The 111,088-nt window shown below is 61.6% G+C and carries 115 protein-coding genes and 2 pseudogenes (1 of these 117 cut by a window edge); 50 read left to right on the forward strand and 67 right to left on the reverse strand.

Going from position 1 to position 111,088, the window contains the following annotated elements; translation table 11 throughout:
- A partial coding sequence (locus BFP99_RS02010) for a FecR/PupR family sigma factor regulator (RefSeq protein ID WP_141690742.1) occupies nt 1-227 on the reverse strand: 227 nt, incomplete at its 3' end.
- Between the two features lie 63 nt (nt 228-290).
- Nucleotides 291-812, reverse strand: a complete 522-nt coding sequence (locus tag BFP99_RS02015) for an RNA polymerase sigma factor (protein ID WP_065946560.1) — start codon at nt 810-812, stop codon at nt 291-293.
- 207 nt (nt 813-1,019) lie between these two features.
- On the opposite strand from BFP99_RS02015, the gene aroQ reads away from it, so the two are divergent.
- Nucleotides 1,020-1,469 carry a type II 3-dehydroquinate dehydratase gene (aroQ, locus tag BFP99_RS02020; protein WP_010206717.1) on the forward strand — a complete coding sequence of 150 codons (450 nt, stop codon included), beginning with the start codon at nt 1,020-1,022 and terminating at the stop codon, nt 1,467-1,469.
- Nucleotides 1,466-2,314, forward strand: coding sequence for a shikimate dehydrogenase (locus BFP99_RS02025; RefSeq protein ID WP_065925005.1), 849 nt, complete (start codon nt 1,466-1,468; stop codon nt 2,312-2,314). The genes aroQ and BFP99_RS02025 overlap by 4 nt, the downstream gene beginning before the upstream one ends.
- 46 nt (nt 2,315-2,360) lie before the next feature.
- Here BFP99_RS02025 and BFP99_RS02030 read toward each other — a convergent pair whose 3' ends face one another.
- Together BFP99_RS02030 and quiC are read right to left on the reverse strand one after the other, a co-directional pair.
- Complete coding sequence (locus BFP99_RS02030) at nt 2,361-3,026, reverse strand: TetR/AcrR family transcriptional regulator (protein ID WP_027605289.1); 666 nt, start codon at nt 3,024-3,026, stop codon at nt 2,361-2,363.
- Between the two features lie 80 nt (nt 3,027-3,106).
- Nucleotides 3,107-5,008 (reverse strand): 3-dehydroshikimate dehydratase QuiC, encoded by a 1,902-nt coding sequence (gene quiC / locus BFP99_RS02035; protein WP_027605288.1) that lies wholly within the window; start codon nt 5,006-5,008, stop codon nt 3,107-3,109.
- Nucleotides 5,009-5,231: 223 nt separating this feature from the next.
- On the opposite strand from quiC, the gene BFP99_RS02040 reads away from it, so the two are divergent.
- Nucleotides 5,232-6,566 (forward strand): MFS transporter, encoded by a 1,335-nt coding sequence (locus BFP99_RS02040; RefSeq protein ID WP_065925004.1) that lies wholly within the window; start codon nt 5,232-5,234, stop codon nt 6,564-6,566.
- On the opposite strand, the gene BFP99_RS02045 is transcribed toward BFP99_RS02040, so the two are convergent.
- On the reverse strand, nt 6,567-7,445 hold the full coding sequence (locus BFP99_RS02045; protein WP_065925003.1) for a DMT family transporter: 879 nt from the start codon (nt 7,443-7,445) through the stop codon (nt 6,567-6,569).
- A gap of 199 nt (nt 7,446-7,644) precedes the next feature.
- On the opposite strand from BFP99_RS02045, the gene BFP99_RS02050 reads away from it, so the two are divergent.
- From BFP99_RS02050 to BFP99_RS02060, 3 genes are read left to right on the forward strand one after another with little or no spacing between them, the layout of a single operon-like run.
- On the forward strand, nt 7,645-8,058 hold the full coding sequence (locus BFP99_RS02050; protein WP_065946561.1) for a lipoprotein: 414 nt from the start codon (nt 7,645-7,647) through the stop codon (nt 8,056-8,058).
- 44 nt (nt 8,059-8,102) lie between these two features.
- Nucleotides 8,103-8,990: a KPN_02809 family neutral zinc metallopeptidase gene (locus BFP99_RS02055; RefSeq protein WP_065946562.1), complete on the forward strand. Its 888-nt coding sequence runs from the start codon at nt 8,103-8,105 to the stop codon at nt 8,988-8,990.
- On the forward strand, nt 8,991-9,971 hold the full coding sequence (locus tag BFP99_RS02060) for a hypothetical protein (protein ID WP_065925000.1): 981 nt from the start codon (nt 8,991-8,993) through the stop codon (nt 9,969-9,971).
- Between the two features lie 43 nt (nt 9,972-10,014).
- On the opposite strand, the gene BFP99_RS02065 is transcribed toward BFP99_RS02060, so the two are convergent.
- The 3 genes from BFP99_RS02065 to BFP99_RS02075 are packed head-to-tail and all read right to left on the reverse strand — an operon-like array spanning nt 10,015 to nt 12,079.
- The gene (locus BFP99_RS02065; RefSeq protein WP_065924999.1) at nt 10,015-10,602 is read right to left on the reverse strand and encodes an HAD family hydrolase; all 588 of its coding nucleotides are present in this window, start codon (nt 10,600-10,602) and stop codon (nt 10,015-10,017) included.
- On the reverse strand, nt 10,599-11,468 hold the full coding sequence (gene tesB / locus BFP99_RS02070) for an acyl-CoA thioesterase II (RefSeq protein WP_027605282.1): 870 nt from the start codon (nt 11,466-11,468) through the stop codon (nt 10,599-10,601). Before tesB ends, BFP99_RS02065 begins: the two co-directional genes overlap by 4 nt.
- A gap of 41 nt (nt 11,469-11,509) precedes the next feature.
- A complete protein-coding gene (locus BFP99_RS02075; RefSeq protein WP_065924998.1) occupies nt 11,510-12,079 on the reverse strand; it encodes a GNAT family N-acetyltransferase in 570 nt (189 codons plus the stop codon).
- 76 nt (nt 12,080-12,155) lie between these two features.
- Between BFP99_RS02075 and BFP99_RS02080 the strand changes: the two genes are divergently transcribed.
- The gene (locus BFP99_RS02080; protein WP_065924997.1) at nt 12,156-13,076 is read left to right on the forward strand and encodes a histone deacetylase family protein; all 921 of its coding nucleotides are present in this window, start codon (nt 12,156-12,158) and stop codon (nt 13,074-13,076) included.
- A 171-nt stretch (nt 13,077-13,247) separates the two neighbouring features.
- A complete protein-coding gene (locus tag BFP99_RS02085; RefSeq protein WP_065924996.1) occupies nt 13,248-14,474 on the forward strand; it encodes a TIGR03862 family flavoprotein in 1,227 nt (408 codons plus the stop codon).
- Between the two features lie 117 nt (nt 14,475-14,591).
- Here the strand turns inward: BFP99_RS02085 and BFP99_RS02090 are convergent, their stop codons facing one another.
- Entirely contained in the window at nt 14,592-15,929 is a 1,338-nt protein-coding gene (locus BFP99_RS02090; RefSeq protein ID WP_065924995.1) for a DEAD/DEAH box helicase, read from the reverse strand.
- Nucleotides 15,930-15,977: 48 nt separating this feature from the next.
- Entirely contained in the window at nt 15,978-16,874 is an 897-nt protein-coding gene (gene yedA, locus BFP99_RS02095; protein WP_065924994.1) for a drug/metabolite exporter YedA, read from the reverse strand.
- A gap of 161 nt (nt 16,875-17,035) precedes the next feature.
- Between yedA and BFP99_RS02100 the strand changes: the two genes are divergently transcribed.
- Entirely contained in the window at nt 17,036-17,497 is a 462-nt protein-coding gene (locus tag BFP99_RS02100; RefSeq protein WP_065924993.1) for an Lrp/AsnC family transcriptional regulator, read from the forward strand.
- A gap of 298 nt (nt 17,498-17,795) precedes the next feature.
- On the opposite strand, the gene BFP99_RS02105 is transcribed toward BFP99_RS02100, so the two are convergent.
- From BFP99_RS02105 to BFP99_RS02115, 3 genes are all read right to left on the reverse strand, one after another.
- The gene (locus BFP99_RS02105; protein ID WP_065924992.1) at nt 17,796-18,407 is read right to left on the reverse strand and encodes a 3'-5' exonuclease; all 612 of its coding nucleotides are present in this window, start codon (nt 18,405-18,407) and stop codon (nt 17,796-17,798) included.
- 46 nt (nt 18,408-18,453) lie between these two features.
- A complete protein-coding gene (locus BFP99_RS02110) occupies nt 18,454-18,930 on the reverse strand; it encodes an NYN domain-containing protein (protein WP_024077544.1) in 477 nt (158 codons plus the stop codon).
- A 117-nt stretch (nt 18,931-19,047) separates the two neighbouring features.
- Nucleotides 19,048-19,791: a DUF2076 domain-containing protein gene (locus tag BFP99_RS02115; RefSeq protein WP_065946563.1), complete on the reverse strand. Its 744-nt coding sequence runs from the start codon at nt 19,789-19,791 to the stop codon at nt 19,048-19,050.
- A 180-nt stretch (nt 19,792-19,971) separates the two neighbouring features.
- On the opposite strand from BFP99_RS02115, the gene BFP99_RS02120 reads away from it, so the two are divergent.
- Both BFP99_RS02120 and BFP99_RS02125 read left to right on the forward strand, forming a co-directional pair.
- On the forward strand, nt 19,972-20,631 hold the full coding sequence (locus tag BFP99_RS02120; protein ID WP_065946605.1) for a YciC family protein: 660 nt from the start codon (nt 19,972-19,974) through the stop codon (nt 20,629-20,631).
- Nucleotides 20,632-20,671: 40 nt separating this feature from the next.
- Nucleotides 20,672-21,760 carry an endonuclease/exonuclease/phosphatase family protein gene (locus BFP99_RS02125; protein ID WP_065946564.1) on the forward strand — a complete coding sequence of 363 codons (1,089 nt, stop codon included), beginning with the start codon at nt 20,672-20,674 and terminating at the stop codon, nt 21,758-21,760.
- Between the two features lie 79 nt (nt 21,761-21,839).
- Here the strand turns inward: BFP99_RS02125 and hrpB are convergent, their stop codons facing one another.
- From hrpB to BFP99_RS02145, 4 genes are all read right to left on the reverse strand, one after another.
- Nucleotides 21,840-24,347 carry an ATP-dependent helicase HrpB gene (gene hrpB, locus BFP99_RS02130; RefSeq protein ID WP_065946565.1) on the reverse strand — a complete coding sequence of 836 codons (2,508 nt, stop codon included), beginning with the start codon at nt 24,345-24,347 and terminating at the stop codon, nt 21,840-21,842.
- A gap of 53 nt (nt 24,348-24,400) precedes the next feature.
- Nucleotides 24,401-25,165 (reverse strand): hypothetical protein, encoded by a 765-nt coding sequence (locus tag BFP99_RS02135; protein WP_235865611.1) that lies wholly within the window; start codon nt 25,163-25,165, stop codon nt 24,401-24,403.
- A 155-nt stretch (nt 25,166-25,320) separates the two neighbouring features.
- Complete coding sequence (locus BFP99_RS02140) at nt 25,321-26,793, reverse strand: HsdM family class I SAM-dependent methyltransferase (protein ID WP_065946566.1); 1,473 nt, start codon at nt 26,791-26,793, stop codon at nt 25,321-25,323.
- Nucleotides 26,786-27,358, reverse strand: a complete 573-nt coding sequence (locus tag BFP99_RS02145; RefSeq protein WP_065946567.1) for a restriction endonuclease subunit S — start codon at nt 27,356-27,358, stop codon at nt 26,786-26,788. The genes BFP99_RS02140 and BFP99_RS02145 overlap by 8 nt, the downstream gene beginning before the upstream one ends.
- Nucleotides 27,359-27,599: 241 nt before the next feature.
- Between BFP99_RS02145 and BFP99_RS02150 the strand changes: the two genes are divergently transcribed.
- Both BFP99_RS02150 and BFP99_RS02155 read left to right on the forward strand, forming a co-directional pair.
- A complete protein-coding gene (locus BFP99_RS02150) occupies nt 27,600-28,019 on the forward strand; it encodes a hypothetical protein (RefSeq protein WP_027605268.1) in 420 nt (139 codons plus the stop codon).
- Between the two features lie 9 nt (nt 28,020-28,028).
- Nucleotides 28,029-28,934, forward strand: a complete 906-nt coding sequence (locus BFP99_RS02155) for a cation diffusion facilitator family transporter (RefSeq protein WP_065924986.1) — start codon at nt 28,029-28,031, stop codon at nt 28,932-28,934.
- 22 nt (nt 28,935-28,956) lie between these two features.
- On the opposite strand, the gene BFP99_RS02160 is transcribed toward BFP99_RS02155, so the two are convergent.
- Complete coding sequence (locus BFP99_RS02160; protein ID WP_065924985.1) at nt 28,957-29,988, reverse strand: DUF6515 family protein; 1,032 nt, start codon at nt 29,986-29,988, stop codon at nt 28,957-28,959.
- A gap of 431 nt (nt 29,989-30,419) precedes the next feature.
- Here BFP99_RS02160 and BFP99_RS02165 point away from each other — a divergent pair, with 431 nt between their 5' ends.
- The gene (locus tag BFP99_RS02165) at nt 30,420-30,899 is read left to right on the forward strand and encodes an Lrp/AsnC family transcriptional regulator (protein ID WP_003194418.1); all 480 of its coding nucleotides are present in this window, start codon (nt 30,420-30,422) and stop codon (nt 30,897-30,899) included.
- 227 nt (nt 30,900-31,126) lie between these two features.
- Entirely contained in the window at nt 31,127-31,336 is a 210-nt protein-coding gene (locus tag BFP99_RS02170) for a DUF2788 domain-containing protein (RefSeq protein WP_025999909.1), read from the forward strand.
- Here the strand turns inward: BFP99_RS02170 and BFP99_RS02175 are convergent.
- The 5 genes from BFP99_RS02175 to BFP99_RS32650 all read right to left on the reverse strand — a co-directional run bounded on the left by BFP99_RS02175 (nt 31,331) and on the right by BFP99_RS32650 (nt 38,052).
- On the reverse strand, nt 31,331-31,966 hold the full coding sequence (locus BFP99_RS02175; protein WP_027605265.1) for a pseudouridine synthase: 636 nt from the start codon (nt 31,964-31,966) through the stop codon (nt 31,331-31,333). The genes BFP99_RS02170 and BFP99_RS02175 overlap by 6 nt on opposite strands.
- Before the next feature lie 71 nt (nt 31,967-32,037).
- The gene (gene amn, locus BFP99_RS02180) at nt 32,038-33,510 is read right to left on the reverse strand and encodes an AMP nucleosidase (protein WP_024077553.1); all 1,473 of its coding nucleotides are present in this window, start codon (nt 33,508-33,510) and stop codon (nt 32,038-32,040) included.
- Between the two features lie 114 nt (nt 33,511-33,624).
- Entirely contained in the window at nt 33,625-35,280 is a 1,656-nt protein-coding gene (locus BFP99_RS02185) for an acyl-CoA dehydrogenase family protein (RefSeq protein ID WP_065946568.1), read from the reverse strand.
- 103 nt (nt 35,281-35,383) lie between these two features.
- On the reverse strand, nt 35,384-37,774 hold the full coding sequence (locus BFP99_RS02190; protein ID WP_065946569.1) for a hybrid sensor histidine kinase/response regulator: 2,391 nt from the start codon (nt 37,772-37,774) through the stop codon (nt 35,384-35,386).
- Between the two features lie 29 nt (nt 37,775-37,803).
- Nucleotides 37,804-38,052, reverse strand: coding sequence for a hypothetical protein (locus tag BFP99_RS32650; protein ID WP_141690743.1), 249 nt, complete (start codon nt 38,050-38,052; stop codon nt 37,804-37,806).
- Between BFP99_RS32650 and BFP99_RS02195 the strand changes: the two genes are divergently transcribed.
- The 4 genes from BFP99_RS02195 (at nt 38,051) to BFP99_RS02210 (ending at nt 41,586) form a co-directional block, all read left to right on the forward strand.
- Nucleotides 38,051-38,848, forward strand: a complete 798-nt coding sequence (locus tag BFP99_RS02195) for a hydroxymethylpyrimidine/phosphomethylpyrimidine kinase (protein ID WP_065924982.1) — start codon at nt 38,051-38,053, stop codon at nt 38,846-38,848. The two genes, BFP99_RS32650 and BFP99_RS02195, sit on opposite strands and share 2 nt — an antisense overlap.
- Before the next feature lie 32 nt (nt 38,849-38,880).
- Nucleotides 38,881-39,510, forward strand: coding sequence for a thiamine phosphate synthase (thiE, locus tag BFP99_RS02200; protein WP_065924981.1), 630 nt, complete (start codon nt 38,881-38,883; stop codon nt 39,508-39,510).
- Between the two features lie 11 nt (nt 39,511-39,521).
- Complete coding sequence (gene hemL, locus BFP99_RS02205; protein WP_065924980.1) at nt 39,522-40,805, forward strand: glutamate-1-semialdehyde 2,1-aminomutase; 1,284 nt, start codon at nt 39,522-39,524, stop codon at nt 40,803-40,805.
- Between the two features lie 226 nt (nt 40,806-41,031).
- Nucleotides 41,032-41,586 (forward strand): tetratricopeptide repeat protein, encoded by a 555-nt coding sequence (locus BFP99_RS02210; RefSeq protein ID WP_065924979.1) that lies wholly within the window; start codon nt 41,032-41,034, stop codon nt 41,584-41,586.
- An 8-nt stretch (nt 41,587-41,594) separates the two neighbouring features.
- Here the strand turns inward: BFP99_RS02210 and BFP99_RS02215 are convergent, their stop codons facing one another.
- Nucleotides 41,595-41,921, reverse strand: coding sequence for a DUF1820 family protein (locus tag BFP99_RS02215; protein WP_003215457.1), 327 nt, complete (start codon nt 41,919-41,921; stop codon nt 41,595-41,597).
- A gap of 131 nt (nt 41,922-42,052) precedes the next feature.
- Here BFP99_RS02215 and miaB point away from each other — a divergent pair, with 131 nt between their 5' ends.
- The 5 genes from miaB (at nt 42,053) to lnt (ending at nt 47,465) form a co-directional block, all read left to right on the forward strand.
- Nucleotides 42,053-43,381, forward strand: coding sequence for a tRNA (N6-isopentenyl adenosine(37)-C2)-methylthiotransferase MiaB (miaB, locus tag BFP99_RS02220; protein WP_065924978.1), 1,329 nt, complete (start codon nt 42,053-42,055; stop codon nt 43,379-43,381).
- A gap of 214 nt (nt 43,382-43,595) precedes the next feature.
- Nucleotides 43,596-44,600 carry a PhoH family protein gene (locus BFP99_RS02225; protein WP_065924977.1) on the forward strand — a complete coding sequence of 335 codons (1,005 nt, stop codon included), beginning with the start codon at nt 43,596-43,598 and terminating at the stop codon, nt 44,598-44,600.
- Nucleotides 44,593-45,051, forward strand: coding sequence for an rRNA maturation RNase YbeY (gene ybeY, locus BFP99_RS02230; RefSeq protein WP_027605250.1), 459 nt, complete (start codon nt 44,593-44,595; stop codon nt 45,049-45,051). Before BFP99_RS02225 ends, ybeY begins: the two co-directional genes overlap by 8 nt.
- Nucleotides 45,052-45,093: 42 nt before the next feature.
- Nucleotides 45,094-45,933, forward strand: a complete 840-nt coding sequence (locus BFP99_RS02235) for an HlyC/CorC family transporter (protein WP_005791724.1) — start codon at nt 45,094-45,096, stop codon at nt 45,931-45,933.
- Between the two features lie 8 nt (nt 45,934-45,941).
- Nucleotides 45,942-47,465: an apolipoprotein N-acyltransferase gene (lnt, locus tag BFP99_RS02240; protein ID WP_065924976.1), complete on the forward strand. Its 1,524-nt coding sequence runs from the start codon at nt 45,942-45,944 to the stop codon at nt 47,463-47,465.
- Nucleotides 47,466-47,538: 73 nt separating this feature from the next.
- Here the strand turns inward: lnt and BFP99_RS02245 are convergent, their stop codons facing one another.
- Together BFP99_RS02245 and BFP99_RS02250 are read right to left on the reverse strand one after the other, a co-directional pair.
- Nucleotides 47,539-48,300 carry a YdcF family protein gene (locus BFP99_RS02245; RefSeq protein ID WP_027605248.1) on the reverse strand — a complete coding sequence of 254 codons (762 nt, stop codon included), beginning with the start codon at nt 48,298-48,300 and terminating at the stop codon, nt 47,539-47,541.
- 97 nt (nt 48,301-48,397) lie between these two features.
- Nucleotides 48,398-48,715, reverse strand: coding sequence for a hypothetical protein (locus tag BFP99_RS02250; RefSeq protein WP_065924874.1), 318 nt, complete (start codon nt 48,713-48,715; stop codon nt 48,398-48,400).
- Between the two features lie 261 nt (nt 48,716-48,976).
- Between BFP99_RS02250 and leuS the strand changes: the two genes are divergently transcribed.
- The 5 genes from leuS (at nt 48,977) to BFP99_RS02275 (ending at nt 55,068) form a co-directional block, all read left to right on the forward strand.
- Nucleotides 48,977-51,583 (forward strand): leucine--tRNA ligase, encoded by a 2,607-nt coding sequence (gene leuS, locus BFP99_RS02255; protein WP_065946570.1) that lies wholly within the window; start codon nt 48,977-48,979, stop codon nt 51,581-51,583.
- A gap of 88 nt (nt 51,584-51,671) precedes the next feature.
- The gene (lptE, locus tag BFP99_RS02260) at nt 51,672-52,277 is read left to right on the forward strand and encodes an LPS-assembly lipoprotein LptE (protein ID WP_027605245.1); all 606 of its coding nucleotides are present in this window, start codon (nt 51,672-51,674) and stop codon (nt 52,275-52,277) included.
- 39 nt (nt 52,278-52,316) lie between these two features.
- Nucleotides 52,317-53,354, forward strand: coding sequence for a DNA polymerase III subunit delta (holA, locus tag BFP99_RS02265; protein ID WP_065924876.1), 1,038 nt, complete (start codon nt 52,317-52,319; stop codon nt 53,352-53,354).
- A gap of 162 nt (nt 53,355-53,516) precedes the next feature.
- On the forward strand, nt 53,517-53,681 hold the full coding sequence (gene arfA, locus BFP99_RS02270; protein WP_003176285.1) for an alternative ribosome rescue factor ArfA: 165 nt from the start codon (nt 53,517-53,519) through the stop codon (nt 53,679-53,681).
- Nucleotides 53,682-53,742: 61 nt separating this feature from the next.
- Nucleotides 53,743-55,068 carry a lytic murein transglycosylase gene (locus BFP99_RS02275; RefSeq protein ID WP_027605243.1) on the forward strand — a complete coding sequence of 442 codons (1,326 nt, stop codon included), beginning with the start codon at nt 53,743-53,745 and terminating at the stop codon, nt 55,066-55,068.
- Nucleotides 55,069-55,136: 68 nt separating this feature from the next.
- On the opposite strand, the gene BFP99_RS02280 is transcribed toward BFP99_RS02275, so the two are convergent.
- The 13 genes from BFP99_RS02280 to BFP99_RS02340 all read right to left on the reverse strand — a co-directional run bounded on the left by BFP99_RS02280 (nt 55,137) and on the right by BFP99_RS02340 (nt 67,861).
- Nucleotides 55,137-56,057, reverse strand: coding sequence for a S66 peptidase family protein (locus BFP99_RS02280; protein ID WP_065946571.1), 921 nt, complete (start codon nt 56,055-56,057; stop codon nt 55,137-55,139).
- Nucleotides 56,058-56,466: 409 nt separating this feature from the next.
- A complete protein-coding gene (gene lipA, locus BFP99_RS02285) occupies nt 56,467-57,468 on the reverse strand; it encodes a lipoyl synthase (protein WP_057444888.1) in 1,002 nt (333 codons plus the stop codon).
- Between the two features lie 26 nt (nt 57,469-57,494).
- Entirely contained in the window at nt 57,495-58,142 is a 648-nt protein-coding gene (gene lipB, locus BFP99_RS02290; RefSeq protein WP_027605241.1) for a lipoyl(octanoyl) transferase LipB, read from the reverse strand.
- Nucleotides 58,142-58,417, reverse strand: coding sequence for a DUF493 domain-containing protein (locus BFP99_RS02295; RefSeq protein ID WP_065946572.1), 276 nt, complete (start codon nt 58,415-58,417; stop codon nt 58,142-58,144). The genes lipB and BFP99_RS02295 overlap by 1 nt, the downstream gene beginning before the upstream one ends.
- An 84-nt stretch (nt 58,418-58,501) precedes the next feature.
- Complete coding sequence (locus tag BFP99_RS02300; protein ID WP_027605239.1) at nt 58,502-59,659, reverse strand: D-alanyl-D-alanine carboxypeptidase family protein; 1,158 nt, start codon at nt 59,657-59,659, stop codon at nt 58,502-58,504.
- 176 nt (nt 59,660-59,835) lie between these two features.
- Nucleotides 59,836-60,834 (reverse strand): septal ring lytic transglycosylase RlpA family protein, encoded by a 999-nt coding sequence (locus BFP99_RS02305; protein WP_027605238.1) that lies wholly within the window; start codon nt 60,832-60,834, stop codon nt 59,836-59,838.
- A complete protein-coding gene (gene mltB / locus BFP99_RS02310) occupies nt 60,834-61,844 on the reverse strand; it encodes a lytic murein transglycosylase B (protein ID WP_027605237.1) in 1,011 nt (336 codons plus the stop codon). Before mltB ends, BFP99_RS02305 begins: the two co-directional genes overlap by 1 nt.
- 17 nt (nt 61,845-61,861) lie before the next feature.
- Nucleotides 61,862-62,965, reverse strand: a complete 1,104-nt coding sequence (rodA, locus tag BFP99_RS02315; RefSeq protein WP_051429342.1) for a rod shape-determining protein RodA — start codon at nt 62,963-62,965, stop codon at nt 61,862-61,864.
- 31 nt (nt 62,966-62,996) lie between these two features.
- Nucleotides 62,997-64,895, reverse strand: a complete 1,899-nt coding sequence (gene mrdA / locus BFP99_RS02320; RefSeq protein WP_027605235.1) for a penicillin-binding protein 2 — start codon at nt 64,893-64,895, stop codon at nt 62,997-62,999.
- Nucleotides 64,896-64,910: 15 nt separating this feature from the next.
- Nucleotides 64,911-65,378 (reverse strand): 23S rRNA (pseudouridine(1915)-N(3))-methyltransferase RlmH, encoded by a 468-nt coding sequence (gene rlmH / locus BFP99_RS02325; protein ID WP_065946573.1) that lies wholly within the window; start codon nt 65,376-65,378, stop codon nt 64,911-64,913.
- Nucleotides 65,379-65,387: 9 nt separating this feature from the next.
- The gene (gene rsfS / locus BFP99_RS02330) at nt 65,388-65,882 is read right to left on the reverse strand and encodes a ribosome silencing factor (protein ID WP_065924878.1); all 495 of its coding nucleotides are present in this window, start codon (nt 65,880-65,882) and stop codon (nt 65,388-65,390) included.
- A gap of 69 nt (nt 65,883-65,951) precedes the next feature.
- A complete protein-coding gene (gene nadD / locus BFP99_RS02335; RefSeq protein WP_065910068.1) occupies nt 65,952-66,596 on the reverse strand; it encodes a nicotinate-nucleotide adenylyltransferase in 645 nt (214 codons plus the stop codon).
- Entirely contained in the window at nt 66,596-67,861 is a 1,266-nt protein-coding gene (locus BFP99_RS02340) for a glutamate-5-semialdehyde dehydrogenase (RefSeq protein WP_065924879.1), read from the reverse strand. The genes nadD and BFP99_RS02340 overlap by 1 nt, the downstream gene beginning before the upstream one ends.
- Nucleotides 67,862-68,036: 175 nt before the next feature.
- On the opposite strand from BFP99_RS02340, the gene BFP99_RS02345 reads away from it, so the two are divergent.
- Nucleotides 68,037-68,720, forward strand: coding sequence for a DNA-3-methyladenine glycosylase (locus BFP99_RS02345; RefSeq protein WP_065946574.1), 684 nt, complete (start codon nt 68,037-68,039; stop codon nt 68,718-68,720).
- 25 nt (nt 68,721-68,745) lie between these two features.
- The gene (locus BFP99_RS02350) at nt 68,746-70,062 is read left to right on the forward strand and encodes a bifunctional DedA family/phosphatase PAP2 family protein (protein ID WP_065924881.1); all 1,317 of its coding nucleotides are present in this window, start codon (nt 68,746-68,748) and stop codon (nt 70,060-70,062) included.
- Here BFP99_RS02350 and BFP99_RS02355 read toward each other — a convergent pair.
- From BFP99_RS02355 to BFP99_RS02370, 4 genes are all read right to left on the reverse strand, one after another.
- Nucleotides 70,056-70,271, reverse strand: a complete 216-nt coding sequence (locus BFP99_RS02355; protein WP_065924882.1) for a hypothetical protein — start codon at nt 70,269-70,271, stop codon at nt 70,056-70,058. The two genes, BFP99_RS02350 and BFP99_RS02355, sit on opposite strands and share 7 nt — an antisense overlap.
- A gap of 100 nt (nt 70,272-70,371) precedes the next feature.
- Nucleotides 70,372-70,962: an LON peptidase substrate-binding domain-containing protein gene (locus tag BFP99_RS02360; protein ID WP_065924883.1), complete on the reverse strand. Its 591-nt coding sequence runs from the start codon at nt 70,960-70,962 to the stop codon at nt 70,372-70,374.
- A 21-nt stretch (nt 70,963-70,983) separates the two neighbouring features.
- Nucleotides 70,984-71,700 (reverse strand): LrgB family protein, encoded by a 717-nt coding sequence (locus BFP99_RS02365; RefSeq protein ID WP_065924884.1) that lies wholly within the window; start codon nt 71,698-71,700, stop codon nt 70,984-70,986.
- Nucleotides 71,697-72,050 (reverse strand): CidA/LrgA family protein, encoded by a 354-nt coding sequence (locus tag BFP99_RS02370; RefSeq protein WP_065924885.1) that lies wholly within the window; start codon nt 72,048-72,050, stop codon nt 71,697-71,699. Before BFP99_RS02370 ends, BFP99_RS02365 begins: the two co-directional genes overlap by 4 nt.
- 164 nt (nt 72,051-72,214) lie before the next feature.
- Here BFP99_RS02370 and BFP99_RS02375 point away from each other — a divergent pair, with 164 nt between their 5' ends.
- The 3 genes from BFP99_RS02375 to BFP99_RS02385 all read left to right on the forward strand — a co-directional run bounded on the left by BFP99_RS02375 (nt 72,215) and on the right by BFP99_RS02385 (nt 75,165).
- Nucleotides 72,215-72,670: a MaoC family dehydratase gene (locus BFP99_RS02375; protein WP_027605226.1), complete on the forward strand. Its 456-nt coding sequence runs from the start codon at nt 72,215-72,217 to the stop codon at nt 72,668-72,670.
- Between the two features lie 105 nt (nt 72,671-72,775).
- Nucleotides 72,776-74,494, forward strand: coding sequence for a C13 family peptidase (locus tag BFP99_RS02380; RefSeq protein WP_065946575.1), 1,719 nt, complete (start codon nt 72,776-72,778; stop codon nt 74,492-74,494).
- Nucleotides 74,495-74,523: 29 nt separating this feature from the next.
- Nucleotides 74,524-75,165, forward strand: coding sequence for an oxidoreductase (locus tag BFP99_RS02385; RefSeq protein WP_027605224.1), 642 nt, complete (start codon nt 74,524-74,526; stop codon nt 75,163-75,165).
- A 73-nt stretch (nt 75,166-75,238) separates the two neighbouring features.
- Here the strand turns inward: BFP99_RS02385 and BFP99_RS02390 are convergent, their stop codons facing one another.
- From BFP99_RS02390 to BFP99_RS02405, 4 genes are all read right to left on the reverse strand, one after another.
- The gene (locus BFP99_RS02390) at nt 75,239-75,523 is read right to left on the reverse strand and encodes a YceK/YidQ family lipoprotein (RefSeq protein ID WP_027605223.1); all 285 of its coding nucleotides are present in this window, start codon (nt 75,521-75,523) and stop codon (nt 75,239-75,241) included.
- Nucleotides 75,516-76,145: a flavin prenyltransferase UbiX gene (gene ubiX, locus BFP99_RS02395; RefSeq protein ID WP_027605222.1), complete on the reverse strand. Its 630-nt coding sequence runs from the start codon at nt 76,143-76,145 to the stop codon at nt 75,516-75,518. The genes BFP99_RS02390 and ubiX overlap by 8 nt, the downstream gene beginning before the upstream one ends.
- Nucleotides 76,142-77,491, reverse strand: a complete 1,350-nt coding sequence (mpl, locus tag BFP99_RS02400) for a UDP-N-acetylmuramate:L-alanyl-gamma-D-glutamyl-meso-diaminopimelate ligase (RefSeq protein WP_065924887.1) — start codon at nt 77,489-77,491, stop codon at nt 76,142-76,144. The genes ubiX and mpl overlap by 4 nt, the downstream gene beginning before the upstream one ends.
- A gap of 73 nt (nt 77,492-77,564) precedes the next feature.
- Nucleotides 77,565-79,460, reverse strand: coding sequence for a sigma-54-dependent Fis family transcriptional regulator (locus BFP99_RS02405; protein ID WP_065946576.1), 1,896 nt, complete (start codon nt 79,458-79,460; stop codon nt 77,565-77,567).
- A gap of 272 nt (nt 79,461-79,732) precedes the next feature.
- On the opposite strand from BFP99_RS02405, the gene BFP99_RS02410 reads away from it, so the two are divergent.
- The 9 genes from BFP99_RS02410 to BFP99_RS02450 all read left to right on the forward strand — a co-directional run bounded on the left by BFP99_RS02410 (nt 79,733) and on the right by BFP99_RS02450 (nt 89,066).
- A complete protein-coding gene (locus BFP99_RS02410) occupies nt 79,733-81,253 on the forward strand; it encodes an acetaldehyde dehydrogenase ExaC (protein ID WP_027605219.1) in 1,521 nt (506 codons plus the stop codon).
- A 143-nt stretch (nt 81,254-81,396) separates the two neighbouring features.
- Complete coding sequence (eat, locus tag BFP99_RS02415; RefSeq protein WP_024077594.1) at nt 81,397-82,830, forward strand: ethanolamine permease; 1,434 nt, start codon at nt 81,397-81,399, stop codon at nt 82,828-82,830.
- 57 nt (nt 82,831-82,887) lie between these two features.
- A complete protein-coding gene (locus BFP99_RS02420; RefSeq protein ID WP_065924889.1) occupies nt 82,888-84,282 on the forward strand; it encodes an ethanolamine ammonia-lyase subunit EutB in 1,395 nt (464 codons plus the stop codon).
- Nucleotides 84,279-85,112, forward strand: coding sequence for an ethanolamine ammonia-lyase subunit EutC (gene eutC, locus BFP99_RS02425; protein ID WP_065946577.1), 834 nt, complete (start codon nt 84,279-84,281; stop codon nt 85,110-85,112). The genes BFP99_RS02420 and eutC overlap by 4 nt, the downstream gene beginning before the upstream one ends.
- A gap of 92 nt (nt 85,113-85,204) precedes the next feature.
- A complete protein-coding gene (locus tag BFP99_RS02430; protein ID WP_027605216.1) occupies nt 85,205-85,663 on the forward strand; it encodes a GNAT family N-acetyltransferase in 459 nt (152 codons plus the stop codon).
- A gap of 300 nt (nt 85,664-85,963) precedes the next feature.
- Entirely contained in the window at nt 85,964-86,620 is a 657-nt protein-coding gene (locus tag BFP99_RS02435) for a DedA family protein (protein WP_027605215.1), read from the forward strand.
- A 6-nt stretch (nt 86,621-86,626) separates the two neighbouring features.
- Nucleotides 86,627-87,442 carry a M90 family metallopeptidase gene (locus tag BFP99_RS02440; protein WP_065946578.1) on the forward strand — a complete coding sequence of 272 codons (816 nt, stop codon included), beginning with the start codon at nt 86,627-86,629 and terminating at the stop codon, nt 87,440-87,442.
- Nucleotides 87,443-87,550: 108 nt separating this feature from the next.
- The gene (gene ppa / locus BFP99_RS02445) at nt 87,551-88,078 is read left to right on the forward strand and encodes an inorganic diphosphatase (protein WP_065924892.1); all 528 of its coding nucleotides are present in this window, start codon (nt 87,551-87,553) and stop codon (nt 88,076-88,078) included.
- Between the two features lie 214 nt (nt 88,079-88,292).
- Nucleotides 88,293-89,066, forward strand: coding sequence for a LexA family transcriptional regulator (locus tag BFP99_RS02450; protein WP_065938378.1), 774 nt, complete (start codon nt 88,293-88,295; stop codon nt 89,064-89,066).
- Nucleotides 89,067-89,366: 300 nt separating this feature from the next.
- Here BFP99_RS02450 and BFP99_RS02455 read toward each other — a convergent pair whose 3' ends face one another.
- The 10 genes from BFP99_RS02455 to BFP99_RS32660 form a co-directional block, all read right to left on the reverse strand.
- Entirely contained in the window at nt 89,367-89,603 is a 237-nt protein-coding gene (locus tag BFP99_RS02455; protein WP_065946579.1) for a hypothetical protein, read from the reverse strand.
- A gap of 334 nt (nt 89,604-89,937) precedes the next feature.
- The gene (locus BFP99_RS02460) at nt 89,938-91,095 is read right to left on the reverse strand and encodes a glutathionylspermidine synthase family protein (protein ID WP_065924894.1); all 1,158 of its coding nucleotides are present in this window, start codon (nt 91,093-91,095) and stop codon (nt 89,938-89,940) included.
- A 12-nt stretch (nt 91,096-91,107) separates the two neighbouring features.
- Nucleotides 91,108-91,803: a DUF1190 domain-containing protein gene (locus BFP99_RS02465; protein WP_065946580.1), complete on the reverse strand. Its 696-nt coding sequence runs from the start codon at nt 91,801-91,803 to the stop codon at nt 91,108-91,110.
- An 18-nt stretch (nt 91,804-91,821) separates the two neighbouring features.
- Nucleotides 91,822-92,250 (reverse strand): DUF350 domain-containing protein, encoded by a 429-nt coding sequence (locus tag BFP99_RS02470; protein WP_027605210.1) that lies wholly within the window; start codon nt 92,248-92,250, stop codon nt 91,822-91,824.
- A gap of 15 nt (nt 92,251-92,265) precedes the next feature.
- Nucleotides 92,266-92,937: a DUF2491 family protein gene (locus BFP99_RS02475; protein ID WP_065946581.1), complete on the reverse strand. Its 672-nt coding sequence runs from the start codon at nt 92,935-92,937 to the stop codon at nt 92,266-92,268.
- Nucleotides 92,924-93,958, reverse strand: coding sequence for an ion channel (locus BFP99_RS02480; protein ID WP_065924897.1), 1,035 nt, complete (start codon nt 93,956-93,958; stop codon nt 92,924-92,926). Before BFP99_RS02480 ends, BFP99_RS02475 begins: the two co-directional genes overlap by 14 nt.
- 33 nt (nt 93,959-93,991) lie before the next feature.
- A complete protein-coding gene (locus tag BFP99_RS02485) occupies nt 93,992-94,552 on the reverse strand; it encodes a rhomboid family intramembrane serine protease (protein WP_065946582.1) in 561 nt (186 codons plus the stop codon).
- Nucleotides 94,553-94,609: 57 nt separating this feature from the next.
- Nucleotides 94,610-95,308 (reverse strand): PspA/IM30 family protein, encoded by a 699-nt coding sequence (locus BFP99_RS02490; RefSeq protein WP_027605206.1) that lies wholly within the window; start codon nt 95,306-95,308, stop codon nt 94,610-94,612.
- Between the two features lie 17 nt (nt 95,309-95,325).
- Nucleotides 95,326-95,907 carry a YjfI family protein gene (locus BFP99_RS02495; protein WP_027605205.1) on the reverse strand — a complete coding sequence of 194 codons (582 nt, stop codon included), beginning with the start codon at nt 95,905-95,907 and terminating at the stop codon, nt 95,326-95,328.
- 170 nt (nt 95,908-96,077) lie between these two features.
- Nucleotides 96,078-96,278, reverse strand: a complete 201-nt coding sequence (locus tag BFP99_RS32660) for a hypothetical protein (protein ID WP_137211982.1) — start codon at nt 96,276-96,278, stop codon at nt 96,078-96,080.
- On the opposite strand from BFP99_RS32660, the gene ycaC reads away from it, so the two are divergent.
- Complete coding sequence (gene ycaC, locus BFP99_RS02500; RefSeq protein WP_027605204.1) at nt 96,277-96,909, forward strand: isochorismate family cysteine hydrolase YcaC; 633 nt, start codon at nt 96,277-96,279, stop codon at nt 96,907-96,909. The two genes, BFP99_RS32660 and ycaC, sit on opposite strands and share 2 nt — an antisense overlap.
- 48 nt (nt 96,910-96,957) lie before the next feature.
- Here the strand turns inward: ycaC and BFP99_RS02505 are convergent.
- Nucleotides 96,958-97,839 (reverse strand): annotated as a pseudogene (locus tag BFP99_RS02505) (YhcG family protein); the annotation flags it as partial.
- Here BFP99_RS02505 and BFP99_RS32665 point away from each other — a divergent pair.
- The 6 genes and pseudogenes from BFP99_RS32665 to BFP99_RS02530 form a co-directional block, all read left to right on the forward strand.
- Nucleotides 97,822-97,992: pseudogene (locus BFP99_RS32665) on the forward strand (transposase domain-containing protein); the annotation flags it as partial. The pseudogenes BFP99_RS02505 and BFP99_RS32665 sit on opposite strands and share 18 nt — an antisense overlap.
- 408 nt (nt 97,993-98,400) lie before the next feature.
- Nucleotides 98,401-99,540: a Fic family protein gene (locus BFP99_RS02510; RefSeq protein ID WP_065946583.1), complete on the forward strand. Its 1,140-nt coding sequence runs from the start codon at nt 98,401-98,403 to the stop codon at nt 99,538-99,540.
- 74 nt (nt 99,541-99,614) lie between these two features.
- A complete protein-coding gene (locus BFP99_RS02515) occupies nt 99,615-99,857 on the forward strand; it encodes an exodeoxyribonuclease VII small subunit (protein ID WP_003176346.1) in 243 nt (80 codons plus the stop codon).
- Nucleotides 99,854-100,741 carry a (2E,6E)-farnesyl diphosphate synthase gene (gene ispA, locus BFP99_RS02520; protein ID WP_065924900.1) on the forward strand — a complete coding sequence of 296 codons (888 nt, stop codon included), beginning with the start codon at nt 99,854-99,856 and terminating at the stop codon, nt 100,739-100,741. Before BFP99_RS02515 ends, ispA begins: the two co-directional genes overlap by 4 nt.
- A gap of 110 nt (nt 100,742-100,851) precedes the next feature.
- On the forward strand, nt 100,852-102,750 hold the full coding sequence (gene dxs, locus BFP99_RS02525; protein WP_065924901.1) for a 1-deoxy-D-xylulose-5-phosphate synthase: 1,899 nt from the start codon (nt 100,852-100,854) through the stop codon (nt 102,748-102,750).
- 94 nt (nt 102,751-102,844) lie between these two features.
- Nucleotides 102,845-104,734: a TonB-dependent receptor domain-containing protein gene (locus tag BFP99_RS02530; RefSeq protein WP_065946584.1), complete on the forward strand. Its 1,890-nt coding sequence runs from the start codon at nt 102,845-102,847 to the stop codon at nt 104,732-104,734.
- Nucleotides 104,735-104,752: 18 nt separating this feature from the next.
- Here the strand turns inward: BFP99_RS02530 and BFP99_RS02535 are convergent, their stop codons facing one another.
- The 9 genes from BFP99_RS02535 to BFP99_RS02575 all read right to left on the reverse strand — a co-directional run.
- Complete coding sequence (locus tag BFP99_RS02535; protein WP_065924903.1) at nt 104,753-105,541, reverse strand: cobalamin-binding protein; 789 nt, start codon at nt 105,539-105,541, stop codon at nt 104,753-104,755.
- On the reverse strand, nt 105,538-105,957 hold the full coding sequence (locus tag BFP99_RS02540; RefSeq protein WP_027605198.1) for a hypothetical protein: 420 nt from the start codon (nt 105,955-105,957) through the stop codon (nt 105,538-105,540). The genes BFP99_RS02535 and BFP99_RS02540 overlap by 4 nt, the downstream gene beginning before the upstream one ends.
- Nucleotides 105,954-106,571 carry a GTP cyclohydrolase II gene (ribA, locus tag BFP99_RS02545; RefSeq protein WP_065924905.1) on the reverse strand — a complete coding sequence of 206 codons (618 nt, stop codon included), beginning with the start codon at nt 106,569-106,571 and terminating at the stop codon, nt 105,954-105,956. Before ribA ends, BFP99_RS02540 begins: the two co-directional genes overlap by 4 nt.
- Before the next feature lie 129 nt (nt 106,572-106,700).
- Nucleotides 106,701-107,429, reverse strand: a complete 729-nt coding sequence (locus tag BFP99_RS02550; RefSeq protein WP_065924911.1) for a substrate-binding periplasmic protein — start codon at nt 107,427-107,429, stop codon at nt 106,701-106,703.
- 64 nt (nt 107,430-107,493) lie between these two features.
- The gene (gene thiL / locus BFP99_RS02555) at nt 107,494-108,459 is read right to left on the reverse strand and encodes a thiamine-phosphate kinase (protein WP_065946585.1); all 966 of its coding nucleotides are present in this window, start codon (nt 108,457-108,459) and stop codon (nt 107,494-107,496) included.
- An 18-nt stretch (nt 108,460-108,477) separates the two neighbouring features.
- Nucleotides 108,478-108,978, reverse strand: a complete 501-nt coding sequence (gene nusB / locus BFP99_RS02560) for a transcription antitermination factor NusB (protein WP_027605194.1) — start codon at nt 108,976-108,978, stop codon at nt 108,478-108,480.
- Complete coding sequence (gene ribE, locus BFP99_RS02565) at nt 108,975-109,451, reverse strand: 6,7-dimethyl-8-ribityllumazine synthase (protein WP_003176356.1); 477 nt, start codon at nt 109,449-109,451, stop codon at nt 108,975-108,977. The genes nusB and ribE overlap by 4 nt, the downstream gene beginning before the upstream one ends.
- Before the next feature lie 88 nt (nt 109,452-109,539).
- Nucleotides 109,540-110,631, reverse strand: a complete 1,092-nt coding sequence (gene ribBA, locus BFP99_RS02570) for a bifunctional 3,4-dihydroxy-2-butanone-4-phosphate synthase/GTP cyclohydrolase II (protein ID WP_065924907.1) — start codon at nt 110,629-110,631, stop codon at nt 109,540-109,542.
- A gap of 15 nt (nt 110,632-110,646) precedes the next feature.
- On the reverse strand, nt 110,647-111,088 hold the 3' portion of the coding sequence (locus BFP99_RS02575) for a riboflavin synthase (protein ID WP_065946586.1). It continues 221 nt past the right edge of the window; 442 of the gene's 663 nt are visible here — the last part of the coding sequence; its start codon lies off the right edge, out of view — the gene reads right to left on this strand; its stop codon occupies nt 110,647-110,649.

Here is a 111,088-nt window from a genome sequence, read left to right on the forward strand (position 1 = left end):
GCGGTCGCGGGGCGCTGGCGGTGAACGGTCTCGTCCTTATGCACCTCGCCCAACGCCGCCCAGGTCTGTTCGGCAAAGCGCAGCGCCGCTTCGTGGCGGCTGTCGCAGGCGATCCACTGGCGCAGTTCGGCCTGCTCCTGGTCGGTCAGGGCACCGGCGTGCAGGCGCACCGCCCACTCGGCGGCCTCCTCGGTAATGCTGTGCTGTTGCGGACCCTGGCTATTCACGTGTGAATCTCGAATTTTTCGTTATATGACGCTGTGACGTCTGAGCTGAGGTTTTTCCGTAATTCATTCGTCGGCTGGCTCCACCTCGCCGTCCTGCAAGCGCTGCATCACATATGCCAGCGCCTTGGCCAGGTGCTTTTGCACGGAGCTGTCGGAGATATCCAAATGCCGGGCGACCTGGGCGTGGGTCATGCCCTCTATACGGTTCAGACGGAAGATCTGCTGGGTGCGTTCCGGCAATTGCGCCAACGCCTGCTTCAATGCCTGTCGCTGTTGCTGCGCCATTGCCTGAGCCTCCAACCCGGCCACTTCATCTTCAATCTCGGCCAGCGCCTCATGGGGCACGGAGTCTGTCTTGCGCCGCGCTTCCTGGCGAATATGGTCGATCAGCAGATTGCTCGCCGTTCGATAGAGATAGCCCTGGGAGTTGTCGATACGCTCGCCGGCGGGTTTTTCCGCCAGGCGCAGGAAGCTCTCCTGCACCAGGTCGGCCGCCAACTGCGGGTCCCGTACCTTGCGCGCCAGATACCCGCGCAGGGTATCGGCGTGCTTGAGAAACAGGCCTTTGAGATCCACGTCCGACAAACCGACTCCCTGGAATGTAAAGGAAACAGGCGGGCATCTTAAGCGTTGTCGAGAATGATTTTCAATTGATATCTAATCTGATTCGCGCGCCGGACACGTCTGATTAACGGTTCGGTAATCGAACACATCTGCCGTCATCAATTGACCAAATTAACTAACCAGTACATTTTATCCCCACAACCAACAAGAACTGTGGAGATCCCCCGTATGCCGCCCATCGTGCTGGTGCTCAACGGCCCCAACCTCAACCTGCTCGGCACCCGCGAACCCGCGACCTACGGCCATGAAACCCTGGCCGACGTCGCTGCCCTGTGCGGCCGCAGCGCCGAACAACTGGGGCTCAAAATCGAATTCCGCCAGACCAACCACGAAGGCGAACTGCTGGACTGGATCCACGGCGCCCGCGCCCGCTGCGCCGGTATCGTGATCAACCCGGCAGCCTGGACCCACACCTCGGTGGCGATTCGCGATGCCCTGGTGGCCAGTGAAGTGCCAGTGATCGAGGTGCACTTATCCAATGTGCATGCGCGCGAGGCGTTTCGGCATCACTCGTTTGTGTCGCCCATCGCCAAGGCGGTGCTCGCGGGCTTTGGCAGCCATGGCTACCACTTGGCCCTGGAACATTTCAGCCAGTTGTTGAAGGGGTCGGCCCGATGAAACCGCGCATCCTCGCCGGCCTGATCGGCGCCGGCATCCAGGCTTCCCGCACCCCTGCGCTGCATGAGCAGGAAGGCGACGCCCAAGGCTTGCGCTACCTGTATCGCCTGATTGACCTTGAGCCCCTGCACCTGGACATCAACGCCCTGCCCGACCTGCTGGAGGCTGCCGAGTTGATGCACTTCACCGGGTTGAACATTACCTACCCGTGCAAGCAGGCAATCCTGCCGTTGCTCGATGATTTGTCCGACGAGGCCCGAGGCATCGGCGCGGTCAACACCGTGGTGTTCAAGGACGGCAAGCGCATCGGCCATAACACCGACTGCCTAGGATTTGCCGAAGGCTTTCGCCGCAACCTCAACGATGTGCCGCGCCAACGCGTGGTGCAGATGGGCGCGGGCGGTGCCGGCGCAGCGGTGGCACATGCGCTATTGGCAGAAGGTGTGGAGCACTTGAGTATTTTCGACGTGGACGCCAGCCGCGCCCGCGACCTTGTGGATAACCTCGCCCAGCGTTTCGGCGCCGGCCGCGCCCAGGTCGGCACCCACCTTGAAAACGCCATGGCCGAGGCCGATGGCTTGGTCAACACCACGCCCATGGGCATGGCCAAGCTGCCCGGCACACCGGTGCCCGCGGCCCTGCTGAGAGCCGAACTGTGGGTGGCTGAAATTGTGTACTTCCCGCTGGAAACCGAACTGCTGCGCGATGCCCGCGCCTTGGGCTGCCGCACCCTGGATGGCGGCAACATGGCGGTGTTCCAGGCGGTGAAGGCGTTTGAACTGTTCAGTGGCGAGGTGCCGGATGCGCAGCGGATGCTCGCGCACTTCAAGAGCATGAACAGCTGAAATGTGGGAGGGCAAGCGCCCTCCCCCATTGGGTCAGGCGGTGTACTCAGGCCTGCAGGTAGCGCAGCACCGATTCGCAAATCATCTCGCGATGCCGTTGTTTAACCGCCTCATCCGACAGGTCGATCTGAAAGATCTCACTGAACGTATGGCGGTTGGACACCCGGTAAAAGCTGAATGAGTTGATCAGCAGGTGCACGTCCAACGGTTCCAGCCCTTCGCGAAACAGCCCCATCTCGGCGCCCCGGCGCAACGTCACACCTAGCCCCTCGAGGATTTTGCTGTTCATCGCCTTGATGGTTTCGGTGCGTTTCACGTACTCGGCATTGTGGATATTTTCGATGCTGACGATTCGCACGAAATCGACGTTCTGATCGTGGTGATCGAAGGTGAACTCCACCAGCCGCCGGATCGCCTCACGCGGTTCCAGGGCGGTGAGGTTCATCCGCGTTTCGGTGTTGCGAATATCGCCGTAGAGCTTCTCCAGCACCTCGACGTACAACTGCTCCTTGCTGCCGAAGTAGTAATAGATCATGCGTTTGGAGGTATGGATGCGCTCGGCGATGGCATCCACGCGAGCGCCGGACAGGCCCTGCTGAACAAACTCGACGATGGCTTCCTGGAGAATGTTCTCGCGGGTCTTTTCCGGGTTGTTCTTACGACTCTTGCGCGGTGCGTCTGACACCGCGGGGAGTTCGGGACTTGAGGTCATGGTGCGCTCACGGCCATTTTTATTGTGCAGGCCGCGATTATGGGCCGAGGCGTCTTACGAAGGAAGCACCTGGCCCACCGTTATAAACGCGCCTGGCGCACCGCGCCGCTGCGGGATTTGGCCATCGCCGCCAGGCGCACCGCTACGTTGGCCGCGCCGTAGCCGGCGTAACCGTTCTTGCGTTGGATGATCTCGAAGAAAAACCGTCCTTCGAAGGGCTCGGTGTACACATGAAACAACTCACCGCCCTGGGCGTCACGGTCGTACAACACGTTGTAGTACGCCAGTTCGCTGAGGAACTCATCATCGAAATCAAAGCGCGCGGCTAGGTCATCGTAGTAGTTGAGCGGAATATCCAGCAGCGGCACCCCGGCCTCCTTGGCACGGCGCACTTCGGCAAAAATATCCGCGCAGTCAAAGGCAATGTGATGCACACCCGAGCCGCGATAGCTCGACAGCGCGTGGGAAATCGCGGTGTTGCGGTTCTCGGAAATATTCAGCGGCAAGCGAATCGAGCTGCAACGGCTGCGCAGCGCACGGCTCTTCACCAGGCCGTAAGGGTCGGGCAGCACCACTTCGTCATCGGCTTCGAAATCCAGCAGGCTCTTGTAGAACAGCACCCAGCTGTCGAGGCTGTCGGCCGGCAAGGCCATGGCCATATGGTCGATGCGCAGCAAACCACCGCCGGCAGCGCTGGACGCTTGCAGATTGAAGTCGGTGTCGTAGATCCCCCCCTCACTCTGATCCACCAGGTAAATCAGGCTACCGTCCGGCGCACGTACTGCCGCCAGCTCCAACTCGTTGGGCCCGACCAGGCCGCGATAGGGCTGGCCCTTGTAGGCCACCGCCCGTTCCAGGGCCTTGGCGCTGTCCTTGACCCGAATCGCCGTGGCGCACAACGACGGCCCATGGGCCTCGAAAAAGTTATGCGCGAAGGAATAGGGTTCGCAGTTGAGGATCAGGTTGATGTCGCCCTGGCGCAGCAGGCTCACGCTCTTGGAGCGGTGCTGGCCGGCCTTGACGAAACCCAGGCGTTCCAGCCAATGGGTGAGCTTGGCGCCGAGGTTTTCATCCACGGCGAACTCAAGGAACTCAATACCGTCGTATTCGCTGGCCGCCGGGGTATCAAACAGAATCTCGACAGGTTGCGCGGGGGCCTCCTGTTGCAGGCGCTCGCGGGTTTTCTCTTCCAGGTACAGCAGGGAGCGCAGGCCATCCGCCGCATTCGCGCGGGTTGGGGCGGCGCGAAAGCCATCGTTGAAAATTTCCAGGGACAACGGCCCGGTGTAGCCGCTCTTGATGATCGGCGCGAGGAACCCCGCCAAGTCGAATTCACCCTGGCCGGGGAAGCAGCGAAAATGCCGGCTCCACTCCAGCACATCCATGGCCAGGATCGGCGCGTCGGCCATTTGCACAAAGAAGATCTTGTCGCCGGGGATCTGCGCGATGGCACTCGGGTCGCCCTTGAGCGACAGCGTGTGGAAGCTGTCGAGCAACACCCCAAGGCTCGGGTGATCGACCTGGCGCACCAGGTTCCACACCTGCTGCCAGGTGTTCACATGCTTGCCCCAGGCCAACGCTTCATAACCAATGCGCAGGCCGCGACGGCCGGCGTGTTCGGCCAACAGGCCGAGGTCGTCGAGCAGGATGCGTTCATCCCCGACGCAATCGGCCGAAGCGTTACTGCACACCAGCACCAGGTCGGTGCCCAGTTCCTGCATCAGGTCGAACTTGCGCTCGGCGCGCTCCAGGTTGCGCGCCAAGCGATCGCGGCGGCAGCCTTCAAAGTCGCGAAACGGCTGGAACAAGGTGATGGCAATGCCGAGGTCGGCGCACATCTGCCTAACTTCCCGAGGGCTGCCGTCGTAATACAACAGGTCGTTCTCGAAGATCTCAACCCCATCGAACCCGGCGGCGGCAATGGCTTCGAGCTTCTCCGGCAGGGTACCGCTCAAAGACACGGTGGCGATGGAACGTTGCATGGGTGACTCCCGGCAATTGTTGTTTATGGCAAATTATTCGCCCCCAGACTACCCGCAGCAATTAAAATGTACGAACCGGTTAGTTTTTGGTGCGATTATCGAACACTAAGCCTCTTTGGCGAATTGACGATTTTTTAGCCACTGCGCACCATCAATCACGCAGCGACACCCAAAAGAAGACCCACAACACCTCATAAAAATTTCAAAAAACGGGTACAACCACATGCCTTCGCAAAATTCCGCCCTGGCCGCGCGCCCGGGCACCCCGCACGCCGGCATCGGCGACAAGATCCGCGGCGCCATGGCCGTGGGTAAAACCCGCTGGGGCATGCTGGCCCTGGTGTTCTTTGCCACCACCCTCAACTACATCGACCGCGCCGCCCTGGGCGTGATGCAACCGATCCTGGCCAAGGAAATGAGCTGGACGGCGATGGACTACGCCAACATCAACTTCTGGTTCCAGGTCGGCTACGCCATCGGCTTTGTGCTGCAAGGCCGGCTGATCGACCGCGTGGGCGTCAAGCGCGTGTTCTTCTGCGCCGTACTGTTGTGGAGCCTGGCCACTGGCGCCCATGGCTTGGCCACTTCGGCGGTCGGTTTTATGGTCTGCCGCTTTATCCTCGGGCTGACCGAAGCCGCCAACTACCCGGCCTGCGTGAAGACCACCCGCCTGTGGTTCCCCGCCGGTGAGCGTGCGGTGGCCACCGGTATCTTCAACGCCGGTACCAACGTCGGCGCGATGATGACGCCGATGCTGCTGCCGTTGATCCTGCATGTGTGGGGCTGGCAGGCTGCGTTCCTGTGCATGGCGTCGCTGGGCGCGATCTGGCTGGTGTTCTGGGGCTTGAAGTACTACAACCCGGAAGACCACCCGAGCGTTAAACAATCCGAACTGGACTACGTGCAACGGGAAGTCGAACCGGAACAACCCGGCGTACCGTTCAGCCGCATCCTGCGCATGCGCGGCACCTGGGCCTTTGCCATCGCTTATGCACTCACCGCACCGGTGTTCTGGTTCTACCTGTATTGGCTGCCGCCGTTCCTGAACCAGCAATACAACCTGGGCATCAACGTGACCCAGATGGGTATCCCGCTGATCATCATCTATCTGACCGCCGACTTCGGCAGTGTGGGCGGGGGGATTCTGTCGTCATTCCTGATCGGCCGTGGGATGAACTCGATCAAGGCGCGGTTGCTGTCGATGCTACTGTTTGCCTGCTGCATCGTCGGCGTGATCATGGCGGCCGGCTCAAGCCAGCTGTGGGTCGCGGTGTTTGCCATCTCCCTGGCCATCGGTGCGCACCAGGCGTGGACCGCCAACATCTGGAGCCTGGTGATGGACTACACGCCCAAGCACATGATGAGCACGGTGTTCGGTTTCGGCGGCATGTGCGCGGCCATCGGCGGCATGTTCATGACCCAGATCGTCGGTCACATCCTCACCGTCACCAACAACAACTACACCGTGTTGTTCACCCTGATCCCGGCGATGTACTTCATTGCGCTGACCTGGATGTACTTCATGGCACCGCGCAAGATTCCGACCGTAGACGCCTGATCACCTGCGCCGCTGCTGCCAGGCAGCGGCCAGACCGCTCATGCAGATCACCCCGATGCCGACCACCGTGGTCACATCGGGGGTATGGTTGAACACCAGCCAGCCCAACAACCCCGCGAAGACGATCTGGCAATAGCCGAACGGCGCCAGCAAGGCCGGTGCCGCGAAGCGAAACGCCTGGGTCAGCATCAAGTGCGCGGTCATCCCACAGGTGCCCAGCGCCAGCATCAACACGCCATGCCACAGCGTGGGAACCTGCCAGAAGAACGGCACCATCGCACTCATCACCAAGGTATTGCACAGCCCGGCGAAGAAGTTGCTGGTGGTGGGCGTGTCGTATTGGCTGAGGATGCGCGTAAGCAGTTGGTAGAAGCAGAAGAACAGCGCCGAGCACAGCGGCAGTAACACGGCGGGCGTGAACAACTCACCGCCTGGGTGAATGATCACCAGCACGCCGACGAAACCGCAGATCACCGCCAGCCATTGGCCGCGTGTCACGTGTTCGCCAAGCAGCGGCACCGACAGTGCCGTCACCAGGATCGGCGCGAGGAAGTTCACCGCCGTGGCTTCCGCCAACGGGATGTAATGCAGCGCCGTGGTGAAAAACAGGCTGGTGCCCAACAGGCACAAGGCCCGCACCACCTGCATCCCCGGGCGTTTACTGCGCAGCACGCGCAGCCCTGATTGCGGCAGGAAAATCCCGGCCATCAGCAAGGTGTGCACCACGTAGCGCACCCACACCACCATCACGATCGGGTAGAACCCGGCCAGGTATTTGGACAAGGCATCGTGGCTGGAGAACAGGAATGTCGCCAACACGATCAGCAAAATGCCTTTGAAAGGATGGTTGACGCCGGAAAGGGGGGTGCTGACAGTCATGGAATTCTCTTGCGTGGCGAGCGGAACGCTGAGCACTGAACGAAACAGCGCTCAACCCGGTAATCTAGCAGCCGGGCTGGCGCCTGCCCCAAGAGCATAACCAAACAGCGGGCGAACAGCGCACTAAATCACCGCATTCGAGTCCAACGCAGCACCTTAGCCTGCGCATTGCATACTTTTTAACCAAGGCCTCGTCGCTATGAAAAAATTCCTCTTTGTTCTTTCTGCCCTTGCCCTGCTGACCGCCTGCGACCAGGCGTCCACGCCAGCGCCCAAACCTGCGCCGCCTTCCGTGCAGGCCACCCTGGTACCCGAAACCCCGCCCACGGATAAATGGGTCGGCAAATGGATCGGCGTCGAAGGCCTGCACCTGACCATCGCCAAGGACGACAGCGTCGGCCGTGGCCATTACCTCCTGACCATGCAATACGGCCTCGACGCCGACGACTCGGGCACCTTCAAGGGTGAAGCGGCCGAAGACGGCATCGCCTTCACCCGTCCGGACGGCCCCCAATTGCTGCGCGCCGGCGACGGAGAAGCGACCGGGCTGAAATGGCTGGCGGACAAAAAAGACTGCCTGATCGTCGCCACCGGCGAAGGCTATTGCCGTTAATACCGACCATACTCAATCACGGTTAGCACACAGAGGATTGCCCCATGCTATGGAAAAAAGGCCGACGCAGCGACAACGTGGTGGATGCCCGCGATGACAGTGGCGGCGGCGGTGGCGGGATGCGCTTTGGCGGCGGCAAGGGCCTGAGCCTGACCGCGATTGTGCTGATCGTCGGCATCGGCTGGCTGACCGGCCAGGACCCGATGCAGATCCTCGGCCAGTTGACCGGCCAGATGGAACAGGCGCCCTCGGTGAGTACGCAGTCACGCCAGGCGCCGCCGGCCAACGATGAGCAGGCCGACTTCGTACGCGCGGTGCTGGGCGATACCGAAGACACCTGGGGCCAGGTGTTCCAGGAAAACGGCCTGGTCTACAAAAACCCGAAACTGATCCTGTTCCGTGGCCGGGTCAATTCCGCCTGTGGTGGCGCCACCTCGGCCAGCGGCCCGTTCTATTGCCCGGCGGATCAGCAGGTTTATCTGGACCTGGATTTCTTCCGGGAAATGTCCCAACGCTTCCAGGCGGCCGGCGATTTCGCCCAGGCCTATGTGATCGCCCACGAAGTCGGGCACCACGTACAAACGTTGCTGGGCATTTCGTCGAAGATCCAGGCCGCACGCCAGCAAGGCCGGCAGATGCAAGGCGACGGTGGCCTGCTGGTGCGCCAGGAGCTGCAAGCCGACTGCTTCGCCGGTGTGTGGGCCAACCGTGCGCAAAAGCGCCTGAACTGGCTGGAACCGGGCGATATTGAAGAAGCACTGAACGCCGCCAACGCCATCGGCGATGACCGTTTGCAGCAACAGGGCCAGGGGCGCGTGGTGCCGGACTCGTTTACCCACGGCACCTCGGCACAGCGGGTGCGCTGGTTCAAGACCGGCTTCGCCCAGGGCCAGATCACTCAATGCGACACGTTCGCTGCCAAGAGCCTATAAATGAATCAACGATTGGGACTGCTGTTGGGCCTGTTGCTCATCTCATCATCCGCCTGGGCCGCCGAGCATGGCGTCAAGGTGGTCAGCCCCGAGCGTTTTCATCTGGAGGCCGGCGATCTCAGCCTCGGCCTGAGCCAGGACTGGCGCCAGCCACTGCCCGACGTCACCCGCGCGTTGATCATCGTGCACGGGCGCCTGCGTAATGCGCAGACCTACCTGCAAAGCGGAATGGATGCCGCCGAACACGCCGGCGTCGCCGCCAACACCCTGGTAATCGCGCCGCAGTTTCTGAACGGGTCCGACATGAAGCGCAACCACCTGGGCAACCAGGTGCTGCGCTGGAAGGGCAATGACTGGATGGCCGGCGACGCCTCGACCGGCCCGGGCCAGATCAGCTCTTTCGGCGCCCTCGACCAGATCATCAAGCACCTGGGCAACCGCACGCTGTTCCCGGCGCTGAAGGAAATCGTGGTCGCCGGCCATTCCGGCGGCGGCCAGGTGGTGCAGCGCTTCGCCCTCACCGGCCACGCGCACCCGACCCTGCAAACCGAGGGCATCCGCCTGCGTTATGTGGTGGCCAACCCCTCGTCCTATGCCTACTTCAGCCCACAGCGGCCGGTGAAGTTCGAGACCGCCAGTTGCCCGGGCTTCAACGCCTGGAAGTACGGCATGCAGCACCTGCCGGCCTACGCCAACGGCCAAAGCGCCGAGCAGCTGGAACAGGCCTACGTATCACGCACCATCACTTACCTGCTGGGCCAGCAGGACACCGACCCGAACCACCCGGCACTGGATAAAAGCTGCGAAGCCGAGACCCAGGGCGCGTATCGGCTGATTCGCGGGCACAACTACTTTGACTACCTCAAGCAGCGCCATCCGCAGTTGCGCCAGACGCTGGTGGAAGTGCCGGGGGTGGGGCATGACGGGGATAGGATGTTTACGTCGCCCGAGGGCCAGAAGGTACTGTTTTCCCAGCATTAACTGAAGAAACCGCACCTCCCACATTTGATCTCTATTGCCTGGCCTAAATCATCCGGCGCAGTACCGCGCAATCTGCAGCATGCCAATCCGCCAGCTCCGGCCACGGGTTCTCCGGCAGGTTGACCAACACCGTCCGCGCCCCTGCCGCCCGGCCGCAGTCCAGGTCAAAACGGTAATCGCCGACCATCACCATCTCGCTCGGCGATACATCCCACGCCGCCGCCAATTTCAACAACCCACCCGGATCGGGCTTGGGCGGCGCATCGTCGCGCCCCAGCACATCGTCCACGGCAAAGCAGTCCGCCAGGCCAATCGCCTCCAGGGTGATATGCGCCAACTCCCGCGCATTGCGGGTCAAAATGCCCAGGCGATAACCGCGCCCGGCCAGCTCGCGCACCAGTTCCACCGCACCGTCCGCCGCGACGGAGCCCAGCGCCAGCTCGCGCTCATGTTCCAGCAACCAGGCGTGCTTGGCCGCTGCGATGTCCGCCGGTAATGCGGCAAGGTGAGTGAGGATGTCGTCCTCGGGGGGAATGTCCAGGGCCACGCGAATCGCCGCAAAGTCATGCACCGCCACCGTCAGGGTGCCGTCCATGTCGAACACCCAGTGCTTAACGTCCGTCAGGCTCATGCCCAATCCTTGCGATGGCGGATCAAACCTTCCTGGGTCACCGACGCCACCAGTTGCCCGGCGCGGTTGTACACGCTGCCGCGGGAGAACCCACGGGAATTGCCGGCCCATGGGCTGTCCATGGCGTACAGCAACCAGTCATCGGCACGCAGGTCGGCGTGGAACCACAACGCGTGGTCGAGGCTGGCGACCTGCATGTCTTTCTGCCAAACAGTCTTGCCGTGGGGCAGCAACGAGGTGGTCAGCAGGCCGAAGTCGGAGGCGTAGGCCAGCAGGTATTTGTGCAGCGCCGGCGTATCCGCCAGGGCACCATCGGCGCGAAACCACACGTATTTGACCGGGTCGGACGGCTGCGGGTTGAACGGGTCTTTTTCGGTGACCGGGCGCACTTCGATGGGCTTGGGGCACAGCAGCTTGTCGCGCATATGCTCGGGGATCAGGTGCGCGCGCTGCTGGGTCAGCTCCAGCTCCGACGGCAGGTTTTCCGGGCCGACCACCACGGGCATGGTGGTCTGGTGCTCGAAGCCGGCCTCGTCGTACTGGAACGAAGCGCTGCAGGTGAAGATCGGGTGGCCCTTCTGGATCGCCGTCACGCGGCGGGTGCTGAAACTGCCGCCATCGCGTACACGGTCCACCGAGTACACCACCGGCAACTTCGCATCGCCGGGGCGCAGGAAATAGCCATGCAGGGAATGCACATGCCGCGCTTCTTCGACGGTCTGGCTGGCGGCCGACAGCGACTGGCCGAGCACCTGGCCACCGAACAGTTGGCGAAAACCCAGGTCCTGGCTGCGGCCGCGAAAGAGGTTTTCCTCGATCGGCTCCAGGGTCAGCAAGTCCACCAGATCTTCCAATACTTGGCTCATAGAGCAACTCCTACAACAATCGATAGGGCATTCCGGGCTGCTTATCCGTGCAGCGTGTCCAACCATTGGGCGCGGGTGATGCGGTACAAAACGTGGGGGCGCAGCGGGTCATCGGCTGCGACCTTGGGGTGTGCAAAATCTGCCTGGGGATCGTAATGCATACCGATGGCCTGCATGACTTTTTGTGATGGCAGATTGGCTTGAGTGGTGAAGGCGACGATTTCGTCCAACTGCAAACGGTCGAAACCACAGCGCAGCGCGGTCCAGGCCGCCTCACTGGCATAACCCAGGCCCCAATGCTCACGGGCCAGGCGCCAGCCGATTTCCACTGCGGGGGTAAAGCCCGCTTCGAAGCTGACGTTCTGCAACCCGGTCAGGCCGATGAACTCACCCGTGTCCTTGCGTTGCAGGGCCCACAGGCCAAAACCGTATTCGGCGAAGTGGCCGCGAATCCGGCCGATCAGGGCGGCGCTTTCCAGGTGGCTCAATCTGGCCGGGAAATAGCGCATCACCTGCGGGTCGGCACACATGCGCGCGAATTCCGTCAGGTCTGCATCGCGCCACTGGCGCATGACCAGGCGCGCGCTTTCCAATTGCAATATCTCCTCCATGGGTCCCCTCCCCTTGCCATGTGCGTGAGTGTACAGCGCTGGTAAGATCCTTCGCAGACCCCCGTCAGAAAATCCCATGCCTTTGCCATTGATCTACCACGATGACTACAGCCCCGAGTTCCCGGCAGACCACCGGTTCCCCATGGACAAGTTCCGCCTGCTGCGTGACCACCTGGTGGCCAGCGGCCTGACCGAGGACAGCCAATTGCTGCGCCCATCGTTGTGCCCACCGGAGATTCTGGCCCTCGCCCATGAACCTGGGTATATCGAACGCTACATGAGCGGCGAGTTGTCCCGCGAAGACCAACGGCGCCTTGGCCTGCCCTGGAGCGAAGCCCTGGCCCGGCGCACCGTGCGCGCGGTCGGCGGCTCGATCCTGGCGGCGGAGCAGGCGCTGGAACATGGCCTGGCCTGCCACCTGGCGGGCGGTACCCACCACGCCCACTACGACTACCCGGCGGGCTTTTGCATCTTCAATGACCTGGCGGTGATCAGCCATTACCTGCTGGCCAGCGGCCGGGTCAACCGCGTGCTGATCTTCGACTGCGACGTGCACCAGGGCGACGGCACCGCGCGCATCCTCCACGACATGCCGGATGCAATCACCGTGTCCCTGCACTGCGAAAAGAACTTCCCTGCGCGCAAAGCCCAGAGCGATTGGGACATCCCGCTGCCCATGGGCATGGGCGATGCCGACTACCTCACGGTGGTGGACGACGCCCTCAACTACCTGCTGCCGCTCTACCAGCCGGACCTGGTGCTCTACGACGCCGGCGTCGATGTGCACAAGGATGACGCCCTCGGTTACCTCAAGCTGACAGACGCAGGCGTGGCCGCCCGCGATGAAAGCGTGATGCGCCATTGCCTGGGCCGCGACATCCCGGTGATGGGCGTGATCGGTGGCGGCTACAGCAAGGATCGCCCGGCCCTGGCCCGCCGCCACGGGATCCTGCACCACAGCGCGCAGCGGGTGTGGACGTCATCAGGGTGTCATTGAAGTGTGGGCGTTACCCACAATGCCTGTGGAACGGCCTGTGGATAACTTGAGCGTAAGCGTCTGAAAGCCTGCATCCGTATAGCCTGTAGGAAGCTGTACGTTTTTTGATCAGGCAGCGCCGCGCGCCTCGGGTAGAATGCTCGGCCTATTTCCGCGATCGTAGCCCTGCCCATGCCCGATATTTCCTCTCGACACGTCACCATCATCGGCGGTGGCCCTGCCGGGCTGATGGCCGCCGAAGTCTTGAGCCTGGCCGGGGTGCGAGTAGACCTGTACGACGGCATGCCCTCGGTGGGGCGCAAATTCCTGCTGGCCGGCGTGGGCGGCATGAACATCACCCACTCCGAAGCGTACCCCGCGTTCCTGTCGCGCTACGCCGAGCGTGCCGCGAATATGGCGCCGATGCTGCGCGGGTTTGGGGCCGAGGCGTTGTGCGAGTGGATTCATGGTCTGGGTATTCAAACCTTTGTCGGCACCTCCGGTCGTGTATTTCCTACCGATATGAAAGCCGCCCCGCTATTACGTGCCTGGCTCAAACGCCTGCGCGACCAGGGTGTGGTTATCCACACCCGGCACCGTTGGGTGGGCTGGAATGCCGAGGGTGATCTACTTATCCACAGCCCGGACGGCGAAAAAGTTGTTCACAGCGATGCTGTGCTGTTGGCCTTGGGCGGCGGCAGTTGGTCGCGCCTGGGTTCCGACGGCGCCTGGCTCAAGCTGCTGGAGGATAAAGGCGTGCCTTACGTGGCACTGCAACCCAGCAATTGCGGCTTCGAGGTGTCGGCCTGGAGTGAATTGATGGTCAGCAAATTCGCCGGCGCACCGTTGAAAAACGTCGCCATTGGCCTGGGGGATGACAAGCCGCGACTCGGCGAATGCGTGATCACCGCCACCGGTATCGAGGGCAGTTTGATCTACGCGCTGTCGGCGCCGATTCGTGAGGCGATCAACCGTAATGGCTCGGCGACGGTGCATATCGATTTGCTGCCGAGCAAGCCATTGGACAAGGTCCAGGACGCCTTGACCAAGCCGCGTGGCTCACGCTCGATGAGCAAGCATTTGCACAGTCAATTGGGCCTCGATGGGGTCAAGGCGGCGCTGCTGCGCGAGTTGGCACCCGCCGAACACTTCAACGACCCGGCGCAGTTGGCGGGGGCTATCAAGGCGTTGCCGCTGACAGTAGTGAAGACACGGCCGATGGATGAAGCCATCAGCACCGCAGGCGGTGTGCCCTTTGAGGCGTTGGATGAGCGGCTGATGCTCAAGCAATTGCCGGGGGTGTTTTGTGCGGGGGAGATGCTGGACTGGGAAGCGCCGACCGGGGGGTATTTGCTGACGGGGTGTTTTGCCAGTGGCAGAGCGGCTGGGCGGGGGATGTTGGAGTGGCTCAACCGCTGAGATCTGCGGTGGATTCAAAGCCGCCATCGGGGGCAAGCCCCCACAGTTTGATTTGTGAATACATTCAAAATGTGGGAGGGGCTTGCCCCCGATGAGGCCATCAGCCACCCCGCAAAATCACTTCTTCTTACGCGGCCCGGTATTAAACACCGGCACCTTACGCACCGGCTTGATCGAAGGCTCCGACGGCGCCACTTCACCACTGTCCACCCACTTGCCGAGGTTGCGTTTACCACCGCCACCACCGGACGCCTTGGGCTTCTTCGGTTTTTTCGGCTTCTTCACCACCTGACCGCTGGCATCGGTATCCGGCACGCGGTGTTCCGGCTCGAAATCCTGTTCCATCTTGCGGGTCAAGGTCTGGCGGGTCAGCATCTCGATGGCCGACAGCATGTTGACTTCATCGGCGCACACCAGGGAAATCGCCTCACCGGTGTTACCCGCGCGACCGGTCCGGCCGATGCGGTGGATGTAGTCCTCCGCCACGATCGGCAGGTCGAAGTTGACCACCAGCGGCAGGTCTTCGATATCCAGGCCACGGGCCGCTACATCGGTGGCGACCAGGATCTGCACTTCGCTCGATTTGAAACGGTCCAGCGCGCGCTGGCGCGTGGCTTGCGGCTTGTCGCCATGGATGCCATCGGCGTTGATGCCCAGGCCCTGCAACTTATCCACCAGCGCATCCACGCCGTTACGGGTCTTGGCAAACACCAGCACCTGCTTCCAGCGGCCTTTGCGCATCAGGTGCACAAACAGCTCCGCCTTGCGCTTCTTGTCCACCGGCACTACCCATTGCTTGACGGTGTTGGCGGCGACGTTACGCGGGCTGACTTCGATGGTCAGCGGGTCGTTGAGCATCTGCCCGGCCAGCAGGCGAATGTCATCGGAGAAGGTCGCGGAGAACAGTAACGTCTGGCGCTTTTTCGGCAGCATGCGGTAGATGTTCGCCAGTTCTTCGGAGAAGCCCAGGTCGAGCATGCGGTCGGCTTCGTCCAGCACCAGGGTTTGCAGCTGGTTGAGTTTCAGCGCGTTCTGGCGGAACAGGTCGATCAGGCGGCCCGGCGTGGCGACCAGTATGTCGACGCCCTTGCGCAGCTTCATCATCTGCGGGTTGATGCTCACGCCGCCGTACACCGCGTAGGTGGTGAGCGGCAGGTGCTGGGCGTATTCGGCAACGCTGGCGTGAACCTGCTCGGCCAGCTCACGGGTCGGGCACAGGATCAGCGCGCGCGCCGAGTTGGCGGCGACTTTCGGCCCTTCCATGGTCAGCAGTTGCAGCAGCGGCACGGCGAAACCGGCGGTCTTGCCGGTGCCGGTCTGGGCCGCGGCCATCAGGTCGCGACCGGCGAGCACCGCCGGAATGGCTTGCGCCTGCACCGGCGTCGGGGTCTGGTAGCCGAGCGTCTCAAGGGCGCGCAGCAAGGGTTCGATCAGGCCAAGTGTGGCGAAAGTCATGTAGTTACCGTAGGAAAAATTCAGCGCAAGGGCGTAATGCGCGGCAGTTTACCTTATTTCCGGCTTGGGCTTTCGCCACTGGGGCAGGCTGATCAACAGCACGGCGCTGATAATCACCAGCATGGCCAGGGCCTCTTCCAGACCGATGGTCTCGCCGATGAACACAATCCCCAGCAACACTGCGACGGCAGGGTTGACGTAGGCATAGCTGGTCGCGGCTGCCGGGCGTACGTGCTTGAGCAGGTACATATAGGCGTTGAAGGCGATGATCGAGCCGAACACGGCCAGGTAAGCCAGGGCCAGCCAGCCTTCCAGCGGCGGCATGGCTTGCAGGCGCTCACCGGTCAGCGCGCTGGCGATCAACAGTGTCACCCCGGCCACCAGCATTTCTGCGGCACTGGCCATAGCGCCCGGCGGCAACGGCAGGCGCCGACTCCACACCGAACCAAACGCCCACGACGCTGCTGCAAACAACAACAAAGCAGCGCCCATGGGGCTCGACTGCAATGTGCTGCCCATGTTGAGCATGGCGATACCGATCATGCCCAGGATCACCCCGGCCCATTCCAGCCGGGTATTGCGCGCGCCCCAGAAATACCCACACAGCAAGGTGAACAACGGCACGGTCGCCACCGCCAGAGCCGCCACGCCGGACGACACCCCAGTGTGCTCGGCCACACTCACCGCGCCATTGCCGAAGGTCAGCAGCAAAATACCGATCTTGGCAGCAGCCTTCCACTGCTCCCAGGTCGGCGCCGGCGCCCCACGCCAACGCAAAAAGCCATACATCGCCGCACCCGCCAGCAAAAAGCGAATGCCGCCCAGCATCAGCGGTGGCCAGTATTCAACGCCGATGCGAATCACCAGGTAGGTGGAACCCCAAATCACATACAGTGCAAAAAAGGCGGCGATCAACGGTAAGGGAAAGCGACGTGTGCCAGGCATTGGGCGGCTCGAAGGCAGAGATAAGAGAGGCTTATTCTAAAAAGGCAGGTTGTTAAACATAAGTTACAAAACCTGTTTAAACCGCCCATACACTTTTCAAAACATGGTTATGAGGGCTATAAACCATGCTTTCGAAAGCCACGCGCAACTGGAGCCTTCCGATGGACAAATACGACCGCATGCTCCTCAGCGCCCTGCTCGAAGACGGCCGCGCCTCCTACGCGCAACTGGCCCGCACGGTAAACCTCTCCGCCCCCGCCGTGGCCGAACGCGTGGCCAAGCTGGAAGCCAGCGGGGTGATCACCGGGTACCAGGCCAAGGTGGATTTTTCGAAAGTGGGCTTGCCGATTCAGTGCGTGATCGAACTGCGGCTGACCAACCACGGCAACCAGAAGGTCTATGACGCACTGGCCGAAATCCCGGAGTTGACCGAATGCCACCGGGTAACGGGCGATCCGTGCGTGATCATGCAAGCGGCGGTGGGCTCGATGCCGGAGTTGGAGAACTTGATCAATCGGCTGGCGAAATTCGGGTTCAGCAAGACCTCGATCATTTTGTCGAGCGCGATCGAGCGGCGGGTGCCGTTGGGGCAGTTGGAGGTCAATGGCAAAACGGTTGCCTGATCTACCGCCATCGGGGCATGGGTATCTACACAACCTTCCAGACCCTGACAAATCTCCCTGTGGCGAGCGGGCTTGTCCCGCGTTGGGCTGCGAAGCAGCCCCAAAACCAGCCTCTACAGAGTGTCTGATACACCGCGTTCTTCTCTACTGGGGCTGCTACGCAGCCCAACGCGGGACAAGCCCGCTCACCACAACAGCTCTATCTGCCGGGCGTTGAGCGTTGAGCCAAAGTTGTTTAGATACCTATGTCCATCGGGAGCAAGCCCCCTCCCACATTTTTTTGAACGGCGTGGTTCTATCAGAACCCGCGATGTTTCTTCAGATGCTCATTGATCTTCGCCGCCGGCACTTTCTGCAGGGTGCACAGCAGGTCGTGGGACAGTTCGCGCAAGCCATGGGTACGCCGCAGTTCCTGGGCCAGGTGCGCCGTGAGGTTGGCGGCCATTTCCGCATCCGCCAGCGCGCGGTGGGCCTGGCCGGTGTGGGGCAGTTTCGCGTAGGCGTTGAGGGTGCCGAGCTTGTGGTTGGGCGCAGCCGGCATCAGGCGGCGGGCCAGCAGCAGGGAGCAGGCGAATTTTTGCAGGCGGGTGCGGCGGATCAGGCCCAGTTCGAAATCCCAGAACTTCTGGTCGAACGCGGCGTTGTGCGCCATCAGCGGCGTGGTGCCGACGAATTCGTTGACTTCGTTCATCACCCGCTCGGCCGGCGGGGCGCTGCGCAGCATGGCGTTGCTGATGCCGGTGAGTTGCTCGATAAAACCGGGCACGCGCACACCGGCGTTCATCAGGCTCTGGTAGCGGTCCACGATCTGGCCGCGCTCGAGGATAACCACCGCGATTTCCGTGGCCCGGCAGTGGCTGCTCGGGGTGATGCCGGTGGTTTCAAAGTCGATGACCGCTATACGTTCCAAACCTGTTCCAACTCCGTCTAACCCTTTATTTATTAAGCCGCTGTGCTTATTTGAGCAGCAACGCGCCTTCGATCGGCACGTAGCGGCTGGCGGCACGTATCAATGAGTTGGCCGTCAGCCCCGGTACACCGTAGGCCACGGCTTCGACGCCGTGCTTGTGGATGATGCGGTCGAGCAGCATGTCGAAATCGCCGTCACCGGAGGCCAGCACAATTTCGTCGACGTGGTCGGCGGCGTCCATGATGTCGATGGTGATGCCCACGTCCCAGTCACCCTTGGCCGAACCGTCGCTGCGCTGGATATACGGCTTGAGCTTTACCGTGAACCCCAGGTTGCGCAGGATCTGCTGGAACTGCTGCTGCTTGCTGTCACCGCGGTCGATGGCATACGCATAGGCCTCGACGATCTGCCCACGCGAACTGATATCAGCCCACAGGGCGGCGTAGTTGAAATGGCAACCATAGGCCTGGCGGACGGTGTAGTAGAGGTTTTGTACATCGGCGAACACTGCAATTTTCTTCACCGCACTTCCCCATGACAGCCAGGCGCCAGGGCCCGGAAAGGGTGCCAGTATGCCAGCCGCGAGAAGGTTGCCGGGAAAAATCAGACCGGGGCGGCTCAGCGCCCCGGGCCGGAAGGGTCAGACAAAGGAATCGTCGTCGCCGAAGGAAGAGGAATCGTCGGAATAGTCGCTGTCGGCAAAGCTGTCCGAGGCATTGTCGCTGCCCCAGCTGTCATTGCCGGCGAACTTCTGGTCGTCGTTGCCCCAGTTGCCGTTGTCACTGGCGGGCGCCGGCTCTTCACGGATGATCTCTTCCACCACCTGCGGCTGTTGCGAGTTGTGGTTGAACAGGCTGCTGATGCCTTCGGCCAGCAACACACCACCGGCCACGCCCGCGGCGGTTTTCATCGCGCCACCGAGGAACCCGCTGCCAATGGGGGCGGCGGCCGGTTGCTGCGGCTGCTGATAGTTCTGTTGCGGCGCTGGCTGGCCAAAGGACGGCCGCGCCGGTTCACGCCAGCCGCCGCCGGAAGAGGCCGGAGCGCTCTGGGCCGGTTGCGGGTCACGGGAACCACCGCCAAAGATGCTCGACAGGAAACCACCGCTGCTCGCCGGAGCCGCTTGTGCGGACTTGGCCCGCTGCAACTCATCCTGCAATTGCTGGATCTGCTGCACCTGTTGCTTGTTCTGCGCGTCGAGACTCTTGAGCGCGTGTTCCTGAACAAGGATCGACTGGGTCATGTAGTACCCGGCGGCCGGTTGGCGAGTCATATGCTCCTTGATCCGCGCTTCGGCCTGGGCGTCGCGGGGGGCTGAGTCCGTTTCGGCTTGCTGCAACCGTGAAAACAGTCCATCGATCAGGGTTTGCTCTTCGCTGTTCATGGCGACCTCGTTAGATTGCCGGTAGAAATCGTGGCCTTGCCTGTGATCAGGCCAGGTGCTTAACCGTTATGGGGGTGTTACGAGTTGTTTCAATGGTCTTTACTCAAGGTTTACATTTGCTTACCGCTGGCCATGATCGGTTAAAGTGTTGCCCTTGCTTTCAGGCCTGCGATGAACCCGATGAATCCGTTAGACGTATTGCGTGACTCCTTCCGTTTTACCCGAGGCAACCTGGGCGCAATCGTCCAACTGTGCCTGCCATTGGTGATCCTCGAAGCCCTGTTGCAACAGCTGCTCGACCACACGCTCGGCGCGGATGCGTTCACCGGCTACAGCGTGGTGGTGGGCTTGCTGGTGTACCCGCTGTACACCGGTGCCTTGATCCTGTTTCTCGACGCCCGCACCCGTGGCGAGTCGCCGCGCACCAAGGACATCTGGGCCATGGCCCTGACCCTGTGGCCGCGCTTCGCCCTGCTGACCGCCATGAGTACCCTCCTGATTCTGCTGGGCCTGTCGCTGTATTTCCTGCCGGGCCTGTGGCTGATGGTGGTGTTGGCGTTCGCCGAGTACCTGCTGGTATTGCGCGGCATGCCGGCGCTGGAGGCGATGAAGGAAAGTCTGCGCCTGACCCGTGGGCATTTCTGGCGAATCCTGGTGTGCCTGCTGTGTGTCATGACGCCCCTGTGGCTGCTCAAGGGCGCCAGCGTCGCGGCCTATCCCAACCCCGCGCCGCTGCTGGGGCTGTTGATGGACAGCGCCCACAGCTTCCTGCAACTGTTCACCAGCGTGGTGCTGTTCCGTTTATTCATGCTGATCGGTGGCGATGCCGACGCGCGGTGATATGCTCCACGCCACTCCTGAAACGCCATAAGCCGAGCCGATGACCCGTTTATTGCGCATCACCCTGCTGGGCCTGCTGATCGTCGCAGGCCTGCTGACGGCCCTGATCTACAGCCTGACCTGGCGCCCCGCCGCCAAGGAGACCCTGCCCGTCAGTTGCGTCGCGCCCCGTGCGCCAACCCTGTTGCCCGGGCAGGCGCTCAAGGTCATGACCTGGAACGTGCAATACCTGGCCGGCAAGAACTACGTGTTCTGGTACGACACTGCCGACGGCAGCGGCCCGGACGACCGCCCCACCGTAGAGGACATGGCCGCCAGCCTCGACGAAGTGGCGCGGGTGGTTCGCGATGAACAACCCGACATCCTGCTGTTGCAGGAACTCGACGAAAACGCCAAGCCTTCCCACTATCAGGACCAACTGGCGCTTTTGCAGGAGCGCCTGGTCGACCTCTACCCGTGCAGTGCCCAGGCCTTCGACTGGAAAGCCGACTTCGTGCCCGACCGGCATATCTTCGGCAGCGTCGGCCGCAAGCTGGCCACCCTGAGCCGCTACCAGATCGAACACGCCGAACGCCTGCAATTGCCGGCGCCCGAGGCCAATATCATCAGCAGCCAGTTCCAACCCAAGCCGGCCTTGCTGCTGGCCTACCTGCCGCTGAGCGATGGCGGCCAACTGGCGGTGCTCAACACCCGCCTGGATGGCGACGCGCCGGGGCGCAGTGCGGTGCAGGAACAGGTCATCAGCACGGTCAAGCTGTTGGATAAATTCGAAGGCCGTGGCACGCCCTGGCTGATCGGCGGCGATTTCAACCTGCTGCCCCTGGGGCAGTTCCTGCGTTTGGAGGCGGGTAAGCGCGGGCAGTATTCGCCGGACAGCGAGCTGCATTTACTGTGGGACAAGTACCCGATGATCCCGAGCAACAGCCAATCCAGTGGGATTGATCGTGAGAAATGGCTGACGTACTTTCCCAATGACCCGAGCATCGATGGCCCGGATCGCACCGTCGATTACCTGTTCTACAGCCCGCGGATCAAGCGGGTGGAGGCCAAGGTGCGGCAGGAGGATACGTTGCGTATTTCCAACCATCTGCCGGTGATTGCGCGGTTCCTGTTGCCCGCCGCGCAATAACCCACACAACAAGATTAATGTGGGAGGGCCGGTGCGACGATTCGACTTGCCCCCTCCCACATTTGAATCTCTGCCACGCTTACTTTCGGGGTTTGATCCGCGCGGTCGGCTCGGCTATCAGCGGATCATCCGGCCAGTAATGCTTGGGATACCTGCCCTTCAGATCCTTCTTCACTTCGGCGTAGGTACTGCGCCAGAAGTTCGCCAGATCCTGGGTCACCTGCACCGGCCGCCGCGCCGGGGACAGCAGGTGCAACTTCACCACTTGGCGCCCGCCGGCAATGCGCGGGGTGTCGGCCAGGCCGAACAGTTCCTGCAAGCGCACCGCCAGGATCGGCGGCTGTTCGCTGTAGTCCAACCGCACCGATGAACCCGATGGCACCTTCACATGCTGCGGTGCCAGTTCGTCCAGGCGCTGGGGCAGCGGCCAGGGCAGCAGGTTGTGCAGGTAGCTGGAGATATCCAGGTTGGCGAAGTGACTCAGGCGCGAGACTTTGCCCAGGTAGGGCATCAGCCAGTGCTCCAGGCCGGCGAGCAGGGCGCTGTCGCTGACGTCGGGCCATTCGCTGGTTTTGCCGGCGTCCAACTGGCGCAACAGCAGGACGCGGGATTGCCATTGGCGCAGTTCCGGGGTCCAGGGCAGCAGCTCCAGGCCTTTGCGCCGCACCAGGTTGACCAGCGCCTGGCTGCGCGCGGCTTCGTCGAGGCCGGTGAGCGGTTCGCGGCTGAGCACCAGTTCACCGACTTTGCGCTGGCGTTCGGTGCGCAGCACGCCTTCGCGCTCGTCCCAGTCCAGTTGATCGACGTTGCGCACTTGTTCCGCGAGCACCGTGTCGAACAGCGCCGGATCGAAGTCCGCCGCCAGATAAATACGCTCTTCACGCTGGCCCTGGCGGCTGCCGAGGTCGGCGATCACCAGCCAAGGTTGTTTCATCAGGCTGTCGGCCTCGGCGAATAATGCCGCGCGGCCATTGGCCAGGCGATATTCGGCACCGCCGGGGCGACGTTGCTGGGCGACACGGTCCGGGTAGGCCAGCGCCAGCAAGGCGCCGAGCCAGCGCGGGTGGTCGGGGTCGGCCACCGGCCGGGTCGCCTGGCCTCTCAAATGGCCACGGTATTGCCGCGCCAGTTGCTTGGCGCGTTGCACGCCGCCTTGAGTACCGCGCGCACGCTCTTCACCGGACATCAGCGCCAGGCGGCTGTGCAAATCCGCGCCGCCACCACGCAAAATATCGCGCTCGCCCAACAGTGCCGCGACATCACAGGCCGTGGCCGCCAGCCCCAGGTCCTGCCCGCGCAGCAACAAATGGGCGATGCGTGGATGGGCCGGCAGCTCGGCCATCTTCTGGCCATGTGCCGTGAGTTTTTCGTCATTCAAGGCCCCGAGGCGTACCAGCAAATCCTGGGCCTGGGCATAGGCGGCGGTGGGTGGCACATCGAGCCACACGAGCTGTGGGGGCGTGACGCCCCAGCGCGCCAGCTGCAAGGCCAGGCCAGCGAGGTCGGCGGCGAGGATTTCCGCACTGCCATACGCGGCCAGCCCTTCATGCTGGTCTTCGGACCACAACCGATAACACACCCCCGGCTCCAACCGCCCGGCCCGGCCCGCGCGCTGGGTGGCGCTGGCGCGGGAGATGCGCTGGGTGTCGAGGCGGGTCATGCCGCTGCCGGGGTCGAAACGCGGCACCCGCGCCAACCCGGCATCGATCACCACACGCACGCCGTTGATGGTCAGGCTGGTCTCGGCGATGTTGGTGGCGAGCACCACTTTGCGTTTACCGGCCGGTGCCGGATCGATGGCCGCGCGCTGGGCGTTGAGGTCCAGCTCGCCATGCAGCGGGCAGAGCAACACGTCAGGGCTATTCCCCAGGGCGTCGGCCAGTTTCTGGTTGACCCGGCGAATTTCCGCCTGGCCCGGCAGGAACACCAGCACGCTGCCGGTTTCATCGTGCAGGGCTTCGAGGATGGTTTGCACCACGCGCGGCTCGATAAATTCACCGGCCTGGTACGGCCGCCCCCAACGCATCTGCACCGGGAACATGCGCCCCTCGCTGCGCAGGATCGGCGCATCGTCCAGCAGGCTGGCCAGGCGCTCGCCTTCAAGGGTGGCGGACATCAGCAGGATTTTCAGCGGTTGCTCGTCGCGAAACAGGTCGCGGCCGTTCAGGCTCAAGGCCAGTGCCAGGTCGGCGTCGAGGCTGCGCTCGTGGAATTCGTCGAAGATCAGCAGACCGACACCGTCCAGTGCCGGATCGTCCTGCAAACGACGGGTGAGGATGCCTTCGGTGACCACTTCGATGCGCGTGTTGGGCCCGACCTTGCTGTCGAGACGGATGCGATAGCCGACGGTTTCACCGACTTTCTCCCCCAGTTCGCTGGCCAGGCGTTCCGCGGCGGCACGGGCGGCCAGGCGCCGGGGTTCGAGCATCAGGATGGTCTGCCCCGCCAGCCAAGGCTCATTCAACAAGGCCAAGGGCACGCGGGTGGTTTTACCGGCGCCGGGCGGCGCTTCCAGCACGGCTTCATGGCGATTCGCCAAGGCGTCACGCAGGGCGGGTAAAACATCATCAATGGGCAACGAATTCATACTGGCTCCCGAATAGGTCGGGAATGATAACAATGCCCTTTCTAATGCACGACTCAAAACGGTCGCGCTTTCAGAACCTCCATTACACGCTGAGCCTGGAGCATCATGGATGCCGTATCAGAACAACGGAACTCGACCAGCTCACAAATTTTCTGTAAATCGCTGTGGAGATTGCGATTGAAAATAGGCTCGTGATGGGCAATTCGATTTCGCAGGTGGCGTATCGTCTCCAAGTCGCAAGCAATTCGCTGTCGATGGAGTTTCACTGATCCACTGGGATCAAGGTTGGGAAACAATTGGAAAAGATAGGGCTCCCATAGCCGCTGATCATTTCGCTTGGTGAATTGTTTTTCCCAAAATACATTTTTGAGCTCTGTAACAACGCCACCCGTTGTTCGGTGCTTTTCACGGGTTCGACCCAGGTCCATCTTCGCGTCGTATCTCGCCCCTGCGCCAGTAGGAAGGCTGCGCAACAGGCCAACACTCCACGGCCATTCAGACCCGTATCTAAGAATCAGCGCCTCGGAGACAGCATTTCGTACAACCACTTCGCAGATATGTAAGGGGATCAGAAAGACACCGGATACTTGCGCATTCCATGCATAAAGCTCTACTGCACGCTCTATTGGCAAACCCGCACCCACAGTGGCCGACTCATACGTCGCAATTCTTGCCTCTGAAAGAGACGCTCGCAAGGCTTGAAGGTGGCGCATCTCGGGTACAGCTCCCATAAAGAGAATAGGCTCCAAGCCCGCAATCTGCGCCGCCGCAGCCATCTCTGGCTGGACGGCGCACGTAGCTGTCGATGACAATGACATTGACGACATCCCAGTACTTCCCTATAGTCGACTCACTAGCCGAGGGACTTGTTGGCGAAAGCCTCCCCCCACGGACGTACGAAAGTGATTCAAAAAAAGGCCCACCCTTCGGTGGGCTTTTTTGTTTCTGATGATTTTCACCGATCCGTTAATGATCAGACATGACCGACCCACTCACGAAGCTGTGTCAACCTCGCCTCAAGTGTTTCAAGTTCTGTTTTGAGTTGAGCACGCTCCGCCCGCAAGATCGCTAAATCAATTTGCTCTTCATCCTCGGCTATCTCGACATAGCGGGCCACATTGAGGTTGTACTCATTCGCTTCAATTTCCGTGCGTGAAACCAGCGTTGCATAACGCTCTACACTTTGGCGGTTATCGTAAGTCTGCTCAATTCGATCCAGATCAGCATCGCGCAGCGAGTTCCAAATCTTTCCTGGCTGGAAATCACGACTGGCATCTATAAAGAGCACATCATCACCCGACTTGTTCTTACGCAGAATCAGAATTGCCAACGGGATTGATGTGTACGACAGCATTTTGGCCGGCAGACCAATCACTGCATCAACCAAATTCTCTTCGATAAATTGCTTTCTGATTTGCAGCTCTGCGGCGCCTCTGAAAAGCACCCCCAGAGGCACGAGCACAGCCATGCGCCCAACTTCAGATGCGAGCGTTTCAACCATGTGGCTTATGTACGCGTAGTCACCCGAAGTGCGCGGAGGAACACCTCGCCAAAAACGCCGATATCCATCTCTCTCAGCATCTTCATGGCCCCAGTCCCGAACGGAAAAGGGAGGATGAGAGACCACCACCTGAAACTTAATCAGATCGCCGTTCGCCTCCACCAACTTTGGATTGCGTAGCGTATCTCCCCACTCCAGCCGAAAATGGGTTTCACCGTGAAGGATCATACTCATCCGCGCCAACGATACAGTACTGCCGTTAGCTTCTTGCCCATAGAGTGAACACCCCCACGTGCAAGGCGATTTCAGAGCATATTCGTTGCAGGCAATCAGTGTGGAAGCCACGCCACAAAACGGATCACTTATGCGTTCACCCCCTACGGGCCGCATCAAACGAGCCATCAACCTGGAAATCTGCGGCGTCGTGAAAAACTCACCACCTCGCTTACCACTGTTGCTTGAGGCATGCGTCAAAACCGCGTCACACGCCCAGGCTGCAGCCTCTTTCGCGCCATCTCGAACAGGGCGAAAATCCAGCGCGTCACAATTTAATGCGTGAAGCAGGCTACCCAGGGCACGGTCTTTTGGCGTCTCATTACCCAGTACGATGGAGTCGAAATCTATGCCCAGAAAGGCATCTTTCAATTCGTAATTAGCACTCTGCAATGCAGCAAGAGCCTGGTTCAGACGATTGCCATTTCCCGGCTCGCGAGCATTGCTCAGTAATCGATAGAAGTCCGCTTTCTCAGGCACAATAAAGCGCGCGTCCTCCATCGCTTTATGTTCTTTGCGAGGCTCGTGAAGAAGCACATCGGACAAGTACTTGAGCAAGAGCAGCGCCATGGTGAAGCTGACGCTTTCAATCGGATCACCGTACCCGCGAAAGACATCGGCACTTCGCAAAACAGCCTCGTCAATTTCACCTTTCCTGTCTTGATCAAGCATGGCGAACCCCCTCTCGCAAAATGAGGTTAGTGAGAAATGTCGTTTCCAATCGATCAAGCTCGCTCAAACGGTGCCTGATAGCGGCCATCTTTTCCGTGGTCTCGTCCATTTCAGCAATTTGCTTTTGCCTGTCCATCGCCGGAACTTCGATTTCCAAGGAAAGCAGGGCCGATTTGGTGAGTGCCTTAATGCCGGTACCCGTCAACATCACACTTATCTTTACCTGCGTTGCGGGCTGATTGAGATACCAGGCAAGGAAACGACCATTCAAGTTGGCTTCGGGGGTAATTACGTTCAACTGCCCCATTGGAAACACAGGCTCTTCAGCGCCCTCAAAAAACCAGGCTTTGTAATAGTCTCCGCGTGAGGGCAGGACAACGTCGCCTGGACGCAGGCAATGGGACAGATATTTTTCATCCAGCCACACGCGAGGGAGTTCATGCCAATGCAGTGGCTTGCTTGATACCAGGTCTCTGATCGCTACCGCACGCACATTGCCGTCTGGATTTTCCTGAGGTGGGTTGCTTCTAAAAACCACTGCCGTGCGAATTTTGGTAAGCTTCATAAGGTCAACGCTGTAGAGCTCTTCTGTAATGTTGCGGCAATATATGTCACGGCCTGCATAACAATCAAGCAGTAGATTGCTACTGCATATAATTATTTGTGACGTTTCAGATTGTTTACGGCGTTCCAAGTATCAGATGTTGATGCCGACGGCATAAGTCCAAGAGCACCACGCACATTCAAGCCCAAGCGTTATTTTTAGCCTCTTTTGCGAGCAAGCTCGCTCTTACAGGAGATTTTCCATGCGTATCGCTTCCCGTGTCATCGGCGGTGTCCTCGCCGTCACCCTGCTGAGCCAACTCACCGCCTGCGGGTCGATTTTCTACCCCGACCGCCGTGGCCAGATCGATGGCAAGATCGACCCGACCATTGCCGTGCTCGATGCCGTGGGCCTGTTGTTCTACGTGATCCCTGGCCTGATCGCATTCGGCGTCGACTTCGCCACGGGCGCGATCTATTTCGAACCCGGCAAGACTGCCCAGGTTGACCCGGAAAAACTCCACGAAGCCATCGGCGCCGACGGCAAGGTCGACAACGCCAAGCTGCAAAGCATCATCCAGAAGGAAACCGGTCGCACCCTGCCGCTGGACGATCCACGCATGATCCAGTTCAAGGGCAGCGTGCAACAACTTGCGCTCCTGGGCCTGCAACCCGCCGCCTAAGGATCGTTTATGACCAGCAGTCCCGAACACGCCCGGCTATTACGCCTGGCCACCCGCGCCTCGGTGGGCGTGGCCTGTGCGTTGATCGTCACCAAGGCGATTGCCTGGTGGCTCAGCGGCTCGGTGAGCATGCTCGCCGGGTTGACCGACTCACTGCTCGATGGCGTGACCTCGCTGCTGAACCTGCTGGCCGTGCATTACGCCCTGCGCCCGGCCGATGACGATCACCGTTACGGTCATGGCAAGGCGGAGTCGCTGGCGGGCATGGCCCAGGCGTTGTTCATTGGTGGCAGTGCGGTGTTGATCGCCTTGCAGGCCTACGAGCGCCTGCAGCATCCGGAACCGGTTGGCGCGCCGTGGCTGAGCATTGGGGTGATCGTGTTTTCCCTGGTACTGACCGTGGCGCTGCTGATGCTGCAACACCGGGTTGTGCGCGAAACCGGCTCCAATGCCGTGCGAGCGGACTCGTTGCACTACCGCTCGGACCTGCTGCTCAACGGCAGCATCCTGGTGGCGCTGGTGCTGGCGGGCATAGGCTTTCATCAAGTCGACGCCTGGTTCGGCCTGGGCATCGCCGCCTACATTTTGTGGAGCGCAATCCAGATCGCCAGGGAAAGCTTTGCGGTGTTGATGGACGAGGAACTGCCGCCGGACGTCAGCCAGCACATGCTGGAACTGGCGCGAAGCGTACCGGGGGTGTTGGGTGCCCATGACCTGCGCACGCGCATCTCCGGCAACCACTGGTTCGTGCAGTTGCACCTGGAACTACCGGGGGAGCTGACGCTGTCAGTGGCCCACGGCATCAGCGACCAGGCCGCCGATGCCATTCACGCAGCCTACCCGCGCGCCGAAGTGCTGGTGCATGCGGATCCTGCGGATCAGGTACAAGCTGCAAGCTATAAGCCGCAAGCTTGAAGCTTGAAGCTTGCAGCTGTCCCTATTGCACCTGATACCCGCGACTGCTCAGGCAGTTGCCCTGGGCCTGGCGGTAGGTTTGCACCACCGCCGGGTCAGGCGCGTAGGTGACGGCCTGCGGGTCGAAGCCGCTTTGTTGCACTGCCCAGCGATAACAGTCGTAGCCGTCCTGCTGCACTTGCGCTGGTGACTGCCCGTTGGCGGGATAGGCCACCACATCATAACCATTGCCTTGGGGTGCTGGCTGCGGTGCCAGCACTTGCGTCGGCGGTTGTACCACTACGTATTGCTGGGTGCTTTGTTCGTAGGCGTAGTAGGCGCCGGCGGCCAGGAACAGCAGCGAACCACCCACCCACACTTCACGCGCGTAGTCGGGCAAGTAATGCACGCGGATGCCATACGGCGGCGCCACGACCACATAGCGCGGGCCTTGGGGGCGGTACCAGTAGCCGCCGGAGAAGAAGTAATCCTGGCCACGGTACGGCACGCGGTAATTGCGGTCGGGGAAGCGGTCGACGGTATAACCGGGACGATATTGCGGGCCAGGGCCCCAGCCGTTGCCATGGCCATCGGGGCGACCTGGCCAGCGGTTATCGTTGGGATGCCCGTTGTAGCCCGGCCGCGAACCTGGGCCGCCGGCCTCCCAATTGCGGTTGTCGTCGTTACGTCGAGGAATGTCACGGTAGTAACCCTGACGCGGCTCCTGGGTCTGGCGCACGGTATCGGGGCGACTCTGGATCGGCAGGTTATTCGCAGGCTGCGGGGCTGGCCGAGGCTGTTCGGCACCTGGCGGGCGACCTTGCCACTGCCCGCCGTGGGGCGGTTGCTCGGCACGATCAAAATGCGGGTTCTGTGGACGGGGCTGATTGTTTTCCGGCCGGGGTTGATTGTTCTGTGGACGCGGCTGGTTATTCTGCGGGCGCGGCTGTTCGTTACCCTCCGGCCCTCTTTCATGCTGGCCGCCCCCCTCAGGGCGCGGCTCGTCGGCCATCACTTGCGTGCCGACGGTGACTATCAGCAAACCTACACCTGCCATACGCCAGATGCGCTTCATGCTATTCCTCACTGCGGATAAGGGCCTGGAAGGTCCGGCCTCATAGATAAGACTGGAAAAGCCTCACCCGGTTCTGAGACAGGTTATCAGTCACAAGAACAATTTTCTTAAGGCAAAAGAAAAGGGGTGACCCGTCGGCCACCCCTTGAGAACTTCGTCCATGCTCAACGCTTTTGACGTTGGCTCACCTCACGCCGTCTTGTGGACAGTGTGCAGCCTGGAGGCCGGCTCGACCCTGCTGGGGTGGCGGCCGCAGCACGCCTGATTGGGCGAGCTGCTGTGGACTGTTGTCCAGGCGGTGATTCTGTTGATAAAGATACAGGCCAGCGCCGGACAGATGATTGCGAAGATTGCGTCAATAAACAGTGCTTGCGCAATTTTTAACCCTTCATGGATAATTCACCGCAATAGTTACGACAAAGGCCAACCCGATGAGCAAGCTTGACCGATACGACCTGAGTATTTTGGCGGAATTGCAGCGCGACGCGAGGATCTCCAACCAGGAGTTGGCCGAGCGTATCGGCCTGTCGCCTTCGCCCTGCTCACGCCGGGTCAAGCAGTTGGAGGACGACGGCTACATCGCGCGCCAGGTCGCCCTGCTCGACCGCAAGATGCTCGGCCTGAGCCTCACGGCCTATGTGCTGATCGGCATGGACCGCCACACCCCCGAGCGTTTCGAGAACTTCGAAGCAGCCATCCGCACCCTGCCCCAGGTGCTGGAATGCAGTTTGGTGACGGGGATGGATGCTGACTATCAGTTGAAAGTGGTGGTGCCGGACATGGACCACTATCAGAAACTGCTGCTGGGCCACCTCACTCGGATCGAAGGCGTGACCAGCGTGCGCTCGAGCTTTGTGCTGAACCAGGTGCTCAACAGCACCGAGCTGCCGCTGACCCACCTGCGCACCTGATCCCATGAACAATGAAGATCAAATGTGGGAGGGGGCTTGCCCCCGATGGAGTATCAGTCACCAGATACACAGCCTGACACACCGCTATCGGAGGCAAGCCCCCTCCCACATTTGGCCTGTGTTTCAACAGTGAAGTCTGCGTGCGACGCACCGACGCAGGTCAATGTTGCGCCTGTGACGCTGCCGTATACTTGCCGCCTGCCCCGTTGGAAGAGCCCATGAACAACATCGACCCCGCCCTGTTCGAAGAATGGATGATGACCGGCCTGGTCACTATCCTGATCATTTTCATGGGCTTTATCGTCTGGGACCTGGCGAAGAAATCCAAGGCCGGGCGCTTTGGTTCGTTCATCCTGTTTTTCGTATTGGGCCTGGGCGTGGCCGCGTTCATCATCAAGAGCGTGGTGATCGGCCTCATCGAGTCTGGCGCTTTATAAACGCGCAGGTACTTCCTTCCATTGGCCTTGGTCCAGGCCGTCGATTGTCCAATCGCCAATACGCACCCGCACCAGGCGCAAGGTCGGCAGGCCCACGGCGGCGGTCATGCGCCGAACCTGGCGATTACGCCCCTCTCGAATCACCAGTTCAAGCCAGTACGTCGGTAGGTTTTTGCGAAAGCGCACCGGCGGGTTGCGCGGCCATAACGCCGGTTCATCCAGACGCCGGGCCTCGGCGGGCAAGGTTTTGCCGTCGTTGAGTTCCACCCCGTCGCGCAGGCGTTGCAGCAATGCTTCGGTGGGTTCGCCTTCCACCTGCACCCAGTAGGTTTTCGCCAGCTTGTGCTTGGGGTCGGCAATACGCGCCTGCAACTGGCCGTCGTTGGTCAGCAACAACAGACCTTCGCTGTCACGGTCCAGGCGGCCTGCCGGGTAGATGCCGGGGATGTCGATAAAGTCCTTGAGCGTCGCGCGCCCGCCTTCGTCGCTGAACTGGGTCAGCACATCGAAGGGTTTATTGAACAGCACCAACTTCGGCTCGGCCGGTGGCGCCTTGGCAACACGGCGCGCGGCAGAATACGGAGGTTTCACGCCAGGGCGGCGCGAATCGGGACGGGTGGGACGGGACATGGCAAAGGAACATCTAACGATCAGGACCGACAATGCTAGTGGCCTGACCGCTAAATGACCATCCCAACCGCTTAGCGGAACGGCGGCTCGTCGAAGCTGCGCAGTTTGCGCGAGTGCAGCGAGTTGAGTTCGGTACGCAACAGGTCCACCGCCTCGATGCCGATCTTCAAGTGCTGGCTGACCGCACGTTCGTAGAACGCGTTGGCCGAACCCGGCAGCTTGATCTCACTGTGCAGCGGCTTGTCCGACACACACAACAACGTGCCGTACGGGACGCGCAAGCGGTAGCCCTGGGCAGCGATGGTGCCGCTTTCCATGTCCACCGCCACGGCGCGGGACAGGTTGATCAACGGCCGTTCCTGGGCCCAGCGCAGTTCCCAGTTGCGGTCGTCATAGGTCAGCACGGTGCCGGTCCGCAGGCGTTTTTTCAGCTCTTCGCCTTTCTCACCGGTGACATTCGCCGCCGCCTGCTGCAAGGCCATCTGCACTTCGGCCAGGGCCGGGATCGGGATGTTCGGCGGCACCACCCGGTCGAGAATCCCATCGCGGCGCATATAAGCGTGGGCCAGTACGTAGTCGCCGATGGTCTGGGATTGGCGCAGGCCGCCACAGTGGCCAATCATCAGCCAGCAATGCGGACGCAGCACCGCCAGGTGGTCGGTGATGTTCTTGGCGTTGGACGGGCCGACACCGATGTTCACCAGGGTCACGCCGTGGCCATCGCTGGCCTGCAGGTGATAGGCCGGCATCTGGTAGCGGTGCCACACTACGCCGGCGGCAATCGCCGAGGCTTCGCCGTGGTCCATGCTCTTGTCGATGATGACGTTGCCCGGCAGCACCATGCGGATAAAACGCGGGTCGCTGCGCAATTGTTCCAGGCCATGCAGGATGAACTGGTCGACATAGCGGTGGTAGTTGGTCAGCAGGATCCACGGCTGCACATGGCGCCAGTCGCTGCCGGTGTAATGCACCAGCCGACGCAGGGAAAAGTCCACGCGCGCCGCATCGAACAGCGCCAGGGGCAGCGGGTCGGTGTTTTCCCAGTCATACAGGCCATCGGCGATGCCGTCAGTGGCGGCCGACAGGTCGGTGCTGGGGAACACGCGCGCCAAGGTCGCGGCGGTCACACCGGAGCCGGCCAGTTCGTCGCCCTGCTCCACTACGTAAGGGTATGGAATGTTTTGCTGGCTGACGCCCACTTCCACCGTCACGGTGAAGTCGTGCATCAGCGGCACCAGTTGTTCCAGCAAATACTTACGGAACGCCGCCGGATGCGTGACGGTTACGCTGTAGGTCCCAGGTAACTGGACCTTGGCATACGCCCGGGTAGTCTGTGGGACTTCGCCGTGGCAGTGGTAAGTCAGGCGCAGTTCCGGATAGCGAAACAGCGCGCGTTGTTCGGCGTCGGGTTCGACGCGGTCCTTGAGGTATTGCTTGAGGGCTTGATTGAGCGCGCCGGTAGCCCGCTCATGCAGGGCCGCCAGCCGATCCACGGCCTCTTCGGCGGTTTGAACGACAACAAAAGCTTCGGTCACGGTAAGCATCCTGTGTTCTGACTTGCAGGCCTTTATCTTGCCTGTATCCCTGTCAGACGCAAACCTTGAATTGGAGTGTCCTCTCAAGATGGCTGCAAGCCCCCTCCCACATTTGGACCGTGTTTATTCAGATACATTGGGGCTTGAGCGCGCGACGATGGCCCCGACATCGACGCCACGCGGCAAGGTGCCGTAGACGCGGCCAGACGACTGGCCCAAACGGCTGGCGATAAAACCATCGCTGACCGCCGCATGACCGGCCTCCAGCAGCAACTTGGCCTGTAGCGCCACGGCAATATCCTCGGTCAACTGCCGCGCGCGGTACTGGATGTCCTGGGTGTCCATGAACGCCGACTTCAGGTGTTCGATATGCCGTGCCAGCTGCTTATCTCCATGCCCGTCACCGAGTTCGACAAACAGCGCTTCCAGCACACCGGGCTCCTTGGAGAGTGCGCGCAGCACGTCCAGGCATTGCACATTGCCGGAACCTTCCCATGTCGAATTCACCGGTGCCTCACGGTACAAGCGCGGCAGGATGCTGTCCTCCACGTAGCCCGCGCCGCCCATGCATTCGGCGGCTTCGTTGATCATTGCCGGGGCGCGCTTGCAGATCCAATACTTGCCCACCGCCGTCACCAGCCGAGCGAACTTGGCTTCCCGCTCATCGCCCAGATTGTCCAGGGCGCAGCCCATGCGCATGCTCAAGGCGAGCGAGGCTTCGCTTTCCAGAGCGAGGTCGGCCAGCACGTTTTGCATCAGCGGTTGCTCGCTGAGCACACGGCCACCGACCCGGCGATGAGCACAGTGATGGCTGGCCTGAGTCAGCGCCTGGCGCATCAAGGCACTGGAACCGACCATGCAATCGAAGCGGGTCATGGCGACCATCTCGATGATGGTCGGCACGCCACGCCCCTCTTCACCGATCATCCAGGCCAGGGCCCCACGAAACTCCACTTCACTGGACGCATTGGAGCAGTTGCCCAATTTGTTTTTCAGGCGCTGGATATAGAACTCGTTGCGGGTGTCATCCGGGCGGTGCCGGGGCAGCAGGAAACAGGTCAGGCCTTTGTCGGTCTGGGCCAGGGTCAGGAAGGCATCGCACATCGGCGCGGAGCAGAACCACTTGTGACCGACCAGTTCATAGGCTTGCCCGGGCCCGCCGGCGCCCACCGGATAGGCGCGGGTGGTGTTGGCGCGCACGTCGGTGCCGCCCTGCTTCTCGGTCATCGCCATGCCGATGGTTGCACCGGCCTTGTGGGCAATGCCGACATTGCGCGGGTCATAGTGGGTGCTGAGGATTTTCGGCAGCCAGGTCTGCGCCAGGTCCGGTTGCAAGCGCAGGGCAGGGACGCAAGCGAAGGTCATGGTCAGCGGGCAGCCGGTGCCGGCCTCAGCCTGGCTGTGCAGGTAGGTCATGGCCGCACGCGCCACATGGGCACCGGACTGTGGATGGGCCCACGGCAACGACGGCAGGCCATGCTCGACCGCGGAGCGCATCAGCTCGTGGTAGGCCGGGTGAAACTCCACCAGGTCGATGCGATGCCCATACCGGTCATGGCTGCTGAACACCGGTTTGTTCTGGTTGGCCAGGAACCCGGCCGCCATCAGCGGCCCGCCGGCCAACGCCCCGTAGGCATCGATGCGCGCCTGCGCCCAGCCGGCGCCAAAGCGCCGCGACCAGTCTTGCAGGGGCACGTCGATGCGGTACAGGTTGGTGCCGTCCAGGGAGGGCGGCTGGTTGGTGACGTCGTGGGTTTCGGCGAACTGATGCAGGTTCATGACGGGCCTCCTGGAAAAAGGCCCTGTCGAATGCACACCTACCCAGAAAGAAAGGCGCAGATCGATTGAGGCCGGTTTTTTCAGTTAAGCACCGTCATCCGGGTTAAAAAAGTGGCATACCCGCCGAATGCCCGGCGCTTTCGCCCTCGAGCGCGCTCAACAAGTGGCGCTCCAGTACCGCCTGCAGCGCCTCGAAGCGCACCGGCTTGGCCAGGCGGTCGGTGATGCCGATGCCATGACCGCGCTCTCGCTCGGACGTATTCAGCGACGTACTCAAGGCGATCACCGGCAATTCACCGCAGCCCGGCAGTGCACGGATCTGACAACACAACGAGAAGCCGCCTTCGGGCACATCCAGCAAGACCGCGTCGAAGCTTTGCCCCTGCAAGGCCGCCAACGCCGCCGGGCCACTGTCCACGGTTTTCACCCGGTAACCCAGCTTGAGCAACATGCCGCGCACCACCAACTGGCCCACGCTGTTGTCATCCACCAGCAATACCGTGCAGTCCTGAGGCGCACGCTGCCGATCGGGCGCCGGTTTTGCCTCGGGCGGCACCGGGCTGACGTTCACGTCCAACTGGAAGCGGCTGCCCTTGTGCGGCTCGGAATGATGGGTAAGGCGTCCGCCCAACAGCTCGATCAATTGCCGGCAGATGGCCAGGCCGATACCCAGGCCGCCGTATTCGCGGGTCATGGAGCCATCGAGCTGGAAAAAGCGCTGGTACAAGGTCGCCTCGTCGAGGAAGGCGAAGCCAATACCGGTGTCGGTCACAATGAAGCTCAGGCGCACGTCGCCATCACTGTGAGGTACACCCACCACCCGCAGGCGCACGGAGCCTTCGCGGGTGAACTTGAAAGCGTTGTCCAGCAAGCAATCCAGGCACTGGAGCAGTTTGTCGGCGTCACCCACCACACGGTCCGGCAGCTCATCGGCGACATCGATGGAAAATGCCAGGCCTTTGCCTTGGGCACTGGTGGTAAATTGCTGGCGCAAGGTGTCGAGCACGCCGCGCAGGCTGAACACCCGAGGCTGGGCACTCAGGCGCCCGGCCTGCAATTCGGTGAGGGTGAGGATGCCGTTGACCATGCGCATCATGTCCCGTGCCGAACCGGCGGCCGTTTGCTGGTACTGCGCCAGGTCGTCGTCCAGCGACACCGTTTGCATCAGCTCAAGGGAGCCGATCACACCGTTCATGGGCGTGCGCAGTTCGTGGGTCAGCGTCGCGAGGAATTCATCCTTGAGACGGTTGCTGCGGGCCAGTTGCTGGTTGAGCACTTCGAGCTTCTGGCTGGCATCGAACAGGATCTGCGCCTGCTGCTCACGCATGGCATTGATACGGTCGGCGAGGGCCAGGGATAGCAGCGCCACTTCAATCGCCGAGCCGATCTGGCTGGCGTACATGGTGAGGAACACATTGGGCAGGTAGCCCAGTACCATCAGCGTGTTCACCACCCCGCCCAGCAGGAACGCCGACCACGCGATAATGAAATACCGCGCCACCCGCTGGCCGCAGTACCAGGCCTTGATGGCGGCGACGAAGATGGTCACGGTGAATACCAGCGCCAGGCCGGTCGCCAGGCGCAAGGCCAGGGCGTAGCTGGTCAGCAGCGCCAGCGCCATCACTACGCCGCCGCATACCGCCAGTGCCAGCAAGAGCCGGTTGAGCCAGCGGCTGTGCTGCGCGGTATGCAGGAAGCTGCGGGCGAACAGGCTGCCGAACAGCGCCGCCGAACCGATCAGCAACGGCACCGCCGCATTCGCCCACCACGGGTTGTTCGGCCAGAAGTACTGCACGGCCACGCCATTGACCGACAGTTGGTACAGGCCAAACGAGGCGATATAGAGGATGTAATACAGGTAGCTGGTGTCGCGCACGCTCAGGTAGATGAACAGGTTGTAGACCAGCATCCCCAGCAGGACGCCATAGATCACCCCCAGCACAGACAGGCGCAGCGGTTGTTGCTCCAGGTAAGCGGTGCCGGCCCAGAGCGTCAACGGCGCCTGGATCGAGCCCTCGCTTTGCAGGCGCAGGTAGAGCGTTTGCTGCTGGTCGGGCACGAAATTGAGCTTGAACAGGTAGTTGCTCTGGCTGACTTCACGACTGGAAAAAGGCAGCGCACTGCCGGTGCGGCTGGCCAGCCGATAGTTACCGGTGCCATCGTTCTGGTACAGGTCCAGATGATTCAGCGGCGGGTAAGCCAACTCCAGGAACCAGGTACGGGGGGCACGGGGGTCCTTGGCCACGTAATGCAGGTCGACCTTGAGCCAGAACACTGAGCGCGAATAGCCGGCGTTGAGGGTGGCGTTGTCATGGTGCTTGAATTGAGCAGCGTAGGCGGGGGAGCTTACTTCGGCGATGGTGAGGGCATCGGTCGGGTCTTCGAGCACTTGCATGGCTCGGCCCAGCGGCAGGCTTCGGGTGTCCTGGTTGAACTCGATGGCGCTGGCGAGCATCGGCAGCCCGCACAACAATAAGATCAGCAAATAGCGCATAGAGCCCCAGCGTGGCCTGTCCGGTTATGTCAAAAGCCCCCCATTCCTTTTGAGAAGACGTACACCGGCGGTACAGTTAAGTTGTTTGAATCCACTTTAGCATAGCCGCTAAAGGCCATTGGACACCATTGAAATGATTTTTTGAAAGGCTCTAGAACAAGGCTTTCAGCGCGTTTCATCGACGAGAAAACACCAAAAAAAGCGGCGTTTTCGCGACAACATTCAACCATCGCCCGAAGGCCCCGCCAAAAGCGTTTGGTGGTAAGCTCGCGCACCATGAATATCTACAGCTCTCGCCCCGTTGTCCTCTGTCTCTCCGGCCATGATCCCAGTGGTGGCGCCGGCTTGCAGGCAGATATCGAAGCCCTGCTCGCCCAAGGCTGCCATGCGGCCCCGGCCGTCACTGCCCTGACCGTGCAGAACACCGTCAATGTCAGCGATTTCCGTGTACTGGACCGTGAGTGGGTACTGGCCCAGGCCAATGCCGTACTCGGTGACTCCGACGTGGCGGCGGTCAAGCTGGGCATGCTCGGCTCCACCGCAATGGTCGACACCGTGGTCGAACTGCTGCAGGCGCACCCGCACCTGCCGGTCGTGTGCGACCCGGTGCTGCGCGCCGGCGGCGGCGGCAGCCTGGGCAAGGACGAAGTCGGCTATGCCATGCGCGAGCGGCTGCTGCCGCTGTCGCTGATCGCCACGCCGAACCTGCCTGAAGCCCGTATCCTCGCCGAACTGCCCGAGGGCACCGCCGACGAATGCGCCGAGAAGCTGTTGCCGTTCATCAAGCACCTGTTGATCACCGGCGGCCATGGCGATGAGCACGAAGTGCACAACCGCCTCTACAGCCGTGATGGCACGCGCCAGACCTTTACCTGCCAGCGCCTGCCCGGCAGCTATCACGGTTCGGGCTGCACCCTGGCCAGCGCCCTGGCCGGACGGATCGCCCAAGGCGAAGGGCTGGTGAGTGCGGTGCAGTCGGCACTTAACTACACTTGGCGCACCCTGCGTGACGCCGAACAACTCGGCCAGGGCCAGTTCGTACCGCGCCGGCTGCCGCTGGATTTCTGCTCGTAACTATCTGCTCTTAACAGCAAGAGGCCTGCCCGATGAAACTACGTGGCCTTTACGCCATTACCGACAGCCAACTGTTGGCCGGCAAGTTCCTCGCCTATGTCGAAGCGGCATTGGACGGTGGCGTGACCCTGCTGCAGTACCGCGACAAAAGCAGCGACGAAGCCCGGCGCCTGCGCGAAGCGGAAAAACTGCGGGAGCTGTGCTCGCGCTACAAGACCCAGCTTATTATCAATGATGACTTCGACCTGGCCGCGCGCCTGGGCGTCGGCGTGCACCTGGGCCAGACCGATGGCCCACTGACGCCGGCCCGTGCGTTGCTCGGTTCCAAGGCGATCATCGGCGCCACCTGCCACGGCCAGATCGAACTGGCCGAACAGGCGGCAAAAGAAGGCGCCAGCTATGTCGCCTTCGGCCGCTTCTTCAATTCCAACACCAAGCCGGGCGCTCCGGCCGCCACCGTTGAAATGCTCGCCGAGGCCCGCAAGCGCCTGCATGTGCCGATCTGCGTGATCGGCGGCATCACCCTGGAAAACGCCGGACCGCTGGTGGCCCATGGTGCCGACCTGCTGGCCGTGGTCCACGGCCTGTTCGGTGCCGACAGTACCCAGGAAGTCACGCGCCGCGCCCGCGCCTTCAACGACCTTCTTAAAATTTCAGTTTAGAGAGCCCGATCATGTCTCGTTCCGAAACCCTGTTTGCCGATGCCCAGAAACACATCCCCGGCGGTGTGAACTCCCCCGTGCGTGCGTTCAAAAGCGTGGGCGGCACGCCGTTGTTCTTCAAGCATGCCGAAGGCGCCTACGTCACCGACGAAGATGACAAGCGCTACGTGGATTACGTCGGCTCCTGGGGCCCGATGATCCTCGGCCACAGCCACCCCGACGTGCTGGACGCAGTGCGCAGGCAACTGGAACACGGCCTGTCCTACGGCGCACCGACCGCCATGGAAACCGAGATGGCCGATCTGGTCTGCAGCATCGTGCCGTCGATGGAGATGGTGCGCATGGTCAGCTCCGGCACCGAAGCCACCATGAGTGCGATTCGCCTGGCCCGTGGTTTCACCGGCCGCGACAGCATCATCAAGTTCGAAGGCTGCTACCACGGCCATTCCGATAGCCTGCTGGTCAAAGCCGGTTCCGGCGCGCTGACCCAAGGCGTACCCAGCTCGGCCGGCGTACCGGCAGCGTTCGCCAAACACACCCTGACCCTGCCGTTCAACGACATCGGCGCCGTCGAGCAGATGCTCAGCGAAGTCGGCCAGGACGTAGCGTGCATCATCGTCGAGCCAGTGGCCGGCAACATGAACTGCGTGCCGCCCGCCCCGGGCTTTCTGCAAGGCCTGCGCGAACAGTGCGACAAGCACGGCGTGGTGCTGATTTTCGACGAAGTGATGACCGGCTTCCGCGTTGCCCTCGGCGGTGCCCAGGCGCACTACGGCGTCACGCCGGACCTGAGCACGTTCGGCAAGATCATCGGTGGCGGCATGCCCGTGGGCTGCTTCGGCGGCAAGCGCGAGATCATGCAGCACATCGCGCCGCTGGGCCCCGTGTACCAGGCCGGCACACTCTCGGGTAACCCGCTGGCCATGGCGGCCGGCCTGACCACCCTGCGCCTGATCAGCCGCCCGGGCTTCCACGCCGAGCTGACCGACTACACAACCCGCCTGCTGGACGGCCTGCAACAGCGCGCCGACGCCGCCGGTATCCCGTTCGTGACCACGCAAGCGGGCGGCATGTTTGGCCTGTACTTCAGTGGTGCCGATGACATCGTCACCTTTGATGATGTGATGGGCAGCGATGCCGACCTGTTCAAGCGCTTCTTCCACCTGATGCTGGAGGGCGGCGTGTACCTGGCACCGAGTGCCTTCGAAGCCGGCTTCACCTCGATCGCCCATGGCGATGCCGAGCTGAAACTGACACTGGATGCCGCCGAACGCGCCTTCGCCGCACTGAAATAAGCCGGAGCAAAAACCTGACGTCGCTGTGGGCGGCGTCAGATTTGCTACTTTGCCTACAGGGATTTCCTTATTTTTCCGAGAATTTACCTGCAATCCGGCAGATAACTTGCCCAAGCAGCAGAAAAACGAGTAAAGACTTTGTAAGCAGAGGCCTGCTTATTTCATAATGCGCGCTTATTGGATCCCGAGAGGGTCCGCGCGCCCCGTCAGAGGTAAGTCGATTCCCATGAAACGCACCGGCCGCACCCTGGTACTGGGCTGCCTGTTGCTCCTTCAGCCGCTGCTGGCACATGCCCAGGCAGGCGGCAACTCGTTGTTAATCCCAGCGATGGGTCGTTGCACCCTCAATACCCAGCCAGACAGCCAGGCCGAAGCCCTGAGCGCGTGTCAGAAACAGGCCGACGGTGGGGATGCGCAGGCGCAATACGAGTTGGGCGAGTACTACCACGACAGCAAAAACCCCGCCCGTGACCTCAACAAAGCCTTGAGCTACTTCGAGAAAGCCTCGCTGCAGGGCCACGCGCAGGCGCAGTTCCAGCTCGGCACCATGTTCTTCAAAGGCGAAGGCGTGCCGGCCAATAACGTCCAGGCCTATATCGTGCTGAAAATGGCCGCGGTCAACGGCGCCGAAGACGCGCTGGACACCGCCGACGAAGTCGCCGAGCACATGCAACGCGATGAATTGGAAGTGGCCACCCAAGTACTGGGGCAGATTTTCCGCAACTACCTGCTGGAACTGCAGAGTGCCGATGGGCGCTCGCCCTTCTCACCCCTGCCCTGACACCCAGCCTATTTCTCAGGCATCGGCATCGGAAACGGCATGACATTGCTCATGCCCCGGGCTTCGCTGATCTTCGGCGTGCCCAGGCGCTCGACTTCGTCGATGCGCACGATCGAATGCATCGGCACAAAACTGCGCACCACGCCTTCGAACTGGGCCTTGAGCTTTTCCTCGCCCGGGTCGACGACCAGCTGTGTGCGCTCGCCAAAGACGAACTCTTCCACTTCCAGGAAACCCCACAGATCACTTTGATAGATCTGCTTGGCGTACATTTCGAACACCTGGCCCTGGTTGAGGAAAATCACCTTATAGATTGGAGCTTCACGTTTGGTCATGGTGGGTGAGGAACACATGGGGGATATAAAAGAGGGCGCGAACTATAGCATGGCACCCGATGCACAGTGCTAGGAACCGATGGGCATGACCCCTATAATGCGCGGTTCTTTACCACCAGTTGACGATTCCCATGGCCAAGAAGCTTTATATCGAAACCCACGGTTGCCAGATGAACGAGTACGACAGCTCGCGCATGGTCGACCTGCTGGGTGAACACCAGGCCCTGGAAGTCACCGCCCGCGCCGAAGATGCCGACGTGATCCTGCTCAATACCTGCTCGATCCGCGAGCGGGCCCAGGACCGTGTGTACTCGCAGCTGGGCCGCTGGCGCGAATTGAAACTGGCCAACCCGGACATGGTGATCGCCGTCGGCGGTTGCGTGGCCAGCCAGGAAGGCGCCGCGATCCGCGACCGTGCGCCGTATGTCGACGTGGTCTTCGGCCCACAGACCCTGCACCGCCTGCCGGAAATGATCGACGCCGCACGCGTCACCAAGCTGCCCCAGGTCGACGTCTCGTTCCCGGAAATCGAAAAATTCGACCACTTGCCCGAGCCGCGTATCGACGGGCCGAGCGCCTACGTGTCGGTGATGGAAGGCTGCAGCAAGTACTGCACCTTCTGTGTGGTGCCCTACACCCGTGGTGAAGAGGTCAGCCGGCCGTTTGACGACGTGCTCGCAGAAATCATCCATCTGGCCGAAAACGGCGTGCGCGAAGTGACCCTGCTGGGCCAGAACGTCAACGGCTATCGCGGCCTGACCCACGACGGGCGCCTGGCTGACCTGGCGGAGTTGATCCGCGTGGTCGCTGCGGTGGATGGCATCGAACGCATTCGCTACACCACCTCGCACCCGCTGGAGTTCTCCGATAGCCTGATCCAGGCCCATGCCGACGTGCCGGAACTGGTCAAGCACCTGCATTTGCCGGTGCAATCGGGCTCGGACCGCATCCTCTCGGCGATGAAACGCAACCACACCGCCCTGGAATACAAATCCAAACTGCGTAAATTGCGCGCGGCGGTGCCAGGCATCTGCATCAGCTCGGACTTTATCGTCGGCTTCCCCGGCGAAACCGAGAAAGACTTCCAGCAGACCATGAAGCTGATCGAAGACGTCGGTTTCGACTTCTCCTACTCGTTCGTCTACAGCCAGCGCCCCGGCACCCCGGCGGCGGACCTGTTGGATGAAACGCCGGAAGCGCTGAAAAAAGAGCGCTTGAACGCGCTGCAACATCGCCTTAACCAGCAGGGTTTCGAGATCAGCCGACAAATGGTCGGCTCCATCCAGCGCATCCTGGTCACCGACTACTCGAAAAAAGACCCTGGCGAATTGCAGGGCCGCACCGAGAACAACCGGATCGTCAACTTCCGTTGCGATAATCCGACATTGATCGGTCAGTTTGCCGACGTGCACATCGATGCGGCGCAACCGCACTCGCTGCGCGGGTCGCTGGTGCAATAAACCAAGTTTCTGTAGGAGCGAGCTTGCTCGCGAAAAACCTGAGGGCACCGCGTATATTCAGGCTGCACGCGTTACCGTTGACGTTTTTCGCGAGCAAGCTCGCTCCTACAGAATCGCCGTCAGCCAATATGCTCCGTTTAAGTGCTTTCGCACCCGGCGTGCTGGCGTTATCCTCTCTTTCACTTAAACAGCCAAAGGGCGGCTAAAAGCAACCTTGAACGCACCCATAGCAGAACCCCATCGTTTTCTCCTCGAGCCCTTTGAGGCTCGCCGTTTCGCCAACCTGTGCGGACAGTTCGACGAGCACCTGCGCCTGATCGAACAACGCCTGAGCATCGAGATCCGCAATCGCGGCAATCAGTTCGAGCTCATTGGTGAACCCCAACACACCACGTCTGCAGAAAACCTGCTGCGCCGTCTCTACCGTGAAACCAAGGGTAGTGAGCTGTCGCCGGAAACGGTGCACCTGTACCTGCAGGAATCTGCCGTGGAAGACCTGGCCAACAACCCGGTGGCCGAAGCCAGCGTGGCCCTGCGCACCAAAAAAGGCATGATTCGCCCCCGCGGCTTGAATCAGCAGCGCTACGTCAAGGAAATCCTCGGCAACGACATCAACTTCGGCATCGGCCCGGCCGGTACCGGCAAGACCTACCTGGCCGTGGCCTGTGCGGTCGACGCCCTCGAGCGTGAGCAAGTACGCCGTATCCTGCTGGTGCGCCCAGCGGTCGAGGCCGGTGAAAAACTCGGCTTCCTGCCCGGCGACCTGGCCCAGAAGATCGACCCGTACCTGCGCCCGCTCTACGACGCACTGTACGAGATGCTCGGCTTTGAATACGTGGCCAAGCTGATCGAGCGCCAGGTGATCGAGATCGCCCCGCTGGCCTACATGCGCGGCCGCACCTTGAACAACAGCTTCATCATCCTCGACGAAAGCCAGAACACCACCGTCGAGCAGATGAAGATGTTCCTCACCCGTATCGGTTTCGGCTCCACCGCCGTGATCACCGGTGACGTCACCCAGGTCGACCTGCCCAAAGGCACCAAGTCCGGCCTGGCCCAGGTGATCGAGGTGCTCAAGGATGTGCCGGGTATCAGCTTCACGCACTTCATGCCCAAGGACGTGGTCCGCCACCCGCTGGTGCAGCGCATTGTCGAAGCCTACGAGCGCTTCGACCACCGCGATGACACACCGGCCAAGGACGTTCGCCGCGATGCTTGAGCTTGACCTGCAGCTGGCCACCGAAGCGCCCGCCCCCAGCGAAGAACAGTTCCGTCAATGGTGCGCCCTGGCCCTGCGCCAGCGCAGCGCCGACTCGGAACTGACCATCCGCCTGGTGGACGAGCCCGAGGGCCGCGAGCTGAACCACACCTGGCGCCAGAAGGACTACGCGACCAACGTGCTGTCGTTTCCCGCCGATGTACCCGATGAGTTGCTGGATATCCCCCTGCTGGGCGACCTGGTGATCTGCGTCGAGGTGGTCGAGCGTGAAGCGAAGGAACAAGGCAAGGAACTTGAGGCTCACTGGGCCCATCTAGTCATCCACGGCTGCTTGCATCTCTTGGGTTACGACCATATAGACGATGAAGAAGCCGAGGAAATGGAAGCACTGGAACGAACGTTGCTTGCAGAATTGGGTCACCCTGATCCATATGCAGACGACGAAAACTGATCAACACTCAACTGTCACATCAAAGGATTTAGAGTAATCGCTATGAGCGAAGACCGATCGAGCAACGGGCAAAAGTCATGGCTGGGTAAACTGACCCAGGCTTTTGCCCACGAGCCGAAAAACCGCCAGGAGCTGCTGGAGCTGCTGCGCGAGGCCCACCAGAATAAGTTGCTGGACAGCGAAGCGCTGGCCATCGTCGAAGGCGCCATCCAGGTGGCTGACCTGCAGGTTCGGGACATCATGGTCCCGCGCTCGCAGATGATCAGCATCAAGGCGACCCAGACCCCACGGGAATTCCTCCCGGCCGTGATCGACTCGGCGCACTCGCGCTACCCGGTGATCGGCGAAAGCCATGACGACGTCATGGGTGTCCTGCTGGCCAAGGACCTGCTGCCGCTGATCCTCAAGGAGAACGGTGACAGCTTCAACATCAAGGACCTGCTGCGCCCGGCCACCTTCGTGCCCGAATCCAAGCGCCTGAATGTGCTGCTGCGCGAATTTCGCGCCAACCACAATCACATGGCCATTGTGATCGACGAATACGGCGGCGTGGCGGGCCTGGTGACCATCGAAGACGTGCTGGAACAGATCGTCGGCGACATCGAGGATGAGCACGACGTCGAAGAAGACAGCTACATCAAGCCGCTGCCCAGCGGTGACTTCCTGGTCAAGGCGCTGACGCCGATCGAGAACTTCAACGAGTTCTTCGACAGCGAATTCTCCGACGACGAGTTCGACACCGTCGGTGGCCTGGTGATGAGTGCGTTCGGGCACCTGCCCAAGCGTAACGAAACCACCGAGATCGGCGCCTATCGCTTCCGCATCCTGAATGCCGACAGCCGCCGCATCCACTTGATTCGCCTGACACCTATTGCCCGCTAAGGATTGATATGCAGCGCCTAACCCGCCCCGGCTGGCCCGGTAATCTGCTGGCCGTGGTGGCCGGCGCCATCACCACCCTGGCGCTGGCGCCATTCGACCTGTGGCCGTTTGCATTGGTTGCGGTCGGATTGTTCTATGTCGGGCTGCGGGAGCTGACGCCGCGCCAGGCCCTGGGCCGTGGCTGGTGCTTCGGGTTCGGCCTGTTTGGCGCCGGCACCAGCTGGATCTACTACAGCATCCACCACTTCGGCGGCGCTTCGGTGCTGCTGGCGGGGTTTCTGATGCTGTTGTTTACCGCCGCCATTGCCTGGTTCTTCGCCCTGCCCGCGTGGTTATGGGCGCGCTGGCTGCGTCGCAATGAAGCGCCGTTGGCGGATGCGCTCACGTTTGCCGCGTTATGGGTCGGCCAGGAGGCCTTTCGCGGCTGGTTCCTCACCGGATTCCCGTGGTTGTACTCCGGTTACAGCCAGCTCGACGGCCCCCTCACCGGCCTGGCGCCAGTGGGCGGGATGTGGCTGATTTCCTTTGCCCTGGCGCTGACGGCGGCCCTGCTGTGCAACCTGCCACGCCTGCTGGCCGGCAAACGCAATGGGTTTATCGGCGCTGGCCTGGTGTTACTGGTAGCGCCCTGGGCCATCGGCCTGGCACTCAAGCATCATGCCTGGACCACGCCCTCGGGCGCGCCACTGACCGTCGCCGCGATCCAGGGCAACGTCGAACAAAGCATGAAGTGGGACCCCGAGCAGTTGAATGCGCAGCTCGCGCTGTACCGCGACATGAGCTTCAGCTCCAAGCCGGTCGACCTGCTGGTGTGGCCGGAAACGGCCGTGCCGGTGCTCAAGGAGTCCGTCGAGGGCTACCTGGGAATGATGGGTAAGTTTGCGGCTGACCGGCACACCGCGCTGATCACCGGCGTGCCGATTCGCCAGGAAGTGCATCACCAGAAGCGCTACTTCAACGGTATCACGGTGGTGGGTGAAGGTGACGGTACCTATCTCAAGCAGAAGCTGGTGCCGTTTGGCGAGTACGTGCCGTTGCAGGATATGCTGCGCGGCCTGATTGCCTTCTTTGACCTGCCCATGTCGGACTTCGCCCGTGGCCCTGCCGACCAGCCGATGCTGCAAGCCAAGGGCTATCAGATCGCGCCGTTCATTTGCTACGAAGTGGTGTACCCGGAGTTCGCAGCCGGCCTTTCCGCCCAGAGCGACCTGCTGCTGACCATCAGCAATGACACCTGGTTCGGCCGCTCCATCGGCCCGTTGCAGCACCTGCAAATGGCGCAGATGCGTGCGTTGGAGGCTGGCCGCTGGATGATCCGCGCCACCAATAATGGCGTGACCGGGTTGATCAACCCATTTGGGCAGATCACCGTGCAGATACCGCAGTTCGAACGCGGTATCCTCTACGGCGAAGTGGTGCCGATGCACAACCTGACGCCGTACCTGCAATGGCGCTCGTGGCCGCTGATCATCGTGTGCCTGGTGCTGTTTGGTTGGGCGCTGCTGGCAGGCCGGATGGCCAAAACCGTTTAAGAGCCAACGCGAACAAAGTGTGGGAGGGGGCAAGCCCCCTCCCACACTTTGATCTGCATTTTAATCAGCAGGGTTATCGATAGAACAACCGGTAGCCTAGCTGCCCCACCGCTTCATTGATCAACTGCCCGCTCTGCCACACCGACTTGAACTCTGGCATCCAGCCGCCCAGCGGCCGGGCGTTGTCCACGCCGAGGAACCCCACCGGCGCCGGTACCACGGTGAAGCCGGCCTTTTCAAAACTCCACACCGAACGCGGCATGTGCCAGGCCTGGGTCACGACCACCACACGCTTGATGCCCTCGGGCAATAGAATCCCGGCACTCATCTGCGCGTTTTCCCAGGTGGTGCGGCTGCGTTCTTCCTTCCAGCGCACAGCAACGCCGAAGTCATCCTGCATCGATACCGCCATCAACTGCGCCTCGCTGGGCGGCGTGCCGTAATGCAGGCCACCGGTGGTCAGCACCGGCAGCCCTGAGGCCTTGGCCAGTCGCGCGGCATACCGCTGGCGCTCCAGGCCGATGCCGGTCGGCTGATCAGAACCCCAAGCCGGGTCGCCGCGCTCGCGTCCCGAGCCCAGCACCACAATGGCATCGGCGCGCTGGGCCAGGGTCGACCAGTCTTCACGGGCCAACGGTGGCTCGGTCTCCAGGGCACGTGCGCCCCACTCCACCGCCACCGGCAGGCTGATCAACCACATGCCGCCAAATCCGAGGGCAAAGCAGCAGCCGGCCAAACGGGGGCGGCTGCGACGAAACCACCAGGCAAGGGCCAGCAGCAGCAAGAGAATGCCGGGTGGCAGGAGCAGCTGTTTGATGAAATAACGAATAGGCATCGGGCATCTCCATAGATGCCCGAAGCCTAAGGTGTAACGGGGTTTAGCGACAATCTTTACAGTGACATGGCACGATGACGTGATTCAGGGGAGTGAACTACTTGAAGCGGGCGGACCGGAGCCTTTCCGGGCCACGACCGGCCGACAAGTCCTTGAGCCACACCACCTTGGCTGAGTGCGTAGGCTCTTTGGCTGGCGGGGTTGCCACCCAAGAAGGCGCACTGCGCTTATTACGTTCCAGGTAAGCTTTGATCAGTTCCAGCTCCGCACGGCTCAAACCGCGCAGTTCCAACTCTACGGGCCGTTCATCACGCAATCGGCCCGCGGTCCTCGCTGCATCCAATGCGCGACCCAATCGGTCGATCAGTCCTTCGTAGATTTCCGGTTTCGTTGCGATTCGCTGCGATTCGACCATCCCCTCACCTCATTGAAGAAAGACTTGCTCCCCAATAAACAGCGTAGTCCCCATGGCTGCGCCTGCCCGGCGCCGCGACAGACGGCCCTCGCCGCGCAATCAGGGTTTCCCTCGATAGAGTGGGGTCATGTATGCTACGGCGCTTCCTGTAACTCCACTTCCCGCAGGGTTTGGGCACGGACGCGCCGCTTTTTGGTGTCGAACAACCTGAACGTTGCACCGAAGAGGATTAGGCCACCCCTATTCAGTTCAAAAGTAGCCATGCACGAACAATATCAGCCCCGTGAAATAGAAAATGCCGCCCAAACCTTCTGGGACGAGCAAAAGTCCTTTGAAGTCAGTGAACAGCCAGGCAAGGAGACATTCTATTGCCTGTCGATGTTCCCTTACCCCAGCGGCAAGCTACACATGGGGCATGTGCGTAACTACACCATCGGCGACGTCATCTCCCGCTACCAGCGCATGCAAGGCAAGAACGTCCTGCAACCCATGGGTTGGGACGCCTTCGGCATGCCGGCGGAAAACGCCGCGATGAAAAACAACGTGGCCCCCGCCAAGTGGACCTACGAAAACATCGCCTACATGAAGACCCAGCTGCGCAGCCTGGGCCTGGCGGTGGACTGGTCCCGCGAAGTCACCACCTGCAAGCCGGATTACTACCGTTGGGAACAATGGCTGTTCACCCGCCTGTTCGAAAAAGGGGTGATCTACAAAAAAAGCGGCACCGTGAACTGGGACCCTGTCGACCAGACCGTCCTCGCCAACGAACAGGTGATCGACGGTCGCGGCTGGCGCTCCGGCGCGCTGATCGAAAAGCGCGAAATCCCGATGTACTACTTCAAGATCACCGCCTACGCGGATGAACTGTTGTCGAGCCTCGACGATTTGCCGGGCTGGCCTGAACAGGTCAAGACCATGCAGCGCAACTGGATCGGCAAGTCCAAGGGCATGGAAGTGCAGTTCCCCTACAACGTCGACTCCATCGGCGAAGCAGGCGCACTCAAAGTCTTCACCACCCGTCCGGACACCTTGATGGGCGCGACCTACGTCGCCGTGGCCGCCGAGCACCCGCTGGCCACCCAGGCCGCACAGAACAATCCTGAGCTGCAGGCATTCATCGCCGAATGCAAAGGCGGCAGCGTGGCCGAAGCCGACGTCGCCACCCAGGAGAAAAAAGGCCTGCCGACCGGCCTGTTCGTCGAGCACCCGCTGACCGGCGAGAAGTTGCCGGTATGGGTCGCCAACTACGTGCTGATGCACTACGGCGATGGCGCAGTAATGGCTGTGCCGGCCCACGACGAGCGCGATTTCGAATTCGCCACCCAATACAACCTGCCGATCAAGTCAGTGGTGCGCACCAGTTCCGGCGACACCAACCCGGCCCCGTGGCAAGACGCCTATGGCGAGCACGGTACGCTGATCAACTCCGGTGAGTTCGACGGCCTGGACTTCGCCGGCGCCTTCGACGCCATCGAAGTCGCACTGATCAAGAAGAACCTCGGTGCCTCGCGCACCCAGTTCCGCCTGCGCGACTGGGGCATCAGCCGCCAGCGCTACTGGGGCTGCCCGATCCCGATCATCCACTGCCAGACCTGCGGTGACGTACCGGTTCCGGAAGACCAGTTGCCGGTCGTCCTGCCGGAAGACGTGGTGCCGGACGGTGCCGGTTCGCCATTGGCGCGCATGCCCGAGTTCTACGAATGCAGCTGCCCGAAATGCGGCCAGCCGGCCAAGCGTGAAACCGACACCATGGACACCTTCGTCGAGTCCTCGTGGTACTACGCCCGCTACGCCTCGCCGCACTACGAGGGCGGCCTGGTAGAGAAATCCGCAGCCGACCACTGGTTGCCGGTGGATCAGTACATCGGCGGTATCGAACACGCCATCCTTCACCTGCTGTACGCGCGCTTCTTCCACAAGCTGATGCGCGACGAAGGCCTGGTGAGTTCCAACGAACCGTTCAAGAACCTGCTGACCCAGGGCATGGTGATCGCCGAGACCTACTATCGTCGCGAAGCCAATGGCGCTTACACCTGGTTCAACCCGGCGGACGTCGAGCTCGAGCGCGACAGCAAAGCCAAGGTCATCAGCGCCAGACTGATCGCCGACGGCCTGCCGGTGGAAATCGGCGGCACCGAGAAGATGGCCAAGTCGAAGAACAACGGCGTCGACCCTCAGTCGATGATCGACCAGTTCGGCGCCGACACCTGCCGCCTGTTCATGATGTTCGCCTCGCCGCCTGACATGAGCGCCGAATGGTCCGACTCCGGTGTCGAAGGGTCGCACCGTTTCCTCAAGCGCGTCTGGCGCCTGGCGCACGCCCATGTCAGCCAGGGCCTGCCGGCCAAGCTGGACGTGGCGTCGTTGAGCGACGAGCAGAAACTCATTCGTCGCAGCACCCACCTGGCCATCAAGCAGGCCAGCCAGGACGTGGGCCAGAACCACAAGTTCAACACCGCCATCGCCCAGGTGATGACGCTGATGAACGTGCTGGAAAAAGCCCCGCAAGCCACCGCACAGGATCGCGCACTGGTACAGGAAGGCCTGGAGACGGTCACCCTGCTGCTGGCGCCGATTACACCGCACATCAGCCACGAACTGTGGAGCCGCCTGGGCCATAGCGACGCGGTCATCGATGCGCGCTGGCCGGTACAGGATGACAGCGCCCTGGTACAGGACACGCTGCAACTGGTGATCCAGGTCAACGGTAAACTGCGCGGCCAGATCGACATGCCCGCCAGTGCCAGCCGTGAAGAAGTCGAAGCGGCCGCACGGGTCAACGAGAACGTGCTGCGCTTTACCGAAGGCCTGACGATCCGCAAAGTGATCGTGGTGCCTGGCAAACTGGTCAATATCGTCGCTAGCTAATCGGATCGGGCGTGGGGCTCGAGCCCTGCGCCGAACAAAGCCTTCAGGGCCTCGATAAGGCCCACATGGTTTCAAGGGGAGCAACAAAATGATCAAACGCAATCTGCTGGTTATGGGCCTTGCCGTACTGCTGAGCGCTTGCGGCTTCCAGCTGCGCGGCACCGGCACCAATGACCTGACGATCAAGGAACTGGACGTCAGCGCTCGCGACGCCTACAGCGAGACAGTGACCCAGCTGCGCCAGGTCCTGGAAAACAGCGGCGTGCACGTCTACACCGGCGCGACGTACAAACTGTTCCTGGCTAACGAGAAAGAAACCCAGCGCAACCTGAGCTACGCCAGCGCCGGACGTGCGTCCGATATCGAACTGAGCACCGTGCTCAGCTTTGAAATCCAGGGCCGCGATCACCTGCCGTTGATGAATGACAACATCCAGGTGCAGAAGATTGTCAGCCACGATGGTAACAACCTGGTGGGTTCGGACTCCGAAATCATCCAGGTGCGCAAGGAGATGCGTCGCGAGCTGGTGCAACGCATGGTCCTGCGCCTGTCGCTGCTCACCCCACAACAGCTCGAAACCTTGCAGCAACGCGCTGACGACAAGGCCAAGGCCGATGCCGACGCGCTGAAAGCCGCGAAAGAGTACGAAGACAACACGCCGAAACAATCGCCTGTTGAAGTCCCTGTCGAGTAAGCCAGACGGGGCGCCCCTGGCGCCCCGTTCGCCCTGCCTATGAAACTCGCACCCGCCCAACTCGCCAAACACCTGCAAGGTGGCCTCGCGCCTGTCTACATCGTCAGCGGTGATGACCCGCTGTTGTGCCAGGAAGCCGCCGACGCCATCCGCAGCGCCGCACGCCAGCAGGGCTTCGATGAACGCCAGGTATTCAGCGCCGACGCCAGTTTCGACTGGGGCACGCTGCTGCAAGCCGGTGCAAGCATGTCGCTGTTCGCCGAAAAACGCCTGCTGGAGCTGCGCCTGCCGTCGGGCAAGCCCGGTGATAAGGGCGCGGCTGCACTGATGGAATACTGCTCGCGGCCCGCCGAAGACACGGTGTTGCTGATCAGCTTGCCCAAGCTCGACGGCAGCGCGCAGAAGACCAAGTGGGGCAAGGCCCTGGTGGAAGGGGCGCAGACCCAGTTCATCCAGATCTGGCCAGTGGACAGCAATCAGTTGCCGCAATGGATTCGCCAGCGCCTGTCCCAGGCAGGGCTATCCGCGACACAGGATGCAGTGGAGCTGATCGCCGCGCGGGTCGAAGGCAACTTGCTTGCCGCCGCCCAGGAGATCGAAAAGCTCAAGCTGATGGCCGAAGACGGGCAGATTACCGTCGAGACCGTCCAGGGCGCAGTGGCAGACAGTGCACGTTTTGACGTGTTCGGGCTGGTGGATGCGATCCTCAATGGCGAGCCCGCCCATGCCCTGCGTATGCTCGAAGGCCTGCGTGGCGAAGGGGTGGAGCCGCCGGTGATTCTCTGGGCCCTGGCCCGGGAACTACGGGTATTGGCCAATATTGCCCTGCAATACAGCCAGGGCACGCCGCTGGACAAGTGCTTCAGCCAGGCGCGGCCACCGGTGTGGGACAAGCGCAAACCCCTGATGAGCAAAGCCCTGCAACGGCACTCGGCGCAACGCTGGGCGCAGCTGTTGCTGGAAGCGCAGCGCATTGATGCACAGATCAAGGGCCAGGCGGCGGGTTCGCCGTGGATGAGCCTGAGCCGTTTATCGCTGTTGATGGCCGGTCAGCGCCTGACATTACCAGCGGAATAACCCTGGTTTCCAAACACCACAGAACCAATGTGGGAGGGGCAAGTCGAATCGTCGCACCGCCCCTTCCACATTTTTGATTGCGTTTACAATTCATGAGCTTTACAGCGGCCTGACTTCGGCAGATTATTTGCACCGCATCTCCCCCCATCAAGAGCATCGACCATGAGCAAAAAGCCATCCAAGCATGGCCCCAACAAGGCCAAATCCATCATCGCCCAGCCACTGTTCCGCAGCCGTCAGGAACGCGCCGGCAAGGGCAAAGGCAGCTACCGCCGCGAAGCCTTCCAGTCTAATAGCTGGGAGGCTTCTTACTTTCTGGCTGCCTGAAGGCAAGCGCCCCTCTGGCATGATAAGGTCTGTACCTGATTTGTAATTCCTGGACCTGTGCATGCCCTCTTGTCTTTCCCGTCGTTGGCACCTTCGCCAATTGATCGCTGCCTCCAGCCTCATTCTGCTTGTCGCCTGCGCGGAAAAACCCACCGCCGCCGATGCCCAACCCTTGCCGAAGCTCCAGACCGCACCCGTGGTGGCCCCTGCCGTCGTGGCCCCGCTGGCCGTGGACAATCTCGACATCCAACCAACCCAGACCTTTGCTGAATGGCAGGCCGGCTTTCGCGCGCAAGCCCTCCAAGCCGGCATCACGGCCGACGTTTTCGACACCGCATTCGCCAATGTCACCCCCGATATGGCGGTGATCCGCGCCGACCGCAGCCAGCCGGAGTTTTCCCGCCCTGTATGGGAATACCTCGACGGCGCCCTGTCACCCGTACGCGTACGCAATGGCCAGGCGCTGCTGATCAAGTACGCCGACATCCTGCAAAGCATCGAGCAGCGTTATGGCGTCGACCGTCAGGCACTGGTCTCGGTGTGGGGCATGGAGAGCAACTTCGGCCAGTTCCAGGGCAACAACTCGGTGATCCGCTCCCTGGCGACCCTGGCCTATGAAGGCCGTCGCCCGGCCTTTGCCCAGGCGCAATTGCTGGCGGCATTGCAGATCATCCAGCACGGCGACATCGCCGCCGACCAGATGAAGGGCTCCTGGGCCGGGGCCATGGGCCAGACCCAGTTCATTCCAACCACTTACAACACCCACGCGGTGGACTTCGATGGCGACGGTCGCCGCGACATCTGGAACAGCCCGGCCGACGCCCTCGCATCAACCGCGCACTACCTGCAAAGCTCCGGCTGGCAGAAAGGCCAGCCGTGGGGCTTTGAAGTCAAGCAATTGCCGGCGAACTTCGACTACGCCCTGGCTGACGGCGGCGTGCGCAAGAGCATTGCCGAGTGGATGAAACTGGGCATTCAACTGCCACCGGGCGCGAGCATGCCGCCGAATGTCGACCAACTGTCCGCCGCCCTGCTGCTGCCGGCAGGCTACCGTGGCCCGGCGTTCCTGGTGCTGGATAACTTCCGCGCGATCCTCAAGTACAACAACTCGTCGTCCTACGCACTGGCGGTGGGCCTGTTGTCGGAGCGCTTTGGCGGCGGCGGTGTGATCCGTGGTGACTGGCCCAAGGATGAGCTGCCGCTGAGTCGCTCCCAGCGCATTGATCTGCAGACGGCGTTGAGCGCCAACGGTTATGACGCGGGCAACCCGGATGGGATTATCGGCGCCAACACGCGCAAGGCGATTCGGGCGGCACAGCAGGCGCTGGGCTGGCCGGCGGACGGGTATCCGACGGTGAAGTTGCTGGAGTCGCTGCAAAACCGATAGATCCGCGTATGGCGACTACCGCAATCGGGGGCAAGCCCCCGATTGCGGTTTAGCAAACGCCAGCAGATTCAAGACCTGAAGACCACTTCCTGCTCCAACACCACCCGCTGCTCCCCCGCATCCAACCGTACCAAGGCGCCCATGGGCAGCGTCAGGTTCGGATCGCAATGCCCGCTGCGCCAGCCGGCCAGCACCGGTATGCGCAATGGCTCGAACGTCTGCGTCAGCAAGCGCGCCAGCGCCACGTTATCCACACCCGCCACATCCCCGACCAGTACACCGGCGACCTGAGCCAACTTGCCCGCCAGACGCAGATGGGTCAACAGGCGGTCGATGCGGTAGATCGGTTCGTTGACGTCTTCGATAAACAGGATGATGCCTTCAGCGTCGATTTCGTAAGGCGTGCCCATGACCGCCGCAATCATCGACAGGTTACCCCCCAGCAAGCGCCCACAGGCAATGCCAGGCTCGATCGTGGTCAGCGGGTACGCTACCGGGTGCGCAAGCACACTGCCAGCGCCCAACTGGCCGCGCAGAAGGCTGAACAATGACGACTCGGTAGGTTGTTGCTTGTCGCCGAGCAGGTCGGCATTGAGCATCGGGCCGTGGAAGGTCACGAAACCGGCGTAACGGTTGATCGCCAGGTGCAGGGCGCTGATGTCGCTATAGCCGACGAACGGCTTGGGATTGGCACGCAGCAGGTCAAAGTCCAGCGCGTCGAGCAGCCGCGGTGTGCCGTAACCACCGCGCAGACAGAAGATAGCGTCGATGTGCGGATCGGCGAAGGCGGCATGCAGGTCACGCAGGCGCACGGCATCGCTGCCGGCGAGGTAGCCGTCGCGTTCATAGACACCGGGGGAAATCCGCAGATCGTAGCCGCGCGTACGCATCCATTGGCCAGCCTTTTCAACGTCCAGCACGGCGGGGCCGGCGGGGGCGATCAGGGCGATGGTGCCTTCAGAACGAAGGGCTGGAACGGCGGCGGTCATCTGAGAATCTCCCTATCTAACGCTGAAACCAATGTGGGAGGGGGCTTGCCCCCGATAGCGGTGGATCAGCCAGCACATGTAGCGACTGACATACCGCAATCGGGGCATTGGTATCCACACAACTTCCAGTGAATACGGAATCTATGGCAATTAGGCTTCTGTGGTGAGCGGGCTTGCCCCGCGCTGGGTTGCGAAGCAGCCCCAAAACCTTCACCTCGATTGATTCTGGCACTCTGCGTTGACCTTATTGGGGCCGCTTCGCAGCCCAGCGCGGGCGGTGCGACGATTCGACAAGCCCGCTCACCACAGAGTTATGTGTCAGCCTTTAAGAGTTGTGTAGATACCTATGGCAATCGGGGGCAAGCCCCCTCCCACATAAGCCCGCTCCCACACCGGGTCTGAACCCCGATCAGGAAACCAGGCTAGCCTTGACCAGCTTGGCCTGTTCGTCGGCGTGGTACGAAGAGCGTACCAGCGGGCCCGAGGCGACGTTCTTGAAGCCCATCTTGTAACCTTCCTCGGCGAACCAGGCGAAGGTGTCCGGGTGCACGAAACGCTGCACCGGCAAGTGGCTGCGCGACGGTTGCAGGTATTGGCCCAGGGTCAGCATGTCGATGTCGTGTTCGCGCATGCGCTTCATGACTTCGATGACTTCTTCATCGGTCTCGCCCAGGCCGAGCATCAAGCCGGATTTGGTCGGGATGTGCGGCATCATCTGCTTGAATTTCTGCAGCAGGGTCAGCGACCACTGGTAGTCCGAACCTGGACGCGCGGCCTTGTACAGGCGAGGCACGGTTTCCAGGTTGTGGTTGAACACATCCGGCGGCTCGGCAGCGGTGATTTCCAGCGCGACGTCCATGCGGCCACGGTAGTCCGGCACCAGGGTCTCGAGCATCACGTTCGGCGACAGTTTGCGGATTTCGCGGATGCAGTCGGCAAAGTGCTGGGCACCGCCGTCGCGCAGGTCGTCACGGTCAACCGAGGTGATGACCACGTATTTGAGTTTCAGGTCGGCGATGGCGATGGCCAGGCTTTCCGGTTCGTTGACGTCCAGTGGCTTCGGCCGGCCATGGCCGACGTCGCAGAACGGGCAACGACGGGTGCAGATGTCACCCATGATCATGAAGGTGGCGGTGCCGCCGGAGAAGCATTCGCCCAGGTTCGGGCAGGACGCTTCTTCGCACACGCTGTGCAGCTTGTGCTTGCGCAGCAGGGCCTTGATACGGTCGACTTCCGGCGAAACCGGGATGCGCACGCGGATCCAGTCAGGCTTTTTCGGCAACTCGGTGGTCGGGATGATCTTGACCGGGATGCGTGCAACCTTCTCGGCGCCGCGCAGCTTGACGCCGGCTTCCACCTTGGCACGCGGGGCCGGGGCCGGACGCTCGGTGATGTCCAGCGTCGGGATCATGGTTTGCACTGCATCAGTAGTCATAATCAGTCGATTCCGCCCGTGAGGGTCGTCTGCTCAGCATAGTCGAGGTGTTTGACGAGCTGCGCACGCAGCCGGGCACTTACCTCGGCAAATTTAATCGGTGTGGCGTGGTCGCTCAGTTGGGTCATCGCCAGCCCCGCATAACCACACGGGTTGATGCGCCGGAACGGTGCCAGGTCCATGTCCACGTTCAGGGCCAGGCCATGAAAGGAACAACCGTGGCGAATGCGCAAACCGAGGGAGGCGATTTTCGCGCCGTCCACATACACACCGGGTGCATCGGGCTTGGCCGCGGCGCTCACGCCATAACTGGCCAACAGCTCGATCAGGCAAGCCTCCATGCGGCTCACCAGGTCGCGCACGCCAAAACCCAGCTTGCGCACGTCCAGCAGCAGGTACGCCACCAGTTGACCGGGCCCATGGTAAGTCACTTGGCCACCTCGGTCGACCTGCACCACCGGAATATCCCCCGGCAGCAGCAGATGTTCGGCCTTGCCGGCCTGGCCCTGGGTGAACACCGGTGGATGTTCCACCAACCAGATTTCGTCGGGCGCCGAAGTGCCGCGTTCATTCGTGAACCGCTGCATGGCGTGCCAGACGGGCTCGTAGTCCATCCGGCCGAGCTCGCGAAAGCCCAGGACCTGTGACATCACAGCACCATGTGCACGAAGCCGGTGGCCCGCAGTTCGCTATTGATGTCGTAGAGCTGGTTTTGACCGGTCGCAACGATGTGCAACTGGATCGTGGTGTACTTACCGTTGGTGCTCGAACGCTCGTCCACCCGGTTGTCATTGATCGTCGCGTGTTTACGCACGATATCCAGGATTCTGTCTTTGTTGCCTACACCGGTATCGCTGATCACCTTGACGGGATAATCCGTCACCGGGAATTCGATCTTTGGCGCCTTTACTTCTTTATCGGTCATGGCAGAACGGCCTCGTAAGCGGTAAGCCGTGGCGACGGCAAAGCCCCGCGTCGGATCAACGCGGGGCTTTGCAGGTGCACACAATCAGTTGAACAAGCCGTAGAAGAATAGACGGATGCTATCCCACACGCGGCGGAAGATACCACCTTCGTCGACGGCGTCCAGCGCGATCAGGTCGGCGCTGTGCACCACCTTGTCGTCCAGCTTCACTTCGACTTTACCGATCACGTCGCCCTTGGCGATTGGCGCAACCAATTGCGGGTTCATGGTCATGCTGGCGGCGAGCTTTTTCAGCTGGCCTTTAGGCATGGTCAGGGTCAGGTCTTCAGCCAGGCCGGCCTTGACTTGCGAGGTCGCGCCTTTCCATACCGGCGCGGTCGCCAGTTCAGCACCCTTCTGGTAGAAGGTCTGGGTTTCGAAGAAGCGGAAACCGTAGGTCAGCAGTTTTTGCGTCTCGGCCGCACGGGCCTGCTCGCTGTTGGTGCCGAAGACCACCGCGATCAGGCGCTGGCCATCACGTACCGCGGACGACACCATGCAGTAGCCGGCTTCGTCGGTGTGGCCGGTTTTCAGGCCATCGACAGTCTTGTCGCGCCACAGCAGCAGGTTGCGGTTAGGCTGCTTGATGTTGTTCCAGAAGAATTCCTTCTGGGAGTAGATCGCGTAGTGCACCGGGTCGACACGAATGATCGCGCGCGCCAGGATCGCCATGTCGTGAGCCGACGAGTAGTGCTCAGGGTTTGGCAGGCCGGTCGGGTTCATGAAGTGGCTGTTGGTCATGCCCAGGTCGGCCACGGTTTTGTTCATCATGTCGGCGAATGCGTCTTCGCTGCCGGCGATGTGCTCGGCCAGGGCGACGCTGGCATCGTTACCGGACTGGATGATGATGCCATGCAGCAGGTCGCTCACAGTGACTTGCGAGCCCACCTTGATGAACATCCGCGAACCGCCGGTACGCCAGGCGTTTTCGCTGACGGTCACCGGGTCGTTTTCGCCGATCTGGCCGCGACGGATTTCCAGGGTCGCGATGTAGGCGGTCATCAGCTTGGTCAGGCTGGCCGGTGGCAGGCGCTGATCACCGTTGCTCTCGACCAGCACGTTGCCACTGGCGGCATCCATGAGGACCCAGGACTTGGCGGCCAGTTGCGGTGAAGCCGGTACCATTTCAACCGCCCAGGCGGCCGGGGTGATGATCAGCGAAAGAAGCAGGCACGTGCGTTTGGCTAAGGTGGTGATGTTCATCCGTCTCTCGAAATTGCTTATGGAAACTTGCCCTCGCGGGCAAAACTTATTCAGACAGCCCGCTACCAGACTGTCACGTGTTCGGTTGCCCGCTCACCCCTTGCCCCTGGGTTTTATTGTTCAACGAGCCAACAACCAGGGTCCAGGCCCGCATGCGAGCCTCAACCATCAATTTATTATTCGGCAGTGACCACGCTGGGTTGCCCCAGGTTGGCCAGGCGCACGCTGTTCTGCACTTGCGCAACCTCGCTCGGCGAACCGATCGGGCCCATGCGCACACGGTGCAACGTTTGCTGGTTACGCACGATGGAGCTGATGAATACCGGCGCGCTGACCATGCTGCTGAGCTTGGACCTTAACAGTTCTGCCGCATCCGGGTTGGCGAAAGCGCCCACTTGCAGGTATTGCCCGCCCGCGACCGCGGCGCCCGGTGCCGCATGGGGCACGACCACCGTATCCGGTGCGTGCTGCTGCGGTGGCGGTGTCCATTGTTCGATCTTGCCGGTGGATGCCGTCACTTGCGGCTGCGCACTCTGCGGCTCGTTGAGCATCAACGGCGCGGGCTTGCCACGCTGGGCCCAGTACTGCGCGGGATCGATGCCTTCGACCTTGACCCGCGCGGTACCGGTTTCGGCATAGCCGAGTTTTTTCGCGGCGGCGTAGGACAAGTCGATGATGCGATCCGAATAGAACGGCCCACGGTCGTTGACCCGCAGGATAACCGTGCGGTTGTTGTCCAGGTTGGTCACGCGGACATAGCTGGGCAGCGGCAGGGTCTTGTGGGCCGCGCTCATGCCGTACAGGTCATAGACTTCGCCGTTGGCGGTGTTCTGGCCGTGGAACTTGGTGCCATACCAGGACGCCGTGCCCGATTGCACGTAGGTCTTGGAGTCCTGCAACGGGAAGTAGGACTTGCCCAGCACGGTATAGGGGTTGGCCTTGTACGGGCCGGTGTGCAGGGTCGGCGTGGCATCCGGGATCTTCGACACGTCGACATCCCACCACGGGGCGCCATCTTTGTGTGCGCGGTTGATGTCCAGGCCTGGCTGTGAACGCACCGCGGTGCCGCCGGACTTCGGTACCGGGCCACGGCTGGTGGAACAACTGACGACGAGCAGGGACAACGCGGCGAACGCCACCAGCTTGAGCGGTTGATTGAACGGCGATGCCCGCATTACTTGTTGCCCCGTGCTTGGACCAGCATGTCTGACAGCTGATGCACGGCCATGGCGTACATCACACTGCGGTTATAACGCGTGATTGCGTAGAAATTCTTCAGGCCCATCCAGTATTCAGGGCCGTTTTCACCTTCGAGGCGGAATGCCGTCACCGGCATATCGTCGCGTGGCGCATTCTGACTCGACCAGCCCAGCGCCCGCAACTCCCCGACGGTCTTGGCCGGCTCGATGCCCTGGGTCAGGCCTTCATCGGCACGCTCCCCGCTGACATCGGCACGGATCACCACCGGCTCGCCACCGACCCAGCCATGGCGCTTGAAGTAACTGGCCACACTGCCGATGGCATCGTCCGGGTTGCTCCAGATATTGATATGACCGTCGCCGTCAAAATCCACCGCGTAGGCGCGAAAGCTGCTCGGCATGAACTGCGGCAAGCCCATCGCCCCGGCGTAGGAGCCCTTGAGGGTCAGCGGGTCGACCTGCTCTTCGCGGGCCAGCAGCAGGAACTCACGCAGTTCCTTGCGGAAGAAGTCGGCGCGCGGCGGGTAATCGAAGCCCAGGGTCGACAAGGCGTCGATCACCCGGTAACTGCCGGTATTGCGCCCGTAGAAGGTTTCAATGCCAATGATCGCAACGATGACCTGAGCCGGCACGCCGTATTCCTGCTCGGCGCGGGCCAACACGGCCTCGTGCTGGCGCCAGAAGTCCACCCCCCGGGCCACCCGGGCGTCGGTGAGGAACATCGGACGGTATTCCTTCCACTGTTTCACGCGCTCGGCGGGGCGAGAGATAGCGTCGAGGATCGCCTGCTTGCGCTGGGCTTCGCGGAACACGCCCATCAGTTGTTCACCGGCGAAGCCGTAGTCGCGGGTCATTTCACCGACGAATTCGGCGACCTGGGGTGAGCCATCGTAGTCACCGGCCTGCGCCTCGTGCGTTGCCCCCAGCAGCCCGATCAGGCCCATCCAGGACGCATGCCGAGTCGCCCAGCCGCGCATTACTTGCATTGACATCTTCACCTTATTCAAACCTGTGCGATCCACTTGCGATGCGTATGAATCGACATCAAAACCCCAAACGCTGACAGCAATGTCACCAGCGAAGTTCCGCCGTAGCTAATGAACGGCAAAGGCACCCCAACCACCGGCAGCAGGCCACTGACCATACCGATGTTGACGAAAACGTAAACAAAAAAAGTCATGGTCAGGCTGCCGGCGAGCAATTTGCCGAACAGCGTCTGCGCCTGTGCGGTAATCACCAGGCCACGACCAATCAATAGCAAATAGATCAGCAACAGCGCGCAAATGCCCACCAGGCCGAACTCTTCGCCCATCACCGCAATAATGAAGTCGGTGTGGCTCTCGGGTAGAAAGTCCAAATGCGACTGGGTGCCGAGCAGCCAGCCCTTGCCAAATACACCGCCGGAACCGATGGCCGCCTTCGACTGGATAATGTTCCAGCCGGTGCCGAGCGGGTCGCTTTCGGGATCGAGGAACGTCAGGATTCGCTGCTTCTGGTAGTCGTGCATAAAGAAGAACCACATGGCCACGGCCACCGGCACTGCCGCCGCCAGCACGCTAAGGATCCAGCGCCAGCGCAACCCGCCCATGAACAGCACGAACGCACCGCCGGCCAGGATCAGCAGCGAGGTGCCGAGGTCCGGCTGGCGTACGATCAGCACGAAGGGGATGCCGATCAGGATCAGGCTGATGCCCACATGCTTGAGCTGCGGCGGCAAGGTGCGCTTGGACAGGTACCAGGCGATCGTCGCCGGCATCAGGATCTTCATGAATTCCGACGGCTGGAAGCGAATCACCCCCGGAATATTGATCCAGCGGGTCGCGCCCATGGCGTTGTGGCCCATGACGTCCACCACCACCAGCAGCAACACGCCGGCCACATAACCGAGCGGCACCCAGCGCGCCATGAAACGCGGCTCCAGCTGGGCGATCACCACCATGGACAGCAGGCCCAGGCCAAACGACGAAGCCTGCTTGATCAGCAAGTCCCAGTTCTTGCCGCTGGCCGAATACAGCACGAACAGGCTGCCGGCCGCCAGGGTCAGCAGCAGGATCAGCAACGGGCCATCAATGTGCATGCGCTGCAACAAAGTCGCGCGGCGACGCATCACATCCTCGCTGGAGAGGATGCGGTCAAAATTACTCTTCACTGGCCGTAACCTCGGGGGTTGAAGGGGGGCCGCCATATTCGGGCTTGAGCCTGCCGTCGTCGGCCAGCAACCAGGCGTCCATCACCTGGCGCACCACAGGCGCCGCCACACCGGAGCCGGACTCGCCGTTCTCGACCATCACCGCCACCACGATTTTCGGGTCGTCGGCCGGGGCAAAACCCACAAACAAGGCGTGGTCGCGGTGGCGTTCCTGGACCTTGGAACGGTCGTATTTCTCGCCCTGCTTGATCGCCACCACCTGGGCGGTACCACTCTTGCCGGCGATACGGTATTGCGCACCGATCGCCGCCTTGCGCGCGGTCCCGCGTGCACCGTGCATCACCTGCTGCATGCCGTGGTTGACCTTGGTCCAGTCGGACGGGTCGCGCAGTACGATGTCGGGGATCGGGTTTTCATCCACAGGCTTTTCGCCTTCGATGGTCCGGGCCAGGTGCGGGCGGTTCCAGATGCCTTTGTTGGCCACCAGCGCCGTGGCCTGGGCCAGTTGCAAAGGCGTGGCCTGCATATAGCCCTGGCCGATGCCGAGGATCAGGGTTTCGCCCGGGAACCATGCCTGGCGGCGGGTCGCACGCTTCCACTCCCGCGATGGCATCAGGCCAGGGGATTCTTCGAACATATCCAGGGAGACTTTCTGACCGAGGCCGAACTTGCCCATGTAGGCGGACAAGCGGTCGATACCCAGCTTGTGGGCCAAGTCGTAAAAATAGGTGTCGTTGGAACGCATGATCGCGGTATCCAGATCGACATAGCCGTCACCGGTACGGTTCCAGTTGCGGTATTTGTGGTCGTAGTTCGGCAGCATGTAGTAGCCCGGGTCGAATACCCGGCTGGAAGCCGTGACCACGCCCGCGTCCAAACCGGCAATCGCCACCGCCGGCTTGATGGTCGAACCCGGCGGGTACAGGCCGCGCAACACACGGTTGAACAGCGGCCGGTCGATGGAGTCGCGCAACTCGGCGTAGGCCTTGAAGCTGATCCCGGTCACGAACAGGTTGGGGTCGAAGCTCGGCTGGCTGACCATGGCCAGCACTTCGCCGGTCTTCGGGTCCAGCGCCACCACCGCGCCACGCCGGCCACCGAGGGCCATCTCGGCCGCTTCCTGCAGCTTGATGTCCAGGCTCAGCACAATGTCCTTGCCCGGTACCGGGTCGGTACGCTTGAGCACCCGCAGCACGCGGCCGCGAGCGTTGGTCTCGACTTCTTCGTAACCCACCTGGCCGTGCAGCTCGGGCTCGTAGAAACGCTCGATGCCGGTCTTGCCGATATGGTGGGTGCCGCTGTAATTGACGGGATCGAGGCTTTTCAGCTCTTTCTCGTTGATCCGCCCCATATAGCCGACGGAGTGAGCAAAGTGCGGCCCTTGGGGATAGTGGCGCACCAACTGCGCCACCACTTCCACACCCGGCAGGCGGAACTGGTTCACCGCAATCCGCGCAATCTGCTCTTCGGTCAGCTCGAACAGGATCGGCACCGGTTCGAACGGCCGGCGCCCCTGTTTCATGCGTTTCTCGAAGATCACCCGGTCTTCCGGGGTCAACTGCAGCACCTCGACGATGACATCGAGGACCTGTTGCCAGTCGCCGGAACGCTCGCGGGTCATGCTCAGGCTGAAACTGGGCCGGTTATCCGCCACCACCACGCCATTGCGGTCGAAGATCAGCCCACGGGTCGGCGGAATCGGTTGCACATGCACGCGGTTGTTTTCCGACAACGTGGAGTGGTAGTCGTACTGGATCACCTGCAGGAAATACAGGCGCGCAATCAGCACCCCGATCAGCGCCACCACCATGATCGCGCCAAACACCACCCGCGCGCGTACCAGACGTGCGTCTTTCTCGTGGTCCTTGATGCGGATCGGCTGGGTCATCGGGAGGGGCGCAGATTATTTGTGATAAGGGTGCCCGGACAGAACTGTCCAGGCGCGATACAGCTGTTCACCGATCAGGATCCTTACCAACGGGTGCGGCAGCGTCAGCGCCGACAGCGACCAGCGCTGGTCCGCCCGCGCGCAGACTTCCGGCGCCAGCCCTTCGGGGCCGCCGACCATGAAGTTGACGGTGCGCGAGTCCAGGCGCCAGCGCTCCAGTTCCACCGCCAATTGCTCGGTGCTCCAGGGTTTGCCGTGCACTTCGAGGGTGACGATGCGCTCGTTGGGGCCGACCTTGGCCAGCATCGCTTCGCCTTCCTGACGGATAAAGCGCGCCACGTCGGCATTCTTGCCCCGGGTGTTGAGCGGTATCTCCACCAGTTCCAGCGACAGCTCGGCGGGCAGACGCTTGGCATACTCGTGCCAGCCTTCTTCCACCCACTTGGGCATGCGTGAACCGACAGCAATCAGACGCAGGCGCACAGCCGTTCCTTATTCCTGGTCTTTGTTGAGCTTGTCGAAGTGCGCGTGGCCCACTTCCGGGCTGTGGTGCTTGCCATCGGCGGCACGGCTCTGCTCGGCGCCTTTCCACAGACGCTCCAGGTCGTAGAACTGACGGGCATTGCTGGTCATCATGTGAACGATCACGTCGTCCATGTCCAGCAGCACCCAGTCGCTGTCGCCCTTGCCTTCTTCACCCAGCGGCTTCACGCCCTGGGCTTTGACGGCTTCGCGAACCTTGTCCAGCATCGCGCCGATCTGGCGGTTGGAGGTACCGGTGGCGATGATCATGAAGTCGGTGATGCTCTGCTTGTCGCGTACGTCCAGGACCTGGATGTCCTGGGCCTTCACGTCTTCCAGGGCGGCAACGGCGACTTTCACCAGCGCTTCGCCAGCCAGTTCCGGGCCAACGTGGGCTTCAACCGGCAGCGGGGCGCTTTTGAACGTGCCTTTGCGTTTTACTTTGCTTACGTCTTTGTTCGTCATAAAAAACTCGTTTTGCTCGTATGTTCGGGCGCTCGCTGCACGAGTGTTCGTGCGTTCAAGCGCGCCTTTTCAGTTCGACGCACGGTAAAGCCCGTGCGCATCGATGTAGGCCAGGACCGCGTCAGGCACCAGGAAACGTACCGACTTCCCGCTGGCCAGCAGTTGACGGATCTGGGTGGCAGACACCGCGAGCGGGGTCTGCCAGACGAATGCAATATTCCCGTTCGGCCCGGTCAGGGCCAAGGGGTCACTTACCGACCGCGCGGCCAGCAGGTTGCGCAAGGCATCCGGCGGTTCGCTGTCGGCATCCGGGCGTTGCAAAACCAGGATGTGGCAGTGCTGGAGGAGTTCCTCCCAGCGATGCCAAGAGGGCAGGCCGCAAAATGCGTCCCAGCCCAAAAGCAGAAACAACTGGTCATCCGCGGCCAACTCGGCGCGCATCAGCTCCAGGGTGTCGACAGTGTAGGACGGTTTATCGCGCTTGAGCTCACGATCGTCCACCACCAGCGGCGGTATGCCTTCTACGGCCAGGCGCACCATTTCCAGGCGCTGCTGCGGCGACACCTGCGGGGTATCGCGATGGGGCGGCCGGAAATTAGGGATCAGGCGCAGCTCATCCAGCGCCAAGGCATCCGCGACTTCCAGGGCACTGCGCAAATGGCCGATGTGCACGGGGTCGAAGGTACCGCCGAGCAGCCCGATGCGTTTAGCCATCAAGTGCGCACGTGACCGTCGCCGAACACCACGTACTTCTCGCTGGTCAGGCCTTCCAGGCCAACCGGGCCGCGTGCGTGGAGCTTGTCGGTGGAGATGCCGATCTCCGCCCCCAGGCCGTACTCGAAGCCGTCGGCAAAGCGCGTCGAGGCGTTGATCATCACCGAAGCGGAGTCCACTTCGGTGAGGAAACGCCGGGCATCGCTGAAATGCTCGGAGACAATGGCGTCGGTGTGCTTGGAGCCGTACGTGTTGATGTGTTCGATGGCCTGGTCCAGGTCGTCGACGATGCGGATCGACAGGATCGGCGCCGTGTACTCGGTGTACCAGTCCTGCTCGGTGGCTTCGATCACGTCCGCGCCCAACAGCGCACGGGTGCGTTCGCAACCGCGCAGCTCCACGCCCTTGTCACGGTAGATGGCAGCCAGCGGCGGCAGCACGCGCTCGGCAATGCCGACGTGCACCAGCAGGGTTTCCATGGTGTTGCACGGCGCGTAGCGGTGGGTCTTGGCGTTGTCGGCGATGCGGATCGCCTTGTCGATGTCGGCGGCGATGTCGATATACACGTGGCACACGCCGTCCAGGTGCTTGATCACTGGCACCTTGGCATCGCGGCTGACGCGCTCGATCAGGCTCTTGCCACCGCGCGGCACGATCACGTCGATGAATTCCGGCATGGTGATCAGCGCGCCGACAGCGGCGCGGTCGGTGGTTTCCACCACTTGCACCACTTCGGCCGGCAACTCGGCCACGGCCAGGCCCTGCTGGATGCAGGCGGCGATGGCGCGGTTGGAATTGATCGCCTCGGAACCGCCACGCAGGATGGTGGCGTTGCCCGACTTGAGGCACAGGCTCGCGGCGTCGATGGTCACGTTCGGGCGCGACTCATAGATGATGCCGATCACGCCCAGGGGCACGCGCATCTTGCCGACCTGGATGCCGGACGGCAGGTAACGCATATCGCGAATTTCACCGATGGGGTCAGGCAGCTTGGCCACCTGACGCAACCCTTCGATCATGTCGTCGATACGTGTCGGCGTCAGCGCCAGGCGGTCCAGCAAGGCGGGCTCAAGGCCATTGGCGCGGCCGTTGGCCAGGTCCAGTTCGTTGGCGGCAGTCAGCTCGGAGCGCGAAGCGTCCAGAGCATCGGCGGCGGCCAGCAGGGCACGGTTCTTCTGCGCAGTGCTCGCACGGGCGATCAACCGCGAGGCCTGACGGGCAGCGCGACCCAGGCGGGTCATGTAGTCAAGAACGGACTCAGTCATGGTCAGGGAGTCTTGGCAAAGAGGAAAGCGGCAGATTATAGCTGTGACGCCGCCCGACTGACAGCGGTGAGGGGCGGATGGTCGAAATGAACTGTAAAAACCTGGGGTTCAGCCGTAATTAAGGTGGGAGTTGTTATTATTCCGTCACATTTAGCCGTATTAACCCCAGACCACCATGCCCAGTTCTTCACCCCAACTCCCCGCCAGCGCGCTGCCCGACAGCTTCTTCGACCGTGACGCGCAAATACTTGCGCGGGATTTGCTTGGAAAAGTCATCCGCCATCGCGTCGGCGATAGCTGGCTTTCGGCGCGAATTATTGAAACCGAAGCCTATTACGTGGCCGAAAAAGGCAGCCACGCCTCACTCGGGTACACAGAAAAGCGTAAGGCTTTGTTTCTGGATGGCGGACATATCTATATGTACTACGCCCGTGGCGGCGATTCGCTGAACTTCAGCGCGCAGGGGCCGGGCAATGCCGTGCTGATCAAATCAGCCTATCCCTGGGTCGATGAAACCTCCGGGCCCGCCAGCCTGGCGCAGATGCTGCTGAACAACCCGAATGCCGACGGCAGCCCGCGCGCGTCGCAAAAGCTGTGTGCCGGCCAGACGTTGCTGTGCAAGGCGCTGGGCCTGAAGGTGCCGATGTGGGATGCCAAGCGCTTTGATCAAGAATTGCTCTTTGTCGAAGACGTCGGCCAGACACCGATACAGATCATCCAGACCACCCGCCTGGGCATCCCCAGCGGCCGTGACGAGCACTTGATGTACCGCTTCGTCGATGCCGGCTATGCGCCCTACTGCACGCGGAACCCGCTGCGCCGGGGCCAGGTCGAAGGCCGCGACTATTTCCTGATTTGAATCTGTGGCGATGGAGTAACGATTTATGGGCCAATGGCTCGATGGCATTACCGGCTGGCTGACCCTCAACCCGCAATGGCTGGCGGCGGCGGTGTTTATCGTCGCGTGCGTGGAATGCCTGGCCATTGCCGGGCTGATCGTGCCAGGCACGGTGCTGCTGTTTGCCATTGCGGCACTGGCTGGCAGCGGCGCCTTGTCCCTGAGTGAGACCCTGCTGATGGGGTTCCTGGGAGGCTTGCTGGGCGACGGAATTTCCTACTTCCTCGGCCGACACTTCCATCAGAATATCCGCCGCCTGCCCGGCCTGCGCCACCATCCGGAATGGATGAATGGCGCGGAAACCTACTTCCACAAATACGGCATCGCCAGTCTGCTGGTGGGACGTTTCATCGGGCCATTGCGGCCGATGCTGCCGATGGTGGCCGGAATGTGCGACATGCCGTTCCCGCGTTTCGCCCTGGTCAGCCTTCTGGCGGCAGCCGGTTGGTCGTTGGCCTACCTGCTGCCGGGCTGGGCCACCGGCGCCGCGTTCCGCCTGCCATTGCCGGAGGGGTTCTGGCCTGAGGCGGGGGTTGTCACAGCGTGCCTGGCGGTCGTGCTGGGACTGAGCCTGAACACCAGCCTGCGTGGCCATCGTCGCGCGACCCTCTGGATAGGGTGCGCCAGCCTGGCGTTGTTGATCGCCCTGTTTATCGGCTATCCGCACCTGGATGACTTTGACCAGGGCCTGAGCGCGCTGGTACAGGAACATCGCAGCCCCTGGCTGGACCACACCATGGTGATGGTGACCCAACTGGGTGAGTTCAAGAAGATGTTCTTCGCCAGCGCCGTATTCACCGCGCTGCTGCTACTGGCGCGGCAATGGCGTCATGCCGTGTTTGTCGGTGCAACACTGGCCGGGGCGGCGGTGATCAATACCGGGACCAAACTGTTTTTCGCCCGTGGCCGCCCGGAAATCCTCACCGACCCATTGACCAGCTTCAGCATGCCCAGCGGCCACGCCTCCGGTGCGTTTGCGTTTTTCCTGGCGTTGTCGGTGCTGGCCGGTCGCGGACAACCCACGCGCCTGCGCCTGACCTGGATGTTGCTGGGCTGTATTCCTGCGGCCTTCATCGCGCTGTCACGGGTCTACCTTGGCGCCCATTGGCCCACCGACATCCTGGCTGGCACGCTGCTGGCAATGACCGTGTGTGCATTCAGCCTCACCGTCTGCCAGTACCGCAGCCCTTTGCCGCCGATGCCGCAGAAGGCTTGGTGGCTGGTATTACCCGCTGTGGTGGCGGTGCTCGGCTTCATTGCCTTTACCGGCACCCCACACGCGCTGCTCAGGTATGCCTACTGACCCTGGGTCGGGCCGAGCCAATGGATTGGCGCGGCGCGGCGTTCAACACAACGCTCACGTCGCTCCAGCATCATCTCATCGGCGATTTCCGCGGCGCGTTCAGCGATGTATTCCGGGCCCCGCTTGGCATCCGCCGGCAGCAGCTGCACGGCAATACTGACAAAAAAAACGTCCCAGGCAGCCTGTTCCGATGGCGCTAGCCGAATCATGTTCACCCCCAATCATTGTTGTGTGATCGGTGACTATTTCAGGCGACGCGCAGGGAACAACGAGGAAACCTCTGAAAACCGCGCAGGACAGATCCGAGGCTCAGGCAAACAACTCACCCTGAAGCTCATCGAGCAGCATCTGGATCGCATCCAGCCGCTGCTGCGGGTCGTCGAGTTGCAGCAGGTCGATCTTGTCGGCCTCAGTGAACGGCAAGAGATAAGCCAGTTGATTGCCCAAGGCTCGCTGGCCATCGGCGTGAGTGTCCATGTCCAGCGACGCGACCATCGGGTGTTCGGCCAGGGCCTGGAGCAAGGCCAGCAGGTCGGCATCCTCTTCTTCCAGCGCCTGGTCCGGCAGTTCTTCCAGCCATTGCACCTCGGCCACCAGCAACTGGTCCTTCTGCACACCGGCGTCTCGCACGCGGAAGCGCCGCCCGCCTTCGACGCGAATCCCCAGCAGGCCGTTGTCCTGCTGCTTGAAGTCGCGAATCAACGCTTCACAGCCGATCAAGGCATAGCCATCCGGAGCCATGCCCACCTCCTTGCCATCGAGGATGCACACCACGCCGAAGCTTTCGCCCTTTTTCATGCAGCGGCTGATCATGTCCAGGTAGCGCGCCTCGAACAGTTGCAGGTCGAGGATGCAGCCAGGGAACAGCACGGTATTGAGGGGGAACAGCGCCAGACTCATAAAGGCTTCCTTAAACCCGGTTTAAACAATCACTGACACGGCCAGCGGCAGGAATACCGCTGTGGCTACGCCCATCAGACTCATGGCCAGCGCCGCAAAGGCGCCACACTCTTCGCTTTCCTGCAGGGCCACCGAGGTGCCGACGGCGTGGGCGGTCATGCCCAGCGCCATGCCGCGCGCCTCGGGGCTGTGCACCCCAAGACGCGAGAGTAACGCCGGGCCAACCATCGCGCCCACCACCCCGGTAATCAGCACAAACACCGCCGCCAACGCCGCCACGCCGCCGATCTGCTCGGCCACCAGCATGGCAATCGGCGATGTCACCGACTTCGGCGCCATGGTCATCAACATCCTGTGTTCAGCGCCGAACCACCAGCCCAGCAGCACGCACAGGCTGGTGGCCAACACGCCGCCTATCACCAGCGTAGTAAAAATCGGCCAGAACAATTGCCGAATCCGCCGCAGGTTCAGATAGAGCGGCACCGCCAGGGCCACCGTCGCCGGGCCCAGCAGGATCCCCATGATCTCCGTGCTCTTGCGGTACTCGGCATAGCTCAGGCCGCACGTGAGCAACACGCCGATCACCAGCAGCATGGAGACCAGCACCGGCTGCAGGAAAATCCAGCGGGTTTTCTCGAAACCCGCCAGCACCAGCTGATAGGCGCCCAGGGTGATCCCGATACCGAACAGCGGGTGATGAATCACCGCCGTCCATGCGCCGTGCCAGTCGAAGATCATTGATCCTGCTCCTTGCGCTTGACCATGCGTTCCATCAACAGCCCGACAAAGCCCATGGCGATCACCAGCGACAACACCAGTGCACCGACGATAGCCCAGAAATCGGCGGCAATATCCCTGGCATACACCATCACCCCCACCGCCGGCGGCACCAGCAGCAACGGCAAGTAGCGCAGCAGGCTGCTGGCCGCCAGGCTCAGGGGCTCGCCGACTTCGCCACGCCAGATCAGGAACCCGAGCATCAACAGCAGGCCGATGATCGGCCCCGGCAGTACCGGCACCAGCAAATGATTGATCGCCGTGCCGATCAATTGAAACAGCACCAGCCATGTCAGACCGCGTAACAGCATCCGTTTTTTCCCCCTCAAGACCCGCCCGCATTATAAGCATGCCCGCCCTATGCTCCGGCATTCGCCAAAAGCATGGTGGGTTGACCGGGCTGGTTGGCCATGATGATCTACATTGGTTCTCTGTAACCCATAACAACAGCACCGATGAACCAAGGAGAGACGCAATGCCCTATGTACCCGTAGCGCAGCTCAAAGATTATGTCGGCAAGGAACTGGGACGTTCCGAATGGCTCACCATCGACCAGGCACGTATCAACCTGTTCGCCGAGGCCACTGGCGATCATCAGTTCATCCACGTCGATCCGGTCAAGGCCGCACAAACCCCGTTCGGCAGCACCATCGCCCACGGCTTCCTGTCGCTGTCGCTGATGCCCAAGCTGATGGAAGACATCCTGATCGTGCCCGAAGGCCTGAAGATGGCCGTCAACTATGGCCTGGACAGCGTGCGCTTTATCCAGCCGGTGAAAGTCAATTCCAAGGTGCGCCTGAACGTGACCCTCACCGACGTCACCGAGAAAAAGCCCGGCCAATGGCTGCTCAAGGCCACCGCCACCCTGGAAATCGATGGCCAGGAAAAACCCGCTTACGTCGCCGAGTCGTTGTCGCTGTACTTCGTGTAAGCCCATTCCTGTGGCGAGCCACTGAAACTCGCCACAGGGTATGTAAATTTATGTATGAATCTCGCAGCTGCGGCATACTCGGCGCTCAATTATCCGGATCCCGCTATGCGCCCACTCGCTCCCCTTGCCCTTGCCCTGTTGCTCACCGCTTGCGGAGACGGCGAATCGCTGTTGCCGCCCGATGCGCGCCTGCCCGATGGCGGCCGTTACCGGGGCGATGTGGTCAATGGTCTGCTGCAAGGCCAGGGCCGCGTGGATTATCCCAACGGCAGCTGGTACGCCGGGCAGTTCGACAAAGGCCAGTGGCACGGCCAGGGCGAATGGCATGGCAGCAACGGCGAAGTCTATAAAGGCCAGTTCCAGCAAGGCCTGTTCGATGGACAGGGCAGCCTCACCACGGCCGGCAGCCACTATGTGGGCGGGTTCAAGAACGGTCGGCGCAACGGCGAAGGCACCCTCAAAGAAGGGCAGATGACCTATCGCGGCGAATTCAAGGACGACCAGTATTCCGGCCTTGGCCGCCTGGAACTGGCCGACGGCAGCCAGTATCAGGGCCAGTTCGCCCACGGCAAGCCGAACGGCGAAGGCCAGCGCAATGACGACAGCGGCAACCAGTTCAGCGGCCACTTCGTCGACGGCCAGCTGGAGGGCAACGGTACGTTCAACAGCGCCGACGGCGACATCTATGTCGGCCAGTTCAAGCAGAACCAGCTCAACGGCAAGGGCCGCTATGAAAACGCCGATGGCGACGTGTGGATCGGCCAGTTCAAGGAAGGCGCACTCAGCGGCAAGGGCGAACTGATCGGCGTGGATGGCAGCCACTACGTCGGCCAGTTCAGCGACTGGCGCTTTACCGGCGAAGGCCGCCTGAACCTGACCGACGGCAGCTTCTATATCGGCGGCTTTGACAGCGACAACTATCAAGGCCGCGGCACCCTGGTACTCACCGACGGCACCGTGCAGGCCGGTACCTGGGTCAACGGCATGCGCGTGCGTGATGCTGACGGCGCATTGTTGCCCGACCCACTGGAGATCGGCGTACTGGCCCAGGGCCATTTGCTCGATGCCGCCCTCGCTGCCGTGCCTGCGTCCACCCCCGCAGTGGAGCTGTACACCCTGGCCGTGGCCGGCGACGGCAAACAAAGCGTGTTCCTGCGCGAAGCCGATTACGTCAGCAATATGCTCACCACTCGCTTCGGCGCACGGGGGCAGATCCGCCTGGTCAACCACCGCGACCATATCGCTGACCGACCACTGGCCACCCGCGAAAGCCTGCGCCGGGCCGTGCAAACCCTGGCCGAGCGCACCGGACCGGAAGACCTGGTGTTTATCTACATGACCAGCCACGGCACCCACGAACACGAACTGGTGCTGGACCAACCGCGCATGGAACTGGCCGACCTGCCCGCCGATGAACTGGCCGCCGTGCTCGCGCCGCTGAAAAACCGCGACAAGATCGTGGTGATTTCAGCCTGCTACTCCGGTGGATTCATCCCGACGCTCAAAGACGAACGCACCCTGATCATGACCGCCTCACGCGCCGACCGCGTGTCCTTCGGCTGTTCCGAAGAGGCCGACTTCACCTACTTCGGCGATGCCCTCTTCGCCCAAGCCTTCAACCAGACCGACGATCTGCAGCAAGCCTTCAAGCTGGCGCAGCTGCATGTGAGCGAACGCGAACAGGCAGACAACTTCGAAGCGTCCGAACCGCAGATCTGGGCCCCCAAAGGCGTGATCGCCCACTGGCAATTATTACGCAAGCAGCAGGCACGAAAGGCGCTGGAAAGCGTCTCAATGAATAGCAAGGAAGCCAAAGGCAACTAAGCTGTAACGTGTAACAAGGGGGAAACACCATGTACCTGACACCTCAGCATATCCTGCTCGCTGGCGCCTCTGGCCTGACCGGCGAACACCTGCTCGACCGCCTGCTCAACGAACCTACCGTGACCCGTGTGCTGGCACCCAGCCGCAAGCCGCTGGCCGAGCATCCGCACCTGGAAAACCCGGTGGGCGACCCGGCGGTGTTCCTGCCGCAACTGAGCGGCCAGGTAGATATTGCCTTCTGCTGCCTGGGTACCACCATCAAGAAAGCCGGTTCGGAAGAAGCTTTTCGTGCCGTCGACCTGGATATGGTCGTAGCCTTTGCCAAGCGCGCGCGGGAGATGGGCGCGCGGCACCTGATCGTGATCAGCGCGATTGGCGCCGACCCGAAATCCTCGGTGTTCTACAACCGGGTCAAAGGGGAAATGGAACAGGCACTCAAGGCCCAGGACTGGCCGCAACTGACCATCGTGCGGCCTTCGTTGCTGCTGGGGGAACGGCTGGAGCCCCGTTTGGCCGAGCAACTGGCCGGGCCGCTGTCACGGTTGATTCCGGGGAAATACCACGGCATTGAAGTCTGCGAACTGGCCCGGGCCATGTGGCGCCTGGCGCTGGAAGAGCAGGACGGGGTGCGGGTGGTGGAGTCGGATGAACTGCGCAAGCTCGGTAAATAAAGCCGAACACAAAGCAGAATGTGGGAGGGGCTTGCCCACCCACATTGGTTTTGTGGTGCTTTTAAAATCCAGGCTAGAGCCCGCCCGTGGCGTTAAATCCCACACCGAGCACCGTCAACACTGACAGCGGCAATAAAAGCGTGTCGAGCAACGCGCTGGCCGGCAGGTCGACACCGGGGTAGCTGGGCGCCTCGGCACCGAACCGGTCCTTGGCGCAGCAACCTCCGTTCATTGCATACAAATCCAATCGCGTGCCGGCATACACCACCGGCGCGCCGGGCTGCGCGGCGTCCAGGGTACGCGCGGTGGCGCAGCCGGCCAATTGCAGCGCCAGTATCACCAACAGCGCCTTATTCATCGCTGCTCAAATGGTGTTCGCCCCAACGCGGCAGCATGTCCTGGGGGATATTCAACAGGTTGAGAATGCGCGCCACCACGAAATCCACCAGGTCATCGATGGTCTGCGGCTGGTGATAGAAGCCGGGCGACGCCGGCAGGATGGTCACCCCCAGGTTCGACAGCTTGAGCATGTGCTCCAGATGAATGCTCGAGTACGGCGCCTCACGCGGCACCAGGATCAACTGGCGGCGCTCCTTCAACGTCACGTCGGCGGCGCGCTCGATCAGGTTATTGCAAGCGCCGGTGGCAATCGCCGACAACGTTCCCGTGGAGCACGGCACCACGACCATTGCCGCCGGCGCACCGGAGCCCGAAGCCACCGGCGACATCCAGTCTTCCTTGCCGTAGACCTTGATCTGTCCCGCCGCCGCACCGGTGTACTCGGTGAGGAAGGCTTGCATCATCTGCACCTTGGCTGGCAGCGCGACATCAGTCTCGGTGGCCATCACCAACTGCGCGGCCTTGGAGATCAGAAAGTGCACCTCACGGTCTTCACGCACCAGGCAATCGAGCAGGCGCAAGCCATAGGGCGCGCCGGATGCGCCGGTCATCGCCAGGGTGACGCGCTCCGGGCCACTCATTTCAAGGCCTCGGCCAGTTTGCCGTGCAAGCCGCCGAAGCCGCCGTTGCTCATCACCACCACATGGGTGCCAGGCTTGGCCTGGTGCTTGACGAACGCAATGATGCCCTCGATGGAATCACAGACTTTCGACGGCACCGTGCATTGCGCCGCAATCGCCGGCAGGTCCCAGCCGAGATTGGCCGGGGCATACCACACCACCTGGTCGGCATCGTTAACGCTTTCCGGCAGGCCGTCGCGGTGTGCGCCGAGCTTCATGGAGTTTGAGCGCGGCTCGACAATCGCAATGATCGGGGCATCGCCAACACGTTTGCGCAGGCCGTCGAGGGTGGTGGCAATGGCCGTTGGGTGGTGGGCAAAGTCGTCGTAGATGGTAATCCCATTCACGTCGGCGACCTTTTCCATACGGCGCTTCACGCTCTTGAATGCGCTCAACGCAGCAATGCCCATGGACGGCACCACGCCCACATGCCGCGCGGCCGCCAAGGTGACCAAGGCATTGGCGACGTTGTGCTGGCCAGTCATGTCCCACTCGACGATGCCTTGGGCCTCGCCTTCAAACAGCACTTCAAACCGGGAACCGTCTTCACTGAGCAACTTGACCTGCCATTGCCCACCCGCACCGGTGGTTTGCACCGGGGTCCAGCAGCCCATCTGGATCACGCGCTGCAAGGCCGGCTCGGTGGTCGGGTGGATGACCAGGCCTTCGCTCGCAATGGTACGCACCAAATGGTGGAACTGCCGCTCGATCGCCGCCAGGTCGGGGAAGATGTCGGCGTGATCGAACTCAAGGTTGTTGAGGATCGCGGTGCGTGGACGGTAGTGGACGAACTTGGAGCGCTTGTCGAAGAACGCACTGTCGTACTCGTCGGCTTCGATCACGAAGAACGGCGTATCGCCCAGGCGCGCCGACACCGAGAAGTTCTGCGGCACGCCGCCGATCAGGAAGCCCGGGCTCATGCCCGCGTGTTCCAGCACCCAGGCGAGCATGCTGCTGGTGGTGGTCTTGCCGTGGGTGCCGGCAACGGCCAATACCCAGCGACCTTGCAGCACATGGTCGGCCAGCCATTGCGGGCCGGACACGTAAGGCAAGCCTTTGTTGAGGACGTATTCGACCGCCGGATTGCCCCGGGACATGGCATTGCCGATCACCACCAGGTCCGGCACCGGGTCGAATTGCGCCGGATCGTAACCCTGGGTCAGTTCAATGCCCTGGGCCTCGAGTTGCGTGCTCATGGGTGGGTAAACATTGGCATCGGAGCCCGTTACGTGATGGCCCAGTTCTTTGGCCAGAACCGCCATCGAACCCATGAAGGTGCCGCAGATACCAAGAATATGAATGTGCATAGTCGACCTCGTAAACATCGAGGCAGGTTAGCGCAGGGGGGCGAAAATCGCACTCTTTAGCTGTAGGACCGATCTATGGCGCAGCCCGTGCAATACCGTGCCGGCGCAGCTTTCTATACAGCGTGTTACGGCTGACACCCAGCTGCTCCGCCGTATGGGTCATGTGCCAGCGTTGTTGCTCCAGGGCCGTGAGCAGGGCGAGTCGCTCGGCGTCGCCCAGGGGCGACTCTGCAAGCCTGGCCTCGGCCACTGCTTGCGGCCGTGCCTGGCGAATCAACGCTGGCAAATCCTCAAGGCCGACCCGCCCGTCGTCACACAGCGCCGCCAGCGTTCGCAACACCGTGCGCAGTTGCCGAACGTTGCCCGGCCAGGGGTAGGACAGCAGCGCCGAACGCGCCGCCGGGTCGAGCCTTATGCTCTGGCCGCCCGCCTCCTGCGCCAGCAGGAAATCCAGCAACTGAGGCTTATCGCTGCGTTCACGCAACGCTGGCAAAACGACTTCCAGGCCGTTGAGGCGGTAATACAGGTCTTCCCGAAAACTTCCGTCCTGCACGCGCTCCAGCAAATTCCGGTGAGTCGCGCTGATAATTCTGACATCAACCGCCTGGGGCTCACCGCCGATGGGCACCACCATGCGGTCCTCCAGCACCCTTAACAGGCGCGTCTGCAGCGCCAACGGCATATCGCCGATTTCATCGAGGAACAGCGTACCGCCGTCGGCCTGTTGCAACTTGCCCTGCATGCCGTCCTTGCGCGCGCCGGTAAAGCTGCCGCCGCGATAGCCGAACAGTTCGCTTTCGATCAGGCTTTCCGGGATGGCGGCGCAGTTGAGGGCAACGAACGCCTTGTCGGCACGCTGGCTGGCGTGATGCACCGCCTTGGCGAAAGCCTCTTTGCCGGAGCCGGTTTCGCCGTTGATCAGCAAGGGCACATCGCGCTCGAATACCCGCAGCGCTTTACGGAAGTCAATCTGCAGCGCCGGGTCGCCCAGGCAGATACCGGCCAGGCGCACGGGTTCAGGCTTGGCGATGGGCGCAGGTACACTGCGCGATTGACCACGCAAGGCCGCGAACAAGTGCCGACCATCCCGCGTGCGCAATGGCCAACTGGCGGTGGCATTGGCACTGGCGCGACCGAGCAGTTGGTCCAGGGAACACTCGAACAACGCCTCCACCGGTTGCCCCAGCAACCCACCACGCACCTGCCCCAGCAGGTTGAGTGCGCTCTGGTTGACGGCACATATCCGCCCTTCGCCGTCAAACGCCAACAACCCTTCGCTGAACAGGCCCACCGACTCGGCCTGCAGGTGAAAGCGCAGCAGCCAATGGTTTTCGAAGTGACGCAGGAAGTAGCAACTCTCGATCATCTTCGCCGACAGGTTAACCAGCGCCATGGTGTGGAACTGGCTCTGCCGCGACACCTCCTCCCGGGCCGACGACACGTCCAGCACCGCCAACAGGTCGCCGTGGGGGTCGAACACCGGGCTCGCCGAACAGGTCAGCCCGGTGTGGCGCCCACGAAAATGTTCATCGCGATGAATGGTCAACGACTGGCGCTCCACCAGGCAGGTGCCGATGCCATTGGTGCCCTCGCACGCTTCGCTCCAATCGGCACCGAGCCACAGCCCGGCGCGTTCGAAAATCTTGCGCTCGGACGGTGCTGTGACACAGTTGAGGATCACCCCACGGGCATCGGTCAGCAGCACCGCGTGGCCAGCGCCCGACAGCTGCTGGTGCAGGCTGTTCATCTCGCTGCCGGCGATATGCAGCACCTGTTGCAGGCGCTCGCGGCTTTCCAGCAGGCGGCCGTGCTCAAGCACCGTAGGGGCGATGGTCTGGGCAGGATCGAGGTGGTAGTCCTCCAGGCAGCGCAGCCAGGAGCGGGCGATAGACGGGTCGCTCGACGGGTCGCGCCCACGCGCCACAGTAAGGACTTGCTGGGCATGGCGACTGAAATGATCGTTGTGCATGTTCTTATTATTCTCCCTGCGTGAGAGCCACCAGCATCCCCCAGGCACCCAGCCAATGCAATCCCGGACCGACTCGCCGGTCACGGCCTGTACCGTTTATGGCACAAACTGTCACAGCGCCTGTACCACCCGTGTCACAGCAACGCCTTGCAACAAACCCCAAGCCCTTGATTTTCCTGGCCTGCAAAGCAGTGGCCCAACCTTTGCTCTACGCTTTATCAAGCGCTTGCGCGCTGCACTCCAATAAACATAAAAGCCAGGAGATACCCACCATGCGTTACGCACACCCCGGTACTGAAGGCGCGATCGTTTCGTTCAAGGCCAAGTACGGCAACTACATTGGTGGCGAATTCGTTGCCCCGGTCGATGGCAACTATTTCACCAACACCTCGCCGGTCAACGGCAAGCCTATCGCCGAATTCCCGCGCTCCACTGCCAAAGACATCGACAAGGCGCTGGACGCCGCCCACGCTGCCGCTGACGCCTGGGGCAAGACCTCGGCCCAGGACCGCTCGCTGGTGCTGCTGAAAATCGCCGACCGCATCGAACAGAACCTCGAACTGCTGGCCATCACCGAAACCTGGGACAACGGCAAGGCGGTGCGTGAAACCCTCAACGCCGACATCCCGCTGGCCGCCGACCACTTCCGCTACTTCGCCGGTTGCATCCGCGCCCAGGAAGGCACCAGCGCCGAGATCAACGAACACACCGCGTCCTATCACTTCCACGAGCCGCTGGGCGTGGTCGGCCAGATCATCCCGTGGAACTTCCCGCTGCTGATGGCCGCGTGGAAACTCGCCCCGGCCCTGGCCGCCGGCAACTGCGTGGTGCTCAAGCCTGCCGAGCAAACACCGCTGGGCATCAACGTGCTGCTGGAAGTCATCGGCGACCTGCTGCCACCGGGCGTGCTGAACGTGGTGCACGGCTTCGGCAAGGAGGCCGGCGAAGCCCTGGCCACCAGCAAGCGCATCGCCAAGATCGCCTTCACCGGCTCCACCCCGGTGGGCTCGCACATCATGCATGCGGCGGCCGAGAACATCATTCCGTCCACCGTCGAGCTGGGCGGCAAGTCGCCGAACATCTTCTTCGCCGACATCATGAAAGCCGAACCGTCGTTCATCGAGAAAGCCGCCGAAGGCCTGGTGCTGGCGTTCTTCAACCAGGGCGAAGTGTGCACCTGCCCATCCCGCGCGCTGGTGGAAGAGTCGATCTACGACGACTTCATGAAAGTGGTGATGAAGAAGGTCGAGCAGATCAAGCGCGGCGACCCGCTGGACACCGACACCATGGTCGGCGCCCAGGCGTCCGAGCAGCAGTTCGACAAGATCCTGTCCTACCTGGAAATTGCCAAGGGCGAAGGCGCGCAATTGCTCACCGGCGGCAAGGTCGAGCAGCTCACCGGCGATATGGCCGGCGGCTATTACATCCAGCCGACCCTGCTCAAGGGCACCAATGAAATGCGCGTGTTCCAGGAAGAAATCTTCGGCCCGGTAGTGAGCATCACCACCTTCAAGGACGAAGCCGAAGCCCTGGCGATTGCCAACGACACCGAGTTCGGCCTGGGCGCCGGTGTGTGGACCCGCGACATCAACCGCGCCTACCGCATGGGCCGCGCGATCAAGGCGGGCCGCGTGTGGACCAACTGCTACCACCTGTACCCGGCGCATGCCGCGTTTGGCGGTTACAAGAAGTCCGGCGTGGGCCGTGAGACCCACAAGATGATGTTGGATCACTACCAGCAGACCAAGAACCTGCTGGTGAGCTACGACATTAATCCGTTGGGCTTCTTCTAACTAACCCCTCCCACAGTTGAAATGCACTCAAATGTGGGAGGGGCTTGCCCTCTCCCACACTTAGCTCTCCACAAGTACTTGCCAATTGCATTCGGCACACAGAGGCCGAGTTAAAAAACAATAACAATGAAAGGTACTTTCCCATGCCTAGCGAACCGACTGGATCTTCTGTCGACTTCGAAAAAGTCGACTCCCAATACTTCCAACAACGCGAACTGAAAAAAGGCGCCGCCGGCTGGGTCCTGCTGGTTGGTCTTGGCGTTGCCTACGTCATCTCCGGCGACTACGCCGGCTGGAACTTCGGCCTGGCCCAGGGTGGCTGGGGCGGGATGTTCCTCGCCACATTGCTGATGGCCACCATGTACCTGTGCATGTGCTTTTCCCTGGCCGAACTGTCTTCCATGATCCCCACCGCCGGCGGTGGCTACGGTTTTGCCCGCAGTGCCTTCGGGCCCTGGGGCGGGTTCCTGACGGGCACCGCCATCCTGATCGAATACGCCATCGCCCCCGCCGCCATCGCGGTGTTTATCGGCGCCTATTGCGAGTCGCTGTTCGGCATCGGCGGCTGGATGATTTACCTGGCGTTCTACATCATCTTTATCGGCATCCATATCTTTGGCGTCGGCGAAGCCTTGAAGCTGATGTTCGTGATCACCGCCATCGCCGCGATTGCGCTGGGCGTGTTCCTGGTGTCGATGGTGCCGCACTTCAATGTCGCCAACCTGCTGGATATTCCGGTGACCGAGGCCAAGGGCGCCAGCACCTTCCTGCCATTCGGCTATGTCGGCGTGTGGGCGGCGATCCCCTATGCGATCTGGTTTTTCCTCGCCGTAGAGGGCGTGCCCCTGGCCGCCGAAGAAACCAAGAACCCCAAGCGCGACCTGCCCCGGGGCCTGATCGGCGCCATTGTGGTGCTGACCAGCTTTGCCCTGTTGATCCTGGTGATCGCACCGGGCGGCGCGGGCACCTACGCACTGGTCAAATCCGGTAACCCGCTGGTGGAAGCGCTGGCGCTGTCCTATGGCGGTTCGACCTGGATGGGCAGCTTCGTCAACCTGGTCGGTCTGGCAGGCTTGATCGCGAGCTTTTTCTCGATTATCTACGCCTATTCGCGGCAGATCTTTGCCTTGTCCCGTGCCGGCTACCTGCCGCGCAAACTGTCCCAGACCAACAAGAGCAAGGCCCCGGTACTGGCCCTGGTGATCCCCGGGATTATCGGCTTCGGCCTGTCGCTGACCGGCCAGGGGGATCTGTTGATCCTGGTGGCGGTGTTTGGCGCGACCATTTCCTACGTGCTGATGATGGCCGCGCACATCACCCTGCGTATCCGTCGCCCCAAAATGGACCGTCCTTATCGCACGCCGGGCGGCATCTTCACGTCCGGTGTCGCCTTGGTACTGGCCTGCGTGGCCGTCGTTGCGGGCTTTCTGGTGGATCCACGGGTGGTGATTGGCGCCGCGATCATCTATGGAGTATTAATTGCTTACTTTGCTTTCTACAGCCGGCATCACTTGGTAGCAGGCACGCCCGAAGAAGAATTCGCCGCGATCCAGGCCGCAGAGGCCGCCTTGCACTAACTGCCGTAAACCTCGACGCGGGTTCCTCTCCTGCCCGCGTCGTCAAGGAGACACTGTATGGCAAGCTTTTCCCACGCGGTCGGTGCACAGACCTACCGCTTCGACAGCCTCAAGGACGTGATGGCCAAGGCCAGTCCCGCGCGTTCCGGGGACTTTCTGGCCGGCGTCGCCGCGCAGAACGACGGTGAGCGGGTGGCGGCGCAAATGGCGCTGGCAAATATCCCGCTGAAACACTTCCTCGAAGAAGCGCTGATCCCCTATGAAAGCGATGAAGTCACGCGGCTGATCATCGACACCCACGACAAGCAGGCTTTCGCCGTGGTCAGCCACCTGACCGTCGGCGGCCTGCGCGACTGGCTGCTCAGCGACGCCGCCGATGAACAATCCCTACGCGCATTGGCACCGGGGCTGACACCGGAAATGGCAGCGGCGGTGTCGAAGATCATGCGCGTGCAGGACCTGGTACTGGTGGCGCAGAAGATCCGTGTGGTCACCCGGTTTCGCGGCACCATGGGCCTGCGCGGACGCCTGTCGACCCGCCTGCAACCCAACCACCCGACCGACGAGCCGGCGGGTATCGCCGCGAGCATTCTCGACGGCCTGCTCTACGGCAACGGCGACGCCATGATCGGCATCAACCCGGCCACCGACAGCATCGCCTCGATCTGCGCCATGCTGGAGATGCTCGACGCAATCATCCAGCGCTACGAAATCCCCACCCAGGCCTGTGTGCTGACCCACGTCACCACTTCCATCGAAGCCATCAACCGCGGCGTGCCGCTGGACCTGGTGTTCCAGTCGATTGCCGGCACCGAGGCGGCCAATGCCAGTTTCGGCATCAGCCTGAGCGTGCTGCAGGAAGGTTACGAGGCGGGCTTGAGCCTGAACCGGGGCACCTTGGGCCAGAACCTGATGTATTTCGAAACCGGCCAGGGCAGTGCCTTGTCGGCCAACGCGCATTTTGGCGTCGACCAGCAAACCTGCGAAACCCGCGCCTATGCGGTGGCCCGGCATTTCAAGCCGTTTCTGGTCAACACCGTGGTCGGTTTTATCGGCCCCGAGTACCTGTACAACGGCAAGCAGATCATCCGCGCCGGCCTTGAAGACCACTTCTGCGGCAAGCTGCTGGGCGTGCCCATGGGCTGCGACATCTGCTACACCAACCACGCCGAAGCCGACCAGGACGACATGGACACCCTGCTGACCCTGCTGGGCGTCGCCGGGATCAACTTCATCATGGGGATCCCCGGCTCCGACGACATCATGCTCAACTACCAGACCACCTCGTTCCACGACGCTTTGTACGCTCGCCAGACATTGGGTTTAAAACCGGCGCCGGAGTTTGAACAGTGGCTGGCCAAAATGGGCATCTTTACGCAAGCCGACGGCAAGGTGCGCTTCGGCAACAGCCTGCCACCGGCGTTTCGCCACGCCCTGGCGCAATTGGGATGAAGGAGCCGCCCGTGCAACTCGACCTGCCTGAAAACCCGTGGCTGGAACTGCGCCGCCTGACCCCGGCGCGAATTGCCCTGGGCCGCACCGGCACCAGCATTCCCACCAACGCCCAACTTGATTTCCAATTTGCCCACGCCCAGGCACGGGACGCGGTGCACCTGCCCTTCGACCATGCAGGCCTGAGCAGTCAGTTGGCCGAGCGTGGGCGCGATAGCCTGTTGCTGCACAGCGCGGCAACCGACCGGCACAGCTACCTGCAACGCCCGGATTTGGGGCGGCGCTTGAGTGACGAATCGGCCCAAAGCCTGCGGGATTACGCGGCTGAGCATCCGGGCGGCATGGACCTGGCGATCGTGGTGGCGGACGGTCTGTCGGCGCTGGCAGTACATAAACATACGTTGCCGTTTCTGACGCGCATGGAAGAGCAGACCCACGCTGAAGGGTGGTCCTTGTCGCCGGTGATCCTGGTGGAACAGGGCCGCGTGGCGGTCGCGGATGAAATCGGGCAACTGCTCGGCGCCAAGATGGTGGTGATCCTCATCGGCGAACGGCCGGGGCTCAGTTCGCCGGACAGTTTGGGGCTGTACTTCACCTACAACCCCAAGGTCGGCCTCACCGATGCCTATCGCAACTGCATCTCCAATGTGCGCTTGGAAGGCCTGAGCTATGGCATGGCGGCCCATCGCCTGCTGTACTTGATGCGAGAGGCGTGTCGCCGGCAGCTGTCGGGGGTCAACCTGAAGGACGAGGCGCAGGTTCAGACCCTTGAATCCGACGACCCGGACCTGATGAAGGGCAATTTCCTGCTCAGCCCACCCACCGACTGATCCCGGCACGATTGCGCTTTTTCGCGCCTTTAGGCAGCATCAAGTCACGGCCGCTCGTGTGGTCATACCCCATTTGGAAGTTGAGGCCTGGCATGCGGATTACTCAAGCGACCCTGGAACACCTGGACCTGTTGACCCCGTTGTTCGTCAAGTACCGCGAGTTCTACGGGGCCCTGCCCTTTCCGGATTCGTCACGGGCCTTCCTGGAAAAGCGCCTGCGCCGCAAGGAGTCGGTGATCTACCTGGCCCTAGCCGATGACGACGACAAACGCGTGCTCGGGTTTTGCCAGCTTTACCCGAGCTTTTCCTCGCTGTCGCTTAAACGCGTGTGGATCCTCAACGACATCTATGTGGCCGAAGACGCGCGCCGGCAACTGGTGGCGGATAACCTGATGCGCACGGCGAAGAAAATGGCCAAGGAAACCCACGCAGTGCGGCTGCGGGTATCGACCAGCAGTGATAACCAGGTGGCGCAGAAGACGTACGAGTCCATCGGGTTTCGTGAAGACACCGAGTTCAAGAACTACACCTTGCCGATCAGCGAAGACTGACGCCCTGACACCATGGACACCTTGTGGGAGGGGGCTACCCCGATGGCGGCTGTTCAGTCAGACTATTTATAACTGACCGAATGCTTTCGCGAGCAAACTCGCTCCCACAGTGCCTTTCTGGCGATCTGTGGACCCCCCCCCCGCGACATCCCCCGCTACAAAACCAACACGCTTTTCACCTCTCAATCCGTATAATGCGGACCTTTCAGGGTTGTAAGAAACACTACATACACGTGTAGCCTTATTACCCGAGCTTCCGCACAGGCCTGCCGAGTCGGGCCGTTCACACAGGTGCCATCCATGGATTTCAACCCGCTCGACCTTATCCTGCATCTCGACGTGTACCTCGACATGCTGGTAACCAATTATGGTCCGTGGATATACGCCATTCTGTTCCTGGTCATCTTTTGCGAAACCGGCCTGGTGGTCATGCCGTTCCTACCAGGTGATTCGTTGCTGTTTATCGCCGGCGCCGTGGCAGCAGGCGGTGGCATGGACCCGGTATTGCTGGGCGGGCTGCTGATGCTGGCGGCAATCCTCGGCGACAGTACCAATTATGTGATCGGGCGAACGGCGGGAGAACGCCTGTTCAGCAACCCGAACTCGAAAATCTTCCGCCGCGACTACCTGCAAAAGACCCACGATTTCTACGACAGGCACGGCGGCAAAACCGTGACCCTCGCGCGTTTCCTGCCGATCCTGCGCACCTTTGCGCCGTTCGTTGCCGGCATCGCGAAAATGCCCTATGCACGCTTCTTCGGTTTCAGCGTGCTGGGCACCATTCTCTGGGTCGGCGGCCTGGTGACCCTGGGCTACTTCTTCGGCAACGTGCCATTTATCAAGAAAAACCTTTCGCTGCTGGTGGTGTTCATCATCCTGCTGTCGCTGGTGCCGATGATCATTGGCGTGTTCCGCAGCCGCTTTGGTCGCACGTCTTCAGAAGCCAAATCGCAGTAACCCGGCATGTGGTCCCTCAGCGCCTGGCGGCGCCGACGCCTGCTGGCCAAGCACCCGATTGCCGATGACACCTGGCAGCGGGTGCGCCACCACCTGACCTTCCTCGACGGCATCAGTGCCGAGCAGGACCAGTGGCTGCGCGAAGCCTGCGTGGTGTTCCTCGCCGAAAAACACCTCACCGCCCTGCCCGGCGTCGAGCTGCACCAGGAACAACGCCTGCTGCTCGCCGCCCAGGCGCAACTGCCGCTGATGAACCTGGGCGACCTCGACTGGTACCAGGGTTTCCATGAAATCGTGCTGTACCCCGACGACTTCCTCAGCCCCCAGCGCCATCGCGACAGCAGCGGCATCGAACACGAGTGGGACGGCGAACACAGCGGCGAAGCCTGGCAGCAAGGCCCGGTGATTCTTGCCTGGCCCGGCGTACTGGCCAGCGGTCAGTGGGAAGGCTACAACCTGGTGATCCACGAACTGGCCCACAAACTCGACATGCTCAACGGCGACGCCAATGGCCTGCCGCCACTGCACCCCGACATGCGCGTGCAGGAGTGGGCCAGCGTGATGCAGGGTGCTTATGACGACCTCAATCGCCAGCTGGACGCCAACCCCGACGCCGAGACGGAGATAGACCCGTACGCGGCGGAAAACCCGGCGGAGTTCTTTGCGGTCACCAGCGAATATTTTTTCAGCGCCCCGGATTTACTCGTCAATAGTTATCCACAGGTGTACGCCCAACTCAGCCGCTTTTACCGCCAGGATCCCTTGGCCCGCCTGACCCAACTGCAAGCGCACGACCCGCGTTATCAGCCACAAGGCGAATGACCGTACGACGTCTGGCGCATGGCATCGCCGGCAGAATATGCCTATAATCGCCGCCACTTTTAGGCCAATCCGGCCATGTCATATGGCCAACTACGGGGGCAACGCCCAATGAGCTACAGCAAGATTCCGGCTGGCAAAGACCTGCCGAACGACATCTACGTCGCCATCGAGATTCCGGCCAACCACGCGCCGATCAAATACGAAATCGACAAAGACAGCGACTGCCTGTTCGTTGACCGTTTCATGGCCACCCCGATGTTCTACCCGGCCAACTACGGTTTTATCCCGAACACCCTGGCCGACGACGGTGACCCCCTCGACGTGCTGGTCGTAACCCCTTACCCGGTTACCCCAGGCTCGGTCATCCGCGCTCGCCCGGTCGGCATCCTGCACATGACCGACGACGGCGGTGGCGATGCCAAAGTGATCGCCGTGCCACACGACAAGCTGTCCCAGCTGTACGTGGACGTGAAGGAATACACCGACCTGCCGCCACTGCTGCTGGAACAGATCAAGCACTTCTTCGAGAACTACAAAGACCTCGAAAAAGGCAAATGGGTGAAGATCGACGGTTGGGGCAACGCAGACGCCGCCCGCGCCGAAATCATGAAGTCGGTCGCTGCCTACAAAGGCTGATACCGGCTACTCATTGCTTCGGCAATTGAAAAAGCCCCGATTACTTGGGGCTTTTTTTGTGGGAAAAATTAAACGACAAGTTCAACATCTTATAAACTTAGTTTAATCATCTGTGAATTCCGAAGTAATAAGCCACAACTAAGCAAAAACCTACAGGCCTAACTCAACGCATGGTTTATTTGATGTGTTTTCTCGGCCAGTAAACTCTGCGTTTATGAATACATCAGGTGATCGCTTAAAAGCGCTATTACGGGAAGTTCATCTTTCCGCCTCCGACTTCGCCAAGAACCGTGGTGTCACGCCTCAACACGTGAACAACTGGTTCAAACGCGGTGTACCCATGGGCCGACTCAACGAGATCGCAGAACTGCTGTGCATCTCCAGCCGTTGGCTACGCACCGGCGAAGGCCCCAAACACCCACCGGCCAACTTCCTGCTGGAAGGCCCCGGCACCAGGAAAGGACTCCTCACCCGCGAAGAAACTGGCAAATACCTCACAGGCCCCGCCTGCCGCCCGGAAAAAATCGACGTGGAGATCCCCCTCCACCCCACCTTCACCTCAACCGAACGCATCCGCGTTTCCCTGCACACCCTCGAAACCCTCAACGTCAACCCCGACCGCGCGCTGGGCGCCTACATGGTCGACAACAGCATGATCGACATCATCCAACAAGGCGCCACCCTCGCCATCGACAAAGGCCGCACCCAAATCATCGACGGTGAAATCTACGCGGTCGAACACGACGGAATGCTCCGCATCAAATACCTCTACAACCGCCCTGGAGGTGGGTTGCGCATGCGCAGCCACAATGCCGGTGAACATCCGGACGAATACCTGACCCACGAGCAACGGTTTGAGCAGAACTTCCAGATTGTGGGGTGGGTGTTCTGGTGGTCCACGTTGAATAACCGTAGGCCGCCGGTGCCGCTGGATGAGCATTTATTGGGCTGGGAAGGCTCTAAATCGGATCCGGAGGTGGGCAACTGAAGTGAATGTGGGTATCATGCGCCGCACATTTGGCAGGGGGTTGCGTTGCGCTATCCACCCTGCTCGGCGATGCGGAGGATTTCCCGCAGATGCCCCTACTATTCAGCCCGACGCAATGTGGGCTGAGCGATTTGAAGACTGCTGAGGTTTGTCAAAAACAAGCTGAGGCGGTCACAGAGAAGCCGGCCACAAGCCGGCTTTTTAATGCCTGATAAGTATCGCGACTCAATTGTCCAAAAGCTGTTGGACAATTGAGTAATCAAAAGCGGGTTGCTATACCCTGCCCTTCTCTCAGTCGCCTCACGCGGACTGCATACACTCCACAGCCCGATCCGCCACCATCTTCGCCATCTCCACCAAATGCATCACCGCTCTCTGCGGCGCACCCAATGGCTCACCGAGCACTCGCGACGTAGCCACCGCACACTGCAGCAACTCAGCCACACGCACCCAGGCATCCTCAAAGCTCAACTCTTCATTTACGACAAATGGATTGGTTGCACGCGAAGACTGTGAATCCGAAATAACGTTATCCATAGCAAAACCTCTAGCAGTAAGTGATTACCACCGTCCTTTCGCGACTAAACAATCAGAGGTGGCGGCTGTACGCAGGTTAGTCGACCGGCCGCTAGGCACCGGCGCACCCGAGGGTGCCCTGCGCACAGCCACCATAAAGTGCAGATGAGAAGACACCTGTCTTTGAGATGGCGTGCGCCTAGCGAGGTAAGGGCGACTAAACCCGATCACTGAATAGGCAGTGACGATCCGCAGCCTAGTCAACCATTCCCGCTGGCGCAATGCAGTTGGAATTCTCTCGGAAACGTCCTGCAAATGAAAGGGATCAGCCCTGCTGGCCCTTTAAGCTCCAGCCTCAATCCAATATCAAATGCGGCAAAAACCGGCTCGAATCCTTGGTAATCAAACTATTATCCTCCCGCACCCCAATCCCCGCCGCCTGGTCCCCAATCACCCAAGACCCAATCAACGTGTAGCTGTCCCCAAACCGCGGCAACGGCGCAAACTCCTGGAGAATAAACGGCGCATCCGTATAGGGCCCGTCCTCCTTAACAATCAGCCCATCGGCCGTTTGCAGCTCGATATTCGCCCCTTCCCGCGAGAAGAATGGCTTGCGCACCCAGCCCTTCGGCACAGCTTTACCCGGCTCGGTATCCAGGTGGGCCGCGAGCAGATTCGGGTGGCCTTTGTTGAATTCCCACAGCAGCGGCAGGATGCCTTTGTTGGAAATGATGGATTTCCACGCAGGCTCGAAAAACTGGGTGTCGCTCTCGGCAATCGCGGCGCCGAAGGGTTCGTGGAAGATGAATTCCCAGGCGTGCAGTTTGAACAGGTGGGGAATCCAGCGGTCCTGGAGGTCGACGAAGCGGCCTTCGCTGGTCAGGCCGATGTCTTCGATGTCGATGTGGCGTGATTCGATGCCGACTTTTTCCGCGACGAGGCGCAGGTAGTCGGTGGTGCCTTTGTCTTCGACCGAGTCTTTCATCGAGGCGAAGTAGAACGGCTGGTTGATTTGCAGTTGGGCGAAGGCCTGGTGCAGTTTGGTGTCGATGCTGTTGAACTGGTCGGCATGCTTGGGCAGCAGGCCGCGTTCGATGCATTGCTCGAGCCAACCCCATTGGAACGCCGCGGCCTCGTAGAGGCTGGTCGGTGTGTCGTAGTTGAGTTCCAGCAGCTTGGCGGGCCCGGTGCCGTTGTAGGAGAAGTCCATGCGCCCGTACAGGTGCGGGTGGCCTTCGAGCCATGAGGTTTTGATCATGTCGAAGAAGGGCGCGGGAATGCTCAGGCGTTCGAGCAGCTCTTCGCTCTGGACCACGCGGGCGACGAGGTCCATGCACATGTCGTGGATCTCGGTGGTCGGGTCTTCGAGGTCGTGCTCGATTTGCTTGAGCGTGAACTGGTAATACGCGCGCTCGTCCCAGTAGGGTTCGTTGTCGATGGTATGGAACAGAAAGCCGAGGTTTTCAGCCGTCTGTTTCCAGTCATGACGTTCTGCACAATGGATTTTCTTCATGGCCCGGTTTCCTTAACTGCTCGACCCGCCACCGCCCCAGCCGCTGCGTGCGCTGGCCTTGCTGCCGAAGCCGCCACGGGAGGTGGCCGACGCCACGGAGCTCGACTGGCTGGAGGTGCGCAGCGTGTTGGTGTAATTGCTGCTGCCGTACCGGGCTTGATTCGAGCGGCCAAACGTCGCGCCATTGGAGACGCGCTGGTTGAGCGTCGAGTTGCCGTACTCACCGCGATCATCGCGATAGCGGTACACCGGCTCAGAGCGGTAGCTGTTGCGATTGCTGCTCAGCATGTTGCCGATCAGCAGACCGGTCAGCAGGCTGCTAGTGGAGAAGCCGGAGCCGCCGCTTGCCTGGGCGTTGGCCGCGTCTACCTGGGATTGTGTCACCTGGCCTTCGGCGGTCAGTTCGAAACCGCCCAGCTTGGGAATGAACTGGCCATTGGAGTCCAGCTGGCACCAGCCGGCGACAAAGTCGGCATCGCAATCGGCCTGGCTGGCGTATACCGGGGCGATGCGGCGATGCTCGGCCAGGGCCGTCATGTAGGCGTCCGAACAGACGTCCACCGGCAGTTTTTCATTGGCGCATTGCTGCACCGACTGGAAGTTGTACTTCTTCTGCAAATCGTAGGTTTTTTCCGTCGGCCCACAACCGGATATCGCCATGGCGACCGACGCTGCCAGCGAAAGCTGGACGTACTTGCTTCGTTTCATCGGGAGCTCCGTGCGCAATCAGTTCTGGGTAGGTGTCATGCAGGCGGCATTCAACATGCCGACGCTGATGGCCACCGCCGCCACATAGATGCCCGCTGCGAGCTCGCCTCTCTTGATGCGCTCGGAAGTGCCCTTGAGCACGAGACTGGTGAGCAGAAACGCCAACAGTTGGACGACGGCTGCGATCACCGCCCAGACGACGAAGTCGAGGATGCTGATCGAATAGGCAATCACGTTGCTGGCCGGAATGGCGAAACCGACGATGGCGCCGCCCAAGGCGACTGCCGCGGAAACGTTGCCCGCCCGGATCAGCTCGAATTCCTTGTGCGGGGTGACGCGGGTGTAGATGAACTGGAACAGCGCAAACAGTACGGCAGCCCCCAGGATGTAGGTGACAAACCCGAGCACGGCGGCTTTGTTCAGGGAGATGGAGAGAGCTTCTAGCATGGATTTCTTCCTTTTTTAGAGCGCATTCAAGTCGGTTGTGTACAGTGAAATGCCCAGGGAGGTGCTCAGGCTGACAGTGCCTTCAGCGTCTTCTTCGACAGAGAACAACAGAAACTCCCGTCGATCGGTCAGGCCGGTGTCACGGGCATATAGCATCGAGCGGTGTTCGACGCTGTAGGAGTCCTCGGGGTTTATCACCTGCTCGCTCATGGCCACCAATTCTGTCTGGCCAGCCTCGCTGCCCCACACGCGCGCGTATTCGACGCCGTTATGGGTGTAGGTCGGCAACCCGATCGGACTCTGCGGCCCCGCCAGCCGGCGCAATTCAGCTTCGCTGCTGATAGTGACGTAGCTCAGGTAGTTGAACAGGATCACAGACTCGACCTGCCCGGCGATGTCGCCCGTGGTGTGCACCTGCAGCCAGTAATCTTCGTCGTTCATGTAGTAGCGCGACAGCCAGGTCGACTGCCCGAGGTCAACGGTGCCGTTACTCCAGATTTCCTGGGAGCCGGGGATAACCACCGTGGTCTTCCCTTCGAGCAACAACTTCAGGGTCGTGTCGAATATCACGCCTTTGCCCGGCGCCAGGCCAAGCGGCCCGGTGGTCGCCAGCGGTTCGGCGGCGCCTTTCGAGTGTGTATTCGCTTGCGGGGCCTCAAGCCCCATCAACTGTTTAAACCATCCCATTGGAGATTTCCTTGAGGCGGGTGGAGGCAATGTAGAAGAGCTCGCCGCCTTCAACGCGCGTGGCACTGGGCGGGTTGATCGACGGTTGCGGGGCACCTTTGGCGCGATAGCCGATGAGGGTGGCGTTGTGGCGTTCTTTCATCTGGGTGTACAGATCGCCGAACGTGGCTTCAAACGCCTCGGGCAATCTCATCAAGTATTGGGTGGCCCCCTGCCCCACGCACAGTAGCTCATTAATGACCACCGACGAGCCCGGGTCCTGAGAGGCGCGCACCAGCATTTCGATAGCCATGCTTGAGGTGCATTCCAGGCTGGGGGCGTAGGAACTGGCCAGTGCGGCGATCTCACTTGCATTGAAGTGGGCGACCACATGCCCGACCGGATTCAATTGATTCACCGCCAGCACGGTGGCCAGCGTCAGATCGTCAGACGGGGTTCGCACCAGCACACGCTCGGCACCGGGCACACCGGCACGCAGCAACAGCGCTGTGGAGGACAAGCTCTCACCCCGGATAAAGGCCGCCTTGCCCGGCATCGGGTTTTCTTCGAGGGTGCAATCGCAGATGACGATCAGGTTGTCGTTCGAGGTTTCGTCTTGCAGCAACAACTCGATGACCCGTTCACTGGACGCGCCCTCCCAGCCAATGAGCACGGTATGGCCGATTTTGCCGGTGAAATCGCCTTTGCCCTTCATGCCTTTTCTCCATGCATCGATGACAGTGCTGGTGGTTTTGCCGATGGCTGCCGTCAGCAGCGCAATGCCTCCGAGCATGACCCAGGTCGCCACGAACAAGCGTCCCAAAGAGGTCTGCGGCGATAGATCGCCATAGCCGACGGTCAGCGTGGTGGTGAGATAGAAGTAAACGAACGTGGCGGGCGCGGTGAGGTGTTGTTCGCCCAGAACCACCAGGCCCAGATAAGCCGTGCTCAGGTGTACCCCCAAGGCGATGACCAGGCCTGCCCAGCCGAAGCGGTGAAAGAGGGAAGCGGCGTACCTGCGCAACAAAAGAAAAATCGGCATTGCGTCCCTGACTCCCTGGGTGCTCAAGTGCGTTCAGCCGGCATTAAACCTGCTGCGTGGTTGAGAGAGAAGTACCTTGGCGGCAATAAATCCGGCGAAGGCACCAAACAGATGCCCTTCGAAGGAAACGCCTTGGCGAGGCAGGAAGCCAAGGACCAGTCCGCCATACAGTACCGCCACCACACCGGCAGTGATCAGGTTGCTCCAGCTCCTGCGGAACCAGGCGCGAGACAACAGGTAGGCCCACAACCCGAACACCCAGCCGCTGGCCCCCACGTGCACACCCGCAAAACCGAACAGCCAGACCAGCGAACCGCCCAGCAGGATGATGATCGCGCTGACGGTCACAAACCGATTGAGCCCTTCGATAATCACCAGGGTGCCCAGGATCAAAAAGGCAACCAGGTTCGCGCTCAGGTGGGCGAACGAGCCGTGCAAAAACGGTGAGGTGAGGATGCCCGGCAGCCCCTGCAGCGTTCTCGGGATCAGGCCGAACGCCATCAGGCTGTAACCGGTCGCTGCATTGAGCAGTTGCAGCGCGACCATGAACAGCGCCAGGCCTGCGATTGTCTTGAAACCCTTCAGGGCGCCCATCCTGACCTCGACGTAAAAAAAGAAGGGCAGACACTGCCCTTCCTGCGGCGACGTTGCTTACTCGGCCGATTTTTGCTTCAAACGCTCCAGAATCGCATTGGCGCTGCCTTCGTTCGGCGTGATGCCGGCGTCGCGCAGCTTGCGCTCCAGGTCGGTCCCGGTCGATGCATCTGCCAGTTCATCCTGGGCTTGCAGTTCAGCGGCGCGTTGCTGCTGCTTGGCCTGCAAACGATTCAGCGTACCGACGGCGGTTTCCAGCTTGCCGTTGGCACCGCCGCTGGCGATGGAGGCGCTGACCTGGGCCTTCTGTACGCTGTCGCGCGCCTTGGCCATGTCCACTTGCTGACGCAGGCTTTTGATCCGGCTTTCGGCCTTGGTGATGTCCTTGCGCATGCCTTCCGCATAGCCACCGAACTCGGTGGCTTGCTTATGCTCGACATCCCGCTCGTTGGTCAGGGTCGAGATGGCTTCGGCCACTTCCAGGGCGAGGTCTTCACGATTGGCCTGCAGGGCAGCTACGGCCTTGGACTCCAGGTCCTTGATCTTGGCGTCGTACTCATTGACGCGATCAGTCGCCAATTTGTGCTTGGCCATGATGCTCACCAGCTCACGCTTGGCGTTGGCCAGCGCGGTGTCGGCATCGCGGATTTCCTGATCGAGGATGCGCAGGGCCTGTTGGTCGACGATCGATTCGCCGACTTCGTTGGCACCGCCACGCAGCGCGGTGAACAATTTGCTCCAGATGGACTGAGTCATTGGATACTCCCGAATACTTAATTGAAGAAACGTTCGAAGGCTTCGCTGGCGCGCTGCACGTTGTCGACCAGGGTTTTCACCTCGGTGACGATATTGGTCAGGCTGGAGTCGGAGCTCAATGCACCGAACATGTTGTAGACCACTTGCCCGTTAGGCATGGACTCGATGCCGATGGAGGACAGCGGGAACATTTCCCGGCTGCGCAACACCGCGTCATTGAATTTAGCGACATCGTTGATGGACTCGACATCGACCAGCACGGTGTCAACGATGATCTGCTCGCCCACCACCGCGATGTAAATCGGCAGGCCACCGAAGTCGTTCATTTCCAGCTTGATGCTGGACTCGGAGCCTTGAACCAGAGAAAGCGTAATGTCCTTGGACACCACGTCGTCCAGGGCCTGAAGAGCGGTGAAGAGGCGATCGATATTCCAGTTGGTACCTGCGCTCATGAAATTCTCCGACATGAATGAGCCAGCCAGAATCGGCTGGCGAAGCTGTTTCTCCATCTGCTTGAGCAGGCTTCGGTTTTCGGGAAGCACCCAAGTCTCGTGTTTCACGTAGCCGGCGGCCGCCAGGCCTGCACGCATCTGCTTCATGTAAAAGCTCGATGGCTTTTTGGCGGACGGCTTCAAGCGCTCTCCCTTGAGGCTTGCTGAATCGGTATCGGGCCCTTTAGGCGGACTCGATGGAGAGCTGCTTTCCATGGTACTGACCTCGCTGTGAAAAACTCACGCGTGAGAAAATCTACAGGCATTTTTTGCCACACTCAATAGCTCACGCGTGAGATTTTTTGACTTACCTTCCCGACCGCTAAAAGGATCAGTCCTACTGACAATCCATGAATTGTCGCCTTTGAGTTGACGGTATTACCCATTCCAGCCGATTTATCCCCCAGCATCCACCCATTAATCTGTGCCCATGTTGAACGCAACGCCCAACCAACCTGAACAAAAAAGGATTCAACCATGAGCACTCCAACCTACAACCGCTTGAACAAAGACGACGCCGTAGTCCTGCTGGTCGACCACCAGACCGGCCTGATTTCCCTGGTGCAGGACTTCTCGCCCAACGAGTTCAAGAACAACGTGCTGGCCCTGGCCGACTTGGCCAAGTTCTTCAACCTGCCGACCATCCTCACCACCAGCTTCGAACAAGGCCCCAACGGCCCGCTGGTACCGGAGTTGAAAGAGATGTTCCCGGACGCGCCGTACATCGCCCGCCCCGGCCAGATCAATGCCTGGGACAACGAAGACTTCGTCAAGGCAATCAAAGCCACCGGCCGCAAGCAGATCATCATCGCCGGCGTGGTCACGGATGTATGCGTAGCGTTCCCGACCTTGTCGGCACTGGCGGAAGGGTTCGAGGTGTTTGTGGTGACCGATGCCTCCGGCACGTTCAACACCACGGTGCAGCAGGCGGCGTGGAGCCGGATGACCCAGGCCGGTGCACAGTTGATGAATTGGTTCTCGGTAGCCTGTGAGCTGCACCGCGACTGGCGCAACGATATCGAAGGCCTGGGCAATCTGTTGTCCCAGCGCATTCCCAACTATCGCAACCTGATGAATGGGTATGCGGCGTTGACGGCGCATCAGAAGTAAGTGAGCCGAGATTCGCGATAAGCCTGCCTTCAAAAGCAGGCTTTGTTGTTATTTGGCAAGCTCGCGCTCTATCTGCTCTATGCTCGGCAAACTGGTTTGCAGCTCCGCTGGCAAGGACTCCACCAACTGATACTGCGCCACACCTATGGGCCGGTTGTTATCGCGAAGCGCATATTCGGCTACCACTTCGTTCTTGCTCTTGCACAGCAGCAGACCAATTGTCGGGCCATCCTGTGGATGCTTAAGTTGGGCATCCACGGCGGCGAGATAGAAACTCAACTCGCCCAGATGCTCGGGCTTGAACTTGCCGGCCTTGAGCTCGATCACGACGTAGCAGCGCAGCTTCAAGTGATAGAACAGCAGGTCAACGAAGACCTCGTCACCGCCGACATCCAGCAACACCTGCTGACCAACGAAAGCGAAACCCGCACCCAGCTCTAATAAAAAGTCGGTGACGTGCTTGATCAAGGCGTTTTCAATATCGCGCTCCTGCGCACCCAAGGTCAGACTGAGGAAGTCAAAGCGGTAAGGGTCTTTCAGCGATTCACGCGCCAGATCGGATTGAGGTTTGGGCAGATGGATTTCGAAGTTGCTGACAGCTTTACCACTGCGCTCCAGCAAACGGTTTTCGATGTGCATGACCAGCGTGTTGCGCGACCAGTTGTGTTCAATTGCCTGGCCGACGTACCAGCGACGGGTTTCGGGGCCAGGGAGTTTGTCCAGCAGCGCCAGTTGGTGATACCAAGGCAATTGTGCAAGCACCTCTTGCACAAATTCCGAATCCGGCCAAGCTTCGGCAAAGGCACGCATGTACTTCAAATTACGTGGAGAAAAACCCTTCATGTTCGGGAAGGCTGCGCGTAAATCCTGGGAAAGACGTTCAATAACCTTGCTGCCCCAACCCTGCTTGGCCTGGCGAGCGATACCGTCAACGGCGCCGCCGCCAGCGCAAAGATCTACAGCTTGGTCGAGACCGCCAAGGTCAACGGCCAGGAGCCCTATACGTGGCTGCCTCAGGCTTCGTCGCTTGAAGATTATGAAGCCTTGCTGCCGTGGAACTGCTCGCCAGAAATGCCACGGTAAATCGTTAACCCACTGTTGGGTAGGTGGGGTTTATGGATCGCATACAATAGATAGGCTCGCTGGGATTAACTTGTGTGTCCGGTGTCTAGGACAACGAGTATTACAACTCACTAAAGGTTCGCAAAAAAATCAGCTACGAGCTAATTACGGGCTGAGACCCCAAAATATTGCCTTTGATATTCTAACGACAAATGACCACGCTTCCACTGTTAGATGCCAGATAGGTAATCTTCTAATGGTTGCTGATAGCCATATGGTCTAGGGGCATAAGTCAAAATTTCACATCACAAAAACTACAGAAAACACCGATCACCAGACTAGACCCTGAGCCAAATCCGCAGCACAATCGGCTCACCAAATGAGCCGAATAACCTCTTTATTCGGCTCACGCACCCCAGGCATCCCACTATGGCTCATCCGCACTGGATCTGGCAACGCGCCGACTGGCCTCACTTCCACTGGCAACCCGGTCGCTTCGCGGCTTTGCTGCGCGAGTGCGGACAAGCCCAGGGCAAGTTGTTGGGCATGCTCGGCTCCGTCAGCCAGGCAGTCAGCGCACAGAATGAACTGGATGCGCTGCTGCAAAATATCCTGACGTCCTCGGCGATTGAGGGTGAGCAGTTGAATGTCGGCTCGGTGCGCTCGTCCCTGGCAAGGCGGATGGGCCTGGAAGCGATGGAAGACGGTCAGGTAAGCCGCCGCAGCGAAGGCCTCGCCGAGTTGATGATGGATGCCACTCAACAATTCACCCAGCCGTTTACCCTCGCCCGCCTATTGAACTGGCATCACTTATTGTTCCCGGCCCCGGAAGCGGGCTATGCCGCTCGAGCGCTCAATATTGGATCCTTGAGGGGAGATGAGCCGATGCAAGTGGTGTCGGGCCGGCTTGATCGGCCGACCGTGCATTTCGAGGCCCCGCCACGTCTGGGACTGGAGCAGGCACTGGCGGATTTCCTGGAGTGGTTCGAAACCAGCCGCGATCAGCCGGAACTGGACCCATTGGTACGCGCCGGCGTCGCGCACTTCTGGTTTGTCACACTGCACCCCTTCGATGACGGCAATGGTCGCCTGACACGCGCTATCACCGATTTGGCACTGGCCCAGGGTGAACACCAGGCCATCCGTTTCTATGCCATGTCAGCCAGCATCCTCGAAGACCGCACCGGCTACTACAACGCGCTGGAATCCAGCCAGAAGGCCTCCCTGGATATCACTGCCTGGCTGGAGTGGTTCCTTAAAACCCTGTTACGCAGCGTGCAGCAGGCCATGGGGCGGATTGACCGGGTGCTGGAAAAGAGTCGGTTCTGGCAGCAACACCGCGACCTCCCTTTGTCGGCTGAACAGATCAAGGTCCTCAATCGACTGCTCGACGGTGGTGAGAAGGGCTTCGAACACGGCATCAGCGCGGCGCAGTACCAGGCGGTGGCCAAGGTCTCCAAGGCGACAGCGACGCGACACCTGGCGGACCTGCTGGAAAAAAACTGCCTGGTCCGTCTCCCCGGAGGCGGCCGCAGCACGCGTTATCAGGTCAATACAGGGGGCGAGTGACGCCCCACTCATTTGCCCAGAATCCCCATGTCTGCTAGTGTCGCGCCGGTTTACCGTCTACCGGAATAGCCGCCATGGCCCGCAAAAAAGTTGCACTCGATTTCGAACAATCCCTCGCCGACCTGCAAACATTGGTCGAGCGTCTGGAGAACGGCGAGTTGTCGCTGGAGGACTCGCTGACGGCGTTTGAGCAAGGCATCGGCCTGACCCGTGACTGCCAGAGCGCGTTGGCGCAGGCGGAGCAGAAGGTCCAGGTATTACTGGAGCGTGACGGAGAGTTGGCCGAAGAACCTTTCGACGCGGAACAGCCGGAATGATCGACGCGTATCAGGCCAGTAGCCAAGCCCGGGTGAATGCGGCGCTGGAGCCCTTGTTTGTTGCGCCAAGCCCGGAAATGAAGCGTCTGTATGAAGCCATGCGCTACAGCGTGATGAATGGCGGCAAGCGCGTGCGCCCGTTGCTGGCGTATGCGGCCTGTGAAGCGCTGGGCGCGCCGGCCGAACAGGCCAACGGTGCCGCCTGTGCGGTCGAGCTGATTCACGCCTATTCCCTGGTACACGACGATTTGCCGGCGATGGACGATGACGATCTGCGTCGCGGCCAGCCCACCACCCATAAAGCCTTTGATGAAGCCTATGCGATCCTCGCCGGTGATGGCTTGCAGAGCCTGGCGTTCAGCGCGTTGCTGGACCCACGCCTGAGCAGCGTCAACGCCGAGATCCGCCTGCGCATGGTCACCGCACTGGCCCTGGCTGCCGGCCCTGCGGGCATGGTGGGCGGGCAGGCGATCGACATGGGTTCAGTCAGCGTCAAGCTGGATCAAAAAGCCCTTGAGCACATGCACCGCCACAAGACCGGCGCACTGATCGAAGCCGCCGTGCACTTGGGCGCCCTGGCCAGCGGACATGCCGAAGCCACGCAATTGGCGGCGCTGCAGACCTATTCCCGGGCCATTGGCCTGGCGTTTCAGGTGCAGGACGACATTCTCGACGTGGAAAGCGATACCGCCACCCTGGGCAAACGCCAGGGCGCCGATATCGCACGGGACAAACCGACTTATCCTGCGCTGCTCGGGCTGCAAGCCGCCAAGGCCTACGCCGTGGAACTACGCGACCAGGCGCTGGACGCCCTGCGACCTTTCGACGCGGCGGCCGAGCCACTGCGTGACCTGGCGCGGTATATCGTCGAACGCCGCCACTGATTACGGCGGCCATTGCAACCGCATATCGGCCAAGTTCGGCGCTCTGCGTGGGCAGTTTGCGATGCTTGAGGTAAACTGCCGCCTCTTCTATACCTATAACGATTCGCCTGATGCCCACGACGTTTCAAGAGATTCCCCGCAAGCGCCCGTCCACGCCCCTGCTCGACCGTGCTGCCACGCCGGACGGCCTGCGTCGTCTGGGTGAAGCCGAGCTGGAAACCCTGGCCGATGAGTTGCGCCTGGAATTGCTCTACACGGTCGGCCAGACCGGTGGGCATTTCGGTGCCGGCCTGGGCGTCATCGAGCTGACCATCGCGTTGCACTACGTGTTCGACACCCCGGATGACCGGCTGGTGTGGGACGTGGGCCATCAGGCGTATCCGCACAAGATCCTCACGGGCCGCCGCGAGCGCATGGGCACGCTGCGCCAGAAGGACGGCGTTGCCGCCTTCCCGCGCCGCGCCGAAAGCGAGTACGACACCTTTGGCGTCGGCCACTCCAGCACCTCGATCAGCGCAGCGCTGGGCATGGCGATTGCCGCCCGGCTGCAAGGCAGCGACCGCAAGGCAATCGCCGTGATCGGTGATGGCGCGCTGACTGCCGGCATGGCCTTCGAAGCGCTGAACCATGCGCCGGAAGTGAACGCCAACATGCTGGTGATCCTCAACGACAACGACATGTCGATCTCGCGCAATGTCGGTGGCCTGTCCAATTACCTGGCCAAGATTCTCTCCAGCCGCACCTATGCCAGCATGCGCGAAGGCAGCAAGAAGGTGCTCTCGCGTCTGCCCGGCGCCTGGGAAATTGCCCGGCGTACCGAAGAATATGCCAAGGGCATGCTGGTCCCCGGCACGCTGTTCGAAGAGCTGGGCTGGAACTACATCGGCCCCATCGACGGCCATGACCTGCCGACCCTGATTGCAACGCTGCGCAACATGCGCGACCTCAAGGGCCCGCAGTTCCTGCACATCGTCACCAAGAAAGGCAAAGGCTTCGCCCCGGCGGAAGTCGACCCGATCGGCTACCACGCGATCACCAAGCTGGAACCCCTGGACGCCCCCGCCGCTGCGCCGAAAAAAGCCAGCGGGCCGAAGTACTCCGGTGTGTTCGGCGAATGGTTGTGTGACATGGCCGCCGTGGACCCACGCCTGGTGGGCATTACCCCGGCGATGAAGGAAGGCTCCGACCTGGTGGCGTTCAGCGAGCGTTTCCCGCTGCGCTATTTCGACGTGGCCATTGCCGAGCAGCACGCTGTCACGTTCGCCGCTGGCATGGCCTGCGAAGGCGCCAAGCCGGTGGTGGCAATCTACTCAACGTTCCTGCAGCGCGGTTATGACCAGTTGGTGCATGACGTCGCCGTGCAGAACCTCGACGTGCTGTTTGCCATCGACCGCGCCGGTCTAGTCGGCGAAGACGGCCCGACTCACGCGGGCAGCTTCGACCTGTCCTACTTGCGCTGCATCCCCGGCATGCTGGTGATGACGCCGAGCGACGAAAACGAACTGCGCAAGATGCTCAGCACCGGCCACCTGTATAACGGCCCGGCCGCCGTGCGTTACCCACGGGGCAACGGCCCCAACGCGCTGATCGAGAAGGACCTGGAGCCGATCGAAATCGGCAAGGGCATTGTGCGTCGCCAGGGCAGCAGGACCGCGTTCCTGGTGTTTGGCGTGCAATTGGCCGAAGCGCTCAAGGTGGCCGAGAAGATCGACGCCACCGTGGTCGACATGCGCTTCGTCAAGCCGCTGGATGAAGCCCTGGTGCGCGACATCGCCGGCAGTCATGAGCTGCTGGTGACCGTCGAGGAGAACGCCATCATGGGCGGTGCCGGTGCGGCGGTCAGTGAGTTCCTGGCGCGGGAAAACATCCTCAGGTCGGTGCTGCACCTGGGCTTGCCGGATACCTACGTCGAACATGCCAAGCCGGCGCAGATGCTGGCTGAGTGCGGGCTGGATGAAGCAGGGATCGAGGCTTCGGTGCGCGAGCGCCTGGCGCTGCTGGCCCAGTAGAAACCGGGACCCAATGTGGGAGGGGCGGTGCGACGATTCGACTTGCCCCCTCCCACATTTGATTGGTGCCATCCTCAAGCGCTATGGACAGCCCATGAAACACCTGTACCTTGCCCTGCTGCTTCTGCCCTCCCCTGAATTGCTCGCCGACACCCGCGACAACGCCCTGAAACTCCCCGACGTCGTCATCAGCGCCAACCGCCAGGTCCAGGCACGCAACGACAGCAGCGCCGCCAACACCGTGTTCACCCGCGACGACATCGACCGCCTGCAACCCACCAGCCTCACCGACCTGCTCAGCCGTGTGCCCGGTGTACAAGTCGCACCCTCCGGTGGCCGTGGCAGTTTGCCGGGCATCTACCTGCGGGGCACCAAGTCCGCCCAAAGCTTGGTGCTGGTAGACGGCCAGCGCATCGCCAACACCACCTCCGGCGACAGCGGCCTGCAATACCTCAACGTCGACCAGATTGAGCGGGTGGAAGTGCTGCGCGGCTCGCGCTCGGTGATCTACGGCAGCGACGCGATTGGCGGCGTGATCCAGGTATTCACCCGGCGCAATGCCGAGCAAGGCGTGCAACCGCGCGTGAAACTCGGGTTCGGCAGCCACAACACCTGGGAGCGCAGCCTTGGCCTTTCGGGCGGTGACAAACAGACGCGCTTCAACCTGGGCGCGAGCCTGGATGACACTGCCGGCATCAACTCAACCCGCCAGTCGTTCCCCAGCGACGGTGACCATGATGCTTATCGCAACCAGTCCGTGAGCCTGAACCTCAGCCACTCCTTCAGCGATGAACTGGAGGTGGGCTTCAATCTGTTGGATAACCGCGGCAAATCGGAGTACGACAACAGCTTCGGCCGCTACGACGCCGCCACCGGGCAAACCGTTAGCCAGAAACCCTACACCGACTACGCCGTGAGCAGCGCCAGCGGCTATGTCGACGCCACGCTCAATGAGCACTGGCAATCGCGCCTGGAGCTGGGCCACAGCGAGAACCGCGACACCAAGCGCGACACCCTCAGCGAGGATTTCAGCGTATTCAACACCTACCGTGATTCGGTCAACTGGCAGAACGACCTGAGGCTGGATGAGCAGAACAGCCTGATCCTCGGCGGCGACTGGTACGAAGACCGCTTCCACGGCTCCACCACCTTTACCGAAAACAGCCGCTGGAACCGCGCCGCCTTTATGCAGCATCGCTTTCACAGCGCGTGGTTTTCCACCGAACTGGGCCTGCGTCACGACCAGAACCAGCAGTTCGGCGGGCAGAACAGCTGGAGCGGCACCCTGACCTTGCCGGTCAACCCCGACAATGACGTGCTGCTGAGCTACAGCGAAGGCTTCCGCGCGCCGACCTTCAACGACCTCTATTATCCGGACACGAAGTACAGCAACCCCCACCTGCAGCCCGAAACATCAAAGAGCTACGAACTGCAGTGGCGCAGCCAGTTGAGTGACAGCACGCGCCTGGAAGCGTCCCTGTACCGCACCGATTTGAGCGATGCGATCATTCTCGACCAAACCGGCAAGCCGCAGAATGTGGCGTCGGCACGCATCAACGGTGTTGAGGCGGCGCTCAAGCAGGACCTGTTCGGCTGGCAAGGCAACCTCGGACTGTCGATCATCGACCCGCGCGACCGCGACAGTGGCCACACCCTGGCCCGCCGGGCGCGGCGTACGTTGAGCCTGGACCTGGACCGGCAATTCGACCAGGTGGGCGTGGGCGCCAGTTGGCAGGCGATCAGCCACAGCTATGACGATGAAGCCAACACCCAGCGCCTGGGCGGCTATGGGTTGCTCGGGCTGCGCGGCAGTTGGGCGGTGACGCGGGAAGTGGGGCTGTCGCTGAAGGTCGACAACCTGCTGGACAAGTCTTATGCGCGGGCGCGCTACAGCTACAACGATCCGGCATTCGTCAACAATCACGATTACCGTGAAGAAGGCCGGATGTGGATGTTTGGCGTGACCTGGACACCTGAAATCTGATTGTCGCCTGGACTGGTCTCAACGGCTCGGAGCGATCACCTGACACAGCCGCGCCAGCGCTTCCAGCATCTGCCCGCTGGGCCGTTCCAGGCCTTTATCCGGAACCAGCCGCACCCGCGCCGCCATCGCTGGCCAGATCTTCCAGGCTTCCCTCTGAGCCTGATCGCCCACCAGGATCATCTCGGGATTGCGCTGCAATACCGACTCGATGCTGACCTGCGGCGCGGGCAGCTTCAGGTCGTCAAACACATTGCGCGCACCGCACACGCTCAGCGCGTCGCTGATGATCTGGCCGCCGCCCACGGTGTACAGCGGCTGGTTCCACACCTGGTAGAACACCCGCAACGGTTCGGCCCGCTGATAACGCTGACGCAACTGCGCCAGGCGCTGGCGCAGGTGCGCGGCCAATTGCCGGCCGGCGTCGGCACGGCCCAATTGCTCGGCGATGGCCTGGACCTGGGTGGTCATTTGTTCAAGGCTATGGGGTTCGGCGACATACACCGGGATATTCAGGCGCTGCAGTTGCTCGCGCTGGGCGGGGCCGACGCTGCCGGGCCAGAGCAGGATCAGGTCGGGCTTGAGGCTCAGCAGGCGCTCCATGTCCAACTGCCCATAACGCCCAACCGACGGCACGTTCGCCAGCGCCGCTGGCCGCTCACCGCCATCGAGCACGCCCACCAGCAGGTCGGTAGCACCCAGCTCAACCACGATTTCAGACAGGGAGGGCGCCAGGCTCACGACCCGTTCGACCGCCAGGCCCTGGGCACTGAATGCCAGCAGCAGAATCGCCAGCCAGCGGCGCATCATCCCAACTGACGCGGGATGCGGTAGAGGTAAAACAGCACCGTCGTCGACAGCGCCAACAGGAAAAGCGGCACCGCCTCCAGGCCGACGAACACCGCCAGTGCGCCCACCCACGCCGGCACGGCCGCCACCATCAAGGCCGTGCGCCGACGGGCCGCCAGGGTGATCCAGGCAGCCGGTTCTTCAGCGGTATCGAGGGCTTTGGAGGTGGCGATCAGGGCGTGTTTATAGCCGTTGAAGTAGCGCAGGCTGAGAAACATCGACGCCACGCCGGCGATGAAGAACGGCATGGCCAGCACCGGCAACAAGGGCTCGGCCTGGCCAAACACCAGGTTGATCACGAACAGCGGGAGCAGCGCCAGGGCCAGGTACTGCCACCAGCTGAAGGACAGTCGCCGTTTCACCTGGCCACGGGTCACGCGCGGTCGACCTCGCCTTGATGCTCGTTGCCCATCATGTGGTCGAGCTTGCTGGCCTTGGTCGCCAGGTAGAGCTTGTTGTGCGGGTTGTGCCCGGTGTGCAGCGGTACGCGCTCGGCCACGGTGATGCCCATCTCGGTCAAGGCTTTGACCTTGCGCGGGTTGTTGGTCATCAGGCGCAGGGACTTCACGCCCAGGTGCTCCAGCATCGGCAGGCAGATCGCGTAGTCACGCTGGTCGGCGGCGAAGCCCAGGCGCTCGTTGGCCTCGACGGTATCGGCGCCGCCGTCTTGCAGCTCGTAGGCGCGAATCTTGTTCAGCAGGCCAATGCCACGGCCTTCCTGACGCAAGTACAACAGCACCCCACGGCCTTCACGGGCAATGGCGCGCATCGCCGCTTCAAGTTGCGAGCCGCAGTCACAGCGCTGGCTGAACAGCGCATCGCCGGTCAGGCACTCGGAGTGCACGCGACCGAGAACCGGTGCGCCATCGGCGATATCGCCGAGGCTGAGCACAACGTGCTCGCGCCCGGTGGCTTCTTCGAGAAAGCCGCTCATGGTGAACGTGGCAAAAGGGGTAGGCAGCTTGGAAGCAGCGACGAAAACGACGGGCACCGTGTGCTCCTGATTTCAGATTTCACAGAGGCGGGCATTGTAACAGCAGGTTCCTACAGACGCTTAAGCTGAATTATCGCTGATAAAGATCAATCGGTTTGATTGGCCTTCGTCCCGGTTCTATGCAGGTCAGAACGGATAAGGCAGTTTCCAGCGCAGGAAAATCGGCTTCAGCTCGCCGCTGTTCACCAGGACCGCCATGCGCTGGTCAAACACGGTGCGTAATGCCCGCCCACGCTCGGTATCGGCAAAACCAACGTAGAGCGGCAGGTCAATGATGTGGGTAAGTCGGAACTGGGACGGGACATCCGCCTGACTGAGGATGTATCGGGCTTCGGTGAGCGCATCAATGTAGAAGTCGACACGACCGTGCTGCAGCATCGGCAAGATACCATCGCGCCGCTGGATCTGATTGAAACGGCGCACATGGGGCAAATACGCCTCGTACTTGTAGCCCCGCACCCAGGCCAGGCGATAATCCCCCAGCGTCGCGGCGCTCGGTATCGGCGAGGTCGCCAGCCCAAGGGCGTAGATGGGGTCGGAATCGAAGTTCCAGTGCGGGTAGAGCACACCCTTGACTTCATCGCGGTAGGAACCGACCCAGCCATCCACTTCACCGCGCTGTGCCAGGCCGACCGAGCGGGTATATGGCTCAATGCGGGTTTGCAGGGTGATCCCGACCGGTTCGAAGACGTGCCGCAACACATCCCAGGCCAGGCCGCTGCCGTCGGCATTGGTGTAGTCGTCCCAGGCCTCGCTGGCCAGCATGACCTTGCCGGGCACCACCGGCACCTCCTGCGCCTGGGACCATGCCGGAAGGGCACACAGCAGCATCAGCAGCCAGCGGCGTACATCCATGGCGATGATCTCCTGCAAATCCAGCATCCAGAACGACGTAATAGAGCGTAGCGCAGCACGCGATTCAAGGTGCCGGGCAAAAATGTTGATAGCCCCGGATGGCCGGGGTGATGTCTTGCCCGAGAGCGTCAAGCAGCGTTACGCCCTGCCCCGCCTGGACCTGGCCGATAACATGCACCGGCCAACCGTCAGCCAGCAACGGCGCCAACTCGACGGGCGGCAGGGTGAACACCAGCACGTAGTCATCGCCGCCGCTCAATGCGGCGACCCGCGCCTCGTCATCACCGACAAACGCCAGCAACGCTTGGGACAGCGGCAGCTTCTGGCGCTCGATCGACAGGCTGACAGCCGAGGCCTTGGCGATATGCCCGCAATCGGCCAGAAGACCGTCAGAAATATCCATCGCCGATGTGGCCTTGCCCCGTAGAGCCAGGCCCAAGGCCAACTGCGGTTGTGGCGACCAGTAATGGGCCAGCAGCGGGTCGGCAATCGCGGCATCGGCGCTGCGCTGCCCCAATACCAGCGGCAAGGCACCGGCGGCATTACCCAACTCGCCGCCGACACACAAGAGGTCGCCCGGCTGTGCGCCGCTGCGGGTCAACGCTTGACCGGCCGGGACACGACCAAACACGGTCAGGGTCAGGCTCAGCGGACCGCGCGTGGTGTCGCCGCCCACCAGGCCCACACCGCAGTTTTGCGCCATGGCGTTCAACCCCTGGGCATAGCGTTGCAGCCAATCGGCATCGACGGTCGGCGTAGTGAGTGCGAGGGTAAACGCGAGGGGGTGGGCGCCCATGGCGGCCAGGTCGCTGACCGCCACGGCCAGCGAGCGCTGGCCGAGCAGGAACGGGTCGCAGGGGTCGGCAAAGTGCACGCCGGCCACTAAGGTATCGGTGGAAATTGCCAGTTGCTCCCCGGCGGGGAGCGCCAGCAGGGCACAGTCGTCGCCGATCCCCAGGGCAATGCCCTCGCCGCCCTGTGCGCACGGCGCGGCGGCGAAGTACTGGTGGATCAGCTCGAACTCGCCCATTCAGGACTCAAGCGCAGGTTAGCGCTTGTACGCCTTCACTTCGGCTTCACGCAGGCGCGGGGCCAGCTTGTCGAGCACGCCGTTGACGAACTTGTGACCGTCGGTCGAACCGTAGACTTTCGCCAGTTCGATGCCTTCGTTGATCACCACGCGGTACGGCACGTCGACGCGCTTGAGCAGCTCCCAGGTGGACAGGCGCAGTACAGCCAGTTCAACCGGGTCCAGTTCTTCGAGGGTCAGGTCCAGGCACGGCGTCAATGCCGCATCGATCTCGGCCAGGTTGGCCGGAACGCCGTGCAGGATGTCGTGGAAGTAGCTCTGGTCGGCAAACGTGAAGTCGTTATCGACGCGAAACTGCGCTTCGATCTCGTTCAGCGAGGTACCAGCCATGTGACGCTGGTACAGCGCCTGGGTGGCGAGCTGGCGGGCAGCACGGCGCTTTTCGCTTTTCGACGGCTTGCCGGCGTCCGCTGGGCGCTCGTCGCGTGGGTTGAAGCAATCGCTCTCGTCGGAAATCACTTGGCCTCCAACTGCGACAGCAGGCTGACCATTTCCAGGGCGGACAGGGCAGCTTCAGCGCCTTTGTTGCCGGCCTTGGTGCCGGAACGCTCGATGGCTTGCTCGATGGAGTCCACGGTCAGTACGCCGAAAGCGACTGGCACGCCGAACTCCATGGACACCTGGGCCAGGCCCTTGGTGCATTCGCCGGCCACGTATTCGAAGTGCGGAGTACCGCCACGAATGACCGCGCCCAGGGCGATGATCGCCGCGTATTCACCCTGCTGAGCAACTTTTTGCGCAACCAGTGGAATTTCGAAGGCGCCAGGGGCGCGGATGATAGTGATGTCGCTCTCGCTCACACCGTGGCGAACCAGGGCATCCACGGCACCGCTTACCAGGCTTTCAACCACGAAGCTGTTGAAGCGGCCAACCACCAGGGCATAGCGGCCTTTGGGGGCGATGAAGGTACCTTCGATGGTCTTCAGGGTCATTCGACAAATCTCTTAAAGAGCCGGGACGCGAAAAGTGCGTCCCTCAGTGATGATTTAACCGCGAACAAGGGGCAAAAAGCGCCGGCCTTTATTCGGAGGGCACGTATTCTACAACTTCCAGATCGAATCCGGATATCGCATTAAATTTCATCGGTGCGCTCATCAGGCGCATTTTGCGCACACCGAGGTCACGCAGGATCTGCGAACCGGCGCCGACGATGCTGTAGGTGGTCGGCGTTTTCACCTGGGTCTGCTCGGCGGTTTCGCGAATATGTGCGAGCAACACGTCGCCATCCACCGGGTTACCCAGCAGCAGCACCACACCGCTGCCGGCCTCGGACACCGCAGCCATGGCGGCGCGCAGGCTCCAGCGGCCCGGTTGCTTGACCATCAGCAGGTCGCGCAACGGGTCCATGTTGTGCACGCGCACCAGGGTCGGCTCGTCGGCGCAGATGCTGCCCAGGGTCAGGGCCATGTGCACGTCGCCTTCCACCGAATCACGGTAGGTCACCAAATTGAATTGGCCCAGTTCGCTGTCCAGTGGCTGCTCGGCAATCCGCTGAACGGTACGTTCGTGGATCATCCGGTAGTGAATCAGGTCGGCAATGGTGCCGACCTTGATGTTGTGTTCGGCGGCAAAGGCTTCGAGTTCGGCGCGGCGGGCCATGGTGCCGTCGTCGTTCATCACTTCGCAGATCACGCCGCAGGGCTCGAAACCGGCCATGCGCGCCAGGTCGCAGGCGGCTTCGGTGTGGCCGGCGCGAGCGAGGGTGCCGCCCGGTTGAGCCATCAACGGGAAGATGTGGCCGGGGCTGACGATGTCTTCGGCCTTGGCGTCCTTGGCGGCAGCGGCTTGCACGGTACGGGCACGGTCGGCGGCGGAAATGCCGGTGGTGACGCCGGTGGTCGCTTCAATCGATACGGTGAACTTGGTACCAAACCCTGAACCATTGCGCGGCGCCATCAACGGCAGCTTGAGCAGCTCGCAGCGCTCGCGGCTCATGGGCATGCAGATCAACCCACGGGCATGCTTGGCCATGAAGTTGATGTGCTCAGGCTTGCAGGCCTCGGCGGCCATGATGATATCGCCTTCGTTTTCGCGGTCTTCGTCATCCATCAGGATGACCATCTTGCCTTGGCGGATGTCTTCAACCAGTTCTTCGATGCTATTGAGCGCCACAGGGCACCCCCTTGGTCAGGATTTCAGGTAGCCGTTAGCGGCCAGAAAACTTTCAGTGATGTTACCGGCGGCAGGCTCTGCGGCCTTATCGCCCATAAGCAGGCGCTCCAGGTAACGGGCAAGCAAGTCGACTTCCAGGTTCACCCGGCGACCAGGCTGGTACGACGCCATGATGGTCTCGCTCAGGGTGTGGGGAATGATGGTCAGTTCGAATTCGGCGCCATTCACGGCGTTCACGGTCAGGCTGGTGCCGTCGACGGTGATCGAACCTTTGTGGGCAATGTACTTGGCCAGCTCTTTGGGCGCGCGGATGCGGAATTCCACGGCACGCGCATTTTCGCTGCGGGCCACCACTTCGCCGACGCCGTCGACGTGGCCACTGACCAGGTGGCCGCCCAGGCGGGTGGTCGGGGTCAGGGCTTTTTCCAGGTTGACCGGGCTGCCGGCCTTGAGGTCG

The organism is Pseudomonas sp. 1 R 17 (assembly GCF_900067035.1).
Taxonomy (GTDB): domain Bacteria; phylum Pseudomonadota; class Gammaproteobacteria; order Pseudomonadales; family Pseudomonadaceae; genus Aquipseudomonas; species Aquipseudomonas marginalis.

Bases quoted from the DNA above. Each gene is read 5' to 3' on its own strand.
- aroQ (WP_010206717.1), top strand. From the start codon at position 1,020: ATGCCGCCCATCGTGCTGGTGCTCAACGGCCCCAACCTCAACCTGCTC.
- BFP99_RS02025 (WP_065925005.1), top strand. From the start codon at position 1,466: ATGAAACCGCGCATCCTCGCCGGCCTGATCGGCGCCGGCATCCAGGCT.
- BFP99_RS02030 (WP_027605289.1), bottom strand. From the start codon at position 3,026: ATGACCTCAAGTCCCGAACTCCCCGCGGTGTCAGACGCACCGCGCAAG.
- quiC (WP_027605288.1), bottom strand. From the start codon at position 5,008: ATGCAACGTTCCATCGCCACCGTGTCTTTGAGCGGTACCCTGCCGGAG.
- BFP99_RS02040 (WP_065925004.1), top strand. From the start codon at position 5,232: ATGCCTTCGCAAAATTCCGCCCTGGCCGCGCGCCCGGGCACCCCGCAC.
- BFP99_RS02045 (WP_065925003.1), bottom strand. From the start codon at position 7,445: ATGACTGTCAGCACCCCCCTTTCCGGCGTCAACCATCCTTTCAAAGGC.
- BFP99_RS02050 (WP_065946561.1), top strand. From the start codon at position 7,645: ATGAAAAAATTCCTCTTTGTTCTTTCTGCCCTTGCCCTGCTGACCGCC.
- BFP99_RS02055 (WP_065946562.1), top strand. From the start codon at position 8,103: ATGCTATGGAAAAAAGGCCGACGCAGCGACAACGTGGTGGATGCCCGC.
- BFP99_RS02060 (WP_065925000.1), top strand. From the start codon at position 8,991: ATGAATCAACGATTGGGACTGCTGTTGGGCCTGTTGCTCATCTCATCA.
- BFP99_RS02065 (WP_065924999.1), bottom strand. From the start codon at position 10,602: ATGAGCCTGACGGACGTTAAGCACTGGGTGTTCGACATGGACGGCACC.
- tesB (WP_027605282.1), bottom strand. From the start codon at position 11,468: ATGAGCCAAGTATTGGAAGATCTGGTGGACTTGCTGACCCTGGAGCCG.
- BFP99_RS02075 (WP_065924998.1), bottom strand. From the start codon at position 12,079: ATGGAGGAGATATTGCAATTGGAAAGCGCGCGCCTGGTCATGCGCCAG.
- BFP99_RS02080 (WP_065924997.1), top strand. From the start codon at position 12,156: ATGCCTTTGCCATTGATCTACCACGATGACTACAGCCCCGAGTTCCCG.
- BFP99_RS02085 (WP_065924996.1), top strand. From the start codon at position 13,248: ATGCCCGATATTTCCTCTCGACACGTCACCATCATCGGCGGTGGCCCT.
- BFP99_RS02090 (WP_065924995.1), bottom strand. From the start codon at position 15,929: ATGACTTTCGCCACACTTGGCCTGATCGAACCCTTGCTGCGCGCCCTT.
- yedA (WP_065924994.1), bottom strand. From the start codon at position 16,874: ATGCCTGGCACACGTCGCTTTCCCTTACCGTTGATCGCCGCCTTTTTT.
- BFP99_RS02100 (WP_065924993.1), top strand. From the start codon at position 17,036: ATGGACAAATACGACCGCATGCTCCTCAGCGCCCTGCTCGAAGACGGC.
- BFP99_RS02115 (WP_065946563.1), bottom strand. From the start codon at position 19,791: ATGAACAGCGAAGAGCAAACCCTGATCGATGGACTGTTTTCACGGTTG.
- BFP99_RS02120 (WP_065946605.1), top strand. From the start codon at position 19,972: ATGAATCCGTTAGACGTATTGCGTGACTCCTTCCGTTTTACCCGAGGC.
- BFP99_RS02125 (WP_065946564.1), top strand. From the start codon at position 20,672: ATGACCCGTTTATTGCGCATCACCCTGCTGGGCCTGCTGATCGTCGCA.
- hrpB (WP_065946565.1), bottom strand. From the start codon at position 24,347: ATGAATTCGTTGCCCATTGATGATGTTTTACCCGCCCTGCGTGACGCC.
- BFP99_RS02135 (WP_235865611.1), bottom strand. From the start codon at position 25,165: ATGTCATTGTCATCGACAGCTACGTGCGCCGTCCAGCCAGAGATGGCT.
- BFP99_RS02140 (WP_065946566.1), bottom strand. From the start codon at position 26,793: ATGCTTGATCAAGACAGGAAAGGTGAAATTGACGAGGCTGTTTTGCGA.
- BFP99_RS02145 (WP_065946567.1), bottom strand. From the start codon at position 27,358: ATGAAGCTTACCAAAATTCGCACGGCAGTGGTTTTTAGAAGCAACCCA.
- BFP99_RS02150 (WP_027605268.1), top strand. From the start codon at position 27,600: ATGCGTATCGCTTCCCGTGTCATCGGCGGTGTCCTCGCCGTCACCCTG.
- BFP99_RS02155 (WP_065924986.1), top strand. From the start codon at position 28,029: ATGACCAGCAGTCCCGAACACGCCCGGCTATTACGCCTGGCCACCCGC.
- BFP99_RS02160 (WP_065924985.1), bottom strand. From the start codon at position 29,988: ATGAAGCGCATCTGGCGTATGGCAGGTGTAGGTTTGCTGATAGTCACC.
- BFP99_RS02165 (WP_003194418.1), top strand. From the start codon at position 30,420: ATGAGCAAGCTTGACCGATACGACCTGAGTATTTTGGCGGAATTGCAG.
- BFP99_RS02175 (WP_027605265.1), bottom strand. From the start codon at position 31,966: ATGTCCCGTCCCACCCGTCCCGATTCGCGCCGCCCTGGCGTGAAACCT.
- amn (WP_024077553.1), bottom strand. From the start codon at position 33,510: ATGCTTACCGTGACCGAAGCTTTTGTTGTCGTTCAAACCGCCGAAGAG.
- BFP99_RS02185 (WP_065946568.1), bottom strand. From the start codon at position 35,280: ATGAACCTGCATCAGTTCGCCGAAACCCACGACGTCACCAACCAGCCG.
- BFP99_RS02190 (WP_065946569.1), bottom strand. From the start codon at position 37,774: ATGCGCTATTTGCTGATCTTATTGTTGTGCGGGCTGCCGATGCTCGCC.
- BFP99_RS02195 (WP_065924982.1), top strand. From the start codon at position 38,051: ATGAATATCTACAGCTCTCGCCCCGTTGTCCTCTGTCTCTCCGGCCAT.
- BFP99_RS32650 (WP_141690743.1), bottom strand. From the start codon at position 38,052: ATGGTGCGCGAGCTTACCACCAAACGCTTTTGGCGGGGCCTTCGGGCG.
- thiE (WP_065924981.1), top strand. From the start codon at position 38,881: ATGAAACTACGTGGCCTTTACGCCATTACCGACAGCCAACTGTTGGCC.
- hemL (WP_065924980.1), top strand. From the start codon at position 39,522: ATGTCTCGTTCCGAAACCCTGTTTGCCGATGCCCAGAAACACATCCCC.
- BFP99_RS02210 (WP_065924979.1), top strand. From the start codon at position 41,032: ATGAAACGCACCGGCCGCACCCTGGTACTGGGCTGCCTGTTGCTCCTT.
- BFP99_RS02215 (WP_003215457.1), bottom strand. From the start codon at position 41,921: ATGACCAAACGTGAAGCTCCAATCTATAAGGTGATTTTCCTCAACCAG.
- miaB (WP_065924978.1), top strand. From the start codon at position 42,053: ATGGCCAAGAAGCTTTATATCGAAACCCACGGTTGCCAGATGAACGAG.
- ybeY (WP_027605250.1), top strand. From the start codon at position 44,593: ATGCTTGAGCTTGACCTGCAGCTGGCCACCGAAGCGCCCGCCCCCAGC.
- BFP99_RS02235 (WP_005791724.1), top strand. From the start codon at position 45,094: ATGAGCGAAGACCGATCGAGCAACGGGCAAAAGTCATGGCTGGGTAAA.
- lnt (WP_065924976.1), top strand. From the start codon at position 45,942: ATGCAGCGCCTAACCCGCCCCGGCTGGCCCGGTAATCTGCTGGCCGTG.
- BFP99_RS02245 (WP_027605248.1), bottom strand. From the start codon at position 48,300: ATGCCTATTCGTTATTTCATCAAACAGCTGCTCCTGCCACCCGGCATT.
- BFP99_RS02250 (WP_065924874.1), bottom strand. From the start codon at position 48,715: ATGGTCGAATCGCAGCGAATCGCAACGAAACCGGAAATCTACGAAGGA.
- leuS (WP_065946570.1), top strand. From the start codon at position 48,977: ATGCACGAACAATATCAGCCCCGTGAAATAGAAAATGCCGCCCAAACC.
- lptE (WP_027605245.1), top strand. From the start codon at position 51,672: ATGATCAAACGCAATCTGCTGGTTATGGGCCTTGCCGTACTGCTGAGC.
- holA (WP_065924876.1), top strand. From the start codon at position 52,317: ATGAAACTCGCACCCGCCCAACTCGCCAAACACCTGCAAGGTGGCCTC.
- arfA (WP_003176285.1), top strand. From the start codon at position 53,517: ATGAGCAAAAAGCCATCCAAGCATGGCCCCAACAAGGCCAAATCCATC.
- BFP99_RS02275 (WP_027605243.1), top strand. From the start codon at position 53,743: ATGCCCTCTTGTCTTTCCCGTCGTTGGCACCTTCGCCAATTGATCGCT.
- BFP99_RS02280 (WP_065946571.1), bottom strand. From the start codon at position 56,057: ATGACCGCCGCCGTTCCAGCCCTTCGTTCTGAAGGCACCATCGCCCTG.
- lipA (WP_057444888.1), bottom strand. From the start codon at position 57,468: ATGATCCCGACGCTGGACATCACCGAGCGTCCGGCCCCGGCCCCGCGT.
- lipB (WP_027605241.1), bottom strand. From the start codon at position 58,142: ATGTCACAGGTCCTGGGCTTTCGCGAGCTCGGCCGGATGGACTACGAG.
- BFP99_RS02295 (WP_065946572.1), bottom strand. From the start codon at position 58,417: ATGACCGATAAAGAAGTAAAGGCGCCAAAGATCGAATTCCCGGTGACG.
- BFP99_RS02300 (WP_027605239.1), bottom strand. From the start codon at position 59,659: ATGAACATCACCACCTTAGCCAAACGCACGTGCCTGCTTCTTTCGCTG.
- BFP99_RS02305 (WP_027605238.1), bottom strand. From the start codon at position 60,834: ATGCGGGCATCGCCGTTCAATCAACCGCTCAAGCTGGTGGCGTTCGCC.
- mltB (WP_027605237.1), bottom strand. From the start codon at position 61,844: ATGCAAGTAATGCGCGGCTGGGCGACTCGGCATGCGTCCTGGATGGGC.
- rodA (WP_051429342.1), bottom strand. From the start codon at position 62,965: ATGCGTCGCCGCGCGACTTTGTTGCAGCGCATGCACATTGATGGCCCG.
- mrdA (WP_027605235.1), bottom strand. From the start codon at position 64,895: ATGACCCAGCCGATCCGCATCAAGGACCACGAGAAAGACGCACGTCTG.
- rsfS (WP_065924878.1), bottom strand. From the start codon at position 65,882: ATGACGAACAAAGACGTAAGCAAAGTAAAACGCAAAGGCACGTTCAAA.
- nadD (WP_065910068.1), bottom strand. From the start codon at position 66,596: ATGGCTAAACGCATCGGGCTGCTCGGCGGTACCTTCGACCCCGTGCAC.
- BFP99_RS02340 (WP_065924879.1), bottom strand. From the start codon at position 67,861: ATGACTGAGTCCGTTCTTGACTACATGACCCGCCTGGGTCGCGCTGCC.
- BFP99_RS02345 (WP_065946574.1), top strand. From the start codon at position 68,037: ATGCCCAGTTCTTCACCCCAACTCCCCGCCAGCGCGCTGCCCGACAGC.
- BFP99_RS02350 (WP_065924881.1), top strand. From the start codon at position 68,746: ATGGGCCAATGGCTCGATGGCATTACCGGCTGGCTGACCCTCAACCCG.
- BFP99_RS02355 (WP_065924882.1), bottom strand. From the start codon at position 70,271: ATGATTCGGCTAGCGCCATCGGAACAGGCTGCCTGGGACGTTTTTTTT.
- BFP99_RS02360 (WP_065924883.1), bottom strand. From the start codon at position 70,962: ATGAGTCTGGCGCTGTTCCCCCTCAATACCGTGCTGTTCCCTGGCTGC.
- BFP99_RS02365 (WP_065924884.1), bottom strand. From the start codon at position 71,700: ATGATCTTCGACTGGCACGGCGCATGGACGGCGGTGATTCATCACCCG.
- BFP99_RS02370 (WP_065924885.1), bottom strand. From the start codon at position 72,050: ATGCTGTTACGCGGTCTGACATGGCTGGTGCTGTTTCAATTGATCGGC.
- BFP99_RS02375 (WP_027605226.1), top strand. From the start codon at position 72,215: ATGCCCTATGTACCCGTAGCGCAGCTCAAAGATTATGTCGGCAAGGAA.
- BFP99_RS02380 (WP_065946575.1), top strand. From the start codon at position 72,776: ATGCGCCCACTCGCTCCCCTTGCCCTTGCCCTGTTGCTCACCGCTTGC.
- BFP99_RS02385 (WP_027605224.1), top strand. From the start codon at position 74,524: ATGTACCTGACACCTCAGCATATCCTGCTCGCTGGCGCCTCTGGCCTG.
- BFP99_RS02390 (WP_027605223.1), bottom strand. From the start codon at position 75,523: ATGAATAAGGCGCTGTTGGTGATACTGGCGCTGCAATTGGCCGGCTGC.
- ubiX (WP_027605222.1), bottom strand. From the start codon at position 76,145: ATGAGTGGCCCGGAGCGCGTCACCCTGGCGATGACCGGCGCATCCGGC.
- mpl (WP_065924887.1), bottom strand. From the start codon at position 77,491: ATGCACATTCATATTCTTGGTATCTGCGGCACCTTCATGGGTTCGATG.
- BFP99_RS02405 (WP_065946576.1), bottom strand. From the start codon at position 79,460: ATGCACAACGATCATTTCAGTCGCCATGCCCAGCAAGTCCTTACTGTG.
- BFP99_RS02410 (WP_027605219.1), top strand. From the start codon at position 79,733: ATGCGTTACGCACACCCCGGTACTGAAGGCGCGATCGTTTCGTTCAAG.
- eat (WP_024077594.1), top strand. From the start codon at position 81,397: ATGCCTAGCGAACCGACTGGATCTTCTGTCGACTTCGAAAAAGTCGAC.
- BFP99_RS02420 (WP_065924889.1), top strand. From the start codon at position 82,888: ATGGCAAGCTTTTCCCACGCGGTCGGTGCACAGACCTACCGCTTCGAC.
- eutC (WP_065946577.1), top strand. From the start codon at position 84,279: ATGAAGGAGCCGCCCGTGCAACTCGACCTGCCTGAAAACCCGTGGCTG.
- BFP99_RS02430 (WP_027605216.1), top strand. From the start codon at position 85,205: ATGCGGATTACTCAAGCGACCCTGGAACACCTGGACCTGTTGACCCCG.
- BFP99_RS02435 (WP_027605215.1), top strand. From the start codon at position 85,964: ATGGATTTCAACCCGCTCGACCTTATCCTGCATCTCGACGTGTACCTC.
- BFP99_RS02440 (WP_065946578.1), top strand. From the start codon at position 86,627: ATGTGGTCCCTCAGCGCCTGGCGGCGCCGACGCCTGCTGGCCAAGCAC.
- ppa (WP_065924892.1), top strand. From the start codon at position 87,551: ATGAGCTACAGCAAGATTCCGGCTGGCAAAGACCTGCCGAACGACATC.
- BFP99_RS02450 (WP_065938378.1), top strand. From the start codon at position 88,293: ATGAATACATCAGGTGATCGCTTAAAAGCGCTATTACGGGAAGTTCAT.
- BFP99_RS02455 (WP_065946579.1), bottom strand. From the start codon at position 89,603: ATGGATAACGTTATTTCGGATTCACAGTCTTCGCGTGCAACCAATCCA.
- BFP99_RS02460 (WP_065924894.1), bottom strand. From the start codon at position 91,095: ATGAAGAAAATCCATTGTGCAGAACGTCATGACTGGAAACAGACGGCT.
- BFP99_RS02465 (WP_065946580.1), bottom strand. From the start codon at position 91,803: ATGAAACGAAGCAAGTACGTCCAGCTTTCGCTGGCAGCGTCGGTCGCC.
- BFP99_RS02470 (WP_027605210.1), bottom strand. From the start codon at position 92,250: ATGCTAGAAGCTCTCTCCATCTCCCTGAACAAAGCCGCCGTGCTCGGG.
- BFP99_RS02475 (WP_065946581.1), bottom strand. From the start codon at position 92,937: ATGGGATGGTTTAAACAGTTGATGGGGCTTGAGGCCCCGCAAGCGAAT.
- BFP99_RS02480 (WP_065924897.1), bottom strand. From the start codon at position 93,958: ATGCCGATTTTTCTTTTGTTGCGCAGGTACGCCGCTTCCCTCTTTCAC.
- BFP99_RS02485 (WP_065946582.1), bottom strand. From the start codon at position 94,552: ATGGGCGCCCTGAAGGGTTTCAAGACAATCGCAGGCCTGGCGCTGTTC.
- BFP99_RS02490 (WP_027605206.1), bottom strand. From the start codon at position 95,308: ATGACTCAGTCCATCTGGAGCAAATTGTTCACCGCGCTGCGTGGCGGT.
- BFP99_RS02495 (WP_027605205.1), bottom strand. From the start codon at position 95,907: ATGAAGCAGATGCGTGCAGGCCTGGCGGCCGCCGGCTACGTGAAACAC.
- ycaC (WP_027605204.1), top strand. From the start codon at position 96,277: ATGAGCACTCCAACCTACAACCGCTTGAACAAAGACGACGCCGTAGTC.
- BFP99_RS32660 (WP_137211982.1), bottom strand. From the start codon at position 96,278: ATGGTTGAATCCTTTTTTGTTCAGGTTGGTTGGGCGTTGCGTTCAACA.
- BFP99_RS02510 (WP_065946583.1), top strand. From the start codon at position 98,401: ATGGCTCATCCGCACTGGATCTGGCAACGCGCCGACTGGCCTCACTTC.
- BFP99_RS02515 (WP_003176346.1), top strand. From the start codon at position 99,615: ATGGCCCGCAAAAAAGTTGCACTCGATTTCGAACAATCCCTCGCCGAC.
- ispA (WP_065924900.1), top strand. From the start codon at position 99,854: ATGATCGACGCGTATCAGGCCAGTAGCCAAGCCCGGGTGAATGCGGCG.
- dxs (WP_065924901.1), top strand. From the start codon at position 100,852: ATGCCCACGACGTTTCAAGAGATTCCCCGCAAGCGCCCGTCCACGCCC.
- BFP99_RS02530 (WP_065946584.1), top strand. From the start codon at position 102,845: ATGAAACACCTGTACCTTGCCCTGCTGCTTCTGCCCTCCCCTGAATTG.
- BFP99_RS02535 (WP_065924903.1), bottom strand. From the start codon at position 105,541: ATGATGCGCCGCTGGCTGGCGATTCTGCTGCTGGCATTCAGTGCCCAG.
- BFP99_RS02550 (WP_065924911.1), bottom strand. From the start codon at position 107,429: ATGGATGTACGCCGCTGGCTGCTGATGCTGCTGTGTGCCCTTCCGGCA.
- thiL (WP_065946585.1), bottom strand. From the start codon at position 108,459: ATGGGCGAGTTCGAGCTGATCCACCAGTACTTCGCCGCCGCGCCGTGC.
- ribE (WP_003176356.1), bottom strand. From the start codon at position 109,451: ATGACCCTGAAGACCATCGAAGGTACCTTCATCGCCCCCAAAGGCCGC.